90 protein-coding genes (1 of these 90 running past the window's edge) are annotated in these 99,266 nt (G+C 73.1%); 52 read left to right on the top strand and 38 right to left on the bottom strand.

Going from position 1 to position 99,266, the window contains the following annotated elements; all coding sequences use genetic code 11:
- Together ASG49_RS03830 and ASG49_RS18140 are read left to right on the top strand one after the other, a co-directional pair.
- Window positions 1–225: the 3' end of a 3'(2'),5'-bisphosphate nucleotidase CysQ gene (locus ASG49_RS03830; protein ID WP_056537286.1), read on the top strand. Its footprint begins 567 nt before the window's first position; only the last 225 of its 792 coding nucleotides appear in the window; the start codon falls outside the window, past its left edge; its stop codon occupies window positions 223–225.
- A gap of 139 nt (window positions 226–364) precedes the next feature.
- A complete protein-coding gene (locus ASG49_RS18140) occupies window positions 365–2,815 on the top strand; it encodes an SIR2 family protein (RefSeq protein ID WP_082533757.1) in 2,451 nt (816 codons plus the stop codon).
- A 501-nt stretch (window positions 2,816–3,316) separates the two neighbouring features.
- On the opposite strand, the gene ASG49_RS03835 is transcribed toward ASG49_RS18140, so the two are convergent.
- On the bottom strand, window positions 3,317–4,942 hold the full coding sequence (locus ASG49_RS03835; protein ID WP_082533758.1) for a wax ester/triacylglycerol synthase family O-acyltransferase: 1,626 nt from the start codon (window positions 4,940–4,942) through the stop codon (window positions 3,317–3,319).
- Window positions 4,943–5,015: 73 nt separating this feature from the next.
- On the opposite strand from ASG49_RS03835, the gene ligD reads away from it, so the two are divergent.
- Window positions 5,016–5,969, top strand: coding sequence for a non-homologous end-joining DNA ligase (ligD, locus tag ASG49_RS03840; protein WP_056537289.1), 954 nt, complete (start codon window positions 5,016–5,018; stop codon window positions 5,967–5,969).
- Between the two features lie 101 nt (window positions 5,970–6,070).
- Entirely contained in the window at window positions 6,071–6,472 is a 402-nt protein-coding gene (locus ASG49_RS03845; protein WP_056537292.1) for a hypothetical protein, read from the top strand.
- A gap of 7 nt (window positions 6,473–6,479) precedes the next feature.
- Here the strand turns inward: ASG49_RS03845 and ASG49_RS03850 are convergent, their stop codons facing one another.
- Window positions 6,480–7,223 (bottom strand): hypothetical protein, encoded by a 744-nt coding sequence (locus tag ASG49_RS03850; RefSeq protein ID WP_156384167.1) that lies wholly within the window; start codon window positions 7,221–7,223, stop codon window positions 6,480–6,482.
- A gap of 57 nt (window positions 7,224–7,280) precedes the next feature.
- Window positions 7,281–8,033 carry a hypothetical protein gene (locus ASG49_RS03855; RefSeq protein ID WP_056537298.1) on the bottom strand — a complete coding sequence of 251 codons (753 nt, stop codon included), beginning with the start codon at window positions 8,031–8,033 and terminating at the stop codon, window positions 7,281–7,283.
- A 171-nt stretch (window positions 8,034–8,204) separates the two neighbouring features.
- Here ASG49_RS03855 and ASG49_RS03860 point away from each other — a divergent pair, with 171 nt between their 5' ends.
- The 3 genes from ASG49_RS03860 (at window position 8,205) to guaA (ending at window position 13,872) form a co-directional block, all read left to right on the top strand.
- A complete protein-coding gene (locus ASG49_RS03860; protein ID WP_056537301.1) occupies window positions 8,205–9,836 on the top strand; it encodes a succinic semialdehyde dehydrogenase in 1,632 nt (543 codons plus the stop codon).
- An 80-nt stretch (window positions 9,837–9,916) separates the two neighbouring features.
- Entirely contained in the window at window positions 9,917–11,602 is a 1,686-nt protein-coding gene (locus ASG49_RS03865; RefSeq protein WP_056539729.1) for a GMC oxidoreductase, read from the top strand.
- Between the two features lie 686 nt (window positions 11,603–12,288).
- Window positions 12,289–13,872, top strand: coding sequence for a glutamine-hydrolyzing GMP synthase (gene guaA / locus ASG49_RS03870; RefSeq protein WP_369814201.1), 1,584 nt, complete (start codon window positions 12,289–12,291; stop codon window positions 13,870–13,872).
- A 337-nt stretch (window positions 13,873–14,209) separates the two neighbouring features.
- On the opposite strand, the gene ASG49_RS03875 is transcribed toward guaA, so the two are convergent.
- On the bottom strand, window positions 14,210–15,109 hold the full coding sequence (locus ASG49_RS03875; protein WP_056537303.1) for a TauD/TfdA family dioxygenase: 900 nt from the start codon (window positions 15,107–15,109) through the stop codon (window positions 14,210–14,212).
- A gap of 166 nt (window positions 15,110–15,275) precedes the next feature.
- On the opposite strand from ASG49_RS03875, the gene ASG49_RS03880 reads away from it, so the two are divergent.
- Complete coding sequence (locus ASG49_RS03880) at window positions 15,276–16,565, top strand: cytochrome P450 (RefSeq protein ID WP_156384168.1); 1,290 nt, start codon at window positions 15,276–15,278, stop codon at window positions 16,563–16,565.
- A gap of 7 nt (window positions 16,566–16,572) precedes the next feature.
- On the opposite strand, the gene ASG49_RS03885 is transcribed toward ASG49_RS03880, so the two are convergent.
- On the bottom strand, window positions 16,573–18,621 hold the full coding sequence (locus ASG49_RS03885; protein WP_056537305.1) for a hypothetical protein: 2,049 nt from the start codon (window positions 18,619–18,621) through the stop codon (window positions 16,573–16,575).
- Window positions 18,622–18,890: 269 nt separating this feature from the next.
- On the opposite strand from ASG49_RS03885, the gene ASG49_RS03890 reads away from it, so the two are divergent.
- From ASG49_RS03890 to ASG49_RS03905, 4 genes are all read left to right on the top strand, one after another.
- Window positions 18,891–19,955 carry a sugar ABC transporter substrate-binding protein gene (locus ASG49_RS03890; RefSeq protein WP_235561895.1) on the top strand — a complete coding sequence of 355 codons (1,065 nt, stop codon included), beginning with the start codon at window positions 18,891–18,893 and terminating at the stop codon, window positions 19,953–19,955.
- A 132-nt stretch (window positions 19,956–20,087) separates the two neighbouring features.
- Window positions 20,088–20,864: an ATP-binding cassette domain-containing protein gene (locus ASG49_RS03895; RefSeq protein ID WP_056537313.1), complete on the top strand. Its 777-nt coding sequence runs from the start codon at window positions 20,088–20,090 to the stop codon at window positions 20,862–20,864.
- A gap of 10 nt (window positions 20,865–20,874) precedes the next feature.
- Window positions 20,875–22,173 carry a sugar ABC transporter permease gene (locus ASG49_RS03900; protein ID WP_056537315.1) on the top strand — a complete coding sequence of 433 codons (1,299 nt, stop codon included), beginning with the start codon at window positions 20,875–20,877 and terminating at the stop codon, window positions 22,171–22,173.
- A gap of 3 nt (window positions 22,174–22,176) precedes the next feature.
- On the top strand, window positions 22,177–23,409 hold the full coding sequence (locus ASG49_RS03905; RefSeq protein ID WP_056537316.1) for an ROK family protein: 1,233 nt from the start codon (window positions 22,177–22,179) through the stop codon (window positions 23,407–23,409).
- A 285-nt stretch (window positions 23,410–23,694) separates the two neighbouring features.
- Here the strand turns inward: ASG49_RS03905 and ASG49_RS03910 are convergent, their stop codons facing one another.
- The 8 genes from ASG49_RS03910 to ASG49_RS03945 form a co-directional block, all read right to left on the bottom strand.
- The gene (locus ASG49_RS03910) at window positions 23,695–24,900 is read right to left on the bottom strand and encodes an ROK family transcriptional regulator (protein ID WP_056537318.1); all 1,206 of its coding nucleotides are present in this window, start codon (window positions 24,898–24,900) and stop codon (window positions 23,695–23,697) included.
- 2 nt (window positions 24,901–24,902) lie between these two features.
- Window positions 24,903–26,063 (bottom strand): xylose isomerase, encoded by a 1,161-nt coding sequence (gene xylA / locus ASG49_RS03915; protein WP_056537320.1) that lies wholly within the window; start codon window positions 26,061–26,063, stop codon window positions 24,903–24,905.
- 40 nt (window positions 26,064–26,103) lie between these two features.
- The gene (gene xylB / locus ASG49_RS03920) at window positions 26,104–27,504 is read right to left on the bottom strand and encodes a xylulokinase (protein WP_056537321.1); all 1,401 of its coding nucleotides are present in this window, start codon (window positions 27,502–27,504) and stop codon (window positions 26,104–26,106) included.
- 153 nt (window positions 27,505–27,657) lie between these two features.
- Window positions 27,658–30,231: a bifunctional FO biosynthesis protein CofGH gene (locus ASG49_RS03925; protein ID WP_056537324.1), complete on the bottom strand. Its 2,574-nt coding sequence runs from the start codon at window positions 30,229–30,231 to the stop codon at window positions 27,658–27,660.
- A gap of 11 nt (window positions 30,232–30,242) precedes the next feature.
- Window positions 30,243–31,073 carry a glycerophosphodiester phosphodiesterase family protein gene (locus tag ASG49_RS03930; RefSeq protein ID WP_056537326.1) on the bottom strand — a complete coding sequence of 277 codons (831 nt, stop codon included), beginning with the start codon at window positions 31,071–31,073 and terminating at the stop codon, window positions 30,243–30,245.
- Entirely contained in the window at window positions 31,061–32,092 is a 1,032-nt protein-coding gene (locus ASG49_RS03935; RefSeq protein ID WP_056537328.1) for an LLM class F420-dependent oxidoreductase, read from the bottom strand. The genes ASG49_RS03930 and ASG49_RS03935 overlap by 13 nt, the downstream gene beginning before the upstream one ends.
- 18 nt (window positions 32,093–32,110) lie before the next feature.
- Entirely contained in the window at window positions 32,111–34,219 is a 2,109-nt protein-coding gene (locus tag ASG49_RS03940; protein ID WP_056537330.1) for an MMPL family transporter, read from the bottom strand.
- Window positions 34,220–34,277: 58 nt separating this feature from the next.
- Window positions 34,278–34,814, bottom strand: coding sequence for a YbaK/EbsC family protein (locus ASG49_RS03945; RefSeq protein ID WP_056539737.1), 537 nt, complete (start codon window positions 34,812–34,814; stop codon window positions 34,278–34,280).
- Window positions 34,815–34,886: 72 nt separating this feature from the next.
- On the opposite strand from ASG49_RS03945, the gene ASG49_RS03950 reads away from it, so the two are divergent.
- Window positions 34,887–35,861, top strand: coding sequence for a glycerophosphodiester phosphodiesterase family protein (locus tag ASG49_RS03950; RefSeq protein ID WP_056537333.1), 975 nt, complete (start codon window positions 34,887–34,889; stop codon window positions 35,859–35,861).
- 54 nt (window positions 35,862–35,915) lie between these two features.
- On the opposite strand, the gene ASG49_RS03955 is transcribed toward ASG49_RS03950, so the two are convergent.
- Both ASG49_RS03955 and ASG49_RS03960 read right to left on the bottom strand, forming a co-directional pair.
- A complete protein-coding gene (locus ASG49_RS03955; RefSeq protein ID WP_082533762.1) occupies window positions 35,916–36,827 on the bottom strand; it encodes a sigma-70 family RNA polymerase sigma factor in 912 nt (303 codons plus the stop codon).
- Window positions 36,828–37,031: 204 nt separating this feature from the next.
- A complete protein-coding gene (locus ASG49_RS03960; RefSeq protein WP_056537336.1) occupies window positions 37,032–38,183 on the bottom strand; it encodes an acyl-CoA dehydrogenase family protein in 1,152 nt (383 codons plus the stop codon).
- 182 nt (window positions 38,184–38,365) lie between these two features.
- Between ASG49_RS03960 and ASG49_RS03965 the strand changes: the two genes are divergently transcribed.
- A complete protein-coding gene (locus tag ASG49_RS03965; RefSeq protein ID WP_056537338.1) occupies window positions 38,366–39,148 on the top strand; it encodes a MerR family transcriptional regulator in 783 nt (260 codons plus the stop codon).
- Here ASG49_RS03965 and ASG49_RS03970 read toward each other — a convergent pair.
- From ASG49_RS03970 to ASG49_RS03980, 3 genes are read right to left on the bottom strand one after another with little or no spacing between them, the layout of a single operon-like run.
- A complete protein-coding gene (locus ASG49_RS03970; protein ID WP_056537341.1) occupies window positions 39,112–39,363 on the bottom strand; it encodes a PspC domain-containing protein in 252 nt (83 codons plus the stop codon). The genes ASG49_RS03965 and ASG49_RS03970 overlap by 37 nt on opposite strands.
- Entirely contained in the window at window positions 39,360–39,704 is a 345-nt protein-coding gene (locus ASG49_RS03975) for a hypothetical protein (protein WP_056537343.1), read from the bottom strand. The genes ASG49_RS03970 and ASG49_RS03975 overlap by 4 nt, the downstream gene beginning before the upstream one ends.
- Window positions 39,704–40,963 carry a PspC domain-containing protein gene (locus tag ASG49_RS03980; RefSeq protein WP_056537345.1) on the bottom strand — a complete coding sequence of 420 codons (1,260 nt, stop codon included), beginning with the start codon at window positions 40,961–40,963 and terminating at the stop codon, window positions 39,704–39,706. The genes ASG49_RS03975 and ASG49_RS03980 overlap by 1 nt, the downstream gene beginning before the upstream one ends.
- A 146-nt stretch (window positions 40,964–41,109) precedes the next feature.
- Here ASG49_RS03980 and ASG49_RS03985 point away from each other — a divergent pair, with 146 nt between their 5' ends.
- Window positions 41,110–42,429, top strand: coding sequence for an ATP-binding protein (locus tag ASG49_RS03985; protein WP_056537348.1), 1,320 nt, complete (start codon window positions 41,110–41,112; stop codon window positions 42,427–42,429).
- On the top strand, window positions 42,426–43,109 hold the full coding sequence (locus ASG49_RS03990) for a response regulator transcription factor (protein WP_056537350.1): 684 nt from the start codon (window positions 42,426–42,428) through the stop codon (window positions 43,107–43,109). Before ASG49_RS03985 ends, ASG49_RS03990 begins: the two co-directional genes overlap by 4 nt.
- Here ASG49_RS03990 and ASG49_RS03995 read toward each other — a convergent pair.
- From ASG49_RS03995 to ASG49_RS04010, 4 genes are all read right to left on the bottom strand, one after another.
- A complete protein-coding gene (locus tag ASG49_RS03995) occupies window positions 43,075–44,130 on the bottom strand; it encodes a hypothetical protein (protein ID WP_156384169.1) in 1,056 nt (351 codons plus the stop codon). The two genes, ASG49_RS03990 and ASG49_RS03995, sit on opposite strands and share 35 nt — an antisense overlap.
- Before the next feature lie 71 nt (window positions 44,131–44,201).
- On the bottom strand, window positions 44,202–45,758 hold the full coding sequence (locus tag ASG49_RS04000) for a spermidine synthase (RefSeq protein ID WP_082533765.1): 1,557 nt from the start codon (window positions 45,756–45,758) through the stop codon (window positions 44,202–44,204).
- Window positions 45,755–46,633, bottom strand: a complete 879-nt coding sequence (locus ASG49_RS04005) for a DNA-formamidopyrimidine glycosylase family protein (protein WP_056537354.1) — start codon at window positions 46,631–46,633, stop codon at window positions 45,755–45,757. The genes ASG49_RS04000 and ASG49_RS04005 overlap by 4 nt, the downstream gene beginning before the upstream one ends.
- A gap of 6 nt (window positions 46,634–46,639) precedes the next feature.
- A complete protein-coding gene (locus ASG49_RS04010; protein ID WP_056537356.1) occupies window positions 46,640–51,214 on the bottom strand; it encodes an ATP-dependent helicase in 4,575 nt (1,524 codons plus the stop codon).
- 121 nt (window positions 51,215–51,335) lie between these two features.
- Between ASG49_RS04010 and ASG49_RS04015 the strand changes: the two genes are divergently transcribed.
- The 13 genes from ASG49_RS04015 (at window position 51,336) to ASG49_RS04075 (ending at window position 61,971) form a co-directional block, all read left to right on the top strand.
- Entirely contained in the window at window positions 51,336–52,313 is a 978-nt protein-coding gene (locus tag ASG49_RS04015) for an ATP-binding cassette domain-containing protein (RefSeq protein WP_056537359.1), read from the top strand.
- Window positions 52,310–53,119 carry an ABC transporter permease gene (locus tag ASG49_RS04020; protein ID WP_056537362.1) on the top strand — a complete coding sequence of 270 codons (810 nt, stop codon included), beginning with the start codon at window positions 52,310–52,312 and terminating at the stop codon, window positions 53,117–53,119. Before ASG49_RS04015 ends, ASG49_RS04020 begins: the two co-directional genes overlap by 4 nt.
- Window positions 53,120–53,156: 37 nt before the next feature.
- Window positions 53,157–54,071 (top strand): ABC transporter ATP-binding protein, encoded by a 915-nt coding sequence (locus tag ASG49_RS04025; protein WP_056539743.1) that lies wholly within the window; start codon window positions 53,157–53,159, stop codon window positions 54,069–54,071.
- A 7-nt stretch (window positions 54,072–54,078) separates the two neighbouring features.
- Window positions 54,079–54,864, top strand: coding sequence for an ABC transporter permease (locus ASG49_RS04030; RefSeq protein ID WP_056537365.1), 786 nt, complete (start codon window positions 54,079–54,081; stop codon window positions 54,862–54,864).
- Entirely contained in the window at window positions 54,861–55,673 is an 813-nt protein-coding gene (locus tag ASG49_RS04035) for an ABC transporter permease (protein ID WP_082533767.1), read from the top strand. The genes ASG49_RS04030 and ASG49_RS04035 overlap by 4 nt, the downstream gene beginning before the upstream one ends.
- Window positions 55,674–55,685: 12 nt before the next feature.
- Complete coding sequence (locus ASG49_RS04040; RefSeq protein ID WP_056537367.1) at window positions 55,686–56,243, top strand: hypothetical protein; 558 nt, start codon at window positions 55,686–55,688, stop codon at window positions 56,241–56,243.
- Window positions 56,244–56,267: 24 nt separating this feature from the next.
- Window positions 56,268–57,116, top strand: a complete 849-nt coding sequence (locus tag ASG49_RS04045) for an S-methyl-5'-thioadenosine phosphorylase (RefSeq protein WP_056537370.1) — start codon at window positions 56,268–56,270, stop codon at window positions 57,114–57,116.
- Window positions 57,113–58,153: an NAD(P)-dependent oxidoreductase gene (locus tag ASG49_RS04050; RefSeq protein WP_056537373.1), complete on the top strand. Its 1,041-nt coding sequence runs from the start codon at window positions 57,113–57,115 to the stop codon at window positions 58,151–58,153. The genes ASG49_RS04045 and ASG49_RS04050 overlap by 4 nt, the downstream gene beginning before the upstream one ends.
- 98 nt (window positions 58,154–58,251) lie before the next feature.
- The gene (locus tag ASG49_RS04055) at window positions 58,252–58,920 is read left to right on the top strand and encodes a glycosyltransferase family 2 protein (protein WP_056537376.1); all 669 of its coding nucleotides are present in this window, start codon (window positions 58,252–58,254) and stop codon (window positions 58,918–58,920) included.
- The gene (locus ASG49_RS04060; protein WP_235561897.1) at window positions 58,917–59,651 is read left to right on the top strand and encodes a DUF2064 domain-containing protein; all 735 of its coding nucleotides are present in this window, start codon (window positions 58,917–58,919) and stop codon (window positions 59,649–59,651) included. The genes ASG49_RS04055 and ASG49_RS04060 overlap by 4 nt, the downstream gene beginning before the upstream one ends.
- Window positions 59,648–60,340: a bifunctional 2-polyprenyl-6-hydroxyphenol methylase/3-demethylubiquinol 3-O-methyltransferase UbiG gene (locus tag ASG49_RS04065; RefSeq protein ID WP_156384170.1), complete on the top strand. Its 693-nt coding sequence runs from the start codon at window positions 59,648–59,650 to the stop codon at window positions 60,338–60,340. Before ASG49_RS04060 ends, ASG49_RS04065 begins: the two co-directional genes overlap by 4 nt.
- A gap of 8 nt (window positions 60,341–60,348) precedes the next feature.
- On the top strand, window positions 60,349–61,488 hold the full coding sequence (locus tag ASG49_RS04070) for a molybdopterin-dependent oxidoreductase (protein WP_200936192.1): 1,140 nt from the start codon (window positions 60,349–60,351) through the stop codon (window positions 61,486–61,488).
- Window positions 61,489–61,971 (top strand): hypothetical protein, encoded by a 483-nt coding sequence (locus tag ASG49_RS04075; protein WP_056537380.1) that lies wholly within the window; start codon window positions 61,489–61,491, stop codon window positions 61,969–61,971.
- On the opposite strand, the gene ASG49_RS04080 is transcribed toward ASG49_RS04075, so the two are convergent.
- On the bottom strand, window positions 61,910–62,254 hold the full coding sequence (locus ASG49_RS04080; RefSeq protein ID WP_156384171.1) for a hypothetical protein: 345 nt from the start codon (window positions 62,252–62,254) through the stop codon (window positions 61,910–61,912). The two genes, ASG49_RS04075 and ASG49_RS04080, sit on opposite strands and share 62 nt — an antisense overlap.
- Window positions 62,255–62,368: 114 nt before the next feature.
- Between ASG49_RS04080 and ASG49_RS04085 the strand changes: the two genes are divergently transcribed.
- The 4 genes from ASG49_RS04085 (at window position 62,369) to ASG49_RS04100 (ending at window position 66,670) form a co-directional block, all read left to right on the top strand.
- Entirely contained in the window at window positions 62,369–62,563 is a 195-nt protein-coding gene (locus ASG49_RS04085) for a DUF3046 domain-containing protein (RefSeq protein WP_056539754.1), read from the top strand.
- Between the two features lie 136 nt (window positions 62,564–62,699).
- Window positions 62,700–64,607: a bifunctional UDP-sugar hydrolase/5'-nucleotidase gene (locus ASG49_RS04090; RefSeq protein WP_056539757.1), complete on the top strand. Its 1,908-nt coding sequence runs from the start codon at window positions 62,700–62,702 to the stop codon at window positions 64,605–64,607.
- A gap of 252 nt (window positions 64,608–64,859) precedes the next feature.
- Window positions 64,860–65,930 (top strand): recombinase RecA, encoded by a 1,071-nt coding sequence (recA, locus tag ASG49_RS04095; protein WP_056537384.1) that lies wholly within the window; start codon window positions 64,860–64,862, stop codon window positions 65,928–65,930.
- Window positions 65,931–66,052: 122 nt separating this feature from the next.
- Complete coding sequence (locus tag ASG49_RS04100) at window positions 66,053–66,670, top strand: regulatory protein RecX (RefSeq protein ID WP_056537386.1); 618 nt, start codon at window positions 66,053–66,055, stop codon at window positions 66,668–66,670.
- A gap of 33 nt (window positions 66,671–66,703) precedes the next feature.
- Here ASG49_RS04100 and ASG49_RS19245 read toward each other — a convergent pair whose 3' ends face one another.
- Window positions 66,704–67,231 (bottom strand): nuclear transport factor 2 family protein, encoded by a 528-nt coding sequence (locus ASG49_RS19245; protein ID WP_056537387.1) that lies wholly within the window; start codon window positions 67,229–67,231, stop codon window positions 66,704–66,706.
- Between the two features lie 117 nt (window positions 67,232–67,348).
- Between ASG49_RS19245 and ASG49_RS04110 the strand changes: the two genes are divergently transcribed.
- Both ASG49_RS04110 and ASG49_RS04115 read left to right on the top strand, forming a co-directional pair.
- Window positions 67,349–68,191 carry a DUF72 domain-containing protein gene (locus ASG49_RS04110; protein ID WP_056537389.1) on the top strand — a complete coding sequence of 281 codons (843 nt, stop codon included), beginning with the start codon at window positions 67,349–67,351 and terminating at the stop codon, window positions 68,189–68,191.
- 11 nt (window positions 68,192–68,202) lie between these two features.
- Complete coding sequence (locus ASG49_RS04115; RefSeq protein WP_056537392.1) at window positions 68,203–68,679, top strand: hotdog fold domain-containing protein; 477 nt, start codon at window positions 68,203–68,205, stop codon at window positions 68,677–68,679.
- Window positions 68,680–68,692: 13 nt separating this feature from the next.
- Here the strand turns inward: ASG49_RS04115 and ASG49_RS04120 are convergent, their stop codons facing one another.
- The 4 genes from ASG49_RS04120 to ASG49_RS04135 form a co-directional block, all read right to left on the bottom strand.
- A complete protein-coding gene (locus tag ASG49_RS04120; RefSeq protein ID WP_056537394.1) occupies window positions 68,693–69,562 on the bottom strand; it encodes an amino acid ABC transporter permease in 870 nt (289 codons plus the stop codon).
- On the bottom strand, window positions 69,562–70,245 hold the full coding sequence (locus tag ASG49_RS04125) for an amino acid ABC transporter permease (protein ID WP_056537396.1): 684 nt from the start codon (window positions 70,243–70,245) through the stop codon (window positions 69,562–69,564). The genes ASG49_RS04120 and ASG49_RS04125 overlap by 1 nt, the downstream gene beginning before the upstream one ends.
- A 75-nt stretch (window positions 70,246–70,320) precedes the next feature.
- A complete protein-coding gene (locus ASG49_RS04130) occupies window positions 70,321–71,217 on the bottom strand; it encodes a glutamate ABC transporter substrate-binding protein (protein WP_056537399.1) in 897 nt (298 codons plus the stop codon).
- Window positions 71,218–71,317: 100 nt separating this feature from the next.
- Window positions 71,318–72,058: an amino acid ABC transporter ATP-binding protein gene (locus ASG49_RS04135; RefSeq protein ID WP_056537401.1), complete on the bottom strand. Its 741-nt coding sequence runs from the start codon at window positions 72,056–72,058 to the stop codon at window positions 71,318–71,320.
- Between the two features lie 187 nt (window positions 72,059–72,245).
- On the opposite strand from ASG49_RS04135, the gene ASG49_RS04140 reads away from it, so the two are divergent.
- Window positions 72,246–72,950, top strand: coding sequence for a hypothetical protein (locus tag ASG49_RS04140; protein ID WP_056537404.1), 705 nt, complete (start codon window positions 72,246–72,248; stop codon window positions 72,948–72,950).
- A 37-nt stretch (window positions 72,951–72,987) separates the two neighbouring features.
- Window positions 72,988–74,484, top strand: coding sequence for a tRNA (N6-isopentenyl adenosine(37)-C2)-methylthiotransferase MiaB (gene miaB / locus ASG49_RS04145; RefSeq protein WP_056537406.1), 1,497 nt, complete (start codon window positions 72,988–72,990; stop codon window positions 74,482–74,484).
- A 10-nt stretch (window positions 74,485–74,494) separates the two neighbouring features.
- Here miaB and ASG49_RS18490 read toward each other — a convergent pair whose 3' ends face one another.
- From ASG49_RS18490 to ASG49_RS19510, 3 genes are read right to left on the bottom strand one after another with little or no spacing between them, the layout of a single operon-like run.
- Entirely contained in the window at window positions 74,495–75,133 is a 639-nt protein-coding gene (locus ASG49_RS18490; protein ID WP_056537408.1) for a GNAT family N-acetyltransferase, read from the bottom strand.
- Window positions 75,134–75,180: 47 nt separating this feature from the next.
- Window positions 75,181–75,420, bottom strand: coding sequence for a hypothetical protein (locus tag ASG49_RS18495; protein ID WP_056537411.1), 240 nt, complete (start codon window positions 75,418–75,420; stop codon window positions 75,181–75,183).
- A complete protein-coding gene (locus ASG49_RS19510; RefSeq protein ID WP_156384174.1) occupies window positions 75,417–75,827 on the bottom strand; it encodes an antitoxin in 411 nt (136 codons plus the stop codon). Before ASG49_RS19510 ends, ASG49_RS18495 begins: the two co-directional genes overlap by 4 nt.
- 134 nt (window positions 75,828–75,961) lie before the next feature.
- Here ASG49_RS19510 and miaA point away from each other — a divergent pair, with 134 nt between their 5' ends.
- From miaA to ASG49_RS04185, 5 genes are all read left to right on the top strand, one after another.
- Window positions 75,962–76,888 carry a tRNA (adenosine(37)-N6)-dimethylallyltransferase MiaA gene (gene miaA, locus ASG49_RS04165; protein WP_056537414.1) on the top strand — a complete coding sequence of 309 codons (927 nt, stop codon included), beginning with the start codon at window positions 75,962–75,964 and terminating at the stop codon, window positions 76,886–76,888.
- 63 nt (window positions 76,889–76,951) lie between these two features.
- Window positions 76,952–77,611: an MSMEG_1061 family FMN-dependent PPOX-type flavoprotein gene (locus ASG49_RS04170; RefSeq protein ID WP_056537417.1), complete on the top strand. Its 660-nt coding sequence runs from the start codon at window positions 76,952–76,954 to the stop codon at window positions 77,609–77,611.
- Window positions 77,612–77,625: 14 nt separating this feature from the next.
- A complete protein-coding gene (gene dapF, locus ASG49_RS04175; RefSeq protein ID WP_200936193.1) occupies window positions 77,626–78,465 on the top strand; it encodes a diaminopimelate epimerase in 840 nt (279 codons plus the stop codon).
- A 56-nt stretch (window positions 78,466–78,521) separates the two neighbouring features.
- Window positions 78,522–79,298 carry an SDR family oxidoreductase gene (locus tag ASG49_RS04180; RefSeq protein ID WP_056537420.1) on the top strand — a complete coding sequence of 259 codons (777 nt, stop codon included), beginning with the start codon at window positions 78,522–78,524 and terminating at the stop codon, window positions 79,296–79,298.
- Between the two features lie 58 nt (window positions 79,299–79,356).
- Entirely contained in the window at window positions 79,357–80,928 is a 1,572-nt protein-coding gene (locus ASG49_RS04185) for an alkaline phosphatase (RefSeq protein WP_056537423.1), read from the top strand.
- A gap of 6 nt (window positions 80,929–80,934) precedes the next feature.
- Here the strand turns inward: ASG49_RS04185 and ASG49_RS04190 are convergent, their stop codons facing one another.
- Window positions 80,935–81,246: a hypothetical protein gene (locus ASG49_RS04190; protein ID WP_056537426.1), complete on the bottom strand. Its 312-nt coding sequence runs from the start codon at window positions 81,244–81,246 to the stop codon at window positions 80,935–80,937.
- 32 nt (window positions 81,247–81,278) lie between these two features.
- On the bottom strand, window positions 81,279–81,572 hold the full coding sequence (locus tag ASG49_RS04195) for a hypothetical protein (protein ID WP_056537429.1): 294 nt from the start codon (window positions 81,570–81,572) through the stop codon (window positions 81,279–81,281).
- A gap of 127 nt (window positions 81,573–81,699) precedes the next feature.
- Between ASG49_RS04195 and ggt the strand changes: the two genes are divergently transcribed.
- The 8 genes from ggt (at window position 81,700) to ASG49_RS04235 (ending at window position 89,751) form a co-directional block, all read left to right on the top strand.
- Window positions 81,700–83,553: a gamma-glutamyltransferase gene (gene ggt / locus ASG49_RS04200; RefSeq protein WP_056537432.1), complete on the top strand. Its 1,854-nt coding sequence runs from the start codon at window positions 81,700–81,702 to the stop codon at window positions 83,551–83,553.
- Between the two features lie 128 nt (window positions 83,554–83,681).
- Window positions 83,682–83,981: an SAV_915 family protein gene (locus ASG49_RS04205; protein ID WP_056537435.1), complete on the top strand. Its 300-nt coding sequence runs from the start codon at window positions 83,682–83,684 to the stop codon at window positions 83,979–83,981.
- Entirely contained in the window at window positions 83,978–84,283 is a 306-nt protein-coding gene (locus ASG49_RS04210; protein ID WP_056537438.1) for a hypothetical protein, read from the top strand. The genes ASG49_RS04205 and ASG49_RS04210 overlap by 4 nt, the downstream gene beginning before the upstream one ends.
- The gene (locus tag ASG49_RS04215) at window positions 84,271–85,482 is read left to right on the top strand and encodes a hypothetical protein (RefSeq protein WP_056537441.1); all 1,212 of its coding nucleotides are present in this window, start codon (window positions 84,271–84,273) and stop codon (window positions 85,480–85,482) included. The genes ASG49_RS04210 and ASG49_RS04215 overlap by 13 nt, the downstream gene beginning before the upstream one ends.
- A complete protein-coding gene (locus tag ASG49_RS04220) occupies window positions 85,479–86,315 on the top strand; it encodes a hypothetical protein (RefSeq protein ID WP_156384175.1) in 837 nt (278 codons plus the stop codon). The genes ASG49_RS04215 and ASG49_RS04220 overlap by 4 nt, the downstream gene beginning before the upstream one ends.
- Before the next feature lie 44 nt (window positions 86,316–86,359).
- Entirely contained in the window at window positions 86,360–87,187 is an 828-nt protein-coding gene (locus tag ASG49_RS04225; protein WP_156384176.1) for a hypothetical protein, read from the top strand.
- Window positions 87,188–87,222: 35 nt separating this feature from the next.
- A complete protein-coding gene (gene hflX, locus ASG49_RS04230) occupies window positions 87,223–88,737 on the top strand; it encodes a GTPase HflX (protein WP_056537450.1) in 1,515 nt (504 codons plus the stop codon).
- 27 nt (window positions 88,738–88,764) lie between these two features.
- Entirely contained in the window at window positions 88,765–89,751 is a 987-nt protein-coding gene (locus ASG49_RS04235; protein ID WP_056537453.1) for a DUF2207 domain-containing protein, read from the top strand.
- Here ASG49_RS04235 and ASG49_RS04240 read toward each other — a convergent pair.
- Complete coding sequence (locus ASG49_RS04240) at window positions 89,748–91,571, bottom strand: BCCT family transporter (RefSeq protein WP_082533770.1); 1,824 nt, start codon at window positions 91,569–91,571, stop codon at window positions 89,748–89,750. The two genes, ASG49_RS04235 and ASG49_RS04240, sit on opposite strands and share 4 nt — an antisense overlap.
- Before the next feature lie 203 nt (window positions 91,572–91,774).
- On the opposite strand from ASG49_RS04240, the gene ASG49_RS04245 reads away from it, so the two are divergent.
- Window positions 91,775–93,703: an ATP-dependent DNA helicase gene (locus ASG49_RS04245; protein WP_082533910.1), complete on the top strand. Its 1,929-nt coding sequence runs from the start codon at window positions 91,775–91,777 to the stop codon at window positions 93,701–93,703.
- A gap of 49 nt (window positions 93,704–93,752) precedes the next feature.
- On the opposite strand, the gene ASG49_RS04250 is transcribed toward ASG49_RS04245, so the two are convergent.
- Complete coding sequence (locus ASG49_RS04250; protein ID WP_056537461.1) at window positions 93,753–95,867, bottom strand: M12 family metallo-peptidase; 2,115 nt, start codon at window positions 95,865–95,867, stop codon at window positions 93,753–93,755.
- Between the two features lie 57 nt (window positions 95,868–95,924).
- Window positions 95,925–96,680 carry a transcriptional repressor LexA gene (gene lexA, locus ASG49_RS04255; RefSeq protein WP_056537464.1) on the bottom strand — a complete coding sequence of 252 codons (756 nt, stop codon included), beginning with the start codon at window positions 96,678–96,680 and terminating at the stop codon, window positions 95,925–95,927.
- A 281-nt stretch (window positions 96,681–96,961) separates the two neighbouring features.
- Between lexA and ASG49_RS04260 the strand changes: the two genes are divergently transcribed.
- Window positions 96,962–97,486 (top strand): LysM peptidoglycan-binding domain-containing protein, encoded by a 525-nt coding sequence (locus tag ASG49_RS04260; protein WP_056537467.1) that lies wholly within the window; start codon window positions 96,962–96,964, stop codon window positions 97,484–97,486.
- Between the two features lie 123 nt (window positions 97,487–97,609).
- Here the strand turns inward: ASG49_RS04260 and ASG49_RS18500 are convergent, their stop codons facing one another.
- Window positions 97,610–98,305 carry a lysoplasmalogenase gene (locus tag ASG49_RS18500; protein ID WP_056537470.1) on the bottom strand — a complete coding sequence of 232 codons (696 nt, stop codon included), beginning with the start codon at window positions 98,303–98,305 and terminating at the stop codon, window positions 97,610–97,612.
- 5 nt (window positions 98,306–98,310) lie between these two features.
- Window positions 98,311–98,865 carry a hypothetical protein gene (locus ASG49_RS18865; RefSeq protein ID WP_056537473.1) on the bottom strand — a complete coding sequence of 185 codons (555 nt, stop codon included), beginning with the start codon at window positions 98,863–98,865 and terminating at the stop codon, window positions 98,311–98,313.
- Window positions 98,866–99,266 lie beyond the last annotated feature (401 nt).

The following is a 99,266-nucleotide window of genomic DNA, read 5'->3' on the forward strand; positions in this document are numbered from 1 at the left end:
GTCCGCGACGTCGCCGACGCCTACATCCACGCCGGGGGACAGTACGAGTGGGACTCCGCCGCCCCCGTCGCCGTCGCCCGCGCCGCCGGCCTGTTCACCAGCCGCGTGGACGGTACGCCGCTGCGCTACAACCAGGACGACGTCTCCCTGCCCGACCTCATCGTGTGCCGTCCGGAGCTGTCGGAGTCGATCCTGGAGTTCGTACACAAGCACCAAGCAGACTGACCGGCGGGTGTGTGTTCTGCCTACTCGCTCTTCGTGGACGAGTCGGGACTAATCAAGTGGTGCTTGATTTCCTGCTGGTCAGCCCGCAGGCAAGCGACAAGAACTCTGTATCGGCGTTCTGGTGTTCTAGGCTGATTGGATGGACCTAACCTACCTAGTGGGCGCCTCGGCGGCAGACTCTCTCATCCGTGGGGTGACCGCTGGTCGGTATCACTTGCTCTTGGGTGCAGGCGCGAGTCTGGGCGGAAAAAGCAGAAGTGGTGTGGACCTCCCGGGCGGCGTGGCATTGGCTGCCGAACTAAAGCAGCAATTCGACCTGCCACTCGCTGACACGCATCTGCGGCGAGCTTTTAAGCTTGCGAGGAGCGAGCGGTCTAGGGCTGGCGAGGAGTTCGGTGATTACATCAATTCCCGTTTTACGGGCGTCACGCCTCCAGACTGGATGAAAATCCTAGTTCAGTACCCGTGGCAGAGAATTTGGACGCTCAACATAGATGATGCTGTTGAGCGCGCTTATGACGCATGGAGCGCTGATGCGGTGGTCAGGGCGCGGGGGGTTTCTTGGAGTGAAAACTCGTCTTCTGCCACCAACGATAAAGAATGGGTGCACGTCGTGCATCTTCACGGGCGTGCATCGAAAGCTAGTCGAGACGGTGAACTCGTATTCAGTACAACCGATTACGCGAATGCCTATGGGGAAAAGGGTTACTGGCACTCCCATTTTGCAGGTGAGTATGAATCCTCGCCAACCATTGCGGTGGGGGCATCTCTAGACGGGGAGTTCGATCTCGAAAATATCCTTGAGAGACGCAAGTTAACCTTCGACCTTCCCTCCTTCATAATTGCGCCGGGCATCACGGATGACTTCGCGCGAGAGTACCGCTCGTACGATCTCACGCCGATTAAAGCGACTGCTACCGAGTTCTTCGAGGCTCTCCATCTCGCAACCACTCAGGTTCGGGGTCGTGCTGATGCCGCGTGGAGTCACCCGATGATGGGTGTTGCGTTCGAAAAAGCGTGGCAGCGTGTTGACGCCGCGAAGCCTGCCGCTGTCGACAGTCGTCACGATTACTATTCGGGCCACGCCCCCACGTGGTCTGACATTGAAAAAGGAATGCCTGCCACTCGGCATCGAGTCGATGGAGTTGTAAAAAGAATCGTGGCTCAACCGCGCGGCGATATGGGTGTCCATTTGTTGACGGGCGAGGCATGCTCAGGCAAGTCGAGTGCACTATTATTGGCGGCTCGCGAGTTACTAAACAGGGGTTTCGAACCCTTGCTTTTCGTTGGTAGCGCGGCTCCTGATGTTGAAGCGCTTGCGGCGTACTCGCGCGCAAACCCAAATGCAATATTCTTATTCGACGGCGCTGAGGATTTCGCGCGCGACATTGGGGAGCTTGCGCACCACCACGGCGCTGACCACACGATTCGTGTGTTGATGGTCGACAGGTCACGAGCACTCGCCCATATGAAACGCAGTATCCCTGAACATTTCATGAGCCAAACGATCCTGCATGCCGAACTTACTAACAAGGAGATTGCCGACCTGTACGATAGGTTAAAGCAGAAAAATCGACTCGGGCACCTAGCAACTGCTACTCAGCTGGAGTTTGCGAATCACTTCAAGGTGCATCAAGGGCGACTGTTTGACGGCATGGCCTCTGTCGAGAACGGGCGGGGGTTTATAGACCGGGTGGGTGATTCTTACGATGAACTTCGTCGTAAGCCCGGGGTTGGACTCGTTCGTTTGGCGGCGCTGACCTCAATGTCTGGCTATGGGGTTCCCCTGACCGCACTTACCGCGGCATCGGGTTTGCCCGCGGCCGAGATCAGTCGTCTTGTTCGGGAGACGAGGATCGGGGACTACGTAACCGTTGATAGTAGGGAGCTGCGTCTGAGATCCCGTCATTTCGGTGAGACACTATGGAACGATTTCCTTCCGGTCCCCGAGAAGGCAGAAGCAGCTAAGCGACTGGTGCTTGCAGTTGCGCCGTTCGTGGACCCGTCTGCCATCTCGGACGACACGCTTTCCTACCGCATCGCGCGATCGGTGATGGATGAGGAATTTGTAAGGTCCGTTCATGGGGACAAGCAATCTGCGCTTCACTGGTACGAAGATTTAGAGCGCGATTACGCGTGGAACGCTCGATTTTGGGAGCAACGGGCGCTTCTCGCTTCCAGTGCGGGGAGGCACGAGCAAGCTCTCAGCTGGGCCGTGACTGCTGTAGCGAAGTGGCGCGATTCGTTCTCGCTGAATACGGTCGGCGTAGTCTCAATGAGACGTGCGGTCGCAGAAGCTAGGCCTGGAAAGTGGCCGATCGACTCGTTCGGGGATGCAGAACAATATCTGCGGGAGTCGCGCGGTCGACGATCGAGTGGAACAGGGCGCGACAGGGCTGAATACCCCTACGTCAGTTTCTTTTCAGGAATACTGGATATTCTGCAGGTCACAGGGCGCGTTGAAGGTCGGGATCGCGACACAGTTCAGCGGAATATCATGGATTGGCAAGTGGCTGCGGAGGATATCAGGGGCGAAGCTCAGATAGAAATCGCCCGCGTCGTTTCGCGTGTCGTAGCCAGATGGACCTAAGCGGAAAGTTCCTTTGTACTGAGTAAAACTGACTTTTCCGCCCGCGAGGTCACCCCCCCTTCTGAATTGGGCCGTCTGGCACGCTCGTCATCGATGGACGCAAGCTGTAGCTCGGGTCTCGAAGAGACAAGGCGACGGAGATCGAGGTCGACGACAAGGTCGTGCGGGATCCGGGCCCCAATCGGGTCCACGTCCCGTTGCGGGGCGAGACTAAGACGGGGCGGCTCGCGTATTACTTTCCCTGGGCCCTCTCCGTGGGCGACGGGATCACCACCGCGCTGCGGGGGCGGCCGTTCATGCTGCACCGGTCAGCGACGGGGGTGTCGGGGGAGAAGCGGCACCAGAAGCGGCTGCAGAAGGGGTGCCGTGGTGAATGGAGACGATGCTGGTTCACTTTGCGCGCTGGAACCGCACCGCTGGCGAGTTGTGCGTGACCTGGCTGCCGCAAGTGATCTGGGCAGTGCCCCAGCCGCGCGAGCGGTGCCAACCGGTCTCACGCGGTCAGTTGCTCGTCTTCTTGGCTGGGGCATTCTTTGCGGTGCTCTTCTTGGCCGGAGCTTTCTTGGTGGCGGTCTTCCTGGGCGGCGCCTTCTTCGCGGCGGCCTTCTTCGCCGGCTTGTCCAACGCAGCACGTGTCGCCGCTGACCGACCCGATCGGGCCTTCTGGGTGGGCTTGTCGGACGCGTCAGACGAACCGGAGTCGTCGCCTCCGGACGGCAGCCCAAGGCCCTTCTCCAGCGCGGTCAGCGCCTCACCGGTGTAGACGGCGAGCCGCTGCAGGTGGGGCACCGCGTCCCGGTCGCCGATGAAGCCGAAGTTCATGGTGTCGGCGTACGTCTCCAGGGTGATGTTCAGCGCCATCCCGTGCGCCGGGATCGACACCGGATAGACGGCCTCCAGGCGCGAGCCGTGCAGCCAGAGCGTCTTCTTCGGGCCCGGCACGTTGGAGAGCACCAGGTTGAAGGTGTTCGGCAGCGGGTTCTTGACGCCCGCGATCGCGGCCGAGGTCTGGGCGACGCTGGGCGCCAGAAGGTATCCGGAGTACGCCAGCGAGGGCAGCTGACCCAGCCCGGCCATCTGGTCCTTCGCCTTGGTCGTCGAGTCGATCACCGCCTCCAGCCGCTCCACCGGGTCCGCCACGTGGGTGCCCATGGAGGCCATCAGCACGGCGACCTTGTTGCCGCCGCCCTCGTCGCCGTCGTCGCGGATGTTCACCGGCACGAAGGCCACCAGGGGCTTCGTCGGCAGCTCGCCGAGCTCGTCGAGGTAGGCGCGGAGCCCGCCGCCGCAGACCGCCATCACGACGTCGTTGAGGGTGCCGCCCGACGCCTTGGCGACGGCCTTGAAGCGGGAGGTGTCGAACTGCTGGGTGGCGAAGCGACGGGTCCGGCTGGTGCGCTGGTTGAAGATCGAGTCGGGCGCGCTCCAGCCGCCCTTGAGGTTCTTGTGCTCCTCCCCGCGGCTGGTCTCGAGCTTGATGACCGCCTTGGCCACGCCGGCCGCGGAACCCGCCGCGCCGAGCGCACCCTTGGCCACCCCGGTCGCCGTACCGGTCACGGCGCGGACCAGCGACGCGGACTCCTTCGGCGGCTTCGAGCGCTTCGGCGGGTCGAGGCTGAAGAAGAACTTGCCCTTGCTGTCCGGGTCCTCCGAGAGCGAGCGGCCCAGCATCTTCACCGCGCTGTAGCCGTCCACCAGGGCGTGGTGCACCTTCGTGTACAGCGCGAACCGACCGCCCTCGAGGCCCTCGATGACGTGCAGCTCCCACGGCGGCCGGGTGAAGTCGAGCTGGTGGCTGTGCAGCCGCGAGACCAGGATGCCGAGCTCGCGCTCGTCGCCCGGGCTGGCCAACGCGGAGCGGCGTACGTGGAAGTCGAAGTCGAAGTTCTCGTCCTCGACCCACGCCTGTCGGGGGTGGCGCAGCAGGAACGGGTGCGTCAGCTTCTGGTTCCACGGCGGCAGCACCGGCTGGTGGCGCGCCTCCTCCAGGATGTCGCGCAGGTACGTCGGTCCCGCGTCGGCCGGCGGCGTGAACGGCATCAACGACGCGACGTGCATCATCGTCTCCGGCGTCTCGATCCACAGGAACATCGCGTCCTGCGGGGGAACCCTGCGCTTCTTGGCCATGGGGGCGATCCTGCACCACCCGCCCGGGGCCGTGAGCCGAGTTCACCAAGGGGCGGACCACTAGGTTGGCCCCATGCCCTCCCCAGCGACGGAGATCGAGGTTGACGACAAGGTCGTGCGGGTGTCGAACCCCGACCGCGTCTACTTCCCGGCGCGGGGCCAGACCAAGATGGACCTGGTCGAGTACTACCTCTCCGTGGGCGACGGCATCGTCAACGCGCTGCGGGAGCGGCCCTGCATGCTGCACCGGTTCCCGACCGGGGTGTCGGGGGAGAAGGTGCACCAGAAGCGGCTGCCCAAGGGCGCGCCGCCGTGGATGGAGACGGTGCGGGTGCACTTCCCGCGCTGGAACCGCACGGCCGACGAGCTGTGCGTGACCGAGCTGGCGCAGGTGATCTGGGCGGTGCAGATGAGCACCGTGGAGTTCCACCCCTGGAACAGTCGCCGCGCCGACGTCGAGAAGCCCGACGAGTGGCGCATCGACCTCGACCCCGGGCCGGACTGCCCGTGGGAGACGGTGCAGCGGGTCGCCCACGTCGCCCACGAGGTGCTCGACGACCTCGGCGCTGTCGGCTTCCCCAAGACCAGCGGCGGCAACGGGATGCACGTCTACGTCCGGATCGCGCCCGACCACGGCTTCGGTGACGTACGCCGCGCCGCGCTGGCCTTTGCCCGCGAGGTCGAGCGCCGCTCCGACGAGGTCACCACCGCCTGGTGGCGCAAGGACCGCGACCCGGCCGACCTGTTCGTCGACTACAACCAGAACGCGCGCGACCACACCATCGCCGCGGCGTACTCCGTGCGCGGCAACCCCATCGGCACCGTCTCCGCCCCCATCGGCTGGGAGGAGGTCGACGAGGTCCACCCCGACGACTTCACCATCGCCACGATGCCGGCGCGGTACGCCGAGCTCGGCGACCTGCACGCCGACATCGACAGCCACGTCTTCGACATCGCGCCGCTGCTGGAGTGGGCCGAGCGCGACGAGGAGGCCGGGGCCGCCGCACCGCCCGAGCCGGAGGAGTAGGACTGTCGGCTTCCCGCCGTGGGAACCCCTCCAAAACCGCATGAATGCGGTCGCAGTGGACGACGATGAGGAACTCATCCGCTACTGACAGGGGGACGGCGATGACTGCCGTGGTGTCGAAGTTCTTGCTCGCTCTGGCCACCGTCGTGACGCTGCTGGTGGTCGCACCGCCGTCGGCCAACGCCGCGACGTGCCCGGCCTGGACCGTGATGAAGCGGACGTCGACGTCCCTGACGGCCACGCTGCCCAACGGGTCCACGACCCGCCGCACCTGGACGCTGACGGTGCGCAAGAAGGGCTCGAGCTACGTCGCCTGCTTCGGCAACAAGAGCGAGTCGGGCTACGCCAAGATCCAGTGGCGTCCGGGTCGCGCCGGCGTCCCCGACGACACCTTCTGGTATACCGACAACATGGCCGTGGTCCAGGGTCCGCCGGCCTACGTCCGGGGGATCGGCAAGTACCGCGGCCAGGTGAAGTACTCCGCGTGGCTCAAGGTCCGCTGACGCAGGCTCAGACCACGTCGACCCGGGCCAGGCGGAAGCCCACCGACCGCGCGAAGTGGCGCAGGCCGCCGGGCATGCGCAGCGGGTTGCCCGACGCGCAGAGGTAGGCAACGCCGAGCCGACGCGCCTCGTCGGCCACGACCTCGCTCATCAGGTAGCGCGCGTTGCTGACCTCCTCGCGGACCTGCAGTCCGCGGAAGTAGGCCAGCATCGCGCAGTCACGGTCGACGGCCAGCACGGCCAGCAGCAGCGGGTTGCCGTCGAGGTGGGCGACGTACCACGGGTCGAGCTCGAGGAGCGGCGTGAGGTCGGGGGACTCGCTGCGGTAGTTCTCGTCGGGGTGCACCTGCTCCTGCCGCACCGCGGCGGCGAGCAGGAGGCGCTTCTCCTCGGGGTCCGTCACCCGTCGCCACCCGACGCCCTGGCGCTCGGCCCGCCGGGCCTTCTTGCGGCTGGTGCGGTTGGGCTCGCCGACAGGGGCGTCGAGGCCGGCCGCCGGGTGGTCGACGAGCTGTCGGACGAGCACCACCTGCTGGAGCGGCGTCCGCACGCCCCACCGCGAGCGGCCGAGGTGGCCCGCTATGAACGCCGCCGCGGCGCCGGCGTCCGGCCGGTAGGCGACGCTGGGCAGACCACGGATCAGGCGCAGCACCCGGGCGAGCACCGCCGGCTGGCGGTGGAACCAGAACTGGGTGCGGCCGTGCTCGTGGAGGAGCTCGGCCAGCTCGCTCTCGATGGCGGTCGGACCCACGCCGATCCCCCCGATCATCGCCCGTCAGTGCACAACCGCACCAGTCTAGGCGTCCGATCAGGAGAGCACGGGCGCCGTCTCGACCTTGACCCGTCGCACGCGGAACCCGACCATGCGCGAGAAGTGCTGCAGGCCGGCGGGCAGGCGGAACGGTGTCCGGGTGTCGCACAGGTGGCGTACGCCGCGCCTGATCAGCTCCTCGGCCAGGACCCCGGTCATCAGGTAGCGCGCCGCGCTGGCCGCCGGCCCCTCCTGGAGCGTCCGGAAGTAGCGCAGCAGCGACCAGGCGCCGTCGACCGGGGTGACCGAGAGCAGCAGCGGGGCGCCCTCGTGCTCGGCGACGAGCCACAGGTCGATGTCCAGCAGCTCGCCGTGCTCCGGGGCCTCCGAGCGGTACTGCTCCTGGGGGTGGTTGCGCTCGTAGTCGAGGGCCGCGTCGAGCAGCCGCTGCTTCTCGGCCGGGTCGTCCACCACCCTCCAGGTCACCCCCAGGCGCTCGGCCTGACGGGCCTTCCGTCGCTGGGTGGCACGCTCGCGGCCCTCGTCGTAGCGGCGGGGCGCCTCGGGCAGCTCGAGCATGGTGACGGCCTGCTGGAGCCGCGAGGACAGCCCGATGCGCGAGCGTCGCAGCGGCGCCGCGATGACCTCGGACTCGAAGCTCCCCGAGGGGCGGTAGACCGACGCGGGCAGGTGCTTGAGCAGCTGGTCCGCCTGCCAGGCGACGCGGGGGCGGCGGTGCTCCCAGGGGCGCTCGCCCGCGTGCTCGGCGAGCAGGGCGGCCAGCTGTGTCTCGGCGTCGTCGGCGTGCATGTGAATCGGTCTCTCGCGTCGGCGGCCGCCCGGTCCTGTGCCCGACCGGCGGTGCGGCACCCTAACGCGGCCCTCCTGAGCCGGGCCTCCTCCGTCTCACGGCGGGGGTCCAGACTCACTTGACAAGACGGCTCATTGTGTCAAGTTACTCGCGAGTCTAGGCTGCGCGACATGTCTGCCCACTCCCAGCCCGCAGGCGCCGGTGGCGCGTCGTACGGCGACGGCGACCTCGCCGATCCCGAGCACGACGTCACGGCGTCCTACGCCCTCGACCCGGCCTCGGTCCGCGCGCTGACCAGGCGTGTCGTGTCGACGACCGGCCGCGAGATCCCGGCGTACACCCCGATCACGGGGCAGCCGCTCGCGATGGTGCCGCAGTCGGGGGAGGCCGACGTCGAGGAGGCGTTCGCCCGGGCCCGCCGCGCCCAGCGCGCGTGGGCGCAGACCCCGCTCCGCGAGCGCGCCGCGATGCTGCTGCGCCTGCACGACCTGGTGCTCGACCGGCAGGACGAGATCATCGACCTGATCTGCTGGGAGTCGGGCAAGGCACGCAAGCACGCCTTCGACGAGCCGCTGCACATCGCGCTCACCGCGCGCTACTACGGCCGCACCGCCGTCCAGCACCTCGCGCCCAAGCGGGTCCGCGGCGTCGTGCCCGGGCTGACGCAGGCCGAGGTCACCCGCGTGCCCAAGGGCGTCGTCGGGATCATCGCGCCCTGGAACTACCCCTTCACGATGGCGCTGTGCGACGGCATCCCCGCGCTGCTGGCCGGCAACGCCGTGGTCATCAAGCCCGACGCCCAGACGATGCTCTCGGCGCTGCTCGGCGCCCAGCTGCTCGAGGAGGCGGGGCTTCCGGAGGGCCTGTGGAACGTCGTCGCCGGCCCCGGCCGCGAGCTCGGCACGCCGATCATCGACCGCTCCGACTACGTCTGCTTCACCGGCTCCACGCCGACGGGCCGCATCATCGCCCGGCAGTGCGCCGAGCGGCTGATCGGCTGCTCGCTCGAGCTCGGCGGCAAGAACCCGATGCTGGTGCTGCGTGACGCCGACCTCGACCGCGCGGCGGAGGGCGCCGTACGCGCCGTGTTCTCCAACGCCGGCCAGCTCTGCGTCGCGATCGAGCGGCTCTACGTCGCCGACCAGGTCTACGACCGGTTCCGCGACAAGCTCGTGGAGCGCACCAAGGCGATGACGCTGCGTGCGGGCCTGCAGTGGGGCAGCGACATGGGCTCGCTGATCTCGCAGGACCAGCTCGACACGGTCGTGGCCCACGTCGACGACGCCGTCGCCAAGGGAGCTCGTGTGCTCGTCGGCGGCAAGGCGCGGCCCGACCTCGGGCCCTACTACTACGAGCCCACCGTGCTCGAGGGCGTCAGCCCCGACATGACCTGCTTCGGCGAGGAGACCTTCGGACCCGTCGTCGCGCTGCACCGCTTCCACGACGAGGCGGACGCCGTCACGCGGGCCAACGAGGGCGAGTACGGCCTCAACGCCTCGATCTACAGCCGCGACACCAGGCGCGCCCGCGAGATCGGTCGCCAGATCAGGTGCGGCACGGTCAACGTCAACGAGGCGTTCGCCGCGACCTTCGCCAGTATCGAGGCGCCGATGGGCGGGATGCGGCAGTCTGGGATGGGCCGCCGCCAGGGGGCCGAGGGGCTGCTGCGCTACACCGAGACCCAGTCGCTGGCTGTGCAGCGGGTGCTGCGCTTCGCACCCCAGTTCGGCATGGACGACAAGACCTACGCCCAGGTGATGACAGCCAACCTGCGGCTGCTGCGGAAGGCGGGACGGGCGTGAAGGACACCGGTACGGGCGGTTCGGGAGGCGGGGGCTCGAACGCCGGCGGCGAGAGCGCCTTCGACTACGACGTCCTCGTCATCGGCTCCGGCTTCGGTGGCTCGGTCACCGCGCTGCGGCTGACCGAGAAGGGCTACAAGGTCGGCGTCATCGAGGCCGGCGCCCGCTTCGCGGACGAGGACTTCGCGAAAACCTCCTTCGACCTCAAGAAGTTCCTCTACCGCCCCGAGATCGGGTGCTACGGCATCCAGCGCATCGACGCGGTCCGCGACTCGCTGATCCTCGCCGGTGCGGGCGTCGGCGGCGGCTCGCTGGTCTACGCCAACACGCTCTACGAGCCCCTGGGTGCGTTCTACCGCGACCGGCAGTGGGCCCACATCACCGACTGGAAGAAGGAGCTCGCGCCCTTCTACGACCAGGCCAAGCGGATGCTCGGCGTCGTCGAGAACCCGCTGCGCACGCCCGCCGACGACGTGATGGAGCAGGTCGCCACCGAGATGGGCGTGGCCGACACCTTCCACCCCACCCCGGTCGGCGTCTTCTTCGGCCAGCCCGACCAGAAGATGGGCGAGACGGTGGCCGACCCCTACTTCGGCGGCGCCGGGCCGGAGCGGCGTACGTGCGTGGCGTGCGGTGACTGCATGACCGGCTGCAACTACAACGCCAAGAACACGCTGGTGAAGAACTACCTCTACCTCGCCGAGCAGGCCGGCGCCCGCGTGATGCCGCTGTCGACGGTGACGCGGGTCAGCGAGCGCGACGGCGGCGGGTACGACGTGCGGATCCGCTTCACCAAGGCCAAGCGTGCGACCGCACGCTCGACCCGCACGCTCTCCGCCGAGCACGTGGTGTTCGCCGCGGCCGCGATCGGCACCCAGAAGCTGCTGCACAAGATGAAGGCCGAGGGTCACCTGCCGCGGCTCTCCGACCGCCTCGGCGAGCTCTCGCGCACCAACTCCGAGTCGATCCTGGGCGCGATCGCGCCGGACACCAAGATCGACTACAGCTACGGCGTCGCGATCACCTCCTCCTTCCACCCCGACGAGGACACCCACGTCGAGCCGTGCCGCTACGGCAAGGGCAGCAACGCGATGTCGCTGATGCAGACGGTGCTCACCGACGGCGACGTCCCCGGCCGCCGCTGGCAGCAGTGGCTCAAGGAGCTGTGGACGCAGCGCAAGAACGTGCACTCGCTGTACGACGTGCGCCACTGGTCCGAGCGCACCGTCGTCGCGCTGGTGATGCAGACGCTCGACAACTCGATCACCGTCTATCCCAAGAAGGTGCCGGGCACCAACAAGTGGCGCCTCACCTCGCGCCAGGGCCACGGCGAGCCCAACCCCACGTGGATCCCGGTCGCCAACACCGTGGTGCGCAAGATGGCCAGGATCATGGGCGGCACCGCCGGCGGCTCGATCGGCGAGCCCTTCAACATGCCGATGACCGCCCACTTCATCGGCGGCTGCACCATCGGCGACTCGATCGAGACCGGCGTGGTCGACCCCTACCAGCGGGTCTACGGCTACGAGAACATGCACATCGCCGACGGCTCGGCCATCACCGCCAATCTGGGCGTCAACCCGTCGCTGACGATCACCGCCCAGGCCGAGCGCGCGATGGCGTTCTGGCCCAACAAGGGCGAGGCCGACCCCCGCCCGCCGCTGGACGCGGCGTACGAGCAGCTCTCGCCGGTCGCCCCGCACCGCCCGGTCGTCCCCGCCTCGGCCCCCGGCGCCCTGCACCTGCCGATCGTGGGGGTCAGCTAGGCGGTTGCCCGGGTGTCGGGCGCTCGGTGGGAGGTCTGGGTCGTCTGACGGGGGGGGCGGCGACGCTGGTGTGACGGTGACCGGCAGTTTCACCGGCTGGCCGGTGAAACTGCCGCGAGTGCCACAGCAGGGCCGCTGGGACGCGGGCTCGACGACGCTGGTGTGGCAGTCGACCGGAGGATGCTCGGTCGCCCTCCGGCGTACGTCGTCCCTGTGGCCACTCCGCCGGGGAGTCGGGTGCTGGGCCGGGTCTGTAGCTCCGGCGCAGCGACGGTTTCCCAGGCGACCTTGGGAATTCGCCGCCGAGTGTCGCAGCAGCGCTCCCCACCGACCGCCTCGACGACGCTGGTGTGGCAGTCGACCGTCCGGCCGTCGTACGGCGCCCGCCTGGCCATCCCCCCGAAGCCCCCACGACGGCAGAAGACCCCGGACGCCAGAGGCGTCCGGGGTCTTCGGCTGTCACGACAGCCGACGAGCCAGGGCCCGACCGGGGAGGGAGGGAGGTCGGGCCCTGGCAGGTCCGCTGTTGTGTCGTGCACGGACCCGACGGGGAGGGAGGGAGGTTGTCGGATCCACCCACCTCAACGAGGGGTCACGGGGCCGGTTACGGGGCATGCGGAGAAATCTTCAACCATCTCGTCTGGCAGACTCAGGGGTCCGCTGAACCCCCACCGGAAGGGTCGATCGTGACCGATCACGACCTCGTCCTCGTCGTCGACTTCGGGGCCCAGTACGCCCAGCTGATCGCCCGTCGCGTCCGGGAGGCCCGGGTCTACTCCGAGATCGTCCCGCACACGATGCCGGTCGCGGAGATGCTCGCCAGGAAGCCCGCCGCGATCATCCTCTCGGGCGGTCCGTCGTCGGTGTACTCGCCCGGCGCCCCGGCCGTCGACGACGACCTGTTCAGCGCGGGACTGCCGGTGTTCGGCATGTGCTATGGCTTCCAGGCGATGGCCCAGGCGCTCGGCGGGGAGGTCGCGCGCACCAGCTCCTCGGAGTACGGCCGCACGCCCGTCACCGTCACCGCCCCCGGCACGCTGCTCGCCGGCCTGCCCGCGGCGCACCGCGTCTGGATGTCGCACGGCGACTCGGTCCAGTCGGCGCCCGAGGGCTTCGACGTGCTGGCCTCGACCACCAAGACACCGGTCGCGGCGTTCGAGGACACCGAGCGCCGGATGGCCGGCGTGCAGTGGCACCCCGAGGTGCTGCACAGCGAGCACGGGCAGGAGGTGCTGTCGCACTTCCTGCTCGACATCGCCGGCTGCCGGCCGACCTGGACGATGGTCAACATCGTCGAGGAGCAGGTCGAGCGGATCCAGCAGCAGATCGGCCCCGAGGGGCTGGCGATCTGCGCGCTCTCCGGTGGCGTCGATAGCGCCGTCGCCGCGGCCGTCGTGCAACGTGCGATCGGGGACCGCCTGACCTGCGTGTACGTCGACCACGGACTGATGCGCAAGGGCGAGTCGGAGCAGATCGAGCGCGACTTCGTGGCCGCGACCGGCGCCGACCTGGTCGTGGTCGACGCCGAGAAGCAGTTCCTCGACGCGCTCGCCGGCGTCTCCGACCCCGAGACCAAGCGCAAGATCATCGGCCGGGAGTTCATCCGCGTCTTCGAGGCCGCCGAGGCCGACATCCTCGCGCCCAAGATCGCCGCCGGCTCGCACGCCGAGGGCGTCAAGATGGCCTTCCTGGTGCAGGGCACGCTCTACCCCGACGTCGTCGAGTCGGGCGGGGGAGCGGGCACCTCCAACATCAAGTCGCACCACAACGTGGGCGGGCTGCCCGACGACCTCGAGTTCGAGCTCGTCGAGCCGCTGCGCACGCTGTTCAAGGACGAGGTGCGTCTCGTCGGCGAGCAGCTCGGCCTGCCCGCCGAGCTGGTCTGGCGCCACCCGTTCCCCGGGCCGGGCCTCGGCATCCGGATCATCGGCGAGGTCACCCGCGAGCGCCTCGACATCCTGCGCGAGGCCGACGCGATCGCCCGCGAGGAGCTTTCCCGCGCGGGTCTCGACCGCGACATCTGGCAGTTCCCGGTGGTGCTGCTGGCCGACGTGCGCTCCGTCGGCGTGCAGGGCGACGGTCGGACGTACGGCCACCCGGTCGTGCTGCGGCCGGTGACCTCCGAGGACGCGATGACCGCCGACTGGGCGCGGGTGCCCTACGAGGTGCTCGAGACCGTCAGCACCCGCATCACCAACGAGGTGCCCGAGATCAACCGGGTCACCCTCGACATCACCAGCAAGCCGCCGGGGACGATCGAGTGGGAGTGAGCGGGCGGCTGGTCGGCTGCTGATTCCCCGGACGTCCGGGGAATCTGGTGCTCGGCAGGCGTCGCGATGCCTGCCAAGCACCTGGGAAGGCTGCCAGGCAGCGCGATTCGTCCTGTTGCGGGCGGCCGGCCCCGGCGTACGACGCCCAGCGGGCCACTCCGCCGGAGAGCCTGTCGCTTGCCCGGAACCACAGCTCCAGCGCAGTGGCGGTTTCCCAAGCGACCTTGGGAAACCGCAGCCGCCACCAGCCCCAGCCCCCAAGCCCCCGGGACGCACCACGGGGCCAGGTCACCACGAGAGGTGACCGGGCCCCGGTGCGCCGTACGGCGACCCCAGCTCAGCGTGTGGCGGGACCGACCGGCACGTCTCCCGCGAGCGTGATCCGGCGCATGATCCGGGTCTCGTCGTAGTCGCGGTTGGCGTAGTGCAGCGTGCTGCGGTTGTCCCACATGCCGACGTCGCCGAGCTGCCAGCGGTGACGGACGGTGTGCTCGGGCTTGAGCAGGTGGGCGTAGAGCATGTCGAGGATGGCGCGGCTCTCGGCGTCGGAGACGCCCACGACGTGCTCGGTGAAGCCGGGGTTGACGAACAGGCCCTTGCGGCCGGTCTCGGGGTGGACGCGTACGACGGGGTGCTCGACGGGGGTCAGCTCGGTGACCTCCTTGCCCTCCCACGAGTTGCCCCTGCCGCCGTGGCGTCGCAGGTAGGCGCCCCACTCGCGGGTGCCGTCGTGGATCGCGGTGAGCTGGTCGACCATGCCGCGCACGGGGGCCGACAGCGACTCGTAGGCCTGCTCGGCGTCGACCCAGCTGGTGTCGCCGCCGTACGACGGGAGCTGGTGGGCCCGCAGGATCGAACCCATCGGGGGCCGCTCGACGAAGGTCACGTCGGTGTGCCAGACGTCGGAGAAGCTGAACTCCGGGTCGGCGCTGTCGAGGTCGAAGATCTCGGGCAGCTCGACCTGGGCGCTCTGGCCGACGACGGGGTGGCCGACGGTGACCTCGCCGAGGCGCCGGCCGAGGTCGACCTGGTCGGCGTCGGTGAGGTCCTGGCCGCGGAAGAAGAGCACCTTCTGCTCGACCAGCGCCTGCCGGATGTCGGCGACCTGGTCGTCGGTGAGCGAGCGCAGGTCGGTGCCGATGACCTCGGCGCCGAAGCGGGGGCCGAGCTTGTCGAGCACCAGCGAGGCGCCGCGGGGCGGGCTGACGTGGTCGTTACGTGCGGGTGCCTGCGTCATAGGGCGTCCTCCTCGAGCTCGTTGGTGCAATAAACCTACTGATTTACTCAAGATACACGGGATGTGGTGGGACCGCGGTGTCCGGGACGGATCAGGGGTGTCCCCGACGACGGGGGAGGCCCGGGTTCCCTAGAATTCGCCGGGTCCGGACGACGAGAGGTGCGCAGTGGGACGACTGGTCACGACGCTCACCCGAGCGGTGCGGCAGCGGGTGCTGTCGCGCGCCGGGGGCGTGGACCTGTCCCGGCTCGACAAGGTGCCGGAGGCGCTGGCCTGGCCGCTGCGCCGCGACGGCACCTCACCCAGCCCCCGGCTCCAGGCCACCCGCAACGCCGACCCGGTGCAGCGGCTGGTCCGGCTGTTCGGCATGGAGGTGTGGCTGGTCACCGGCGACGCGGAGTGCCGCGAGGTGCTGGCCGACGCCGTGTCGTACAGCACCGACATCCGGCCCTACATGGGTCGCAGCGGCTCCGCGACCGACGGCGACATCGGCGGGCTGGGGTTCACCGACCCGCCCGACCACACCCGGCTGCGTCGGCTGCTGGTGCCGGAGTTCACGATGCGGCGGCTGCAGCGCCTCGCGCCCCTGATCCAGCGCGTCGTCGACCGGCAGCTCGACGAGCTCGAGGCGGCGCTCGCCGACGCCGGGGACGGCGTCGCCGACCTGGTGCCGACCCTGGCCTTCCCGGTGCCGTTCCTGGTCATCTGCGACCTGCTCGGCCTGCCCGACGAGCGGCGCGAGACCTTCGCCAGCCTGGCCACCCAGCGCTTCGACGTCACCGGGGGAGGGCCCGGCACGATCGGGGCGATCGGCGGCTCGCGGGAGTTCCTGCTGGCCGAGGTCGCCCGGCAGCGGCACGACCCCGGACCGGGCCTGATCGGCCAGCTGATCCGCGAGCACGGCGACGAGATCAGCGACTTCGAGCTCGGCGGCCTCGCCGACGGCGTCTTCACCGGAGGCCTGGAGACCAGCGCCTCGATGCTGGCCCTGGGCACCGCCCACCTCCTCGAGCACCGCGAGCTGTGGCGCCGGCTGCAGGCCGACCCCAGCATCGCCCCGGCCCTGGTCGACGACCTGCTGCGGCTGCTCTCGGTCGTGCAGGTCGCCTTCCCGCGCTTCGCCCGCCACGACGTCGTCGTCGGTGGCCGGAGCATCCCGCGGGGCTCGGTCGTGCTGTGCTCGCTGCCCGCGGCCAACCGCGACGGCCGCGTGGGCCGCGGCGACGACGTCGACCTGGCCACGGCCGGACCCGGCCACCTCGCCTTCGGGCACGGCTTCCACCGCTGCGTCGGCGCCGAGCTGGCCCGGATGGAGCTGGTCACGGCCTTCACCACGATGGTGCGACGGCTGCCCGACCTGGCGCTGGCGGTGCCCCCGGACGAGCTCGAGCACCGCGCGCTCTCGATCGTGTTCGGCGTCGAGTCGGTGCCGGTCACCCGGCGCGACGCCGGCTGAGGCGGTCTCAGGGCGCGAGGTCGGCGTACGCCTTCGCCAGCACGTCAGCCCCGGCCTTGACCCGCGTCGTGTAGTCCACGCGGTTCCACTCCGGCCAGGTCAGGTCGAGCTCGTGCTGCTCGCCGTCGACGTCGAGCGCCAGCCCGATGCCCGGCACCTCCACCCGCTCGGCGGGCAGGCCCTCGCCGAGCGCGACGCGGGCCGAGGGGTCGGCCATGCCGAGCATCGACCACGGCAGTCGCACCCTGAGCGTGTCCCACTTCTCGTCGACCTGCCACGTCGCCATCGAGTCGTACGACGCGTCCTCGGGGTCCCAGCTGCCCTCGACGAGCCGGCCGACGGGGTCGTACTCCGCGGGGCGACCCGCCAGCGCTCGGTTGGTCATCAGCACCAGGTCGTGCCAGGCCTCGTCCTGGTCGGGCCGGTACGACGTGCCGCGGACGTCGAGCCGGACCGGGTCGAGCGCCTTGCGGACCTGCACCTGGGCCGTGCCGGCCGCGGTGTCCAGCAGCAGCCGGTGGTCGGACTCCTCGGGTCCGGGCACCACGTCGGCGTCGAGCCGCAACCGGGTCGGCGCCCCCTCGCGCCCGGTGACCTCGACGTGGACGAAGGAGTGGTCGGCCCAGACGTGGACGTACTTCGTCGCGCCGCCCTCGGGCACCAGCTCGGCCGCCGCGTCGGGCACCTGCTCCGTGTCGGTCGCCACCAGGCCGAACCACTGCTCGTTGGTCAGCGGGTCGTGCCACAGCTGCCGACGCGCGTCGTCGGTGTGCTCCATGGTGTTCCAGGTCCGCTTGAACCACTCGTCCTCCCACGAGAAGACGAACCCGCCGGCGACGCCCTGGGCCGCCATCATGCGCAGCATCGAGGCGTTCATCGCCATCGCGTCCTGCTCCGAGTGCGAGCCCTGGTCGCGCCCGCGGGTGCCCGCGTGGGCCGAGCCGAGCGAGGACGGCACGCCGAACTCGCTCACCACGAGCGGCATCGTGCCGGCGACGTGCTCCTGGAGCGAGGCCAGGTAGCCGGCGTACCGGTCGGGCTCGCCCTCCCACTCGACCCGGTCGAGACCGCGCTCGAAGCGCTGGAAGTCGGGGTAGTAGGGGTAGGCGTGGAAGCTCGCGAAGGTGCCGCCCGGCCACGCCCTCGTCGGCAGCACGTGCATCGCGTCGACGCCGACGAGGTCCTCGGCGCGCAGCGGCTCGGTGGGATGGCTCAGCGGGTCGGTGGTGGGCCAGTTGGCGAAGGCCACGGGGACCGAGGTGCCGCGCGCCGCCTCCGCCGTGGCGAGGACGTCGAGGTGGCGCGCGATCCAGCGCTCGGTCGCGGTCGCGTCGCGGGTGGACGCGAAGTAGCGCCCCGGCTCGTACGCCGCCCGCGCCTGCTGCCGGTCGGTGCGGCGCGTGCCCTCGGGGTCCCACTCCACGCCGACGATCCAGGAGACGACCCAGGGGGAGACGTCGGTGCGCCAGGTGCCACCGGCGTGGCCGGCCTGCTCGGGTCGGGTCAGGTCGCCGTGCACGGCCGCCGAGGTCTCGCGCAGCTCCTGGGTGAAGGCGCGGTCCACCGCGGGCGTGTAGAGCGTCCGGCCGGGCTCGGTGTAGCTCTCGTCGGGCAGGTAGACGCCCTGGACCAGGTAGAGCGGCGCCTTCGGGTGCGCCCGGTTGAAGCGGGCGAGCTCGTCGTAGAAGGCGGGCGGGTGCACGGCGTACACCCGCACGACGCGGATGCCGAGGCCGTGCATCTGCCCGAACCAGGTGCGGTAGGTCGCCGCGTCGAGGTGGTCGATCTCGCCGGGCTGGTGGCCGGGCGTGGTGCTGCCCAGGTTGATGCCGGGCAGGAAGGTCTTCTCTCCCGAGGCGGTGTGCAGCGCGAGGCCGTCGGCCCCGGCGGTCGCGAGCACGTCGAGCTCGCCGACGGTGCGCGGCGCCGGAGACCAGTCGCTGCCGGCGTCGATGGCCGCCCTGGCTGCGGGGTCGGGGGAGTCGCCGCCGCTGCACGCGGCGGTGGCTAGGAGGGTCACCAGCGTCAGCAGGACCCCGAGCGAGCGTCGTACCACTCCGTCAGGTTACGAGAGGTTCGCGGCTTCTGTCCGGGTTCGCGAGGAGCCCGTGCGGCTGTTGTCTAGACCGCGACGACACGCCACGGATTTGTTGTCCGCACCTACTAGACCGCGGATGTGACGGCCGTTACGTTGTGCCGACCAACATATACGACTCCGGCCAGGCGGCGACGAGCCTCGGACCATTGCGGGCGGACGCCGGAGACAACCCCTGACTCGACGAAGAGGAGGCGGTCTGCGTGAAGCGGATGCCTGGAGTACTTGCGGTGGGAGCCCTCGGGCTGACCCTGACCCTGAGCGCCTGTGGCAGCAGCGGCGACAGTGGCGGCGGTGACGGCGGCGGGAGCGGTGCGGCCGCCGACGCCAAGATCGGTGTGATCCTGCCCGACACCGAGTCCTCGGTGCGGTGGGAGAGCGCGGACCGTCCGGCGCTGGAGGCGGCCTTCAAGAAGGCCGGCGTCGACTACGAGATCCAGAACGCGCAGGGCGACTCCAGCCAGATGGCCAAGATCGCCGACTCGATGATCACCAGCGGCGTCACCGTCCTGGCCATCGTCAACCTGGACAACGCCTCGGGTGCGGCCATCGAGGAGAAGGCCAAGAACCAGGGCATCGCCACCATCGACTACGACCGCCTCACCCTCGGCGGCTCGGCGTCCTACTACGTCTCCTACGACAACGAGAAGGTCGGTGAGCTGCAGGGCCAGGGCCTCGAGGACTGCCTCGGCGCCGACACCAAGGCCAACATCGCCTACCTCAACGGCTCGCCCGACGACTCCAACGCGACCTCGTTCTCCAAGGGCGCGCACAAGGTCCTCGACGCCAACAGCAACTACAAGGTCGTCGCCGAGCAGGCCGTGCCGGGCTGGGACAACACCCAGGCCACGAAGATCTTCGAGCAGATGTACACCGAGAACGACGGCAAGATCGACGGCGTCCTCGCCGCCAACGACGGCCTCGGCGGCTCGGCCATCTCGATCCTGCAGAAGAACGGTGTCGCCGGGAAGGTGCCGGTCACCGGTCAGGACGCGACCGTCCAGGGCCTACAGGACATCCTCGCCGGCACCCAGTGCATGACGGTCTACAAGTCCGCCACGCAGGAGGCCGGCGCGCTGGCCGACCTCGCCATCGGCCTGGCCCAGGGCGAGGAGCCCAAGGCCGACGGCTCGGTCAAGGACACCGAGGGCGGCCGCGACGTCCCCGCGGTGCTGCTCGACCCGGTCTCGGTGACCAAGGAGAACGTCAAGGCGGTCATCGACGACGGTGGCGCCACCGCCGCCGACGTCTGCAAGGGCTTCGAGAAGGAGTGCGAGGAGGCCGGGATCTCCTGATCCTGGTCGCCTCGCAGCGACGCGGGCCCGGTCTCCTCCGGGGGACCGGGCCCGCCCCCTGCTCCGTCGTACGACGCAGCACCGCACCACCCGGCAACCGCACCACCCGTGACCCAGTGCCTTGGAGACCTGATGACCGACCCCCTGCTCGAGCTGCGTGGAGTGAACAAGAGCTTCGGACCCGTGCAGGTCCTCCACGACGTGGACTTCAAGGTCTACCCCGGCCAGGTCACCGCGCTCGTCGGCGACAACGGCGCCGGCAAGTCGACGCTGGTCAAGACCATCGCCGGCATCTACCGCGCCGACTCCGGCGAGTTCCGCTTCGACGGGCAGCAGGTCAGCATCACCAGCCCCAAGGACGCCTCGGCGCTGGGCATCGAGGTCGTCTACCAGGACCTCGCGCTGTGCGACAACCTCGACATCGTCCAGAACATGTTCCTCGGCCGTGAGGCCAAGAACGGCGTCATGCTCGACGAGCTCGGCATGGAGGAGCGCGCCCGCAGCACCCTCGCCTCGCTCTCGGTGCGCACCGTGAAGTCGGTGCGCCAGAGCGTCGCCTCGCTCTCCGGCGGCCAGCGCCAGACCGTGGCCATCGCCAAGGCGGTGCTGTGGAACTCCAAGGTGGTGCTGCTCGACGAGCCCACCGCGGCCCTCGGCGTCGCCCAGACCCGCCAGGTCCTCGACCTCGTGAGGCGCCTCGCCGACGCCGGCCTCGGGGTCGTGCTGATCTCCCACAACATGGTCGACGTCCTCGAGGTGTCCGACCGCATCACCGCGCTCTACCTCGGTCGCGTGGCCGCCGACATCCCGGCCGCCGAGACCAACCACAGCCAGATCGTCGAGCTGATCACCGCCGGCCGCTCGGGCGACATCGGAATCCCTGCCGCGACCGCGGCCGAGTCGGCCTGAGGAGCCTCCCGTGACCACACGCACCGACCAGACCACCCCCGCCCCGGGCGGGGAGCCCGGCCCCTCGCTCGCCGCGGTCGACTTCGCCAACGACAAGGCCAGCGCCTCGCTGGGCGAGTCGTTCCGCGACTACCGCGACCGCCTCCGCGGCGGCGACATGGGAGCCCTCCCGGCCGTCCTCGGCCTCGTGGTGCTGTTCGCGGTCTTCTCCGCGCTGCGCCCCGACTCCTTCACCAGCGCGCTCAACATCGCCAACCTGTTCACCCAGGCCTCGGCCATCTCGGTCCTCGCCATGGGCCTGATCCCGGTGCTGCTGCTCGGCGAGATCGACCTGTCGGCCGGTGTCACCGGAGGCATGTCGGCCGGCTTCACCGCCGTCGCGATCGAGCGCCAGGACCTGCCCTGGCCCGTCGCGGTGCTGATCGGCCTGGCCGTCGGCGCCCTCGTCGGCCTCGTCATCGGCCTGCTCGTGGCCAAGCTCGGCATCCCCTCGTTCGTGGTCACCCTGGCCTTCTTCCTGGGCCTGCAGGGCGTCATCCTCAAGCTGATCGGCCTCGGCGGCTCGGTGCCCGTGCGCGACGAGGTGCTGCGCGCCATCACCATCAAGTCGATGCCGGTCGTGCTCGGCTGGATCCTGGTAGGGGCCCTGCTCGCGCTCTACGGCGCGCTGCTCTTCCTGCGTCAGCGCCGGCTCGCGGCGAAGAACCTGCAGCGTCCGCCGACGTCGCTGGTGGCGGTCAAGTTCGGCGCCCTCGTGATCATCATCTTCCTGGTCGCCTCGATCCTGTCGGGCAACCGCAGCCGCGTGCCCAGCTTCGTCATCGCCGGCATCCCCTACGCCGTGTTCGTGGTCGGCGCGCTGCTGATCTTCTGGACCTTCGTCTTCAGCCGCACCGGCTACGGCCGCCACATGTACGCCGTCGGCGGCAACACCGAGGCCGCCCGCCGGGCCGGCATCGACGTCGACCGGCTGCGGATCTCCGCCTTCGTCATCTGCTCCACGATGGCGGCGATCAGCGGCATCATCACCGCGTCGTACGACGGCAAGGTCTCGCCCGGCTCGGGTGGCGGCAACGTGCTGCTCTACGCCGTCGGCGCGGCCGTCATCGGCGGCACCAGCCTGTTCGGCGGCAAGGGCAGGATCCGCGACGCCGTCATCGGTGGTCTGGTGATCGCCACGATCGACAACGGGCTCGGCCTGCTCAACCAGGCGGCGTACATCAACTACATCATCACCGGCACGGTGCTGCTGCTCGCCGCGTCCGTCGACGCGATCTCGCGCCGCCGCCGCTCGGCCACGGGGACCTAGGCCGTGCCCGCGTCGCGACGACGCGGGACCGGCACCAACCAGGAGGCCGTACGCCGACACAACCTGGCCACCCTCCTGGGTCACGTGCACCACTCCGGTGGGGTCTCGCGCGCCCAGCTGACCGAGCGGATGGGGCTCAACCGCTCCACCATCGGCGACCTCGTGCGCGAGCTCGACGAGCTGGGGGTGGTGCACCAGTCGACCCCCGAGCTGGGCGGCACCCGCGCCGGGGCCGGGCGGCCCTCGCTCGACGTCAACCCCGACCCCGACTCGGTGCACGTGCTCGCCGCCGAGCTCGGCGTCGACACCCTCGACGTGGCCCGGGTGGGCCTCGGCGGCGGGGTGCTCGACCGGATCTCGCGCCCCACCCCCGCCTCGCCCGACCCCGACGTGGTGGTCGACCTCGTCGTCGACATGCTGCGCGAGCTGCTGGCCTCGGCCTCGCCCGGGTCGCGGCTGGTCGGCATCGGCGTCGCCGTCCCGGGTGTCGTCAACGACGCGACGGGGCTGGTGCGGTTCGCGCCCAACCTGGGCTGGAGCGACGTCTCGCTGACGCCGATGCTGGCCAGCCGGATCGGCCTGAAGGTGCCGGTCCGGCTCGGCAACGACGCCGAGCTGGGCGCCGTGGCCGAGCACATCCGCGGCGCCGGGCGCCACCTCTCCCACGTCGTCTTCCTGTCGTGCGACGTGGGCGTCGGTGGCGGCGTCATCGTCGAGGGCCTGCCGATGCGCGGAGCGAGCGGGTACGCCGGCGAGGTCGGCCACCAGCGCTTCGACAACGGCTCGGCCCGGTGCCGCTGCGGCAACACCGGCTGCTGGGAGACCGAGATCGGCTCCCACGCCGTCGCCGAGGCGGTCGGCTGCCCGCCCGACCGGATGGACGAGCTCGAGCAGTACCTCCGTCCCGGCCAGCCCGTCCCGCCCGCGCTGCGCCGGCTCGCGCACTCGCTCGGCGTCGGCCTCGGCGGGCTGGTCAACGTCTTCAACCCCGAGGTGGTCATCCTCGGCGGCGTGCTGCGGTGGGTCTACCCGCTCGTGCGCGACGACGTCCTCGACGCCTTCGAGGCGTGGGCCCTGGAGGCCCCCGCCCGCGAGGCCAGCATCGTGCTGCCCTGGCTGGCCGGCGACTCGGTCATCGTCGGCGCCGCCGAGCTGGCCTTCACCGACCTGCTGGCCGACCCCGTCGGCTCGCTCGCCCGGGCCGAGGGTGCGCTCACGGCGGTGCTCGGGGTCTGAGCCGGCCCGTTCGCCCGAACGACGATCAGTTCGCGGTCGGGCGTCGTGCGGTCAGGCGTGGATCCGTCGTCGGGGTGGCGAACTGGTCGTCGCTCGGGTGGGGGTGGGGTCGTCGGCCGGGTGGTCGGCCGGGTCGGTGCGTGGTCGGCAGGCGCCGGTCGGCGTACGTGCTCGGCAGGCGCCGGTCGGCGTACGTGCTCGGCAGGCTTTTCTGGCGCTCGGCGGGCGTCGCAACACCTGCCAGGCACCAGATTCCCCGGACGTCCGGGGAACCAGCAGCCCCGTTCAGCCCGCGCGGGGGAGCGAACGCCGCCCGGCGTACGTCGCGTCGAGGGCGTCGAGGGCGGCGCCGACGGAGGCGGCGTGGAGGCCGAGGCTGCTGGGGGCGACGCGGGTACCGGGGCCGGTGAAGCCGGCGCCGAGGGCCTGCTCGAGCGCGGGGACGAGCACGTCGGCGAGCGGCACGAAGGCGCCGCCGAGCACCACGACGGCGGGGTCGAGGCCGAGCGCGAGGCCGGTGACGCCGCGGACCATCGCGGCCACGACCGGCTCCAGCAGGGTCGCGGCGTCGGGCAGGGCGGCGACGCGGGCGGCGTACGCCACGGGGTCCTCGCCCGCGGCGACCTCGAGCCCGGTGGCGGCCACGAGGCCGCGCTGACCGGCCAGCGCCTCCCAGCACCCGGTGCGGCCGCACGCGCAGGGCTGGTCGGTGCCGACGCGGAGGTGGCCGACCTCGCCGGCCAGGCCGCGGCTGCCGCGCAGCACCTCGCCGCCGGCGATGACGCCGGCGCCCAGCCCGACGGTGCCGGTGAGGTAGACGAGGTCGGTCTCGCCGACGGCCACGCCCTGCAGGCTCTCGGCCCGTGCGGCGCAGTTGGCGTCGTTGTCCACCGCCACGACGAGGCCGGGGGAGGACAGGCCGGCGGCGAGGCGGTCGGCGAGGGGCTCGGCGTGCCAGCCCAGGTTGGGGGCGTCGACGACCTGCCCGAGCGAGCGGTCGATCAGCCCGGGCACGGCCACCGTGAGGCCCAGCGCGCTCGCTCCGGTGGCGTGCAGCCGGTCGAGGTGCTCGCGCGCGAGCCGGAGCACCTGCTCGGTGCCGGGGGGCCCGGCGCCCCAGGCGGTGCGCTCGAACCACAGCTCGGCGCCGGTCAGGTCGAGGACGGTGACGGCGACGTAGTCGACGTTGACCTCGATGCCGATGCCCGCGTGCCGGCGTCCGTCGAGCCTGACCAGGGTGCCGGGGCGCCCGCGGCCGGGCTCGTCGCGGGCCGCCGGCGCCTCGAGGATGACGCCGAGCTCCTCGAGGTCGCCGACGATGGCCCCGACGGTGGCCTTGGCCAGCCCCGAGAGACGGGCCAGGTCGGCCCGGCTCCGGGCGGAGCCGTCACGCAGCAGCCGCAGCAGCACGGCGGTGTTGCGGCGGCGTACCTCGTCGGTGGCGGCCGGTCCCTGGGTGCGGGGACCGGCCGGCCGCGGGTCGAGGGGCACGGTCAGCGGATGCCGTAGAGGTGCTCCAGCGCGAGCTGGTCGAGCCGCTCGAAGGCCATGCCGCGCGCGCCGATGGCCTCCACGTCGGGCGCCGGGGCGTCGACGATGCTCTGCCAGGTCTCGCCCTCGGCCAGCGTCGGCACGGCGAGCTCGGGCAGGTGGGAGGCCTCGAGCGCCGCCTGGACCTCGGGGTCGGCGCGGAACGCCCGGGCCTTCTCGCGCAGGATCAGGTAGTTGCGCATGCACCCGGCGGCCGAGACCCAGACACCCTTGTCGTCCTCGGTGCGCGGGGTCTTGAAGTCGAAGTGGACCGGCCCGTCGTAGCCGCCCGCGAGCAGGGTGTCGACGATCCAGAAGGCGCCGCGGACGTTGCCGGCGCCGAAGCGGAGGTCCTGGTCGTACTTCGGGCCGTTCTGGCCGTTGAGGTCGATGTGGAACAGCTTGCCCTGCCACATCGCCTGGGCGTAGCCGGCGGCGGCGTTCATGCCGGCCATCTCCTCGTGCCCGATCTCGGGGTTGACCCCGACCAGCTCGGGGCGCTCGAGGCGCTCGATGAAGGCCAGCGCGTGGCCGACGGTGGGCAGCAGGATGTCGCCGCGGGGCTCGTTGGGCTTGGGCTCGATGGCGAACTTGAGGTCGTAGCCCTTCTCGGTGACGTAGTCGCCCAGCAGGTCGAAGGCCTCCTTGTAGCGGTCGAGCGCGACCATGACGTCCTTGGACGCCTGCGACTCCGCACCCTCGCGGCCGCCCCAGGCGACGTAGACCTTGGCGCCCAGCTCGGCGGCCAGGTCGATGTTGCGCATCGTCTTCTGGAGCGCGAACCGGCGTACGTCGCGCAGGTTGGAGGTGAAGGCGCCGTCCTTGAAGACGGGGTGGCCGAAGAGGTTGGTGGTCGCGGTGGTGACGACCAGGCCGGTGTCGGCCAGCGACTTCTTGAAGCCGTCGAGGATCTTCTCGCGCTCGGAGTCCGAGGAGCCGAACGGCACCACGTCGTCGTCGTGGAAGTTCACGCCGTAGGCACCGATCTCGGCCAGCTTCTCGACCGCGCGGACGGGGTCCATGGCGGGGCGGGTGGGCTCGCCGAAGGGGTCGCGGCCGGGGTACTGCACGGTCCAGAGCCCGAAGGAGAACTTGTCCTCGGGGCGCGGGGTGAGGTCGGTCATGGTGGTGCCTCTCTGGTGGGGCTGGCGGAGGGGTGGGGCGTCAGGAGGGGGTGGACCAGCCGGCGGTGCGCTCGCGCAGGTCGGCGTACGCCGCGCGCAGCTCGCCGGCGTCGGGGCCGTCCTCGGGGCCGTCGAGCTCGGTGGCCGGGACCGGCCAGTCGGGGGGCGTCTCGGTGCCGAGGAGCGTCCAGGCGGCCTGGCGGGCGGCGCCCAGGGCGACGTACTCCCCGGGGTCGGGCAGGGCGACGGGCAGCCCGAGCACGGCCGGCGCGAGGGCCCGGACGGCCGGGTTGCGGGCGGCCCCGCCGATGAGCAGGGCGCGGGCGGGGGAGGCGTCGGACATGGCGTCCATGGCGGCCAGGGCGTCGGCGAGGCTGAGCAGCAGGCCCTCGACGTGGGCGCGGGCGAGGTCCTCGCGGGTGGTGGCGCTGGTGAGGCCGTGGAGCGTGCCGGCGGCGTCGGGACGGGCCGGGGTGCGCTCGCCGTCGAGGTAGGGCAGCAGGGTCAGGCCGTGGGCGCCGGGCACCGAGGCCAGGGCCAGCTCGGCGAGGCCGGCGTGGTCGACGCCGAGCAGCCGGGCGCCGAGGTCGAGGATGCGGGCGGCGTTGACGGTGCAGGCCAGCGGCAGGAAGCGACCGGTCGCGTCGGCGAAGCCGGCGACCATGCCGGTGCCGTCGGCCGACGGGCCCGCGGCGACCATCGAGACCACGCCGGAGGTGCCGATCGAGACGCCGGCGTCGCCCTGCTTGAGCCCCAGCCCGAGGGCGGCGGCCATGTTGTCGCCGGTGCCCGGGGCGATCACGGCGCGACCGTGGTGGCCGACGACCTCGGCGGGCTCGGCGATCCGCGGCAGCACGAGCGAGCGGCCGGCGGCGCGCTCGAGCACCTCGGGCATCCAGTCGTCGGTGTGCGGCGAGAAGTAGCCCGTGCCCGAGGCGTCGCCGCGGTCGGTGGTGGCCTCCTCGGGCCGCCCGGCGAGGTGCCAGGTCAGGTAGTCGTGGGGGAGCAGCACCCGGTGGGCCCGGCCCAGCGCGTCGGCGGCGTGGTCACGCATCCAGCGCAGCTTGGTCACCGTGATCGAGGCGTTGAGCACCGAGCCGGTCAGGTCGGCGCTGGCCTGCGGCCCGCCGAGCTCCTCGACCAGGTCGGCGGCGGCGCCGGCGCTGCGCATGTCGTTCCACAGCAGCGCGTCGTGGACGGGGTCGCCGGCGGCGTCGAGCACCACCGAGCCGTGCTGCTGACCGCCGATGGCGACCGCGTCGGCGCGCTCCAGCAGCGGTCCGGCCGCCTCGTCGAACGCCTCCAGCCAGCGCCGCGGGTCGACGGCGGTGCCGTCGGGGTGGCGGGCCGCCCGCTGCTCCACCACCTCGCCGCTGTCGGCGTCGACGAGCAGCGCCTTCGTGGACTGGGTGGAGGAGTCGACACCGAGGACCAGAGGCATGCGGCTAATTTATACGACTCCTGAACTAAGTCAAGGGTGGCGGGTATGCGGGGTACGCCCGACCTGCGAATGTGGTGGGAGCGACTCGTGCGAGCCACGCCCGTCCCACCGGCCACATTCGCATGTCGGGGGCCGGCCGACGGGGCGGCCACCTCAGGCGTAGGTCGTGCCGCGCTGTCGGACCGGACGGCCGATGCCCGACCCGATCTCCTCGAGCTCGGCGACGGTCTTCGCCGAGCCGTGCTCGGAGCCGGCCATCCGCGAGATGGTCTCCTCCATCAGGGTGCCGCCGAGGTCGTTGGCGCCGGCCCGGAGCATCGCGCGGGTGCCCTCGACGCCGAGCTTGACCCAGCTGGTCTGGATGTTCTCGATGCGGCCGTGCAGCAGGATCCGGGCCATCGCGTGGACGGCCAGGTTGTCGCGCAGGGTCGGGCCGGGGCGGGCGACGCCGGCGAGGTAGATCGGGGCGCTGGTGTGCACGAACGGCAGCGGCACGAACTCGGTGAACCCGGTCGTCCCCGCGGCCAGCGACTCGTCCTGGATGCGGGAGAGGACGCGCAGGTGGTTGACCCAGTGACGGGGGTTGTCGACGTGGCCGTACATCATCGTGCTGGTCGTGGGGATGCCCACGCGGTGGGCGGTGCTGATCACCTCCACCCAGGTGCGGGTCGGCAGCTTGCCCTTGGTCAGCACCCAGCGGACGTCGTCGTCGAGGATCTCCGCGGCCGTGCCGGGGATGGTGTCCAGCCCCGACTCGCGCGCCTTGATCAGGAAGTCCTCGAACGACAGGCCCGTGCGCGAGGACCCGTTGACGATCTCCATCGGCGAGAAGGCGTGGACGTGCATCTGGGGCACGCGCTGCTTCACCGCGGCCGCGAGGTCGAAGTACGCCGTCCCGGGCAGCTCGGGGTCGATCCCGCCCTGCATGCAGACCTCGGTGGCGCCCAGGCCCCACGCCTCCTCGGCCCGGTCGGCGACCTGGTCCAGCGACAGCGAGTAGGCGTCGGCGTCGGTGCGCCGCTGCGCGAACGCGCAGAACCGGCAGCCGACGTAGCAGACGTTGGTGAAGTTGATGTTGCGGTTGACGACGTACGTCACGTCGTCGCCCACGGTCTCGCGGCGCAGGTCGTCGGCCAGCCGGCAGACCTGGTCGAGCAGGTCGCCCTCGGCGGTCATCAGGGTCAGAGCGTGCTCGTCGGAGAGGTTGCCCGGGTCGGTCTCGGCGGCGCGGAGGGCGTCGGCGCCCGGCGTACGCCCGGGTAGTCCGAGACGAAGAGCACCGCCATCGGCGCCCGAGCGGTGCTTTTCGTCTCGGACTACCCCGGCGGCGACCTGGTCACGCAGCTCGTCCCAGTCGCCGTAGACCTCGTCGAAGTCGGAGCGGCGGTCGTCGGTGCGGCCGGTGGTGTCGACGGCGGCGTGGAGGTCGGTGCGGCCGACGCCGGCGAAGCCGCCGTCGGGCTCCTGCCACGGCAGGCCGACGGGGCGTACGCCGCTGCGCAGCAGGCCGTCGTCGTCGGCCAGCGCCGCGACGTGGGCCGAGACGCGGGGGTCGATCCAGGGCTCGCCGGCCACGACGTACTCCGGGTGCACCGTCAGTCGGGCGCGCAGCGACAGCCCGGCGGCGGCGGTGACCTCGCGGAGCCGGTCGAGCGAGGGCCAGGGCCGCTCGGGGTTGACGTGGTCGGGGGTGAGCGGGGAGACGCCGCCCCAGTCGTCGACGCCTGCGGCCAGCAGGGCGCGGCACTCCTCGAGGTCGACCAGGTTGGGCGGGGCCTGCAGCCGGACCTTCGGGCCGAGCACGACGCGGGCGGTGGCCAGCGCCGCGAGGTACTCCTGCAGCCCGAGGTCGTCGGTGTGGCGCATCGCGGTGTCCGGCTTGGCGCGGAAGTTCTGGACGATCACCTCCTGCACGTGGCCGGAGCGGCGGGCGACGCGGCGTACGGCGAAGATCGACTCGGCCCGCTCGGTCAGCGTCTCGCCGATGCCGACCAGGATGCCGGTGGTGAACGGCACCGAGAGCCGACCGGCGTCCTCGAGCACCCGCAGCCGCACCTCGGGGTCCTTGTCGGGGGAGCCGAAGTGGGCCAGCCCCCTGGTCTCGAACAGCCGTCGCGAGGTGGTCTCGAGCATCATCCCCATCGAGGGGGAGACGGGCTTGAGCCGGTTGATCTCCTCCCACGACATCACCCCGGGGTTGAGGTGGGGCAGCAGCCCGGTCTCCTCCAGCACCCGCACGGCCATGGCGCGCACGTAGGCCAGGGTCGAGTCGTAGCCCTGCTCGTCGAGCCAGGCGCGGGCCTCGGGCCAGCGGTCCTCGGGCCGGTCACCGAGGGTGAACAGCGCCTCGGCGCAGCCCAGGGCGGCGCCCTGCCGGGCGATGTCGAGGATCTCGTCGGGGGAGAGGTACGGCGCCTCGCCCGCGCGCTCGAGGTGCCCGGGCGTGGTGACGAAGGTGCAGTAGTGGCAGCGGTCGCGGCACAGCCGGGTGACCGGGACGAACACCTTGGGGGAGTACGTCACGACGCCGGGGCGGCCGGCAGCCACCAGGCCCGCGTCGCGCACCCGGGAGGCGACGGTCGAGAGCCGCTCCAGGTCCTCGCCGCGGGCGGCCAGCAGCGCCGTCGCCTCGGCGACGTCGAGGGCCGCACCCCGCTCGGCGCGGGCCAGCGCTCGGCGGACCTGCTGCGGGGTGGGGCCGGGCTCGGTATCGGTGTCGGCGCTCATCGCGGATCAGGCTAGCCCGGGGACGGGACCGGCAGCTCCAGGCCCGCCTCGGCCATCACCCGGCGGAGCACGTCGGGCCGGTTGGTGATCAGGCCGTCCACGCCCAGGTCGACCAGCAGCCGCATCGTCGGCGCGTCGTCGACGGTGTAGGGCAGCACCCGCAGGCCGGCGTCGTGCGCCTGCGCGACCAGGGCCGGGGTGAGGCTGCTGCGGCTCGGCGAGAGGGCGTCGAAGCCGAGGCCGGCCGCGGCCAGGGCCACGCTGTCGCCGTAGTCGTCGATGTCGAGCCCGGCCAGCCACGGCGAGGCGCCCGGCTGGTCGACCTCGAGCCGGTCGGTGGTGCTGAGCGCGTTGAGCCGCAGGCCGGGCTCGGCGGCGTGGACGAGCCGCAGCACCGCCCAGTCGAAGCTCTGCACCGAGGTGCGGGCGACCACGCCCGTGTCGGTGAGCAGCCCGACCACCGCCTCGACGAAACGCTCCCGCGGCGCGGTCTCCTCGGGGTGCAGCACGTCGAACTTGGTCTCGACGTTGAGGCCGACGTCCGCGCCGCGCTCGTGCACCAGCTCGACGAGCTGGGCGAGCGTGGCGAGCGGTTCGGGGCCGCAGGAGGGCAGCGTCGCGAGCTCGTCCCAGGTGCGGCGGGCGATCAGGTGGCCGGCGTACGTGCGTTCGTGGGAGAGCAGCGGCACCCCGTCGGCGCTCACGTGGACGTCGCACTCCAGCGTGCTCACGCCGAGCGCCAGGGCCCGGTCGAAGGCCATCAGCGAGTTCTCCGGCCAGAGCCCGGCCCCGCCGCGGTGGGCCTGGAGGTCGAAGCGCGGGCGCGCGCTCAGCTCGTCCACTCCTTGAGGCGCCGCACGAGGCTCGCCGGGTCGTCGTCGACCGGCACCACGTTGAGGTTGGTGACCCCCGCCTCGGCGTACGCCGCCAGCCGCTCGCGCACGTGGCCCTCGGGCCCCACCAGGTTGGTCTGCTCGAGCAGCTCCAGGGGCACGGCCGCCTCGGCTTCCCGCTTGTGGCCCGAGAGGTAGAGGTCCTGGATGCGGGCGGCCTCGGCCTCGAAGCCGTACTGCCCGACGAGGTCGTTGTAGAAGTTCTTGCCCCGGGCGCCCATGCCGCCGACGTAGAGCGCGGTGTGGGGGCGGGCGAGGTCGAGCAGGTGCTTGACGTCGTCGCCGACCGCGACCATGCCGCCGCCCACGACCTCGAGCGGGCCCAGCTCCGCAGGCCGCTTGGCCGTGCCGGCGGCCAGGGCCTCGCCCCACACCGCCTGGGCGCCCTCGGGGCTGAAGAGGAACGGCAGCCAGCCGTCGGCGTACTCCGCGGTGCCCTCGACCGACTTCGGCCCCAGCGCCGCGATGTAGATCGGCACCGAGGAGCGCTCGGGGTGGGTCAGCATCTTCAGCGGCTTGCCGAGGCCGGTGCCCTGGTCGGGCGGCAGCGGCAGCGTGAACTGGCGGCCGTCGTGCTGGAGCACCTCGCGGCGCAGCGCGGCCCGGACGATGTCGACGACCTCGCGGGTGCGGCCGACCGGCGCGCGGTAGGGCATCCCGTGCCAGCCCTCGATCACCTGCGGGCCCGAGGCGCCGAGCCCGAGGATGGCGCGGCCGCCGGAGACGTTGTCGAGCCCGGCGGCGGTCTGGGCGAGCAGCGCGGGCGTGCGGGAGTAGACGTTGAGGATGGCCGAGCCGATCTCGACGGTCTCGGTGCGCGCGGCGAGGTAGCCCATCAGCGTGGCGGCGTCGAAGCCGTAGGCCTCGGCCACCCAGATGGTGTCGAGACCCGCCTGCTCCAGGCCCGCGACCCGGTCGGCGGTCTCGCGGGGGTTGCCGGCGTAGGTCAGCTGCGTGGAGATCTTCACGCAGCGAACCTAGAGGGGTCAGGGTCGGCGGGCCAGCCCGCTGGGCCACCAGGTGCGCGGTCCGATCCAGTGGCACAGCGCGGGCACCAGCAGCGAGCGGACCACGAGCGCGTCGAGCAGCACGCCGAAGGCGACGATGAACGCGATCTGGGCCAGGAACAGGATCGGGATCACGCCGAGCGCGGTGAAGGTGGCGGCGAGCACCACGCCGGCCGAGGTGATCACGCCACCGGTGACCGACAGGCCCTTGAGGATGCCGGGCCGGGTGCCGCGGCGCAGCGACTCCTCGCGCACCCGGGTCATCAGGAAGATCGAGTAGTCGATGCCGAGCGCGACCAGGAACACGAACGCGATCAGCGAGGTCGAGGGGTCGCTCGCGGGGTAGTCGAAGACGTGCTCGAAGACCAGCGCGCTGACGCCCATGGTGGCGCCGAAGGACAGCACGTTGGCCAGGATCAGCAGCAGCGGCGCGACCAGCGAGCGCAGCAGCAGGGCGAGCACGACGAGGATCACCAGCAGGATCGCGGGGATCACCACCGCGCGGTCGCGCTGGGTGGTCTCGCGGGTGTCGACGAGGATCGCCGTCGACCCGCCGACCAGGACGTCCTCGTCGAGCACGTGCAGGTCGGTGCGCAGCTGCTCCAGCGTCCGGGTGGCGGCGGCGGAGTCGCCGGGGGCGTCCAGCGTGGCCAGCACCACCACCTCGCCGTCGACGACCTTGGGCGTCGTCGGGTCCTCGGGCGAGGCGGGCAGCGCGAACACGGTCGGGGTGCGGTCGGTGGGTCGGGCGATGCCGGGGTGGTCCTGCAGCAGGTCGACGGCCTCGCGCACCAGCGCGGCCGGGACGACGACCTGCACCGGGCTGGAGCTGTCGGACTCGAAGTGGTCGTCGAGCACCTCCTGCGCCCGCACCGAGTCGACCTCGGTCAGGAACAGCTCGGTCTGCGGCACCGGGTCCTCGTCGAGGGTGGTGATGAAGGCCGCCAGCACCCCCAGCACCAGCGTGGTCACCACGGCCACCGCGGGGGCACGGCGGCCCACCAGCCGGGCCACCCGGCCCCAGACGCCCCGCTCGTCGCGGTGCTCCGAGCCGTGGGTCGGCATGAACGGCCAGAAGGCCACCCGGCCCAGCAGCACCAGCATCGCCGGCAGCAGCGTGAGCGAGGCCAGCACGGCGCCCACGATGCCCAGCGCCCCGACCGGGCCGAGGCCGGCCAGGCTGGAGAGGTCGGAGAGCAGCAGGCAGAGCAGACCGAGCACGACGGTGAGCCCGGAGGCCACCACCGGCTCCCAGGTCGCCGCCAGCGCCCGGCCCATCGCGGTGAAGCGCGACTCGTGGTCGCGCAGCTCCTCCCGGAACCGCGAGACCACCAGCAGCGAGTAGTCGGTGGCCGCGCCGATCGCGAGGATGAACAAGATGCCCTGGCTCTGGCCGTTGACGTCGAGCACGTCGGCCCGCGCCAGGCCGTAGACCGCCGCCGAGGCGACCCCGAGGGCGAGCACCGAGGAGAAGATCACCACCAGCGGCAGCACCGGGGTGCGGTAGACGACCAGCAGGATCACGAGCACGACCAGCAGCGCGACGACCAGCAGGATCCCGTCGATGGCGCCGAAGGCCTCGATGAAGTCGCCGAGGATGCCGCCCTGGCCGCCGACCAGCACGGTCAGGCCCGCGGGCGGGTCGGCGACGACGTCGCGCACCAGCCCGACCGTCTCGAGCAGCGCGTCGCCGTCCCGGGCGTCGAGGTTGACCACCAGCTGGGCGGCCTCGCCGTCGGTCGAGGGGATCGGCCCGGTCACCCCGGAGGCGGCCAGGCCCGGCACGTCGGCCAGCTCCCCGGCGTACTGCTGGAGGAGGGCGGTGTCCTGCTCGGTCAGGCCGCCGGCGCGCTCGGCGACCACGACGGCCGGCAGCGTGTCCTCGTCCTGGAACCGCACCAGCTTCTCCAGGGCACGCGTGGACTCCGCGCTCTGCGGGAGGAAGGCGGCGTTGTCGTTCTCCTGGATCGACCCGAGCTGCCCGGCGAAGCTGCTCAGCGGCCCGCCGACGAACACCCACAGCAGCAGCACCGCGACCGGCAGCAGCCACCGCCGTGACCGGCCCGCCCGGTGCGTCCCTCTCGCCATGGGCCCCAGCATCACCTACCCCGGCAGCAGGCGGCAGGGTGGCTCGGGGGTGGACCAGTCAGCCGGCCAGGCCGGCGACGACCTCGGCGCCGGGCAGCTCGGCGAGGAGCCGGCCGGGCAGCACCAGCTTGGACCCGCGTACGCCGCTCCCGACGACCGCCTGGTCGATGTCGACGACCCGCTCGTCGAGCAGCAGCCGCCACCCCTCGGGCAGCCCGACCGGGGTGATGCCGCCGTGCTCCATGCCGGTCTCGGCCACGGCCCGGTCGTGGTCGAGGAAGGAGCACTTGCGCACGTCGAGCAGCCTCTTGACCACGGTGTTGACGTCGGCGCGGGTGTCGGCGCGGACGATGCATGCTGCGGTGCGCTCCTCGCCGGCACGCCGGCCCATCACCACGACGCAGTTGGCGCTCGCCTCCAGGGAGACCTCGTAGGCCTCCGACATCGCGGCGGTGTCGGCCAGGGCCGGGTCGATCACGGCCAGCAGGACCTCGTCCGCGTGCGGCCAGGCGGCGAGCGCGCGGCGTACGGGATCGGCGAGCAGGTCGGGACGGGAGGTCGCGGGGACGAGGTCGAGGGTGCCGAGTCGGGGCATGACGGCCACCGTAGTCGTGGCGTTCGCCTCGACGTCGCCGTCCCGTCACCTCGGCCGAGGAGCCTGGAGGCCGTGAGCGGACCCCTCGTCATCGGCCACCGCGGCGCCAGCGGGCACCGCCCCGAGCACACCGCGGCGGCGTACCGGCTGGCCTGGCGCTCCGGCGCCGACTCCGTCGAGCCCGACGTCGTCGCGACGCGCGACGGCGTGCTCGTGTGCCGCCACGACCTCGAGCTCTCGGGCACCACCGACGTCGCCGACCACCCCGAGCTGGCCCACCTGCGCCGCCGGCAGGTCGTCGACGGACAGGTCGAGGAGGGGTGGTTCGTCCACGACCTCGACCTCGCGCAGCTGCGGACGCTGCGCGCCCGCGAGCGCTGGCCGCGGCGCCGTCAGCGGAGCGCTGCCTTCGACGACCGGCTGCCGGTGCTGACCCTGGCTGAGCTGCTGCGGCTGCGCGAGGAGGAGTCGGCCCGGGCCGGTCGCACCCTCGGCGTCCACGTCGAGCTCAAGCACGCGGCCCACCTCGCCGGCCTCGGGCTGGCGCTGCACGAGCCGCTGGTCGACCTGCTGCGAGCCCACCGGCTCACCACCGCGCTCGCGCCGCTGACCGTGATGGCCTTCGAGGCCGACGTGCTGCGCCGGCTGCGTCGGGACGTCGACGTCGACCTGGTGCAGCTCGTCGACAAGGGGCAGTCCAAGGCGCTGCGGCGCGGCCGGCTGCACAAGGTGGGGGAGTACGCCACCGGCGTCGGCCTGCACAAGCAGCTCGCGCTGCCCCGGGACGCCGACGACCGCAGCACCGGCCCCGGTCCGGCCGTGGAGCGGGTGCAGTCGCGTGGGCTCGACGTGCTGGTCTGGACGCTGCGCAACGAGAACCGCCACCTGCCCGCCGAGCTGCGCGTCCCCGGCCCGCCCCGCCGCCACGGCCACGCCGACCTTGAGGTCGAGGCCCTGCTCGCCCTCGGGGTCGACGGCCTGCTGTGCGACCACCCCGAGACCGCCCTCGCCGTGCGCGCGCGGCGTACGGCTGCGGTGGCGGTGTAGCGCTCCCCGAGGAGGGTGGCTGGCGGACCCGATCGATCCGGCCGGCCCGGAGGCTCAGCGGCCCTTGAGGTCGCCGACGTCGGAGCGGAGCTGGCCCAGGATGCGGGTGAGCAGCCGGGAGACCTGCATCTGGGTGACGCCGATGCGGCTGGCGATCTCGCGCTGGGTGAGGCCCTCGTAGAACCGCATCGTCAGGATCTGGCGGTCGCGGTCGGAGAGCGCCCGCAGCACCGGGCGCAGCACCAGCCGGGCCTCGGAGGCCTGGTGGTCGAGGTCGTCGAAGGGGAGCAGGTCGCCCAGCGTCGTGAGGCCGTCGCCGCCCGCGGGGTGGTCGAGCGAGGCGGGCACGAAGCAGCCGTCGCTGGCCAGCGCCTCGATGACCGACGCCTCCGGCTCCTCGAGCCGGCGAGCGATCTCGGCGGGGAGGGGAGCGCGGCCGAGCTCGTTGGCCAGCTCGGCGTCGGCCACGTTGATGCGGGCCTGCAGCTCCTGGATGCGGCGCGGCGGTCGGATCATCCAGCCGTGGTCGCGGAAGTGCTTGCGCAGCTCGCCGCGGATGGTCGGCACGGCGTAGGACAGGAAGTCGTGGCCGGTGGTGACGTCGTAGCCGTTGGTCGCCTTGGTCAGCGCGAGCGCGGCCACCTGGCGCAGGTCGTCGAGCGGCACGCCGCGGGAGCGGTAGCGCTTGGCCTCGGCGTGGGCGAGCTCGAGGTGCAGCACGATCACCTGGTCGAGCAGCTGCTGCCGCTCCACGACCGACTCGGAGGCGAGCGCCAGCGTGAACAGCTCGCGGGTGCGCTCGTTGCGGGCCTGGCTGGCGTTGCTGCGGGCGACGGCTCGCCGGGCGGCACGGGTCTCCGGGGTGCTGGGAGCCGGGGTGGCGTCGTCGGGGCGCGCGTCGTCGACCGTCGTGCGCGTCGTCGCGCTGCGGTCGGCGCCCGAAGGCGGTGGAGCAGTGGTGGTCATCAGGCCACTCGACCTTGCTCTCCCGCGGGAGACAGGGTGCCGCGAGAACCCGTCGGGTCCCCAGGTGCCGGGTCGAGGTCTACAACCGGGCTCCCGCTGCCGTGACAGCAGCGCGTCCATGCACCATAGCCCACGAATCCGTCAAGTGGACGAACCGTCCAGTTTTTTGTTCAACCAGACGACAGGTGTTCACTCAGACGGGTCTCACAGCCCCAGGCTGCGCCCGATGATCTCCTTCTGGATCTCCGTCGTGCCGCCGTAGATCGTCGAGATCCGGCTGTCGAGGTAGGCCTTGGCGATGGGGAACTCCATCATGTAGCCGTAGCCGCCGTGGAGCTGGACGCCCTGGTTGACCAGCTTGTTCTGCAGCTCGGTGCACCAGTACTTCGCCATGGCGGCGTCGACCGCGGTCAGGTCGCCGGTGAGGTGCTTGCGCAGGCACTCGTCGAGGAACGCGCGGGCGACCCGGGTCTCGGTCGCCATCTCGGCCACGAGGAACCGGTTGTGCTGAAACTTGCCGATCGGCTTGCCGAACGCCTCGCGGGTCTTGGCGTAGTCCAGGCACATCGCGAGCACGGCCTCGCAGGCGGCGACGGCCTGCGCCGCGATGATCAGCCGCTCCTGGGGGAGGTTCATCATCAGGTAGATGAAGCCCTCGCCCTCCTGGCCCAGGAGGTTCTCCTTCGGCACCCGCACGTCGGTGAAGGACAGCTCGGCGGTGTCCTGCGCGTGCAGGCCGATCTTGTCGAGGTTGCGGCCGCGCTCGAAGCCCTCCATGCCGCGCTCCACGACGAGCAGGCTGATGCCCTTGTGGCCGGCGTCGGGGTCGGTGCGGGCCACGACGATGACGAGGTCGGCGTTGATGCCGTTGGAGATGAAGGTCTTGGAGCCGTTGAGGACGTAGTGGTCGCCCTGGTCGACGGCCGTGGTGCGGACGCCCTGGAGGTCGCTGCCGGCGCCCGGCTCGGTCATCGCGATGGACGTGATGGTCTCGCCCGAGACGCAGCCGGGGAGCCACCGCTGCTTCTGCTCCTCGGTGCCGAGGCTGGTCAGGTAGGGGACGATGATGTCGCTGTGCACCGAGAACCCGGGCCCGCTGACGTTGGCCCGGGCCTGCTCCTCGGACAGGATGACGTGGTAGCGGAAGTCCTGCACGCCCGGGCCGCCGTAGGCCTCCGGGACGTCGAAGCACAGCAGCCCGGCCTCGCCCGCCTTGGTCCACAGCTCGCGCGGCACGATGCCGTCGCGCTCCCACTGGTCGTGGTGGGGGACGACCTCGCGCTCGTAGAAGGTGCGCGCGGTCTTGCGGAAGTCCTCGTGCTCGTCGGAGTAGAGGGACGCGGACGTCTCGGCCATGGGGTCCTCGCAGCGGATCGGGTCGGGCGGATGCTGACACCACCACTGTCACAGCAACGGTGTCAACGATCAAGCGACGGGCGGTCGTCCGGCCGGCGGTGTCGTGGGCGACGTTGCCAGCAGGACTGGCACAGTGGGGCACGACGGTGCCGCTCGGTGCCGCGAACCGCGAGGAGGAACCGGTGGCCGAAGCCGCGCAGGAGGACCGCGAGCTCTACACCGTGGACGAGCTGGCGTCGGCGACCGGCACCACGGTGCGCACCACGCGGTACTACGCCGGGCTCGGCCTGATCCCGCCGCCGATCCGTCGCGGCCGGATGGCCTACTACACGACCCAGCACCGCGCCCGGCTCGACCTGGTGCGGGCCCTGCAGGACCACGGCTTCACGCTGGCCGCGATCGAGCAGTACCTCCGGCGGTTGCCCGACGACGCGGGCGTCGAGGACCTCGCGCTGCAGCGGGCGATGCTGACCTCGTGGGGCGGGGGCCGGCGCGAGCCGGTGACGCGGCGCCAGCTGGAGGCGCAGGCCGGTCGGGCGCTGGGCGACGACGACCTGGACCGCCTCGAGAAGATCTTCGCCGTACGCCGGGACGGTGACCGCTTCGAGCTGCTGCCGGCCTTCGACGTGGCGCTCCGGCTCGACTCCCTCGACCTCCCGACGGACTCCCTCGAGGTGGCCTCGGAGGCGATCAACCGCCACATGGTCGCGCTGGCCGACGAGCTGACCGACGTGCTGCGCCACCGGGTGCTCAAGCCGTTCCGCGGCCGGGAGCACTCCGAGGCCGACACCGCCGCCTTCGAGCAGACGATGTCGCGGCTGCGGCAGCTGACCCTGGAGGCCGTCGTGGCCGGGTTCCAGCGAGCCGCCAACGACGTGATCACCCGGTCGTTGGCGGTCCCGGAGGAGCCGGCCGGCCCGGCCGGCGCTCAGCCGCGCGGGACGACGGCCCAGAGCACCAGGTAGACGAGCGGGCCGACGGGCAGCGTCAGCACCATGGCGAGCACCGCCAGCACGCGGACCACGGTGGGGTCCACGCCCAGGTAGGCGCCCACGCCGCCGCAGACCCCGGCCAGCGGGCCGTCGGTGCGGACCAGGCGGCGGTAGGGCGGGGCGGGCTGCTGGTGGTCCGTCGGGTGGCTGGTCGGGTACGTGGTCGGGTGCGTGGTCTGCTCGGTCATCGTGACTCCTCGTCGATGGTGCGGGTGGGGGTGAGCGGAGCGGTGTGCTCCAGGTCGTCGTGCAGGTCGTCGTGCAGGTCGTCGTGCAGGTCGTCGTGCAGCGGCGGCACCGGGTCGGGCTGCGGCCGACGGGCCCGGTTGCGGGCGCTGACCACGCTGGCCAGCAGGCCCAGGACCCCGGCCACGACGAGGACGCCGGGCACCAGGAAGGCGACCTGGTCGGCGCCCACGGCGTCGGAGGCGACCAGCGCCCACACCGCCACGACGCCGAGGAACAGCAGCGCCATCACCAGGTGGGCGACCTTGACGGACCGGTGGGTGGCGGGGGAGGTGGTGCTCATCAGGACTCCTCGGTCTGGACGGTGATCTGGCCGACCCGGGCGTCGACCTCGAGGTCGAGCACGGGGACGTCGGGGGCCTGCTCCGAGGGTCCGACCCGGTCGGCGAGCACGGGGTTGAGGCCCTCGCGGTGCCGGTCGCCGATGTCGATGCTCCCGGCGTACGCCACCTCGGCGTCGACGCGGACGGCGACGCCCTCGGGCACGAGGACCCGCGCCTCCCCGGCCGCGATCCGCACCGCGACACGGCGGCCGTCGAGCGCCCGTGGGTCGCCCACGTCGGTGAGGTCGAGGGTGAACAGCCCGTTGCCGTTCGTGTAGGAGGCCCGCACCGCGCCCGGGTCGGTCGGGACGACGTAGGTCTCGTCGGCGCGGACCGAGGAGCCGGCCGCGGCGTCCACCGCACTGGTGATCCCGAGCGCCAGGGTGGCGAGCAGGCCGAGCGCGACCAGGCCGCCGGGGCGGCCCACGAAGGCGCCGACCAGGAGCGCCACCGCGACGACGGCCAGCGCGAGGGCGGCGTACGCCGAGAGCAGCACGTCGTCGCCGACGTCGAGGATGCCGAGCACGCCGAGCGCGATGGCGACGAGCGCGACGGTGGGCCAGAACAGCACCAGGCCGGTACGCCGCGACCGCGGCGCGGGCGGGGTGGCGAAGCCCGCCGGGTAGGACCGCGTCGGGGGCATGGCCGCGGTCGGGGCGCCCCCGGGTGCGGCCGGCGCGCCGGAGCGGCTGTCGGCCGTGGGGGCGTTGCCCCACGGGGCGGGCGGCGGCGCGTCCTCGCGGTCGCGGCGCTGGCGGGCACTGCTGACCAGGGCGGCCACGACGAGCACGAGCAGCAGCAGCGGCACGGGTACGCCGAGGCCGACTCCCCAGCCCGAGCCCCAGCCGTCGCCGGCGAAGGGCGTACCCAGGACGATCAGCACCGCGAGCAGCCCGGCGACCAGCACCACCGCCCGTCGGCCCTCGGCGCCGACCTCGAGCGGCGCCCGGTCGCGGCCGTCCTCGGGCACGAACGCCCACACCGCGGCGTACACCAGCAGGCCGGCGCCGCCGAAGAGCGCGAGCACGGCGAGCAGCACGCGCACCACGGTGGGGTCGACGCCGAAGTGGCGGCCCAGCCCGCCGGCGACGCCGGCGAGGTAGCGGTCGGAGGTGGAGCGGGAGAGCCGGCCCAGGTCGCGCACCTGCTCGGTGCCGAGCCGGGGGCCGGGGTCGGTCTGGGTGGTGCCCTCGGTGGGGCGGTCTGCCTGGTCGTCCATGTCCACCATCGTGGTCGGGCGGGCACCCCCGCACCATCGGGGACGACCCTGGTCCGACCCCGGGTGCCCGGGGGTCGACCCCCGGCGCCGGACCGGGGTCGCTCCCGATGCCGGGGGAGGCCCCGGGGTGTCACGATGGACCGGACATGAGCCCGGACACGAGCACCGTCCTGCCCCCGCACCCCGGGTCCCGCCCCGGGGCGGCGCCGCGCCGCGCCTACCGGGCGACCGACGAGGCCCTGCTGGGCGGCGTGGCCGCCGGCCTGGCGCGCCACCTGCGGCTCCCGGTCTCGCGGGTGCGGATCGCGATGCTCGCGCTGGTGGTGCTCGGCGGCTTCGGCGCGGTGCTGTACGCCGCGCTGTGGCTGGTGCTGCCCGCCCGCCGCGACGGCGCCGGCGGCACGCCGGGGCTCGACGCCGCCACCCGGCAGGGCCGGCGCAGCGGCGGGCGTGCCCGCCGGCTGATCGACCACGGCCCGCTCGTGGCGGTCGGGGCCATCGCCGCGGGCGTGCTGCTGCTGCTCACCCTGGTCACCGGCCGCACGCTCGCGGTCGCCCCGCTCGTCATCGGGGCCGCCGGCCTGTCGGTGCTGTGGGTGCAGGCCGACCGGGCGCAGCGCGACCGGTGGCGCGACGACCGGCGCCGGGTCAACCCGGTGCGTGCCCTGGTCGGCGACGGGGGAGCGGCCGCGTGGCTGCGCCTGCTCGCCGGCACCTCGCTGCTCCTGGTCGCGGTCGTGGTGTTCGCGCTGCGCTCGGGCAGCCTGTCGGTGGCGCTCGACGTCGGCCTGGCCGCCGCGATCGCGATGGTCGGCATCGGGCTGGTGCTCGGGCCCTGGCTGGTGCGGCTCTCGGCCGACCTGAGCGAGGAGCGCGAGGCGCGGGTGCGCTCGGAGGAGAGGTCCGACGTGGCCGCGCACCTGCACGACTCGGTGCTGCAGACCCTGGCCCTGATCCAGCGCTCGGCCGCCGACCCGGCCACGGTGTCGCGGTTGGCCCGGGCCCAGGAGCGCGACCTGCGCGCCTGGCTGTTCCAGAGCGACGAGCCCGGCCCGACCACCCTGGCCGGCGAGCTGCGCGCCGTGGCCGCGGAGGTCGAGGACGTGCACGGCGTCCCGGTCGAGGTGGTCTGCGTCGGCGACGCCCCGCTCACCGAGGCCGACCGGCCGCTGGTGCTGGCCGCCCGCGAGGCGGTGGCCAATGCGGCCCGGCACTCCGGGGCCGCCACCGTGGACGTCTACGCCGAGACCACCCCGCGCTGCATCGAGGTCTTCGTGCGCGACCGCGGCCGCGGGTTCGACATCACCGCCGTGCCCGAGGACCGCCACGGGCTGCGCCACAGCATCGAGTCGCGGATGTCCCGCCACGGGGGCCGGGCCGAGGTCCGCAGCACCCCCGGCAGCGGCACCGAGGTCCGGCTCGCCATGCCCCGTCCCCCGCACGACCCGTACCAGGAGGCACCGTGAGCGACCCCGTGAGCCACCCCGTCCCCACCGGCCGGCACACCGTCGTGATCGTCGACGACCACGCGATGTTCCGGGCCGGTGTGCGTGCCGAGCTCGGCAGCAGCGTCACCGTGCTGGCCGAGGCCGCCGACGTCGACGAGGCCGTCGCCGCGGTGCGGTCCCACCGGCCCGCGGTGGTGCTGCTCGACGTGCACCTGCCCGGAGGCGGCGGGGCCGAGGTGATGCGCCGGTACGCCGCGTCGCCGGGCGCCGTCGACGCCCCCACCCGCTTCCTCGCGCTGTCGGTCTCCGACGCCGCCGAGGACGTCATCGGCACCATCCGGGCCGGCGCGCGCGGCTACGTGACCAAGACCATCACCGGCCCCGAGCTGGTCGCCGCCATCGACCGGGTGGCCTCCGGTGACGCGGTGTTCTCGCCGCGGCTGGCGGGGTTCGTGCTCGACGCGTTCGCCGGCACCATCGAGGTCGCGGCGGTCGACGAGGACCTCGACCGGCTCACCGAGCGCGAGCGCGAGGTGATGCGGCTGATCGCGCGGGGCTACTCCTACCGCGAGGTCGGGGCCGAGCTGTTCATCTCCACCAAGACCGTCGAGACCCACATGTCCTCGGTGCTGCGCAAGCTGCAGCTCTCCTCGCGCCACGAGCTCACGAGGTGGGCCTCGGACCGGCGCCTGCTCTAGGGCCGCGCGGCGTCTGCGCCAGGAGGCGGGCGGGCAGCAGGCTCGCCCAGGCCGGGCGCCAGTCGGGGTGGCGCTGACCCATCTCCCACGCGAGGTCGTCGAGCGCCGGGCCCTGCTCGGGGTGCAGCACCCGCCACCAGGACGGGTAGGAGTCGAAGGCCCGCTCGAACTCGACCACCACGCCGTCGGAGGCCACCCGGGCGAAGAGCCACGCCCCGCTCTGAGCGCTCGCCTCGTCGTGGTGCAGCACGTGGAGCAGCGTGACCAGGGTGCGCTCGGCCGCGGCGGGCAGCCGGGTGTTGGTGGGGGCCGGGACCAGCCGGTCGCGGCGCGCCATCACGGCGTACTCGAAGGGGGAGGTGGGGCCGCTGACCTGCGCCCACCGCACGACGGCCGGCGGCTGCTGGATCAGCGCGCGCTCGCGGTCGGGGGCCTCGCGCATCTGGCGGTGCAGCTGGTCGCGCAGCCGCTCGCGCACCGGGCCGCGCGGGAGCAGCGGGGGCGGCGTACGTGCGTCGGCCAGGAGGTCCAGCGCCTGCAGCACGCGGAGGTCGTCGACGTCGGCGGGCGCGTGGCGGCGCAGGTCGGCGTCCGTCACGCGCCCGGACCGCGCGGCCTCGCACAGCTCGGGGTCGGCGCCGAGCAGGGCCCGCAGCAGCGGCACCGCGCCCGGGTCCTCGACCGAGGTGCTGGTGTCCCACTCCTCGTGGGCCCACCAGCACACGAAGGTCGGGCGGCCCTCGTCGGTGGCCTCGCTGAGCGTCCAGTCCGGGGCGCCCCGGCGGGCGTCGGGCGGCGCCGTGGGGGCGTCCGCGGAGCGGCCCCACAGCACCCAGCGTCCGCCGCGGGTGGGCTGCATCCGCAGCCAGGAGCCGTCGGCCCGGTCCAGGCGCAGCACCAGCGCGGGCAGGTCGAGGACGTGCTCGTCGTGCCCCGCGTCGTCGGCCAGGAGGGCGAGCGCCGCCACGCAGGCCCAGGACCACCACAGGTCCTCGGGCGGCGGCAGTGCGTCGGGTTCCACGCGGACATTGTGCGGATGCCGGGCGCGGACGGCGAGCCCGCCCCGAGGAGCGAGACCGACCGGGGTGGGGCCTACTCGGCGACGGCCACGAAGGAGGCGTCGATCAGCCACTCCACGGGGGCACGGTCGTCGGTGTAGACGGTGCCGCCGTCGAGGCCGGGCTCGAGCCGTGCGGCCGCGTCGTCGGCGACGGGACGGACGTCCGCGGGCACGTCGGCCGCGCGCAGCTGGTCGCGGGGGTCCTGCTCGGCGGTGGTCGCGAGCAGCACGGTGTTGGTGTCGTCGACCGGGTCGCGCCAGACGTTGGCCTCGCCGTAGACCGCGCGCATCGTCGCGGTGAGGACCTTCTCGAGCTGGTCGTTGCCGGGGACGTGCCCGACGTTGACGGTGACCGTGCCACCGGGGTTGAGCCGGTCACGGGTGACCTCGAAGAACTCCTTCGTGGTCAGGTAGTAGGGGATGTAGGGCTGGCGGTAGGCGTCGAGCATGATGTTGTCGAAGCGCTCGTCGCTCTGCTGCAGCCACGGCCGGGCGTCGGCGGTGTGGGTGGTGATGCGGTCGCTGGTCATCCCGAAGTACTCGCGGCCGATCTCGCTGACCCTGTCGTCGAGCTCCACGGCGTCGACCTCGACGTCGGGGAAGTAGTGCGTCAGGCCGCGGGCCACGGTGCCGCCCGCGCTGCCGAGGTTGACGATCTTCTGCGGGGCGCTGCCGCCGCCGAAGCCGGCGACCAGCATCGAGTCCCAGTAGCCGCCGAACAGGAAGTCGTCGGGGCGGTAGATCGAGTGGATCGCCTGGCCCTCGTTGAGCTCCAGCACGCGGGTGCCGTCATCGGCCTCGATGACGCGGGCGTACTGGTACTCCGTCTCGGCCTCGTCGATCACCCGGCCGGCGTCGGTCACGGTCTTGGTCGAGCCCGGGGGCACCGCGACCAGGACGGCGATCGCGACGGCGATCACGATGCCCAGCAGCCGGACCCTGCCGCGCAGCGCGGGCACCGAGACCAGCGCCAGCAGCAGCGAGAAGACCAGGAAGGTGCGCTGGCTGCCCACCAGCGGGATCAGTGCCAGGGTGGCGCCGAAGGTGCCGGTGAGGCTGCCGATGGTGCCGAGGGCGTAGAGCCGGCCGGCCGTCTTGCCGGTGTCCTCGACGCTGTCGACCTTCAGCCGCACGGCGTAGGGAGAGACGATGCCCAGCATCAGCACCGGCACCGCGATCATCGCGCCGACGCCGACCAGCGAGCCGAGGAACAGGCCGCCGGAGTACTCCGAGAAGGCGCGCACCGACTGCCGCAGGAACGGCGCGGCCAGGAAGGGCACCGCGGCGAAGAAGACGCTGGAGGCCAGCACCCACCGGGCCAGGCCGTGCAGCGTGGGGTTGCGGTCGGCCAGCCGGCCACCGATGGCGTAGCCGACCGAGAGCGAGACCAGCGTGATCGCGATGGTGTTGGCCCACACGATCGTGCTGGCGCCGAACCAGGGGGCCAGCAGCCGGGCGGCGGCGATCTCGGCGCCGAGGCTCGCGGTGCCGACCACGAACACGATCAGCTCGAGCAGGCCGCGGGGCGGTCGGTGGGGCGCGTCACCGGTCGGGGCCGCGTCGGACGTGGAGGCGCTGGTCTGCGTCACGCGGTGGAACCTACCTGGGCGCCGGTCACGCGCCGTGGGGGCTGGCAGGACGGGCACCAGTAGGTCGGCCGCGCCCGCCCGACGGGGCCGAGGTCGGCCTGCCGCAGCCGGGTGCCGCAGCGGGCGCACGGTCCCCGGTGGCCGTAGACCCAGTAGCGGCGTCCCTGGCGCGAGCCCGGCCCACCGGCCCCCGAGCGGTAGTCCGAACGCGGGGCCCGGGCGGCCCGGAGCGCCCGCGGGTCGCCGGTGGTGACCCGGAACGGGCGGTCGCGGTTGGCCAGCAGCTGCTCGTGGGCGATCGCGACGAGCGCGGCGAGGTCGGGCACCAGCGCCACCGGGTCACGCGGGTCGACGCCGCCGAGGAAGCAGATCTCGCAGGCGAAGACGTTGCCGATGCCGGCCAGCGACCGCTGGTCGAGCAGCGCCTCGACGAGCGGCCGGTCGGGGTGCGCGCGCAGGTTGGCCACGGCGGTCGCGGCGTCCCAGTCGGGACCCAGCAGGTCGGGGCCGAGGTGGCCCACCAGCCGGTCCTCGGCCTCGGTGCGGACGAGGTCGAGCAGCACCGAGAAGCCGACCGCCTCGGTGGTCGCGGTGCCGAGCACGACCCGGGCGGTGTGCCACGGACGCCGCCAACGGGCGCCGGGCCGCTGCACGTCCCAGCGGCCCTCCATCTTGAGGTGGGTGTGCAGCGTCAGGCCCGAGTCGAAGCGGGTCAGCAGGTGCTTGCCCCGCGTCGCGGTGCCCAGCACGGTGGCCCCACGCAGGTCACGGGTGGCCAGGGAGGGCACCCGGAGGTCGGAGCGGGTGAGCACCTGGCCGCGCAGTCCCTCGTCGAGCCGTCGCGCGGCGCGTACGACGCTGTCGCCCTCGGGCACCGGACCTCAGCCCCGCACCCGCAGGCCGCGGGGCGTGGCGATGAACCCGGCCGCCTCCATGGCCCGGCGCAGCGGCTCGGAGCCGTCGCCGTGGATGCTGGCGCCGTCGGCCTTCTCGACGACCAGCCGGCCCAGCGCCCCGTCGCCCACGGCCCGGCCGAGCGCCGTGACCGCCGCGACCAGCCGGTCCTGCGCCGCAGCGTCGTCACCGCCGGTGCCCTCGGTGTCCATGAAGGTGAGCAGCGTCTTGCCGCCGCGCTCGACGTAGAGGGCGAGGTGGCCGTCGACCAGCACCACCAGGGCCCCGGCCTTGCGGCCGGGCCGGTGGCCGGACTCCTGCGGTGGCCAGGGCAGCGCCGCGCCGTAGGGGTTGGCCGGGTCGGTCGCGGCCAGCGCCACGGCGTGCACCGGCTGGGAGTCGCGGTCGCGCTGGGTGTCGCCGTGCATCCGCAGCCGGTCGATGGCACCGACGGTGCCGAACTGGGCGGCGCCCAGCCCCTCCACGAAGTAGCCGCGCCGGCAGCGCCCGGTGTCCTCGAACGCCGCCAGCACCTTGTAGGCGCCGGCGAAGCCGCCGGGCGTCCGCTCGCTGACCACGGCGCCGCGGGTGACCACGCCGTGGCGCTCCAGCAGGCTCTCGGCCACCGCGTGCGCCCGCAGCGTCGGGTCGGTCTCGCGCTCGGGCAGCAGGAACCAGCGGCCGGCCATGTCGGGCGGGGCGGCCCGCAGCGCGGCGCTGCTCAGGCGCGGCCGGCTGGGGCGGGCGCTGCGCACGCGGGGCGGGGTGCGCCGGGCGCGGTGGGCGCTGCGGCCGCTGCGGGTCAGCACCCGCAGCGGGGCGAGGGTGTCGTTGCCGAGCCGGCCCGACCAGACCAGGCCCCAGACGGCGGCCGTCAGCGCCTTGTCGTCGCTGCTGCCCGCGGCGGTGGCGAGCTGCCGGAAGAAGTAGGCGCCGCCCCCGGACAGGGCGTCGAGGACGGCCTCGTGCTCCGGGGTGAGCGCGAGCTCGCCGAGGTCGGGCAGCGTGAGCGGGGCGGCGTCGGCGAGGTGCAGGGAGACCCAGCCGTCGGCGCCGGGCAGGTCGCCGTGCCCGGCCCACACCACCTCGCCGGTCGAGGTCAGCTCGTCGAGCATCGCGGGGCTGTAGTCGGCCACGCGGGCGGGGAGCACCAGCGTCTCGAGCGCGCTCGCGGGCACGCCGCAGCCCGCGAGCTGGTCGACCACCGTGACCACGCCGTCGAGGCCGCGCAACCGGCTCTGCCGGCCGGTCGCCGTCGGCGGCACGACGTGCTGCCAGGCGGGCACGAAGCGCGCGAGCGCCGCGGGCTCGACCGGCTCGACCTCCTGTCGCAGCCGGGCGAGCGAGCGGCGGCGCAGCAGCCGCAGCACCTCGGCGTCGCACCACTCGGCACCGCTGCCCTGGGGCCGGAACTCGCCCTCCATCACCCGGCCCTGGGCCGCGAGCCGGGCCAGGGTCTGGTGGCAGACCGCGACGCCGAGGCCGAGGCGTGCCGCGACCTCGTGGGCGGTGAAGGGGCCGTGGGTGCGGGCGTAGCGGCCGACCAGGTCGGCCAGCGGGTCCTCGACCGGCTCGGTGAAGACGTCGGGCACGCCGGGGGGCACGGGGACGCCCAGGCCGTCGCGCAGCCGGGCGACGTCCTCGACGACGGCGAAGCGCTGCTGGCCCGACATCAGCACGGGCACGACCCGGCGCGCGGTCACCAGCTGCTGCAGCCAGCCGTCGACCTGGTCGGGGTCGGAGCAGCGCGCGCGCACCTCGTCGGCGTCGAGCGGGCCGAGCAGCCGGAGCAGGTCGGCGATGCCCTCGGCGTCCTTGGCCCGTCGGCTCTCGGCCAGCCGCTGCACCTCGGACTCGACCTCGGCGAGCACCTCGGGGTCGAGCAGCTCGCGCAGCTCGGCCCGTCCGAGCAGCTCGGCCAGCAGGCCCTGGTCGAGGGTGAGCGCGGCCGCCCGGCGCTCGGCCAGCGGCGAGTCGCCCTCGTACATGAAGGCGGCGACGTAGCCGAACAGCAACGACTGCGCCATCGGCGACGGACGCTGGGTCTGCACGTCGACCAGTCGCAGCCGACGGTCGGCGATCCGGCGGTGCAGGGCCACCAGCGAGGGCAGGTCGTAGACGTCCTGCAGCACCTCGCGGACGGTCTCGAGGATGATCGGGAACGACGGGTAGCGCGCCGCCACCTCGAGCAGCTGCGCGGAGCGCTGTCGCTGCTGCCACAGCGGGGCGCGACGTCCCGGGTCCCGGCGGGGGAGCAGCAGCGCCCGCGCGGCGCACTCGCGGAACCGCGACGCGAACAGGGCCGAGCCGCCCACCTCGGTGGTGACCAGCGGCTCGAGCTCCTCGGGCTCGAAGGCCACCAGCTCGGCCCCGGGGGGCTCCTGGTCGGTCTCGGGGATGCGCAGCACGATGCCGTCGTCGGTGGCCATGGCCTGCGCGTCGAGGCCGTAGCGCTCGCGCAGCCGGGCGTTGATGGCCAGCGCCCACGGCGCGTGGACCGGGGTGCCGTAGGGGGAGTGCACCACGATGCGCCAGTCGCCGAGCTCGTCGCGGAAGCGCTCCACCAGCAGCTGCTGGTCGTGGGGGACCGCCGAGGTGACCTCCTTCTGCTCCTCGAGCAGGGAGACCAGGTTGTCGGCGGCCCACGCGTCGAGGCCCGCGCCGCGCACCCGGGCCAACGCCTGCTCGCGCGGCAGCGCCGAGAGCTCGCGGGTGAACGCCCCGATGGCCCCGCCGAGCTCGGCCGGACGGCCCAGGGTGTCGCCGGTCCAGAACGGCAGCCGTCCGGGCTGGCCGGGGGCCGGTGCGACCAGGACGCGGTCGTGGGTGATGTCCTCGATCCGCCAGCTGGTCGTGCCGAGGGTGAAGACGTCGCCGACCCGCGACTCGTAGACCATCTCCTCGTCGAGCTCGCCCACCCGGCTGGCCTTCTCGCCGACGAGGAAGACGCCGAACAGGCCGCGGTCGGGGATGGTGCCGCCGCTGGTGACGGCCAGCCGCTGGGCGCCGGGCCGCCCGGTCAGCTCCCCGGTGACGCGGTCCCACACCAGGCGGGGACGCAGCTCGGCGAACTCGTCGCTGGGGTAGCGGCCCGAGAGCAGGTCGAGGGTCGCGTCGTAGGCGCTGCGCGGGAGCGTCGCGAAGGGTGCCGAGCGGCGTACGACGTCGAAGAGGTCGTCGGCCGGCCAGGCGTCCATCGACGTCGCCGCCACCACCTGCTGGGCCAGCACGTCGAGCGGGCTGGCCGGGACGTGGAGCGCCTCGATGCCGCCGGAGCGCATCTGCTCGACCGCGACCGCCGAGGGCACCAGGTCACCGCGGTGCTTGGGGAAGAGCACCCCGCGCGAGACCTCGCCCACCTGGTGGCCGGCGCGACCGACGCGCTGCAGCGCGCTCGCGACCGACGGGGGCGACTCGACCTGCACGACCAGGTCGACGGCGCCCATGTCGATGCCGAGCTCGAGGCTGCTGGTGGCCACCACGCAGGGCAGCCGGCCGCGCTTGAGGTCGTCCTCGATGATCGCCCGCTGCTCCTTGGAGACCGAGCCGTGGTGGGCGCGGGCGACCAGGGGCGCCGCGGGGTCGGAGCCGCCGGTCTGGCCGGACTGGGCCATCACCTCGGCGGGCGGGCCGTCCTGGGCGGCGTCCTCGCGGTCGAGACCGGCGCGCTCGGCGGCCAGCTCGTTGAGCCGGGCCGTGAGCCGCTCGGCCAGCCGCCGGGAGTTGGCGAAGACGATGGTCGAGGTGTGCTGCTCGACCAGGTCGAGCACCCGCGCCTCGACGTGGGGCCACAGCGAGCCGGCCCGGGGGCCGTCGTCGCCCTCCTCGCCGCCGAGCTGGGTCATGTCCTCGACCGGGACCACGACGGTGAGGTCCCACTGCTTCTCCGAGGGCGGGGCGACGACCTCGACCGGGGCGGCGCCGCCGAGGAACCGGGCGACCTCGTCGACGGGGCGGACCGTGGCGGAGAGGCCGATGCGCTGGGCCGGGCGCTCCAGGAGCTCGTCGAGGCGCTCGAGCGAGACCGCCAGGTGGGCGCCCCGCTTGGTGCCCGCCACCGCGTGCACCTCGTCGAGCACCACGGTCTCGACGCCGCGCAGCGCCTCGCGGGCCTGCGAGGTCAGCATCAGGAACAGCGACTCGGGGGTGGTGATGAGGATGTCGGGGGGCGAGGTCTGGATCCGTCGCCGCTCCTGGGCCGGGGTGTCGCCCGACCGGACGCCGACCCGGATCTCCGGCACCTCCAGGCCGAGCCGCTCGGCCGTCTGCCGGATGCCGACCAGCGGGGCGCGGAGGTTGCGCTCGACGTCGACGGCGAGGGCCTTGAGCGGGGAGACGTAGAGGACGCGGCAGCGGTGCTGCTTCTCCTCGGGGGGCGGTGTCGTGGCCAGCCGGTCGATGGACCACAGGAACGCCGAGAGCGTCTTGCCCGAGCCCGTGGGGGCGACCACCAGGGCGTGCCGACCGGCGGAGATGGCCTCCCAGGCGCCCTGCTGGGCGGGCGTGGGGGCGGCGAAGGCAGCCGCGAACCAGGCGCGGGTGGGTTCGCTGAACTGCTGCACCCCGACATCCTGCCGGAGCCCACCGACAGCCCCCGGTGGGGCGGGACCGATGAGTCCGTGGCCCGGGGGCGGTCGGTTAGGGGCGCGACGGTTGTCGGTGGTGTCTGGGAGGGTGACGAACATGGTGGATGCGGTGCTGGCGGAGGGCCTGGTCAAGACCTACGGGAAGGTCCGCGCGCTCGACGGCTTGTCCCTGCGCGTGCCCGAGGGGGAGGTGCTGGGCGTGCTGGGCCCCAACGGGGCCGGCAAGACGACGGCGGTCAAGGTGCTCACCACCCTGGTCCGCCCCGACTCCGGCACCGCCAGCGTCGCGGGGGTCGACGTCGTCGCCGACCCGGCCGGGGTGCGGCGCAGCATCGGCGTCTCGGGCCAGAACGCCGCGGTCGACGAGTACCTCACCGGCTTCGAGAACCTCGACATGGTCGGCCGGCTCTACCACCTCGGCGCCCGGGCCAGCCGGGAGCGGGCGCGGGAGCTGCTGCGGGAGTTCGACCTCGAGGAGGCGGGCGACCGGGTCGCCAAGGGCTACAGCGGCGGCATGCGACGGCGCCTCGACCTGGCCGGGGCCCTGGTCGCCAGGCCGCCGGTGCTGTTCCTCGACGAGCCCACCACCGGACTCGACCCGCGCAGCCGCACCTCGATGTGGGAGGTGATCCGCGGCCTGGTGGCCGGCGGCACCTCGCTGCTGCTCACCACCCAGTACCTCGAGGAGGCCGACCTGCTCGCCGACAACATCGTCGTCGTCGACCACGGCCGGGTGATCGCCGAGGGCACCGCCGACGAGCTCAAGGCCCAGGTCGGTGGCGAGCGGTTGCAGGTCACGGTGGCCGACCCCGCCCAGCTGGGCCGGGCCGAGGAGCTGCTGACCCCGCTGGCCGTCGGGCCGGTGGTGCGCGAGGAGGAGCGGCGCGGCCTGCTGGTGCCGGTCACCGGGGGGGCGGCCCGGCTGGCCGACGCGCTCCGGCTGCTCGACGGCGAGGGGGTGGCGCTCGACGACGTCGGGCTGCGCCGGCCCACGCTCGACGACGTGTTCCTCACCCTGACCGGGCGCTCGACCGCCGAGGACGACGCCGCGCTCCCGAAGGAGGCCTCCGCATGAGCCTGTCCACCGCCGTCTCCGACGGCTTCGTCGTCGCCAAGCGCAACCTCATCAAGGTCAAGCGGGTGCCCGACCTGCTGGTCTTCACGACGCTCTCACCGATCATGTTCGTGCTGCTGTTCGCCTACGTCTTCGGCGGCGCCATCGACCAGAGCGGCGACGGCAGCGCCTACCGCGAGTTCCTGATCGCCGGCATCTTCGCCCAGACGGTGGTCTTCGGCTCGACCATCACCGGCGCCGGCATCGCCGAGGACGTGCAGAAGGGGATCATCGACCGGTTCCGCACGCTGCCGATGTCGCCGTCCGCGGTGCTCTTCGGCCGCACCCTCTCCGACGTGGTCAACAACGTGATCGTGCTCGTGGTGATGTCGCTGACGGGCCTCGCGGTCGGCTGGCGCATCCGCGACGGCTTCTGGCACGCCCTGGTGGGGTTCCTGCTGCTGCTCGTCTTCGCCTACGCCATCTCGTGGATCATGGCGCTCGTCGGGTTGCTGGTGCCGAGCCCCGAGGTGGTCAACAACGCCTCCTTCATCATCATCTTCCCGCTCACCTTCATCGCCAACACGTTCGTGCAGCTGGAGACGCTGCCCGGCCCGCTGCGCACCTTCGCGGAGTGGAACCCGATCTCGGCGGTCACCCAGGCGGCGCGGGAGAACTTCGGCAACGTGCCGCCCGGGGGCGGGCTCTCCACGCCGTCGTGGGCGCTGCAGAACCCCGAGCTCTACACGCTGATCTGGTCGGCCGTGGTGCTGCTGGTCTTCGTGCCGCTCGCCTCGGCCCGCTACGCCCGCGCCACCAGCCGGTGACGCCCCGGTGACCCAGGAGCCGGTCGCACCCGAGGCGATGATCAGCGCCCGTGGCCTGCGCAAGGGCTTCGGCGAGGTCGAGGCGGTCCGCGGCATCGACGTCGAGGTCCACCGTGGCGAGGCGTTCGGCTTCCTGGGCCCCAACGGGGCCGGCAAGTCCTCGACCATGCGGATGGTCGCCGCGGTGTCGCCGGTCAGCGGGGGCGAGCTGCGCATCCTGGGACTCGACCCGGCCACCGACGGTCCGGAGATCCGCTCGCGCATCGGCGTGTGTCCCCAGGAGGACACCCTCGACACCGAGCTCAACGTCTTCGACAACCTCTACATCTACGGCCGCTACTTCGGGCTGCCGCGGGCCGAGGTGCGCCGGCGGTGCGAGGAGCTGCTCGCGTTCGTGCAGCTCACCGAGAAGGCCCGGTCCAAGGTCGAGGACCTCTCCGGTGGCATGAAGCGACGGCTGACCATCGCCCGTTCCCTGGTCAACCGGCCCGAGCTGCTGCTGCTCGACGAGCCCACCACCGGGCTCGACCCGCAGGCCCGCCACGTGGTGTGGGACCGGCTGTTCCGGCTCAAGCAGCAGGGGGTCACCCTGGTGCTCACCACGCACTACATGGACGAGGCCGAGCAGCTGTGCGACCGCCTCGTGGTCATGGACGGCGGTCGCGTCGTGGCCGAGGGGTCGCCCTCGTCGCTGATCCGCGAGCACTCCACGCGCGAGGTCGCCGAGCTGCGCTTCGGCACCGGCGAGCACGAGGCGCTCGCCCCGCGCCTGGAGGACCTCGCCGAGCGGGTCGAGGTGCTGCCCGACCGGCTGCTGCTCTACGCCGCCGACGGCGAGGCCGCGGTCGCCGCGGTCCACGGGCGCGGCCTGCACCCCGCCATGTCGCTGGTGCGGCGGTCCTCGCTGGAGGACGTCTTCCTGCGCCTCACCGGCCGGACCCTGGTCGACTAGGACCGCCATGGCTGCCACCCGCTCGCTCGCACCCCGGATGACCGACTACTGGTGGACGGTCTACAAGCGCACCTGGAAGGGCAGCGTCGTCTCCTCGTTCGTGACGCCGCTCCTCTACGTGCTGGCCATGGGCGTGCTGCTCGGCGGCTTCATCGAGGGCGACCCCGACCGGCTCGAGGGGGCGAGCACCTACCTCGCCTTCGTGGTCCCGGGCATGCTCGCGGCCCAGTCGATGCAGCTGGTCTTCGGCGAGCTGACCTATCCCGTGATGTCGGGCGTGAAGTGGCACCGGACCTACTTCGCGATGGTGGCCACGCCGCTGTCGGTGCGCGACGTGGTGCAGTCGCAGGTCGGCTTCGTGGTGTTCCGGGTGGCCCTGAGCTCGGCGGTGTTCTGCCTCGTGGTGGCTCCCTTCGGCGTGTTCGCCACCTGGTGGGGCGCCGTGGCGGCCTGGGTGGTGCAGCTGCTGGTCGCGCTGGCCTTCGCCACCCCGGTCTTCGCGCTGTCCTCCTACCTCAAGGACGAGTCGGGCTTCTCGCTGGTCTTCCGGCTCGGCATGATCCCGATGTTCCTGTTCTCCGGGGCGTTCTTCCCGGTCGACAACCTCGACCCCGCGCTCGCGACGCTGGCGCGGCTGACCCCGTTGTGGCACGGCGTCGACCTGACCCGGATGCTCACCGTCGACCGTGTCGACCCGCTCCTGGCGCTGGTGCACGTCGGCTACCTCGCCGCCCTGACGGTCGTGGGCTACGTCCTGGTGCTGCGCTTCCTCGGCCGGAGGCTCGCCTCGTGAGCCCGCTGACCGCAGCCGCGGCGACCGCGCAGACGCGGCGCCTGGGCCCGCTCGGGGCCGTGGGTCTGCTGGTCCAGCGCAACTACGTCGTCTACCGCTCCGCCTGGTGGATCTTCCTGTCCGGCTTCCTCGAGCCGGTCTTCTACCTGTTCTCCATCGGCGTCGGGGTCGGCCAGCTGGTCCAGGGCTTCGAGGTCGACGGCCGCACCATCGAGTACGCCGCGTTCGTGGCGCCCGGCATGCTCGCCGCGGCCGCGATGAACGGCTCGCTGCTCGACTCGACCTTCAACTTCTTCTTCAAGCTGAAGTACGCCAAGACCTTCGAGCAGATGCTGGCCACCCCGCTGACCACCCGCGACATCGCCCGGGGCGAGCTCGCCTGGTCGCTGCTGCGCGGCGGCACCTACTCGCTGGCGTTCCTGCTGATCATGGTGGTGATGGGGCTGGTGGCCTCCTGGTGGGCGGTGCTGGTGCTGCCGGCGGCACTGCTCATCGGGCTCGCGTTCGGCGCCGTCGGCATGGCGCTGACGACCTACATGCGCTCCTGGCAGGACTTCGAGTACGTCACCCTCGCCACGCTGCCGCTGTTCCTGTTCTCGGCCACCTTCTTCCCGATCGAGGCGTTCCCGACCTGGTTGGGCTGGGTGGTCGAGGCCACCCCGCTCTACCGCGGCGTGGTGCTGGTCCGCGAGCTGACCACCGGGGTGGTGACGGCCGCCTCGGTCGTCTCGGTGGTCTACCTCGTGCTGTTGTCGGTCGCGGGCATGCTGGTGGTCTCGCGGCGGCTCGACCGGCTGCTGCTCGGCTGAGGGGAGGCCTGGGTGGGCTCGTCGGGACTCGCGGGTCGGATCGCGGCGTGGGGGACCACCCCGGCCGAGGCAGCGGCGCACCACCCCGCCGACGGGCACGTGCCCGCCGGTGGACGCCACTTCGTCCGCGCGGTCGACGTCGACGCCGACCCGGCGACCACGTGGCGCTGGGTGTGCCAGCTGAGCGTCGCTCCCTACAGCTACGACCTGGTCGACAACCTGGGCCGTCGCAGCCCGCGCACGCTCACGCCGGGCGCGGAGCGGCTGCAGCTGGGCCAGCGCGTGCTCTTCGGTCCCGTCGTCGAGCTCGAGTCGGGCCGGCTGCTCGTGGTCGCGGCCCGGGGGCTGGGTCGGCGGGTGTGCGGCCCGGTCGCGATGTCCTACGAGGTCCTCCCCGGCCGTCGTACGCCGAGCCGCCTGCTGCTCTGCCTCGCGGTCGGCCCGCCGCGGCGACCGCTCGTCGTCCTCGACCGGGTGTGGCAGGCCGTGCTCGGGGCCGGCGACCTGGTGATGGCGCGCCGCCAGCTGCTCACGCTGCGCGACCTCGCCGAGGGCCACGACCCGCGCTGAGGGCGGGCTTGGCAGACTGCGCCCATGACCGACCTCCCCTCCGCTCCGCACCCCGGCGGGACGCCGCGCGTCGCCGTCATCGGCGGCAGCGGGTTCTACGAGTTCCTCGACGACCCGACCACCGTGACGGTGGAGACGCCGTGGGGCGAGCCCTCCGCGCCGATCGCGGTCGGTGACGTCGGCGGTCGGCCGGTCGCGTTCCTGCCGCGCCACGGTGCCGGGCACCGCTACCCGCCCACCCAGATCCCCTACCGGGCCAACCTCTGGGCGCTGAGGTCGCTCGGCGTCGAGCGGATCCTCGCTCCGTGCGCGGTGGGCGGCCTGCAGCCCGAGACCCAGCCCGGGACGCTCGTCGTGCCCGACCAGCTCGTCGACCGCACCACCCGCCGCGTGCAGACCTACGTCGAGACCGGCGCCGCCCACGCTCCCTTCGCCGACCCCTACTGCCCCGAGCTGCGCACGGCGCTGACCTCGGCCGCGGGGGAGGGCACGATCGACGGCGGCACGATGGTCGTCATCGAGGGCCCGCGGTTCTCCACCCGCGCGGAGTCGCAGAGCTACGCCGCCGCCGGCTGGACGGTCGTCAACATGACCGGACACCCCGAGGCCGTCCTGGCCCGCGAGCTCGGCCTCTGCTACGCCACGATCGCCCTCGTCACCGACCTCGACGCCGGGGTCAGCGCGGAGGAGTCGGTCGACCAGGCCGCGGTGTTCGCGCTGTTCGAGAAGCACATCGGGCGGCTCAAGACCATGCTCGGCGAGGTCGTCGCCGGCCTGCCCGAGGGCCAGCCCGGGTGCGGCTGCGGGGCGTGGCTCGACGACGTCGAGCTGCCCTTCGAGCTCCCCGGCCCGGGCCGGACGGTGTCCGCGTGAAGGTCCTCCTCACCGGTGCGCTCGGCTTCATCGGCGCCCGCATCGACGCCCAGCTGACCTCCCGCGGCGACGAGGTGGTCCGCGTCGACGCCGTGATCCCGCAGGCGCACGCCGAGGACACCGTGGTGCCCGACGACCTGCACCGGCTCGACGTCCGCGACGCCGTGCAGTGGGCCGACCTGCTCGACGGGGTCGACGTGGTGTGCCACCAGGCCGCCATGGTCGGTGCCGGCGTCACCGTCGCCGACCTGCCGCTGTACGCCGGCCACAACGACCTCGGCACCGCGGCGCTCCTGGCCGCGATGCACGACCGTGGGGTGGACGCGCTGGTCGTGGCCAGCTCGATGGTCGTCTACGGCGAGGGCCGCTACGCCTGCGAGGAGCACGGTCGCCAGGTCCCCGGGGTGCGCAGCCGTGCCGCCCTCGACTCCGGCGACTTCGAGAACCACTGCCCGACGTGCGACCGGGCGCTGTCGTGGGAGCTCGTCCCCGAGGACGCCCTGCTCGACCCCCGCAGCAGCTACGCCGCCAGCAAGCTCGCCCAGGAGCACTACACCTCGGCGTGGGTGCGCCAGGCGCGCTCGCGGGCGATCGGGCTGCGCTACCACAACGTCTACGGCCCGGGCATGCCCCGCGACACCCCCTACAGCGGCGTGGCCGCGATCTTCCGCAGCTCGCTCGAGCACGGCCAGGCCCCGCGGGTCTTCGAGGACGGCGGGCAGATGCGCGACTTCGTCCACGTCGACGACGTCGCACGGGCCAACCTGGCCTCGATCGACGCGGTGGTGGGTCGGGACGCCGAGTCGTGGGCGGCGTACAACGTCTGCTCGGGGTCGCCGGTGCCGATCATCCGGGTCGCCGAGCTGCTGGCGCAGGCCGCCGACGGCCCCGCGCCCGAGGTGACCGGGGACTACCGACCCGGTGACGTGCGCCACGTCGTGGCCAGCCCGGAGCTCGCCGCGCAGGAGCTCGGCTTCCGGGCCCAGGTGACCCCGGAGGCCGGCGTCGAGGAGTTCGCGACGGCACCCCTGCGGTGAGCGGGGCCGCTCCGGGAGGCGGGACCGGCGACGGACCCGCCGTGCCCCAGTCACGCAAGTCGCCGTCCTCGCTGGGCGTCGCCCCCTACGGTGTAAGCATGTCGACCCCCGATGCGGTCTGCGACGTGGTGATCCCCTGCCGCGACGAGGCCCCCGCCCTGCCGGCCCTGCTGGCACTGGTCCCCGACGGCTTCCACGCCATCGTCGTGGACAACGGGTCGACCGACGACACCGCCGAGGTGGCCCGCGGCCTGGGCGCCACGGTCGTGCAGGAACCACGTCCCGGCTACGGCGCCGCCGTGCACGCCGGGCTCGAGGCGGCGACCGCCGACTACGTCGCGATCATCGACGGCGACGGGTCGATGGATCCCGCCCAGCTGGTCGGCCTGCTGACCGAGGTGCGCGAGGGGCGTGCCGACCTGGCCGTGGGCCGACGCCGTCCCGTCGCGCGCGGGGTCTGGCCCTGGCACGCCCGGGCCGGCAACGCGCTCGTGCTGTGGTGGTTGCGACGCCGCATCGGCCTCGCCGTCCACGACATCGCCCCGATGCGGGTCGCCCGCCGCGAGCAGCTGCTCGGGCTCGGCGTGGAGGACCGTCGCTTCGGCTACCCCGTCGAGCTGCTCCAGCGCGCCGGCCGCGCCGGGTGGCGGCTCAGCGAGCAGGACATCGACTACCACCCGCGCGCCGCCGGCACGAAGTCCAAGGTCTCGGGCTCCGTGGTCGGCACCGTGCGTGCCGCCCGCGACTTCGCGCGGGTGCTCACGTGAGCGCCCCGGTGACGGACGCCGCACCCGCGGTGGTGCTCGTGGTGGCCAAGGCTCCCGTGCCCGGCCGCGTGAAGACGCGCCTGGGCGCCAGCATCGGCATGGAGGCCGCGGCCGAGCTGGCGGCCGCCTCGCTGCTCGACACGCTGGCGGCGTGCGCCGCGGCGTACCCCGCCGGACGTCGGCACCTCGCGCTCGACGGCGACCTCGCCGAGGCCCGTCGCGGGCAGGAGCTGCGCGACGCGCTCGAGGGGTGGCAGGTGCACCCCCAGCGCGGCGACGGCCTGGCCGAGAAGCTCGGCGCGGCCCACGCCGACGTCGCGGCCGTGTCCGGCGGCCCCGTCGTCCAGGTCGGGATGGACACCCCCCACGCACCGGTCGAGACGCTGCAGGCAGCGGCCGACCTCCTCGTCGGCCCGGACGACGCGGTCCTGGGCCCCGCCCACGACGGCGGGTGGTGGCTGCTCGGCGTTGCCGGGCCCCACCTGCTCGTCCATCTCCCGGAGGTACCCATGTCCACCGACGCCACAGGAGCCGGCACGCTCGACGCGCTGGCCCGAGCCGGTGGTCACGTCCACCAGGTGGAGGCGCTGCGCGACGTCGACGAGCTCGACGACGCCTCGGCCGTGGCCCAGGCCGCACCGCAGAGCCGCTTCGCCCACGCCTTCGCCGCGCTCGGTGTCGACCCGGCGGTCGACCCGGGCGTCGAACCGGCGACCGAGGTGCCCGCGTGAGCACCGCCGAGTTCTACCCCGGCGCCGACGGCCTGGCCGCGGAGACCCTGACCGACGGGCACGCCCACGTCAGCTTCAGCGAGATCTTCGCCGACGCGCTGCGCGGCATCCCCTGCTCGGTCCGGGGCGTGTACGCCGAGGAGGAGCTGCTGCCCGTCCACAGCTGGCTGCGACCCGCCGACCGTGCCGACCGCGCCGTGCTGAGCCACTGCGAGGGCGCGACCATGGACGTCGGCTGCGGCCCGGGCCGGATGAGCGCCCACCTGCGCGAGCGCGGCCACGCCGTGCTCGCCGTCGACATCGTCCGCGAGGCCGTCGAGCAGGCCCGCCGCCGCGGCGTGCCCGCCCTGCGGCGCAACGTCTTCGACCCCATGCCCGGCGAGGGCCACTGGGACACCGTGCTGCTCGCCGACGGCAACATCGGCATCGGTGGCGAGCCGCACGCGCTGCTGCGTCGGTGTGCGGAGCTGCTGGGCCCGGGCGGCCGTCTCGTCGTCGACCTCGAGGCGCCCGGCACCGGCCTGAAGACGCACGAGGCGCGACTGGTCAGCGAGGGCCGCCGCACCTCGATCTTCCCGTGGGCGCAGGTCGGCGCGGACGCCGTCGAGCCCCTCGCACGCAAGGCCGGGCTCCAGGTGAGCCGGCTGCGCGAGCACCACGGCCGCTGGTTCGCCGTCCTGACGCCGTAGGCCCGGCCGTGCGCCTCCCCGTCCCGAGGGACACGTCGTTCACCTCGCCGCTGCGCGACGAGCGGCTCACCGCCCGGCTCGGGGTGTGGCTCGGCGCGTGCTTCGGGCTGTGCTTCCTCACCGGCCTGGTCAGCCACTGGTACTACCTGCCCGACCCCTGGTTCCTGCCGCCCACCCGCCCGGTGTGGGGCTACCGCCTCACCCAGGGCCTGCACGTCCTCAGCGGCATCGCGGCGATCCCGCTGCTGCTCGTCAAGCTCTGGAGCGTCTACCCGCGGCTGTTCGCTGGCCTGCCCCGGGGCGGCGTCCGGGCGCTGCTGCTCTCGGGCCTGGAGCGGCTCTCGATCGCGGTGCTGGTCGCCGCCTCGGTGTTCCAGCTCGTCGTCGGCCTCGCCAACTCCGCGCAGTGGTACCCCTGGGCGTTCTCCTTCCGCGCCACCCACTACGCCGGGGCCTGGATCGCCATCGGCGCGCTGGTGCTGCACGTCGCGGTCAAGCTGCCGGTCATCCGCCGGGCCTTCGGCTCGCCCGTCGACACCGACCTCCCCGAGCGCGCCGGGCCGGGTCGTCGCACGGTGCTCGGTGCCGCGCTCCTGGCCGCAGGCGTCGCGGTGCTGGCCAACGCGGGCGGCACCGTGCCGCTGCTGCGCCGGGTCTCGGTCCTCGCGGTCCGCACGGGGGAGGGCCCCCAGGGCGTCCCCGTCAACAAGTCGGCCGCCGCCGCGGGCGTCGAGGAGAGCGCACGCGACACCGGCTACCGGCTGACGGTCACGGGGCCCGACGGCGAGGTCAGCCTGAGCCGCGACGAGCTGGCCGGGCTCGAGCAGCACACCAGCGAGCTGCCCATCGCCTGCGTCGAGGGGTGGAGCGCCGGGGCCACCTGGTCCGGCGTACGGCTGGCGGAGCTGCTGGACCGCGTCGGCGCCCCGCAGGACGCCCAGGTGCGGGTCGTCTCGCTGCAGGAGTCCGGCTCGTTCCGGTCCACGGTGCTGCCGCCGGCCTTCGCCCGGGACGACCTGACCCTGCTGGCGCTGCGGCTCCACGGCGAGGACCTCGACCTCGACCACGGCTTCCCCTGCCGGCTGATCGCGCCCAACCGGCCCGGTGTGATGCAGACCAAGTGGGTCTCGCGCGTGGAGGTGGTCTGAGTGGCCCGGACCGCGCCGAGCGGCGAGCGGGTGCTGCAGGGGGTGGTCGGCGCCGTGGGCGTCGCCGCCGCGGCGTACGGCGGGCTGCTGCTGCTCGACCTCGACGGGCCAGACCTGCTCGACGCCCTGCTGTGGCTGGCCGGCGGCGTGGTGCTGCACGACGCCGTCGTCGCGCCGCTGACGGTGCTGGCGACGCTGGCGCTGCGCCGGGTGCTCCCGTCGCGCACCTGGACGGCGGTCACCGTCGGCCTGGTGGTCCTGCTCACGGTCACGGCGACCGCGGTGCCCGTGCTCGGTCGGTTCGGTGCGCGACCGGACAACCCGACGCTGCTCGACCGCGACTACACCTCGGGGTGGTTGCTCCTGGCCGGGGTCGTCGTGGTCGGCACCCTCGTGTGGAGCCTGCGGGCCCGCGGACGGGTCAGAGGAGCTGGTGGAGCAGCAGGCCCAGCGAGCCGACGATCGTCCCCGCCGCCGCGATGACCAGCGGTGCCCGTCGCTCCCGGTCGGCCTGGGGGGTGCGCGGCACGAGCGAGACCACCATCGCCACCAACGCCATCACGCCGACCAGCGAGCCCATCACGATCGGGATGCTCGGGGCGGTCGACTCCTCGGCGGTCGCACCGCCGACGGTGTAGCACAGCGACGACGTCAGCGCCGCGGTGATGATGGCCGGGAAGGGGAGCGGGCCGGCGCGCAGCTGCAGCACGGCGGCGGCGAGCAGCACGACCGAGGCCACCACGACCACCAGCGTCCCCAGTGACATCGCGTCCCCTTCCTCGTGCACCGACGGGTCCATGGTCTACACGATCGCCCCGGTCCGCGGGAGGACCGGGTCCGGTCCGGCGCCGGTGCGGGGCCGTCCGGCATGATCGCGGGCGTGAGGCACACCGAGTTCTGGACCCGGATGGACGCGGCGCTGGGGTCGGCGTACGCCCGCACCTGGGCCGACCAGCAGGTGCTGTCCGCGCTGGGCGGTCGCACCGTCACCGAGTCGCTGGACTCCGGCGAGGACGTGCGCGAGGTGTGGCGGGCGGTGTGGGCCGAGCTCGGCCTGCCGCCCCGCGACCGCTGAGCGAGGCGACGTTGCCGGCACCGGGGCCCGTTTGCCCAGACGTCATCGAACCGTGACGTCCCGGACCCTTCGCCGCGCCCGGGCCCGAGGTTAGGGTTCCCGGGTCCCACTCGGAGGATCTGGAGCCCACGTGTCGATGTCCACCTCGAAGCGGCGCCTGACCGGCGCCCTCGCGTCCGCCGCCGTCGCCCTGGGCGCACTGGCCCCGCTGGGTCTCGGCGCCTCGACCGCCGACGCGGCCCCGGTCGCCGCCAAGCCGGCCAAGCCCACGAAGCCCGCCAAGCCGGGCAAGCCCGCGAAGCCGGGGAAGCCCGACAAGCCGGGTCGCTACGTGCCGGTGCAGCTGCTGTCGTTCAACGACTTCCACGGCAACCTCGAGCCCCCGTCCGGGTCGGGCGGCCGCAACACCACCGGCTACACCCTCGCCGACCCCAAGGCCCCCGTCGCGCAGACCACCGACGCGGGTGGAGCGGAGTACCTCGCGACCCGGCTCGCCCAGGCCCGCGAGGGACACCCCCACAGCCTCACCGTGGCCGCCGGCGACCTCATCGGCGCCTCGCCGTTGCTCTCGGCCGCCTTCCACGACGAGCCGGCCGTGGAGTCGCTCAACAAGCTCGGCCTCGACGTCAGCGCCGTGGGCAACCACGAGTTCGACGAGGGCTACCAGGAGCTCCAGCGGATGGCGCGGGGCGGCTGCCTCGACGACGGCGCGGGCGAGGACAACCAGGACTCCTGCCCGGCCGGCACCTTCGCCGGGGCGGACTTCGACTACCTCGCGGCCAACGTGCGCTACGCCGGGAGCGACGAGACGATCCTCCCGCCGTACGCCGTGAAGCAGGTCGGCGCGGCCAAGATCGGCTTCATCGGCATGACGCTGGAGGAGACCCCCGACATCGTCACCGCCAGCGGCGTGGCCGGCCTCGAGTTCGACGACGAGGTCAAGGCGGCCAACGCGCTGGTCCCGGTGCTGCGCAAGCAGGGCGTCAACGCGGTGGTGGTGCTGATCCACCAGGGCGGCACCCCGAAGCCGCTGCAGCTCGGCAAGGACGCCGCCGGCAAGCCCTACTCCGTCGCGGCGCCCTACGACCACACCTGCGCCAAGGGCGGGAGCCTCGAGGACACCTCGCCGATCCTGCCGATCGCGAAGAACCTCGACCCGGCGATCGACATGGTCGTCTCCGGGCACACCCACAACCCCTACGTGTGCGACGTCAAGGACCCTGCCGGCCAGGACCGGCTGGTCACCTCGGCCTCGTCCTTCGGGCGCCTGGTCACCGAGACCAACCTGACCTACGACAAGGCCAGCAAGGACATCGTGCGGGCCAGCGTGGAGGGGACCAACCTCCAGGTGACGCGCGACGTGCCCAAGGACCGGGCGCAGACCGCGCTGATCGCGAAGTACAAGGAGCTGGTGCGGCCCATCGCCTCGCGGGTCCTCGGCACGATCGGCGCCGACGTCACCCGGACCGCGTCCAGCACCGGAGAGAGCGCCCTGGGCGACCTCATCGCCGACGCCCAGCTGGCCGACGACTCGGTGGTGACCGGGGGCGTCAGGCCCGTGATCGCCTTCATGAACCCCGGGGGGATCCGCGCGGACCTCACCCGCGACAAGCAGACCTACGGCGAGCAGGTGGGCGAGGTGACCTACGGCGAGGCCTTCGACGTCCAGCCGTTCAACAACTTCCTGGTCTCGATGACGCTCACCGGTCAGCAGGTCTACGACGTGCTGACCCAGCAGGTCACCGGGGCCAACCAGTCGGGCAAGAAGGTCCTGCAGGTCAGCGAGGGCTTCCAGTACCGCCTCGGCAGCACGGGCCCCGTGGACGGCAGCGTCACCCTGGGTGGGGTGCCGATCGACAAGGCCACGAGCTACCGCATCGTGACCAACAACTTCCTCGCCGACGGGGGAGACGGGTTCCCGGCCTTCAAGGGCGGGACGGGCGTCTACTACGGCGGTCTCGACATCGACGCGTTCGCCGACTACCTCGAGGGGAGCTCGCCCTACGTGCCGGCGACGCCGGACCGCATCCTCCCGGCGAGCTGACCCTCCCCGGAGCCTTCCCGGACACCTCGACCGCACCGCCAGCACGCCGGCCCGCCACCTCGGCGGGTCGGCGTGTTGCGTCGTGCATCGAACAGGTGTTCGTACTACCGTGGGACTCCACAGGCAGGGGTCGCGCCGTGGTTCTCCACAGGCCGGCAGCAGTCACCGACGTTGTCGGTGGTCGCGCCTAACGTCTGGCAGGACACGAGGTCGACCCGCGCCGCCCGGCGCGACGAGAGGTGAGGAAGTCCCATGGCTGCTGCCACGAACAACCGCGAGAAGGCGCTCGACGTCGCGCTGGCGTCCATCGAGAAGCAGTTCGGCAAGGGCTCGGTGATGCGGCTGGGCGACGAGACCCGCGCCCCGCTCGAGATCATCCCCACCGGTGCGATCTCGCTCGACATCGCGCTCGGTCTCGGTGGTCTGCCGCGCGGTCGCGTGGTCGAGATCTACGGTCCGGAGTCCTCGGGAAAGACGACCGTCGCGCTGCACGCCGTGGCCAACGCCCAGGCGGCCGGCGGCATCGTGGCCTTCATCGACGCCGAGCACGCGCTCGACCCCGACTACGCCCAGGCCCTCGGGGTCGACACCGACGCGCTGCTGGTCTCCCAGCCCGACTCCGGCGAGCAGGCGCTCGAGATCGCCGACATGCTGATCCGCTCCGGGGCGCTCGACCTCATCGTCATCGACTCCGTGGCGGCCCTGGTGCCCCGCGCCGAGATCGAGGGCGAGATGGGCGACAGCCACGTCGGCCTGCAGGCCCGGCTGATGAGCCAGGCGCTGCGCAAGATGACCGGTGCGCTCAACAACTCCGGCACCACCGCGATCTTCATCAACCAGCTGCGCGAGAAGATCGGCGTGATGTTCGGCTCGCCCGAGACCACGACCGGTGGTCGCGCGCTGAAGTTCTACTCCTCGGTCCGGCTCGACGTGCGTCGCATCGAGACGCTCAAGGACGGCACCGAGATGGTCGGCAACCGCACCCGCGTCAAGGTCGTGAAGAACAAGGTCGCCCCGCCGTTCAAGCAGGCCGAGTTCGACATCATGTACGGCAAGGGCATCAGCCGGGAGGGTGGCCTCATCGACGTCGGTGTCGAGGAGGGTCTCGTCCGCAAGGCCGGTGCTTGGTACACCTACGAGGGTGACCAGCTCGGTCAGGGCAAGGAGAACGCCCGCACCTTCCTGCGCGACAACCCCGACCTGGCCAACGAGATCGAGAAGAAGATCCTCGAGAAGCTCGGCATCGGCCCCCAGGTCGACGCCCCGGCCGAGCCCTTCGCCGCCGACGCTCCCGGCATCGACCCCGACGGCATCGACTTCTGACAGGCCGGCAGGTCGAGGAGCGACCCCCGCACCCGACGTAGGAGGGGGTGGGGGAGCGCGTCTCGAGACCCGGTGAGACGACGACCGCCCGCCACCACCGCTGACCCGGGAAGGTGCCCACGATGACGACCGGACGTCGCAGCAGGTCCCGCGACCGCTGGGGCCGGGAGCCCGCCGCTGACCTCGACACCGGCCCCGACGCGGACCCGGAGTCGGTGGCCCGCACGATCCTCCTCGACCAGCTCACCGGGCGGGCCCGCACCCGCGCCGAGCTGGCCGACAAGCTGGCGAGCAAGGGGGTGCCCGACGACGTCGGGCACCGCCTGCTCGACCGGTTCGAGGAGGTCGGGCTGGTCGATGACTCCGCCTTCGCCCGCGAGTGGGTCGAGCAGCGTCAGCGTGGACGTGGCCTCGCCCGTCGCGCCCTCGCTCAGGAGCTGCGCCGCAAGGGCGTCGACGACGAGGTCGCCCGCGAGGCCCTGGAGGAGGTCGACGGCGACGCCGAGGAGGCGTCGGCCCGTCGCCTGGTCCAGGCTCGGCTGCGCACCGTCGGCGGCCTCGACCGCGACCGCGCCACGCGTCGGCTGGTCGGGATGCTCGCCCGCAAGGGCCACTCCAGCTCGACGGCCTTCCGCGTGGTCCGCAGTGAGCTCGACGCCCTCGGGGCCTCCCGCGACGACGGGTTGGATGTGACCGACGGTGTGGACGTGACCGACGGGGCGGAGCAGCCTGATTGGTGACGTCCAGGGCGCCCGCGGCAGCCGGAGTCCGCGTCAGCTGACGCCGCTGGCGGCGGCGTCGCCGCCGACGGCGCTCTCGCCGATCAGGTAGGTCATGGTGGTCGTCTCGTCGGTGTCGAGGGTCCCCGCGCGCAGGGCGGCGCGGCCCCAGCTGCGCCACATGGTGCGGTAGGCCAGGGGGTTGTGGCTGTCCTCGGCGTAGGACCACAACCCGTCGTGCCCGTGCCGCAGCAGCGTCGTCGAGCACGCGGCGTGCACCGAGCCGTCCCCCGGGTCGCGCAGCACGTTGCGCAGCTCGAACACGACGCGGTCGTGGGCGGCGTCGAAGGACTGCCACACCACCTCGTGCCGGTCCAGCATCGTCCCCGGGAAGGTCGTCATCGAGGTGAGCACCCACCCACGGATGGCCTCACGACCGACCGCGTCGGGATGCCCGGCGCGCCGGTAGGTCGCGTCCTGCGTGAACAGGTCGGCGAACTCGCCCCAGCGGCCCGTCCGGGCGATCTCGTCGACCCGGGCACGGTAGTCCGTGAACGCCTGCTCGAGGTCGGACTGCTGCACGGGGGAGATCCAAGCAGACCCCGGCCCGGGGCGAGGGCACTCCCGAGGAGGTCGGCGGGATTTCGCCAGCCTGGTGCCTCCCGGCATCCCGGGGCCGCTCGTGGGGTACGACGGGACGTGGTGCGCATCGGGGTCTCGGGCTGGACCTACCGGGCCTGGCGGGGTGACTTCTACCCCGCGGGGCTGGTGCAGCGGCGCGAGCTGGCCTACATGGCCGAGCGGTTGACCTCGATCGAGGTCAACGGGTCGTTCTACTCCCTGCAGCGGCCCTCCAGCTGGGAGCGGTGGCGCGCCGAGGTGCCCGAGGGCTTCGTGTTCTCGGTCAAGGGCAGCCGGTTCGTGACGCACCTGCGCCGGCTGCGCGAGCCGCGGGTGCCGCTGGCCAACTTCTTCGCCCAGGGCCTGCTCGGCCTGGGTGACGCGCTGGGTCCGGTGCTGTGGCAGCTGCCGGCCACCCAGGCCTGGGACGAGCAGCTGGTGGGGGAGTTCCTCGACCTGCTGCCCCGCACGACCGGCGAGGCGCTCGAGCTCGCGCAGCAGCACGACGACAAGGTGCGCGGCGACCGGCTGTGGTCGGGCGAGGTCGTCGACCGCCCGCTGGTGCACGTCCTCGAGCCCCGCCACCACGGGTTCGCCGCTCCCGGGGCGCTGCAGCAGCTCGACGAGGCGGGGGTGGGGCTGGTGGTGGCGGACTCCGCCTCGAAGTTCCCCCGCTTCGAGCAGGCGCAGGGCCCCGTCGTCTACGTGCGCCTGCACGGAGACGTCGACCTCTACGTGAGCGGCTACGGCGAGGAGGCCCTCGACGCCTGGGCCGAGCGGATCCGCGGGTGGACCGCCGACGGGCGCGAGGCCTACGTCTACTTCGACAACGACGCCAAGGGCCACGCCCCGTGGGACGCGTTGCGGCTGATCGAGCGGCTCGGGCGACCCCCGGGCCTGGAGGACCGGCACGGGTCCTAGAGTCCGCAGGCATGAGCCGCGTCCTCGACCTGCACCGCACCAGCACCTCGCTGCCCCTGGTGGGCCCCCTCGTGGGCGAGCGGTTGTTCTCCTTCGCCTTCAGCCAGGTCGCGCCGTACTTCTGGAGCATCCGGCCGCGGTTCACCGTGATCGAGCCCAATCACGCCGAGGTCGTGATCCGCAAGCGTCGTGCGGTGAAGAACCACATCGGCACGGTGCACGCCATCGCGCTCTGCAACGGGCTGGAGGCGGCGATGGGCGTGCTGGCCGAGGCGAGCATCCCGGCCGACAAGCGGTGGATCCCCAAGGGCATGGAGGTCAGCTACACCGCCAAGGCGACGAGCGACATCACCTGCCACGCCGACACCGACCCGGCCCGGTGGACCGGCGACGACCCGGACGTCCCGGTGCACGTCAAGGGCGTCCGCTCCGACGGCACGGTCGTCATCGAGGGCGTCATCCGGCTCTGGGTCACGCCCAAGCGCTAGGCCGGGCCGGTCCTCAGACGGTCCCCGCGCCGGCGCCGGAACCCACGCCCACCGCGCCGACACGCGTGACGTCGAGCGGGTTGCGCTCGCCGACGTAGCGCTTCTGGACCCAGGTGGCCAGCAGCGTCAGCGCCAGGCACATCAGGATGTAGAGCGCCGCGGTGACGAAGATGGCCGGCACCTGGTTGTTGAACTGCAGGTAGATCAGCCGGGTCACCGCCGTCAGGCCGGGCGCCGCGACGGCGTACCCGAGGCTGGTGTCCTTGAGCGCCACCACGCACTGGCTGATGATCGAGGGCAGCATGATCTTGACCGCCTGGGGCAGCAGGATCAGGTTGGTGACCTGGTTCTTGCTCATCCCCAGGGCGTACGCCGCCTCGGACTGCCCCTTCGGCACCGCGACGATGCCCGCGCGGAACACCTCGGCCAGCACCGACCCGTTGTAGAGCGTCAGCGCCACCACGACGCTCCAGTAGGCGCCGGACTCGCCCCGGGTGACCCCGAAGGTGAAGAAGACCAGGATCATCATCAGCAGGGCCGGGACGGCGCGGAAGAACTCCACCACGACCGCCGCCGGCACCGAGATCCACCGGCGGTCGGCGAGCTTGGCCACCCCGAGGACGAGACCGAACACGAGCGCGCCGACGACGGCGCTGGCCGCCATCTTCAAGGTCGTGAGTACGCCGTCGACCAGGATGACCTCGACGTAGCGGGGGGTGATGAAGACCTCCCACAGGTCGTAGTCGAACTGGCCCTTCTGCTGCAGCCGCAGCAGGACGAGCGCGACGATCCCCAGGAGGACGAGGCTGACCAGGACGGTGTACAGCCGGTGGCGCCGGACGGTGCGGGGACCGGGGGCGTCGTACAGGACCGAGGCGCTCATCAGGCGACCCTCCAGCGGCGTTCGAGGCGGTTGGCCACGAAGGACACCGCGAGGACGAGCACGACGAAGAGCAGGGCGAAGGTGAGGAAGACGCCGTAGCGCTGGGTGGGGTCGTCGTTGGTGAAGGACCGCATCCGCGCGAAGGCCTCGAAGACGCCGAACGCCCCGGCCACGGTGGTGTTCTTCAGCAGGGCGATCAGCACGCTGGCCAGCGGCGGGACCGAGGCCCGCACCGCCTGCGGCAGGATCACCTGGCGCATCACGCCGCCGAAGGGCAGCCCGATCGCCCGGGCCGCCTCGGCCTGACCGAGCGGGACGGCGTTGATGCCCGAGCGCAGCGCCTCGCACACGAAGGCCGAGGTGTAGACGCTCAGCGCGACCACCGCGGCCGTGAACAGGTTGTCGAGGTTGACGCCGCCGAAGGTGAGGTCGATGACGTCGTAGGTGATGCCGATCTTGGGCGCCGCGAACCGGAAGAAGAGCAGCACGAGCAGCAGCGGGGTGTTGCGCACCAGGCTGACGTACGTCGCACCCGCGGCGCGCAGCACGGCGACCGGTCCGACCCGCATCGCGGCCAGCAGGGTGCCGCCGACCACCGACAGCACGGCCGAGACAGCGAACAGCACGAGCGTGGTGGCGAACGCGCGGACCACGAGGTCGAGGTTCTCCAGGACGATCGTCACCGGCGCCCTCCCTTCGGTTCGAGCGACGCGCCCGGGGTGACCGTCGAGGTCACCCCGGGCGCGGCTGCGGGTGGGTCAGGCCTGGCAGTCGTCGAGCTTCGGGGGCTCGGGCGTCTCGACGTCCTCGCCGCCCAGCGTGGCCTCGAACGCCTCGGCCCAGGAGCCGTCGTCGAAGGACTTCTGCAGGGTCTCGTTGATGAACTCGCACATCTCCGGGGTGTCCTTGGAGTAGCCCACGCCGATGCGCTCCTCGGAGAACGGCTCGCCGACGACCTTGAGCTCGCCCTCGTTCTGGGCGGCCAGGCCCAGCAGGATCGAGCCGTCGGTGGAGACCGCGTCGACGTTGCCGTTGAGCACGTCGTCGGTGCACTGCGAGTAGTTGTCGGCCGGGGTCGGCACGGCGCCCTCGGCCTCGATGTTCTCCAGCGAGGTCGACCCCTGGGCGGCGCAGACCTTCTTGCCCTTGAGGTCGGCGATGCCGGTCACGTCGCTGTCGGCCTTGACGAGCACCTGCTGCCCGGTGAGCAGGTAGGGCCCGGTCTGACCGACGATCTGACGACGCTCGGGCGTGATGGAGTACGACGCGAGCACCAGGTCGACGCGGTCGGACTGCAGGTAGGGCTCCCGGTTGTCCGAGACCGTCTCCTCCCAGGTGACCTTGTCCGACTCGGGGTCGATGCCGAGCGCGGCCACGATCAGCTTGGCCACCTCGACGTCGAAGCCGGTGGGCACGTCGGACGCCGCGTCCTTGAAGCCCAGGCCGGGCTGGTCGAACTTGACCCCGACGGTGATCTCGCCCGCCTCGGCGAGCTCCTTCATCTTGGTGCCGTCCTCGAAGTTGTCGGCGGCGTTCTCGACCGCGTCGACGTCGGAGGAGGTGCCGGACTCCTCGCCGGCGTTGCCGCCGCACGCGCTGAGCGCGAGGGCGAGGCCGGCGGTCGCGAGGACCGCCCTGTTCCGTGTGAACCGCATGTGCTTCTCCTTTGTCCGGGCCGGTGACCCGATCCCTGTCCGGTGGTGTGGAAGTGCAGCTGTCCCGAGCTCTGGGGACGCCGGCCGCGTGGGCCGGGCGTCAGTGGGTGAGGATCTTGCCGAGGAAGTCCTTGGCGCGCGGCGACTGCGGCCGCGTGAAGAACTCCTCGGGGGTGTTCTCCTCCACGATCGCCCCGTCGGCCATGAACACGACCCGGTCGGCGGCGGTGCGGGCGAACCCCATCTCGTGGGTGACCACGATCATGGTCATGCCCTGCTTGGCGAGGTCGACCATGACGTCGAGGACCTCGGAGATCATCTCCGGGTCCAGCGCCGACGTCGGCTCGTCGAAGAGCATCGCCTTGGGCTCCATGGCCAGGGCGCGGGCGATGGCGACGCGCTGCTGCTGGCCGCCGGAGAGCTGGGCGGGGTACTTCTCGGCCTGGTGGCCCACCCCGACCCGGTCCAGCAGCTCGCGGCCGCGCTTCTCGGCGTCGGCCTTGCTCTTGCCGCGCACCTTGATCGGACCGAGGGTGACGTTCTCCAGGATCGTCTTGTGGGCGAAGAGGTTGAAGCTCTGGAACACCATGCCGACCTCGGAGCGCAGCGCGGCGAGGGCCTTGCCCTCCTGCGGCAGCTCCTGGCCGTCGAGGGTGATGCGGCCCTTGTCGATGGTCTCGAGCCGGTTGATGGTGCGGCACAACGTCGACTTGCCCGACCCCGAGGGCCCGATCACGACGACCACCTCGCCCTTGGCGACGGAGAGCCGGATGTCCTGGAGGACGTGCAGCTGGCCGAACCACTTGTCGACGTGGTCGAGGACGATCAGGGGCTCGGGCATGGCCGCACCCTAGGGGGAGGGTGGGGTCGAGTCGAGCGGACCGGGTGGCGCGTGCCGCATCGCGACCCGTTCGTGACCTGGGCCGCGACGCTCGTCACTCCGTCCGTGCGGACGTTTCGCCGGACCCGCGCAGGGCACAGCAGAGGTGTCCGCTGCGCGTCACCCGAGCACGAGGAGAGCAACCACGATGAGCACCCTGGTCGGCAGCCTGGTCCGCGGCACGGTGAGGACGGCGTACGGCGCCGCCCGCCACCCGATCGCCACCGCCTCGCAGGCGGTGGGGCTCGCCACGGACGTGGTGCGCCTGGGCGTGGGCGTGGTGCACGGCCGCATCCCCGGCTCGCCGCCCGAGCAGCGGCCCGCCACGCGGCCGAGCACCCAGCGTCCCGCCGGGGACCCCGGGGACGCGCGCGCGACCGGCACCGCGGCCTCCACCAGCCCGGCCTCCGACCCGGCCCGGGCCGCGGAGTCGCGGCCGACCACCTCGCGCGACGCCGCGCCCGCCGCTCCGGCCGCGCCGGCCGCGCCGACCGGCGCGCCGGTCGAGCCGGTGACCGACGCCCCGGGCGAGCCCGAGGCCAGTGCGCCGCCCCGGATCCCCACGCCCGACGAGATCGCCGTCCGCGCGGCCGGACCGATGCCGGGCGCCCCCGGCGAGGCGTTCTCCACCGAGCCCAAGGTGGCCAGCCGCGAGGTCGAGCACGGCGGGAGCGCCACCGGCGACCGCGAGGCCGTCGACGGCTTCCTGGAGGACATGGAGGCCGGCGAGCCCGAGTCGCCGGTCGACGCCATCGGCTCCACGACCGGCACTCCCGAGCCCGGCGCCGAGGCGGCCGTGCTCTCCGAGGCCGAGACGCTCCAGCGCGGGGCGGAGCGCAACCCGGGGGAGTGACCCGCCGCGACGACGGCCCGTACCCTGGGTGACTGTCATGGCTGAGCAACGCACCTACGAGGTCCGCACCTACGGGTGCCAGATGAACGTCCACGACTCCGAGCGGCTCACCGGGCTGCTGGAGACGGCCGGCTACACCGCCGCCCCGGCGGGCGCCGAGCCGGCCGACGTGGTCGTGCTCAACACCTGCGCGGTGCGCGAGAACGCCGACAACAAGCTCTACGGCAACCTCGGTCACCTCGCCTCGGTCAAGAAGAAGCGGCCGGGGATGCAGATCGCGGTCGGGGGCTGCCTGGCCCAGAAGGACCGCGCCACCATCACCGACAAGGCTCCCTGGGTCGACGTCGTCTTCGGCACCCACAACATCGGCTCGCTGCCGGTGCTGCTGGAGCGGGCCCGGGTGGCCGAGGAGGCCCAGGTCGAGATCCTGGAGTCCCTCGACGTCTTCCCGTCCACGCTGCCCACCAAGCGCGAGTCGGCGTACGCCGCCTGGGTCTCGGTCTCGGTCGGGTGCAACAACACCTGCACCTTCTGCATCGTCCCGGCGCTGCGCGGCAAGGAGAAGGACCGCCGCCCCGGCGACGTCCTCGCCGAGGTCGAGGCGCTGGTCGCCGAGGGCGTCAGCGAGGTCACCCTGCTGGGGCAGAACGTCAACGCCTACGGCGTGGAGTTCGGCGACCGCCAGGCGTTCTCCCGGCTGCTCCGCGCCTGCGGTGAGGTCGAGGGCCTGGAGCGGGTGCGGTTCACCTCTCCCCACCCGGCAGAGTTCACCGACGACGTCATCGAGGCGATGGCGCAGACCCCCAACGTGATGCCGTCGCTGCACATGCCGCTGCAGTCGGGCTCCGACCGGGTGCTCCGGGCGATGCGGCGCTCCTACCGGCAGTCCCGCTACCTCGGCATCATCGAGCGGGTGCGGGCCGCGATGCCCGACGCCGCGATCACCACCGACATCATCGTGGGCTTCCCCGGCGAGACCGAGGAGGACTTCCAGGACACGCTCGAGGTCGTCCGGCGGGCGCGGTTCTCCAGCGCCTTCACCTTCCAGTACTCCAAGCGCCCCGGCACCCCCGCCGCCGTGCTCGAGGAGCAGGTGCCCAAGGCCGTGGTCCAGGACCGCTACGAGCGGCTGGTCGCCCTCGTCGACGAGGTCGCCTGGGCCGAGAACCGTGCCCTCGAGGGCCGGGTCGTGGAGCTGATGGTCGCCGAGGGGGAGGGCCGCAAGGACGCGGCCACCCGACGCCTCACCGGCCGGGCGCGCGACAACCGGCTGGTGCACTTCACGCCACTGGCGGTCGACGGCACGCCGCTCGAGGTCCGTCCCGGCGACGTCGTCGAGGTCGTCGTGTCGTACGCCGCACCGCACCACCTGGTCGCGGACGGTCCCGTGAGGTCCGTACGCCGCACCCGCGCCGGCGACGCCTGGGAGGCGAGGACCGCCGCACCGGCCACCGCGACACCGGGGGTCTCGCTCGGCCTGCCGACCATCGGGGTGCCCGCCCCGCTGCCGCCGCTGGTCGACGGCTGCCGCTGAGGGCGTCGGCTCAGCGTCGCCGGGCCACCACGACCGCGCAGACGGGCTCCCAGCCCAGCGTCAGGTAGAGCCGCCGACCCTCGTCGGAGGCCACCAGGACGCCTCGGTCGGCACCGGCCTCCACGGCGGCATCGCCGAGCAGGCCCATCACGACCGAGCCGAGCCCACGGCGTCGGTGGGCGGCCACGGTCGAGATCCGGTCGGGGACGGCGACCGCCCGCACCAGCCCGACCTGGCCCCACGCGGCCGGTGAGCCGTGGGGGGCGGTGATCCCCACCTCGGCGCGGTGGGGTCCCGGGCGTGAGGTCGTCGCGGTGTAGCCGGGCGGGAGGGGCGCCGCGGGCGACGCGGCCAGCGACCGGGTCATCAGCCACTCGGGCACGTCGGCCGTGGCCAGCCCGTGCTCCGCGAGCCGGTCGGCGACCCGGCCGGGGTCGGTCGTGGGCACGGTGACCCAGGGGTCGCGCTCGTCCCACGAGGCCCGCGCCGCGACGTCGGTGCGGCGGGGGTGGCGGTCGGCGTCGAGCACGAGCAGCTCGACCTCGCGACCCGGGGCCCCGACCGGGGTCCGCAGCACGCCCTCGGCGACCTCCTCGGCGGGCGGGAGGTCGCGCGAGCAGGCCCACCCGGCGACCCACGCGCGCACCACGTCGGGCGGCGGCGGGGCCGGACGGGCGCGGGCCGTGCTGGGACGGGTCAGACGGGCGGCTCGTCCTCGACGTGCTCCTCGGACTCGTCGACGTCCTCGGGGGCGTCGATCTCGTCCGGCACCTGGTCCTCCTCGACCTGGGCCGAGCGCGGCTGGTCGGGGGTCGCGGGTGGCTGGTCGTCGGTGTCGACGCGCGGGGCGTCCGCGGGGCCGCCGGGTGCGAAGTCGGGCGCCGGGTCGGTGGTGGGCTCGGGGGCGGGCGAGAGGTCGCCGTCGGAGGAGCTCACCGGTCGCGACCCGGGGTGCCGTCGCCCTGCGGGCCGGTGGGGGCCTTGGGGTCCTTCTTGGCGGTGGGCGTCGAGGGGCTGCTGGGGCCGGCGGGGTGGTCGGTGCCGCGGGTCGGGCCGGCACCGCTGCCCACCCCGGTGCCGGTGGTTCCGGCGGTGCCCGTGACGGGACCGGTCGGCGTCGTGGGGCCGTCGGGGCCGCGGCCCCCGAGGTCGTCGTTGCGGCCGTCGAGGTTGTCCAGGCCCTGCTTGGCGCGGGCGACGCCCTGGCTGATCTTGTCGGTGTGCTTGCCGCCGGTCTTCTTGTCCACGGCGGCGGCGGCCTTGTCGAGGCCCTGGTTGATCTTGTCGCCGTGCTTGTCCACGGCGTCGGACAGCTTCTTCTTGGCATCGTCCATGAAGCCCATGGCGTCCTCCTGGGTCTCGGTGTCTCGGTGTCTCGGGGTCTGCGGGATGGCGGGTGCGGGCCGCGACGTGCCGGCGCGTCGGTCACGGCGTACCCGCCTGGCCTGCGTCCAACCTAGCGGGCGAGACTAGGCCGGTGACCGCTCCTGCGCTGCCCGTCGTGGCGGTCGTCGGCGCGACCGCGGCCGGCAAGAGCGACCTGGCCCTCGACCTGGCCCTGGACCTCGGCGGCGAGGTGGTCAACACCGACTCGATGCAGCTCTACCGCGGCATGGACATCGGCACCGCCAAGCTGCCGGAGGCCGAGCGGCGCGGCGTGCGCCACCACCTGCTCGACGTGCTCGAGGTGACCGAGTCGGCCACGGTGGCGCAGTTCCAGCAAGAGGCCCGCGCTGCGATCGCGGACTGCCACGCGCGCGGGGTGGTGCCGGTGCTGGTCGGCGGCTCGGCGCTCTACACCCGGGCGGTGCTCGACCGGTTCGAGTTCCCGGGCACCGACCCGCAGGTGCGGGCCCGGCTGGAGGCGGAGCTGGCCGAGCGGGGTCCGCACTCGCTGCACGACCGGCTGGCCGAGGTCGACCCGGCGGCGGCGGCGCAGGTGCTGCCGAGCAACGGCCGGCGCGTCGTACGGGCGCTGGAGGTCGTGGAGATCACCGGCCGGCCGTTCGCGGCCACCCTCCCCGTCCACGAGTACGCCGCCCCGGCGACCGTGCAGGTCGGCGTCGACGTCGACCGTGGGCTGCTGGAGGAGCGGATCGCCACCCGGGTCGACCGGATGTGGCAGGCGGGCCTGGTGGCCGAGGTGCAGGAGCTTCTCGGCCGCGGCCTCCGCGAGGGGCGTACGGCGCACCGCGCGCTCGGCTACCGCCAGGTGCTCGCCGCCCTCGACGGCGAGATCACCGAGGCGCAGGCCCGCGAGCAGACGGTGACCGGCACCCGCCGGTTCGCCCGGCGCCAGGACAGCTGGTTCCGCAAGGACGACCGGGTGGTGTGGGTGGCCCACGACGACCCGCAGCGGCTGGAGCGCGCCCGGGCGGCCGTGCACGCCCTCGGCGACGGGTGAGCCGGCCGGTGCCCACGGGCACGGGCGAGGGCGTGGGCGGCCGCGGCGGCGTACGGTCCGGACATGACGACGACGACCACCCCGACCCCGGACGGGTGGAGCGAGGTCACCGACGTCGAGAGCCTGACGGCGATCGTCGGTGAGCCCGGCCCCCGCGCCCGCGACAAGGTGCGCCACGCGCTGACCGAGCTCGACGTGGCGTGGCTGGACTCCTCGCCGTTCTGCGTGCTGGCCACCTCGGCCGCCGACGGCGGGGGGCTGGACGCCTCGCCCAAGGGCGACCCCGCCGGCCGGCTGGTGCACGTGATCGACGAGCGCACCATCGCGATCGCGGAGCGACCCGGCAACCGGCGCGTCGACGGCTACCGCAACGTGCTGGAGAACCCCCGGGTCGGGCTGCTGTTCCTGATCCCGGGCCGCGGCGACACGCTGCGCGTCAACGGCCGCGCCCGGCTGGTGAGCGACGCGCCGTTCTTCGACGACCTCGAGGTGAAGGGGCACCGGCCGGTGCTGGCCCTGGTCGTGGAGGTCGAGGAGCTGTTCCACCACTGCGCCAAAGCGTTCCTGCGCGCGCAGCTGTGGGAGCCGGGGTCGTGGGACCCCGAGGCCGTGGTGCCGCGGCGGGCGGTCGTCGCCCAGCGGCTGGAGCGGCCCGAGGACACCGTCGACGAGCTCGACGCCTACTACGGCCCGTCCTACGCCGACCAGCTCTACTCGTCGTGACAGGATCCCTGAGCGTGAACGAGTACTCCTTCGTCAAGGGCCACGGCACCGAGAACGACTTCGTGCTCGTCCCCGACGCCGGCGGGAAGCACGAGCTGCAGCCGGGGCAGGTCGCGCTGCTGTGCGACCGCCGCGCCGGCCTCGGCGCCGACGGCGTGATCCGCGTGGTGCGCACCGACGCCACCGACGACCCGGCCGCGGTCGCGGCGCGCGGCGAGGCGACGTGGTTCATGGACTACCGCAACGCCGACGGGTCGCTCTCGGAGATGTGCGGCAACGGCATCCGCGTGCTCGGTCGCTTCCTGGCCACCCACGCCGACGTCGACGCCCGCGGCCCGCTGCCGATCGCGACCCGCGCCGGCACCAAGGTGCTGACCTTCGCCGACGGCGACCCGCTGGGCGAGATCACCGTCGACATGGGCGCCCCCGCGCTGCTCGGCGAGACCACGGTCAGCGTCGGCGACCGCTCCTGGCCGGCCGTCCACGTCTCGATGGGCAACCCCCACGCGGTCGCCTTCGTGGACTCCCTCGACGACGCCGGCCCGCTGACGACCGCGCCCGGCCACGACGAGGGCACCTACCCCGACGGCGTCAACGTCGAGTTCGTCGTGCGCCGCGGCGAGCACCACCTCGCCGTCCGCGTCCACGAGCGTGGCTCCGGGGAGACCCGCTCCTGCGGCACCGGCGCCTGCGCGGTCGCCGTGGCGGCGGCGGTCGCCGACGGGGCCGAGCGCGGCACGGCGTACACCGTCGACCTGCCGGGCGGCACGCTCCGCCTGGTTTGGACCGAGGACGACCGCGTCCTGATGACCGGCCCCGCCGTCCTTGTCGCGGAGGGCCTCACCGCGCTCTGAGGGGCGGCTCCGACCCCCCTGGGCGCAGGTGCGCGCCGCTCCCTAGGATCCGGCGCATGGACATCAACGGAGCCAGTGCGATCGTCACGGGTGCGGCGTCGGGGATCGGCGCGGCCGTCGCCCGGCAGCTCGCCGAGCGGGGCGCCCACGTCGTCGTCGCGGACATCGACCAGGAGAAGGGCGAGGCGCTCGCCGCCGAGATCGGCGGCGTCTTCGCGCCGGTCGACGTCACCCGCACCGAGCAGATCGAGGCCGCGATCGAGGAGGCCGAGAAGCTCGGCCCGCTGCGGCTGCTGGTCAACTCCGCCGGCATCGGGTGGGCGCAGCGCACCGTGGGCCGCGACGGCACCTACGCCTCGGCCGCCGACCTGGAGGCGTTCTCCAAGGTGGTCCGGATCAACCTGATCGGCACCTTCGACTGCATCCGGCTCGTCGGCACCGCGATCTCCCGCACCGAGCCGACCGCGTCCGGCGAGCGGGGCGCGATGGTCAACCTCGCCAGCGTCGCCGCCTTCGACGGCCAGATCGGGCAGGCGGCGTACTCCGCCTCCAAGGGCGGCGTCGTGGGTCTGACGCTCCCGGTCGCGCGCGACCTCGCCGCGGTCGGCATCCGGCTCAACACCGTGGCGCCCGGCCTGATCGACACCCCGATCTACGGCGAGGGCGAGGCCTCGGAGGCGTTCAAGGCCAAGCTCGGCGAGAGCGTGCTGTACCCCAAGCGCCTGGGCAAGCCCGAGGAGCTGGCGAGCATGGTGGTGGAGTGCCTGACCAACTCCTACATGAACGGCGAGACCGTCCGCGTCGACGGCGGCATCCGGATGCCCCCCAAGTAGGCCCACCGTTCACCCGGGCGTGGCGCAGGGGTCACCGCGGCGGGGTGGGCTGGAGCGCATGACCTCTCGGCCCTCCCTCTCCCGTCGTCACCTGCTGGCCGGCTCGGCCGGCGTCGTGGCCGCCGGCGCGCTGTCCCGACCCACCGGCGCGGTGGCGTCCCGCACGGCGCCCGGCCAGCTCCGCACCCGGCTGGCGCTGCCCGACGGCGTGCAGACCGGTGACGTCACCAGCCGCTCGGCGGTGCTGTGGTCCCGGGCCTCGGGGGAGGGGCGGCTGGTGGCCCGGGTCGGCAGCGGCCGTTCCTCGCGCGTCGTACGAGGTCCGTGGGCGACGCCCGACACCGACCTCACCGCCCGGATCGAGCTCGAGGGGCTCGCGCCCGGTCGGGCCTACGACGCCGCGCTGTGGTTCGAGGGCCCCGACGGCACCCGCGGCGAGGTCGGTCGGGCCCGGTTCAGCACCGGCGACCGCCGCCCCGCGGCCACGTCGTTCGTCTGGACCGGCGACACCGCGGGCCAGGGGTGGGGGATCAACCCCGACCTCGGCGGGATGACGGCGTACGCCGCGATGCACGCCACCCGCCCCGACTTCTTCGTCCACGCCGGCGACACCATCTACGCCGACGGCCCGATCGCCGAGCGCGTGGTGGAGCCCGACGGCCAGGTCTGGCGCAACCTGGTCACGCCCGAGGTCTCCAAGGTCGCCGAGACGCTGCGCGAGTTCCGCGGCCGGCACCGCTACAACCTGATGGACGCCAACGTCCGCGCGTTCTACGCCGACACCCCCGTCGTGGCGCAGTGGGACGACCACGAGACGGTCAACAACTGGTGGCCCGGGGAGGTCCTCGACGACGCGCGCTACACCGAGCGCCGCGTCGACGTGCTGGCCGCCCGCGCCCGTCGCGCGTGGCAGGAGTACCAGCCGATCGCCACCGGCGCCGCGCGCGGCCGCGGGCGCAGCGGCTTCGCCGAGGCCCGGATCTACCGCAGGATCGAGCGCGGTGCCCACCTCGACGTGTTCTGCCTCGACATGCGCACCCACAAGTCGCCCAACACCGCCGGGCTCGAGCCGCGCGAGACCCCGGTGCTGGGGCGCGAGCAGGCCGAGTGGCTGGTCCGGGAGGTACGCCGCTCCCGCGCCACCTGGAAGGTGATCAGCGCCGACCTGCCGCTGGGCCTCGTGGTGCCCGACGGCGCCGCCCAGGAATCGGTCTCCAACGGCGACCCCGGCGCGCCGCTCGGCCGCGAGCTCGAGCTGGCGCGCGTGCTCAGCGGCCTCAAGGGCGTGCCGGGCGTGCTGTGGATCACCGCCGACGTGCACTACTGCGCCGCCCACCACTACAGCCCCGAGCGGGCGACCTCCACCGACTTCGACCCGTTCTGGGAGGTCGTGGCCGGCCCGATCAACGCCGGCACCTTCGGCCCGAGCCGGCTCGACGGCACCTTCGGGCCGCGACAGGTCTTCGCCCGGGCGGCGGACTACCCCAACCAGTCGCCGCGCGGTGGCAACCAGTTCTTCGGCCACGTCGACATCGCCCGGTCGGGCCTGCTCACGGTCTCGCTGCGCGACGCGCGCGGCACGGTGCTCTGGACGCGCGACCTCGAGCCGGGCCAGCCGGCGACCGAGTAGCCGGCCTCAGACCCCGTGGCGGGGGTTGCGGTCCGGGTCGTGGGGGTGGCTCTCGACCGGGTCGGGCTGGACGTCGGGCCGGCCGTCGCGCGAGGACTGCTCGGGCAGCGGCTCGCCGTCCTCGCCGCGCTCGGGTCCGTCGTCGGTGTGGGTCGGCGCCGAGTCGTAGGTGACGCCGGTGTCCTTGCCGCGGATCGCCCCGGTGCGCTCGCTGCTCACGCCCATGCCGCCGGCGAGGCCCTCGGGGCTGTCGGCGTTGGGGTCGGACTCGGTGGGCTCGGTGACGGGGGTGGCCGGGGTCTCGGGGTTCTCGCTCACGGTGGCTCCTCGGTGGTCGTGCAGGGTCGTGGCTACTGGGACGGCTGCTCGGTGGAGGCCTCGGTGTTCTCCTGCTGCACCGCGGTCTCCTCGGTCCGCTCGGACGCGGCCGAGGGACCGGGCTGCTCGTCGTCGACGTCGATCGTGCCGCCGTGGGAGTCCTCCGCCGAGTCGGCGGCGGGCTCGTCGTGCAGGCCCGTGTCCTCGGCCAGGCCGGGCTGGGAGCGGTCCTCGGCCCCGGTCACGCCGGGCGGCGTCGACACCTCGGACGCGTCGGAGGAGGCAGTGGTCGGGGTCTCGTCGGTCCCGGCAGGGTCGTGGCTCATGACTACGGCGTACCCGACCCCGAGGCGCCCAACCCGCCGCTGCGGTCGTCGGTGATTGCGGCTGTCGGTGCCCGGGTGTGTGATGTTGGGGTCGGTCCGCACCGGCACCGTCTCTCGGAGGTCTGCCATGCCACGTCGCCGCCCACGTCGTCTCCTCGCCGCCCTGGTCGCCACGACCACCGGGCTGGGCGCGCTCGCCCTGGCCCCCGCCAGCGCGGGTGCCGAGCAGCGGGTGCCCTCCGGTGGCCGCTACAACGTGAAGACCGCGACCAGCACCGGCTACGGCGGCGCGGTCACCTCGGTCGACCCCGAGGCCTCGCGGGTCGGCATCGAGGTGCTGCGCCGTGGCGGCAACGCCGTCGACGCGGCCGTCGCGACGGCTGCCGCGCTCGGCGTCACCGAGCCCTACAGCTCGGGCATCGGCGGCGGCGGCTACTTCGTGCACTACGACGCCCGGACCAAGCAGGTCAGCACCCTCGACGGGCGCGAGACCGCCCCGGCCACGATGCCGACCGACGCCTTCGTCGACCCCGCGACGGGCAAGCCCTACCGGTTCACCCCCGAGCTGGTCACCAGCGGGGTCTCGGTGGGCACCCCGGGCACGCTGGCGACCTGGGACACCGCGCTGCGTCGCTGGGGCACCCGGAGCCTCGCGCGATCCCTGCGTCCGGCCACCCGGCTGGCCTCCCGCGGGTTCGTGGTCGACCAGACCTTCCGCGACCAGACGGCCGACAACGCCGCTCGGTTCCGCCAGTTCCCCGCCACGCAGCGCCAGTTCCTGCCCGGCAACCGGCTGCCGCGGGTCGGCAGCGTGATGCGCAACCGCGATCTCGCCGCGACCTACCGGCTGATCTCCCGCAAGGGCACCAAGGCCTTCTACACCGGTCCGCTGGCCCGCCAGATCGCCCGCACCGTGCAGGACCCGCCGACCGTGCGGCGGCCCAGCCTCCCGGTCCCGCCCGGCTACCTCACCACCCGCGACCTCGCCGGCTACCGCGTGGCCGCCCAGGCGCCGACCCGCTCCACCTACCGCGGCTACGACGTCTACGGCATGGCGCCGTCCTCCAGCGGCGGCTCGACCATCGGCGAGGCGCTCAACATCCTCGAGCGCCACGACCTGGGCTCGCTGTCCGAGGTCCGTGCGCTCCACCTCTACCTCGAGGCGAGCGCGCTGGCGTTCGCCGACCGCGGGGAGTACGTCGGCGACCCGCGGTTCACCGACGTGCCCCTCACCGACCTGCTGTCCCCGACCTACGCCGCCGAGCGCGACTGCCGGCTCGACCCCGCCCGTGCCGCGACCAAGCCGGTGGAGGCGGGCGACGTCGAGGACTACGACGGCGTCTGCGGCGACGGCACCACCCAGCGCCGCCCGGAGCAGGACACCGAGAACATCTCCACGACCAACCTGACCACCGCCGACCGCTGGGGCAACATCGTCGAGTACACCCTCACCATCGAGCAGACCGGAGGCTCCGGCATCACCGTGCCGGGACGTGGGTTCCTGCTCAACAACGAGCTCACCGACTTCTCCTACGACGGCGTCGCGGCCGACGACCCCAACCGGATCCAGCCGGGCAAGCGGCCCCGCTCGTCGATGTCGCCGACGATCGTGCTCCGGGGCGGCAAGCCCGTGCTCGCGCTGGGCTCGCCCGGCGGCTCGACGATCATCACGACGGTCCTGCAGACGTTGGTCAACCGGCTCGACCTCGGCATGACCATCCAGCAGGCGCTCGCCTCGCCGCGCGCGTCGCAGCGCAACAGCAAGGCCGTCACCGCCGAGCCGGAGTTCATCACGCTCTACGGCGACGCGCTCGAGGAGTACGGCCACACCCTGACCCCGTCCGGTGACGCCTTCACCAGTGCCGCACAGATCGGGGCGGCCACGGCCATCGAGCTCGGGTCCGGCGGTCGGATGACGGCGGTCGCCGAGCCGGTCCGACGAGGTGGAGGCTCGGCACTGGTCGTGCGTCCCGGGCGGTGAGTCCGGCGGGTCGCCGCCGCAGCGGGTCCCCGTGCGCGCCCGGAGGTTTCAGGTGCGGGCGCAGATGGTAGGAAATGTCCAGCTGGGGGGCGGGACGCTGCCCCCACCACCGACCCGAGGAGCCTCCCGTGGAGAGTCCGGACAGCGCCGACCGCCCCCTGATCCCGCCCGTCGTCTACCTCCCGTGCCGAGCCCCGATCCCCGGCGCCGACCCCACCGTGGAGATGCGACGGCTCGAGGACGGCCGCGTCGCCCTGCTCCTCTACACCGCGCTCGACCGGCTCGCCCGCTGCTGCGGCGACGACCAGCCGTGGGCGCTCTACCGCACCGAGGACCTCGACGCGCTGCAGCGTGACACGCCCTTCGACGTCGTCATGGTCGACCAGGAGCTCCCCGCGCACCTCCGGCACGACCGGACGACGGCATGAGCGACCTGCGGATCACCCCGGCCGACGCCGAGACGATCTCCGGCCTGCACGGAGACGCCGCCGACGGCATCGAGGGCACGGCCTCGTCCTCGCCCGGCACCGTGGACGCCGGTCCCGCGTCCGCCGCGATCGCCGCGATCCTCGCCCGCGTGGGCCTCGAGGCCGACGACCTGGCGCTGGTGCACCGGGGTGCCGAGGAGCTGATGGACCAGACCGCCACCGACTACGCCGCGACCGACGAGTCGGTCGACGCCGCCTTCGACCAGCTCACCGAGGGTGTCCCCGAGGGGTGGACCAGGTGATCGAGACCAAGGTCGAGGGCAGTCCCGCCGCTGTGCGCACGGCCGCCACCTGGGTGGGCGAGACGCTGCGGGGTCAGGTGGTCGACGCCGGTCAGGACGCGACCGACGCCCGCCAGCGCGCGGCCAGCGCCTGGGAGGGCGAGGCGTCCTCGGCCTACCGCAGCTTCGCCGGCAAGGTCGTCGAGGCGAGCGACGAGCAGGCGGACGACCTGTCGAAGGTCGCCGAGAAGCTGCGGACCTACGCGGTGAAGCTCGACCACGTCCAGGGCCGGATGGCCGGCCGCCGGGGGGAGGCGAGCGGGGGCGGGCTCACCGTCGCCGGGACCGTGATCCAGCAGCCGCCGGACCCCGTGCGTCCCGCCGACCTCCCGGCTGGCTCCAGCCAGGCCGCGGCCGACGCCTGGGACCGGGACAACGCGGCGTTCGAGCGGGCGAACGACAAGGTCGAGCTCTACAACCGCCTGTCCACCGAGGTCGAGGACGACCTCACCAACCTCGAGGAGTGGATCGGGGCCAACCTGACCGCGATCGCCACGGTGGAGGACCCGCCGCTGAGCAGCTACCTGATGAAGCAGCTCCAGAAGGCACCCGCCCTCGCCATGATGTTCGGCACGGACCTCCGCGGACGCCAGCTGCGTGCCGACTCCGAGGAGCTCCGTCGCCGGGCGGAGGACCTGCGTCGCCAGGCCGACGAGGCCCGCGCGGCGCGCCGCTCCGGCAACCCCGCCCGGGCCGCCGCCGGCAACGCGGTCGACGTCCGTGACACCAGGCGCACCGCCCGCGGCCTCGACGCGATCTCCGAGGGCGCCGAGCGGCTCGGGCGACGGGTGCCGGTGATCGGCACGGTCCTGAGCCTGGGGCTCGCCGGCAACGACATCGCCAACGGTGAGTCCCCCGGCCAGACCATCGCCAGCGAGGCCGCGGGCATGGCCGGCGGCGCGCTCGGGGCCGCGGCCGTGGTCGGAGGTGCCGCGCTGCTGGGCGCCACCGCCCCGGTCTGGGGCGTGGCGGTCGGCGCCGCCGCCCTCGGTGTCGGGGCCGGCATGCTCGCCGAGTACGCCTGGGACCACTGGGTGCCCGAGGACGTCACGGAGGCCATCGACGAGGGGCTCGAGGAGTTCGGCGAGGGCGTGGCAGACGTCGCGAGCGACGTGGGGGAGGCCGCCAGCGACGCCTGGGACGCGGTGACCCCGTGGTGAGCCGCGGGCTGACCCCACCCGGCCCCACCCCCGGGGTCCCGCTCCGTCAGCGGCTGGGGCTCGTCACGACCGCCCTGGTCGTCGCACCCGTCACCGCCGCTGCGGGGGTGCTGATGGTGCTCCGGGGCGACCTGCTCCTGATGGTCGCGGGCGTGCTGGTGCTGGCCACCGGCGTGCTGGCGACGGCCTACCTGACGCAGTTCCTGCGCACCCCGACCGGCACGCCCCGGGTCCGCGAGCGGGACGGGGCCACGGTCCTGCCCGAGTCCGGTCTCGCCCGCGTGACCGCCTGGGGCGCCCTCGCAGGATCGCTGGTGTCCCTGCTGGTCCTCGTGCTGGCGGCCGTGGGGGCGGGGGCGGACGGTGCCGCCTCCGAGGTGGGGGTCTGGATCGCAGCGGGCGTGCTGCTCCTCGCCGTGCCGACCGTCGCCGGGGTGGTGCACCGGCGCGTCCGGCCCGGTGAGCTCGTGCTGACGCGCGAGGCCATCACCCTCGTGTCGTGGAACGCCGACCGGTCCCTGGCCTGGGACGACGTCGTCGAGGTCTCGATGCCCAGCGTGCCCCGCAGGACCCTCGTCGTCGCCGCAGCCCGGGCCGAGGACGTCGGACTCGGACGTCGCCCGGTCGGTGTCGGCGAGCAGCAGGCCCGCTCCGTGGCCGGCGCCGACCGCGCGCTGGCGATCTCCTTCCCGCACCTCACCGGTGACCCGGGGACGATCGCCCGGGCGGTGGCCCACTGGTGCACGACACCGCCCGCGCGGGGCGAGCTCGGCACCCCCGCTGCCCGCGTGCGCCTGAGCGGCCGCACCGAGCCGACGGCGGCAGTTCGGTGAGCGGCCCATCGAAGGGCCCGTCGAAGAACCCGTCGGGTGGTCCGGTGAGCGGGTCGGAGGTGCCGCGCCGGCACACGCTGCCTGCGCGGCCTGCGGTGCGGCTCTACGGCGGCATCGCCCTGATCGTCCTGGTCGCGCTGGTGCCGCTGGCCGGTGCGGTGGTGATGGTGCTCAGCGGCGGCTGGCTCGCGGCCTCCGGGCTCGCCCTGGCCCTGCTCGTGCTCAGCGCGGTGGTCTTCCTGGTCACGGCCACCGCCGCACGCCGCACCGGGCGGATCGACGCACGGTCCCGCGACGGGGGCCTGGAGCTGCCCGTCTCGCGCTGGGTGCTGTCGTGGCTGGGTGCGCTGGTGGTGCTCTTCGTGGTGTTCGCCCTGACGCTGGTGGCCAACGCCCTGACGGCGTCGGCGGGTGGGCCGTGGGGCCCGCTCGTGCTGGTGGTCGGGGTGCTGGCCCTCGGGGTGCCCATGGGACTGCGCCTGGTGCGCGGCCACTACCAGCGGGGTGGGCTGCTGCTCACTCCGCGCGAGCTGGTGTGGTCGACGTACAACACGACCACGCGGGTGGCCTGGAAGGACCTGGTGGGGGAGCGGCTGGTGGCGGACCCCGGTGCCCGGCTCGTGCTCGAGGCGCGCACCGCTGCGAGCCTGCATCGCACCCGCGGACCGCAGGGCCTGGCCGAGCAGCCGGTCGGTGGGCCTCGGGTCGCTGCTCACGAGGTGTCGGTGCCGCTGGCCTTCCTCGGCTCCGACGGGGCGCTGGCGGCCGACCTGGTCACCCACTACCGCACCGACCCCGCGGCCCGCCGTGAGCTGTCCGACCCCGCCACCGCGCGGCGCTGGTCGACCACCGGCTCCGGCGAAACCGGTTAGCCCCGTCGCGACGGGCGAACTAACCTGGGAGACGTATGACGAACGCATCCGAACCCTTCGACCTCGCCCAGGAGCTCGCCGACACGGCGACCTGGGACGAGGAGCCCACCGAGCCCCGCCGTCCCGAGGTCGCCACGGCACCGGCTCCCACCACACCCGAGACCTCGTGGCCCGACGAGCGCGAGCAGACCACCGGTGAGCAGGACCTCGCGGCCCGGCACCAGCTGCGCCGCGTCGCCGGGCTCTCCACCGAGCTGGAGGACATCTCCGAGGTCGAGTACCGCCAGCTGCGCCTGGAGCGCGTGGTGCTGGTCGGTGTCTGGACGCAGGGCTCGGTGGCCGACGCCGAGAACTCCATGGCCGAGCTCGCGCTGCTGGCCGAGACCGCCGGCTCGACGGTGCTCGACGCGCTCTACCAGCGCCGGGACAGCCCGGACCCCGCGACCTACATCGGGCGCGGCAAGGTCGAGGGCCTGGCGGAGATCGTCAAGGCCAGCGGCGCCGACACCGTCATCTGCGACGGTGAGCTGGCCCCCAGCCAGCTGCGCAACCTCGAGGACAAGGTCAAGGTCAAGGTCGTCGACCGGACCGCCCTGATCCTCGACATCTTCGCCCAGCACGCGAAGTCACGCGAGGGTCAGGCGCAGGTCGAGCTGGCGCAGCTCAACTACATGAAGCAGCGACTCCGCGGCTGGGGCGGCAACCTGTCCCGTCAGGCCGGTGGCCGGGTCGCCGGCGGCGCGGGCATCGGTGGACGCGGCCCCGGTGAGACCAAGATCGAGACCGACCGCCGCCGCATCAACACCAAGATCGCCAAGCTGCGTCGCGACCTCACCCACATGAAGACCACGCGCGACACGAAGCGCTCGGGTCGCAAGCGTCACGAGATCCCCAGCGTCGCGATCGCGGGCTACACCAACGCGGGCAAGTCCTCGCTGCTCAACCGGCTCACCGACGCCGGCGTGCTGGTCGAGGACTCGCTGTTCGCGACGCTGGACCCCACCACCCGGCGCACCGAGACCGGTGACGGCCGCGTCTACACGATGAGCGACACCGTCGGGTTCGTGCGGCACCTGCCCCACCAGCTGGTCGAGGCGTTCCGCTCGACGCTGGAGGAGGTCGCCGACTCCGACCTGATCGTGCACGTGGTCGACGGCTCGCACCCCGACCCCGAGGGCCAGCTGGCCGCGGTGCGTGAGGTGCTGGCCGAGATCGGTGCCGACAAGGTGCCCGAGCTGGTGGCCATCAACAAGGCCGACGTCGCCGACCCGCTGGTCGTGGCCAGGCTGCGGCAGCGCGAGCCCCACTCGGTGGTCGTCTCGGCCCGCACCGGTGAGGGCGTCGCCGAGGCGCTGGCCGCCATCGAGTCAGAGCTGCCGAAGCCGGCCGTCGAGGTCTCGGTGCTGCTGCCCTACGACCGCGGCGACCTGCTCTCCAAGGTCCATGAGCACGGTGAGGTGATCTCGCTGGAGCACACCGGCGACGGCACCCAGCTGAAGGCCCGCGTCAACGAGGTGCTGGCCGGCGAGCTCGCGGCGTACCCCGGCTGAGCCTCCGCGCCGCCTAGGATCCGCGGCATGAGCCGGGACCGCCTCGCCGGGTCGGTCCTGCGCGTGGTGGCCGGCCTGCTGCTCGCGTGGGTGGTGCTGCTCCCGGTGCTGCGGCCGGCGGAGCAGGTGCCGGCCGCCGACGACGGAGTGACGGTGACCGACCACCGTGCGGCGTACGTCGTGGACGGGCGGGGCACGCTGCGTGCCGCCGAGACCCTGACCGTCAGCCTCGCCCGGCCGACGGCAGGGCTGGAGCGACGCTTCGACCTCCGCGACCCGGGCTCCGTGCGCGGCGTCCGAGCGCCCCGCGAGGTGACCGTGACCCGCGACGGCCAGGCGGAGGAGGTCGCGCTCAGGCGGGAGGCGGGCGTGGTCGTCGCGCGGCTCGGCGACCACGATCGCGAGCTGACCGGCGAGCACGTCTACGTGCTGCGTTGGACCGTCCCCGGGGTGCTGGCCACGGCCGGGGACGACGACGACCGGGCCAGGCTGCGCCTCGACCTGCTGCCGGCGGGGTGGGGCCTGCCGGTGCTGCGCAGCCGCACCAGCCTGGAGCTGCCAGACCGGCCGCTGCGCGTGCGCTGCTCCGTCGGCGGTGCCGCGTGCCGGCCCCGGGTCGCCGACCGTGGCCTGGTCGTGGCCACCGGCCGGCTGGCCGTGGGGGAGGCGGTGCGGGTCGACGCGGTGCTCGACGGCGAGGCACCCGGGCTCGCGAGGTTGCCGTGGCCGCTGCGGCTGGTGCCGGCACTGGGGGAGCGGCGGTGGCCGCCGGTCGTGGTGCTGCTGCTCACCCTCGCCACGTCGTACGCCGGGACGCGGCTGGCCGCCCACCCGCGACCGCGGCGCACGCGGCTGCTCGTCGTCGGTGCGGTGCTCGCCACCGGGGTCACCTGGCTGCTGGCGCCCTGGACGCTGGTGCTGCTCGTGCCGGGGGCGTTCGTCGTGGCCGCCCTGCCGCTCCTGCTCCCGGACGGCGCCGCACGGGCCGCCCGGGAGCGTGTGGGACCGGTCTAGGAGTCGCTCTTGCGCGGGTCGGAGGCGGCCAGCGTCTCCTCGTCGTACGGGCTCTCCTCGACCGCGATCGCGAAGTCGTCGCCGTGGCGGGTGACGCCGTCGACCACGGCCTGCTCGACGGCGGCGCTGCCGTAGCGGCGGCGCACCATCAGCGGGTCCGAGCGCAGGTCCTTCACCAGCGCGACGCACAGCACGATCATCACCAGCACGAACGGCAGCGCCGCCACGATGGTGAGGTTCTGCAGCCCGGTGAGGGCGTCGCCCCCGTCGCCGCCGACCAGCAGCATGACCGCGGCCACGCCGCCCATCAGCACACCCCAGAAGATGACGGTCGCGCGCTTGGGCTCGATGGTGCCGCGCGAGGACAGCGTGCCCATCACGATCGACGCGGCGTCGGCGCCCGAGACGAAGAAGATCGCCACGAGCACCATGACCAGCACGGCGGTGATGCTGGAGAGCGGCAGCTGGTCGAGCATGCCGAACAGCTGGCTCTCGGCGGCCTCGATGTCCCCGAGACCGGCGCCCTGCTGCTCCAGCCGGATGGCGGTGCCGCCGAAGATCGCGAACCACACCAGCGAGACCAGGCTCGGCACCAGCAGCACGCCGGTGACGAACTGGCGGATGGTGCGTCCCCGGGAGATGCGGGCGATGAACATGCCGACGAAGGGCGTCCAGGACAGCCACCAGGCCCAGTAGAAGACGGTCCAGGTGGAGAGCCACGCGGCCATGCCGTCGCCGCCGATGGCCTCGGTGCGGGCCGACATCTGGGCGAGGTCCTGCACGTAGGAGCCCAGCGCGGTGGGGACCAGGTCGAGGATAAAGACCGTCGGGCCGACCACGAACACGAACAGTGCGAGGGTCAGCGCGAGCACCATGTTGGTGTTGGACAGCCACTGGATGCCCTTCTCGACGCCGGAGACGGCCGAGAAGATGAACGCGATGGTCAGCACGACGATGATGCCGACGAGGACGCCGTTGCCGACGCGACCGATGCCCGTCACGATCTCGAGCCCGGAGCCGATCTGGAGGGCGCCGAGGCCCAGCGAGGCCGCCGAGCCGAACAGGGTGGCGAAGATGGCCAGGATGTCGATCACCCGACCGGCGGGGCCGGAGGTGGTGCGGCGGCCGAACAGCGGGGTGAAGACCGAGCTGACCAGCTGCGGGCGGCCCTTGCGGTAGACGCTGTAGGCGATCGCGATGCCCAGCACGGCGTAGATCGCCCAGGGGTGCAGCGTCCAGTGGAACATCGTGGTCGCCATGGCGTGCTGCACGGCCTCGGGGTTGCCGGCCGCCCCGGTGCCGGGGGGCGGGGTGACGAAGTGGGACAGCGGCTCGCTGACGCCGTAGAACATCAGGCCGATGCCCATGCCGGCCGAGAACATCATCGCGATCCAGGACACCGTCCTGAACTCCGGCTTCTCGCCGTCGTTGCCGAGCGGGATGTCGCCGAAGCGGCCCATGGCCAGCCAGATCACGAAGGCCACGAAGGCCGTCGCGGTCAACACGAACAGCCAGCCGGTGTACGTCGTGACCCAGGTCAGCGCCGTGTCGGAGACCGACGTCAGGGAGCCCGTGGAGACGAACCCCCAGACCAGGAAGGCCAGGCTGATGGCGGCGGTCACGCCGAAGACCACCTTGTCGAGACCCGAGCCGTGGTCCTGCTCGTCGACGACGCTCTCCAGCGCCGGGTGCTCACCGGTCTGCGCCGCGCGGGCGACGAGGTCGGGGCTGGTGGACACGGCGTCCACGACGTCGTGGCGGCCGTCGCGGGGATCCCTCTCGGGTCCGCTCGCGGTGGGTTCTGTGGTGGTCGTGGCCATGCCGAGTGCCTCTTTCTCCAGGTCTACGGGTGGTGCCGAGCTGCCGTGAGGCGGCCCGTCCTCCACAGCCCACCAGGGGGTGACCGGGGACGAGCGATCAACCAGCATAAGGTGCTCCGGTGGTCGAGGAGCAGGGCGTGCGCGGGGTCCTCGGCGCCGCGGTGGCCACGCTGGGGGGCCAGGAGCGGCCCGGGCAGGTGGCGATGGCCGAGGCGGTCGCCCGTGCGATGTCGCAGCGGCGGCACCTCCTGGTGCAGGCCGGCACCGGCACCGGCAAGTCCCTGGGCTACCTCGTGCCGGCGATCCTGCACGGCGACCGGGTGGTGGTCGCGACCGCCACCCTGGCGCTGCAGCACCAGCTCGTCGAGCGCGACCTGCCGGCCCTCGTCGAGGCCGTCAAGGACCAGCCGGGCTGCGAGGACGCCTCGTTCGCCGTGCTCAAGGGCCGCTCCAACTACGCCTGCCTGCACCGGGTCCGCGAGGGCGTGCCCGACGACCAGGGCGCGCTGCTCGACGCGGCCTCGTTGCCCGAGGGGTCCCTCGGGGCCGAGGTGCTCGCGCTGCGGGAGTGGGTCGAGGACGAGTCGTCCTCGGGCGGCACCGGCGAGCGCGACCACGCGCCGCGTCACACCGACCGGGTCTGGCGCCAGGTGAGCGTCAGCCACCGCGAGTGCCTGGGGGCGGCCCGCTGCCCCTACGGCCAGGAGTGCTTCGCCGAGCTGGCGCGCGAGCGGGCCCAGCGCTCCCGGGTCGTGGTGACCAACCACTCGCTGCTGGCCATCGACGCCATCGAGGGCATCCCGATGATCCCGGCCTACGACACCGTGGTGGTCGACGAGGCGCACGAGCTGGTCGCCCGCGTCACCCAGGCGGCGACCGACGAGCTCTCGGCCAGCGAGGTCGACCGCACCTCCCGCCGTGCTGCCCGGCTGGTCGAGGGCGACGAGGCCGACGACCTCGGCGACGCGGGCGAGGCCCTGCTCGACGCGCTGCTCACGGTCGAGCCGGGCCGCGTCGACCGACCGCCGCAGGCGCTCGCCGACGCGCTCGAGCTGGTCCGCGACGCCGCCCGGGCCCTGGTCTCCGCGCTGCCCAAGGAGCCCGCCATCGGCTCCGGCGAGGTGCCGGACCCCGGCGCGGCCCAGGCCAAGGGCTGGGCGCAGGAGCTCTTCGCGACCGCGGAGCGGATGGCGGCCGGCTCCGACCGCGACGTGCTCTGGGTCTCCGAGCGCGACCGCGTGCGCGGCGGTCGCTCGCTGCACGTGGCACCCCTCGAGGTCGCGATGCCGATGCGGCACGGCCTGCTCGTCGACAAGACCGCCGTCCTGACCTCGGCAACACTGCGGCTCGGCGGCGACTTCGACGCGGTCGCCACCTCGCTGGGGCTGTGGCCCCGCGAGCGCGTCACCGCCGACACCCCCGTCGACGCGGACACCGACGACGGGGCCGAGGACGACGTGCAGCCGTGGGAGGCGCTCGACGTGGGCTCGCCGTTCGACTACCGCGCCCAGTCGATCCTCTACGTCGCCCGCCACCTGCCGCAGCCGGGCCGCGACGGCCTGACCCAGCGCCACCTCGACGAGATCGCCGAGCTGGTCGACGCCGCCGACGGCCGCACCCTGGGCCTGTTCTCCAGCCGCCGTGCGGCCGAGGCCGCCGCCGAGCACGTGCGCGAGGTCCTGCCCCACCTCACCACCCTGGCCCAGGGGGAGGCCCAGCTGCCCGAGCTGGCCCGGCAGTTCGTCGGCGACCCGCACACCAACCTCTTCGGCACGCTCAGCCTGTGGCAGGGCCTCGACGTGCCGGGGGAGACCTGTCAGCTGGTGATCATCGACCGGGTGCCGTTCCCGCGACCCGACGACCCGCTGATGTCGGCGCGCCAGCGGGCGGCCGACCAGCGCGGCGGCAACGGCTTCATGCAGGTGGCCGCCACCCACGCGGCGCTGCTGCTCGCCCAGGGATCCGGGCGTCTGATCCGCACCACCACCGACCGGGGTGTGGTGGCCTGCCTCGACCCACGGCTGGTGACCGCGCGCTACGGCTCGTTCCTCCGGGCGAGCCTGCCCCCGATGTGGCAGACCGAGGACCCGGCGGTGGTGCGCCAGGCCCTGAGGCGCCTGGCCGGCGCCTGACCCGTGCCGGACCTGCCGCGGAGCCACGCCGTACGCGGCCGGGTCGCGCTCAGCGGGCGGTGACGATCACCGATCGCGACGACCAGGGGGAGGCGCCGAGGCCGTTCTCCGCCGTCACCACGAAGGTGTAGCGGCCCTGGGGGAGCCGGTAGACCAGCGCGCGGACGTTGGCCGCCGTGCGACCGGTCGTGTAGGTGCGGACCACCCGGTTGCGGGAGTCGAGCTTGTAGGCCCGCACCCGGTAGCCGAGGATCGCCTGCCCACCGGTGACACGCGGGGCGGCCCAGCGCGCGGTCGCGCTCACGGTGCCGCCGGCGGAGCCCGAGGAGGCGGCACCGATGGACGGGGCGCCGGGACGGCTGAGCACGACGGGCGAGGCGGGCGCGGGGGTGGGCGTGGGGGTCGGCGCCGGGACGGTGGTGCCGCACCCGTGGGTGGTCAGCGTGTAGCTCCCGATGCTGGCGTAGTCGGAGTAGGTGCTCGTCGCCGAGCTGCTGTTGCCGACGCCGTCGACGCGGAGGTAGTAGGTGCCCCTCGTCAGGGTGCGGGTCACCGTGGCGTCCATGCCGGTCGAGACGTACACCGGGTAGAGCAGACCACCCAGCGGGTAGGTGTCCATCCGGTAGCCGGAGGCGGGTGAGGCGAGGTCGAGCCTCCTGCCGTCGGCGTCCTGCAGCTCCAGGCTCAGGTCGAGCGCGGTCTGGGCGCCGATGCCCTTGGCGGCCGCCTGCACGGTGGTGTCGCACCCGAGGTCGAGACGGAAGGTGTCGACGTCGCTGCGGGAGGTGATGACGCCCCGGGCGGTGGTGCTGCCGTCACCGCTGACGGCGGTCGCGGCCGTGCGCTCCTCGGGGTGGTCGTCCGCCAGCAGCGGCAGGTGGTGCTCCTGCATCACCTGCAGGTCGTCCTCGGGGTTGTTGGCGCCGGCGTACTCGCCCCGGCTCCACTGGTTGACGGCGCGCATGGCCGAGAGACCCATCAGCGGGCCCCAGCCGTCGGTGCCCCGGTAGTACGTCGAGGTCGCGGTCGCGTCGTGGGAGAGGCCGAGCGTGTGGCCCACCTCGTGGGCGGCCCCCTGGGCCGTGAGCACGGGCGACAGGGCGGGGTTGTCGGCGAAGACCCAGGCCGGGCTGCGGAACCCCGCGGGGTCCACCTCGCCGAACGAGCCGTCCATCGCCAGCCCGAAGCAGCCCGAGCAGGCCTGGTCGTTGGCCGAGGTGTCGCTGGTGAACACGACCCGGGTGCCGTACGTCGGGTCCGACTCGGTCTCGCGTCGCAGGGCGGCCGCACCGGGGTCGGCGGTGGTGACGTCGACGTCGAAGGCGGCGAAGCTCTCGGCCACCTGTCGCCACACGTGCTGCACCCACGCGTGCTCGTTGAGGCTGAAGGTGGTCGCGTCACCGTTGCTGTCCCACCCCTTCCAGGTCCCGGAGGGGAGCCGGTGGTCGCTCCCCGCGTCGTTCCACGCCGTGCCGGAGACGGTGGCGCCGTCGAAGTCGAGGTAGACGGTCCGCGTCGACCCCGGTCGGCTGTGGAGGGCGAAGGTCTGTGCCTGGGGGAACAGTGCGGTCAGCGGGACCTGGCCCGTGGTGCCCTCGACGGCCGCTTCCTGCGCCTGCGGCTCGGCGTAGAAGACGTAGCCGGCCGAGACCAGGTGGACGGTCTCGTCCTGCGAGAGCAGGTCGCGTAGCTCCGCGGTCGAGCGCGAGTTGCGGCGGGCCAGCTCGGGCAGGAGGTCGCGGTGGGAGGCGAGCACCTCGCGGCCGGTGAGCGTCCGGGGCAGGACCCGGTCGGTGGTGACCCCGGACGCCTGCGGACCGCGCACCGCGCGTGGCGTGCTCGTGGCGCCGGTCCGGTCCCCGGCCGTCTGGTCGCCGGCCGTCTGGTCGCTGGCGGGCTCGTCGCCGGTGGGCCGGTCGGTGGCGGGCTCCTGGGCGGGTGCCTCGGCGACGCGGGCACGCCGTGCCGCTCCCCGGTCACGGCGACCGTCGGCAGCCGCGGAGCTCACCGCCGGGTCCGCCGGCTCGGCGACCCGGACGGAGGGTGCCGTGATCGCCGTGCGGGAGTCCGGGACGGACAGGCTGTCGGCGCCGTGGGCCAGCACGGCCGCAGCCACGGCGGTGGTGGCGCCGAGGGCGATCAGACGACGTGCGCGGGGGGTCACCCCCTCATGGTCACCCGAAATACGGACTCTCGGGGTTAAACGCCTATATCGGACAAACTACATCCGACGCAGGACCGCCGTGACCTTGCCGAGGATGGTGGCGTAGGTGCCGTCGATCGGGTCGTAGGCGTCGTTGTGCGGCAGCAGCCAGACCTTGCCGTCCTTCTTCTGCAGCGTCTTCACGGTGGCCTCGCCGTCGAGCATGGCCGCGACGACCTCGCCGTTCTCCGCGTTGGGCTGCTGGCGCACGACCACGTAGTCACCGCTGCAGATGGCGGCGTCGACCATGGAGTCGCCGGAGACCTCGAGCAGGAACAGCGTCCCGTCGCCGACGAGGGACTTCGGCAGCGGGAAGATGTCCTCGACCCGCTCCTCGGCCAAGATCGGCCCACCCGCCGCGATGCGACCCACCATCGGGACCATCGTCGCCTCGGGCATGCTGTCGCCGGCTCCGGTGGGGTCGAAGGGCGACTCGTCGGCGCTCGCGATCGCGCGGCGGGCCGCCATCAGCTCGGGGATGAAGACCTCGAGTGCGCGCGGACGGTTGGGGTCGCGCTTGATGAAGCCCTTCTGCTCGAGCACGCGCAGCTGGTGGGCGACGCTGGAGGAGCTCGTCAGGCCCACCAGCTCGCCGATCTCGCGGATGCTGGGCGGGTAGCCGCGCTTCTCGATCGACTCGCGCAGCACGTTGAGGATGCGCTGCTGGCGAGGGGTGAGGCCGGTGACGTCGGGGGCCGCGTCGGGCAGCTCGGACACGGTGCCTCCCTTCGTGCTGGGGGAGGAACCGGGGGTCTGTGCGTCTCGCGTCGCCATGTGCCGCACCGTAGTCCAGCCGGGACCACCACTTCAAACACCTGTTCGAACCGCGTGTCGCGGCGCGAGCCTGGCTCGTGTGCGAACGCGTGTTCGACCAAATGCTTGTCTCGGGGGTCCGCGTGCCCTACCGTCGTACAGGTGTTCGATCGAACGTCTCTTCGAACCCGCTGACGATCCGGTTGTCGGTGGTCGCGGATAGACATCGTTCCAGCACCCGGCAGGGGTCGCCGACCGCGCCGGGTCGCCCGACCCGGCACTTCCCCGAAAGAGGTTGATCGATGAGCACGCTGAGCATGACCCGCGAGACCGCCCGCACGTCCACCGAGGCCCGAGTCCGGGTCCCGCGTCCGCGTGCGAGCGCCTCCTCGTTCGACTTCACCGCCCCGGTCCCCGCGGTCGGCCAGGACGACCCGGCCCTGCGCGTCCTCGACGTCCCGAGCACGGCTCGTCCCGCGGCGCGGCTCGTCGCCCCCGTCCCGGAGCCCCAGCGCCAGGTCCACGTCGCCCGCCCGGTGCGCCTGACCCGTCGTGGTCGGCTCACGGTGACCCTGACCTTCCTCGGGCTCGTGCTGGCGACCATGGTGGCGCTCGGCGGCAGCTGGGCCGTCGCCTCGCTCGGAAGCGGCGAGCCGGCTCCGGTGCGGGTGGTGGAGGTGCAGCCGGGCGACACGCTCTACGGCATCGCCTCCTCGCTGGCCGAGCCGGGCGAGGTCCGCGACATGGTCTACCGCATCCAGGAGCTCAACTCGCTGCCCACGGCCACGATCGCCGAGGGCCAGAAGCTCGCCGTCCCCCGCGGCTGAGTCATCGGCCCGTCCGCCACGGGCCGGCATGACGTGCGACGACCTCCTCGACCCGGGTCGACGCACGGGGGAAGCGACGGGGCGGAGCCACTGGCTCCGCCCCGTCGGTGCGTTCCGGCGCGCTCAGTCCGCTCGGGCGCGCGCTGCGCCCTCGGCCAGCAGCAGCTGGGCCGCCGTGTAGGTCAGCATCACGGCCCTGTCCAGGGCCGGCGAGGCGTCCTCCAGCACGAACGTGCGGGTGGCGAGCAGCGTGTCCGAGAGCAGGAAGGTCCAGGCTCCGGCGGCGAGGAGGTGGCGTGACCGCGGTGGCAGCGACGCGTCGAGGTGGCCGGCTCGGGCGGCGAGGCCGGCCAGCAGGGCGGCGTACGACACGACGGGCGCGGCCAGGGCTGCGTCGCGTCTGGCCGCGGCGTACGTCAGGAGGGGGGCGGTGGCGACCCACACGCCTGCGGCGGCACGGGCGCCGTACGACTCCCGCAGCGGTGGGGGACCGGCCAGATGCTGCAGGCCGTGCAGGGTGGCCGCGTGACCCATGGCGAAGGCCGTCACGCCGCCGAGGAACGAGCGGCGACCGTGCCCGAGCAGCGCGACGTCCCCGACCCACCCGCCGGCCTGGGCGGCCAGGGTGCTGCGCCGCAGTGGTGACCCGGCGGCGCGGGGATCGGCGACGAACGCCGTCGCGAGCGTGGGCACGAGCAGCGGCTTGGTGACCCGTCGCAGCCGCCGTGCGCTGGTCGTGCGGCTCCCTGCGGCCCAGGAGTCGACCAGCGCCAGAGCGACGTAGCCACGGCGCAGCGTCCGTGCGGTCGCGGTCGACACGGGACTCAGCGCTGGCCGGACAGTGACGGGCTGGCCTCGGCCACGCGCAGCGCGGTCGTAGGGCCGGTGGTCGTCACGGTGCCGTCCACCGGCTGCAGCGGCCCGCCGTTGAGCGACCACTGCGCCGTCCAGGTGACCACGACGCGGTGCTCGACGGTGACGTGGGCGTCGGCGTAGCGGTGGACGATCTCCTTCGACGGGTACGGCGCCCCCGCCGTGCTGGTGGTGGTGCTCGTGCCGTCGCCGTGCAGCCAGGTGAACTCGCTCGGCTCGATCTGCAACCGCACGTCCTGCCCCAGGATCGTCACGTCCCGGGTCAGCGGCTCGGCCTCGGTGAAGAAGATGGTGTCGAAGTTGACCAGCGTCTTGTCGCCCGGCTGGCTCTGCGACCGCAGCTCCGGCACCGGCACCCGCCGGAACGCCTCGAGCACCATCGCCTCGGTCACCTGCGGCGGGGCGGGTGCGGCCGCGGCGACGGCCGGGGGAGCGCCGTTGCCAGAGCACACGAACCCCAGCGGCGTCTCGCCACCGACGCCGACCTGCCACTGGCGGTACTGCACGCTGCCGGGTGGGCACGGGCTGGCGGGACACACACCAGCTCCGGTACTCGGGTTGCCGACGCCGGTGTCGCAAGGGGAGCGGTATTCATAGCGCACTTGCGGGACCACGGCTGAAGAAGGGCGAGTTTGCGCTGCTCCCGCAACATCGCTGCCCTTGATTGCCGCGCCGCCCGCCGATTCCTTCAGCAGAACGTCGAAAGCGTCGTCGCCCGGTGATACCGGATCTCGTCCGGCTTGGGAAGCACTAGGGCCGAGTGCGATCACCAAAGCAAGTAGGAGAGCACCGATGTACTGCGTCATGCTGTCGGATCCAGTTCTGCGACTCGCCAGCCGTCTCGAACTGGTCGGAGAACGAACGCGCGCAACCGCTTCGCTGCCCCCGGGAAGGCCGTGGGCGTTGC

The sequence above is a fragment of the Marmoricola sp. Leaf446 genome, assembly GCF_001424755.1.
Classification (GTDB): domain Bacteria; phylum Actinomycetota; class Actinomycetes; order Propionibacteriales; family Nocardioidaceae; genus Marmoricola.

Bases quoted from the DNA above. Each gene is read 5' to 3' on its own strand.
- ASG49_RS04195 (WP_056537429.1), bottom strand. From the start codon at position 81,572: ATGAGCCACGACCCTGCCGGGACCGACGAGACCCCGACCACTGCCTCC.
- ASG49_RS04260 (WP_056537467.1), top strand. From the start codon at position 96,962: ATGAGCACGCTGAGCATGACCCGCGAGACCGCCCGCACGTCCACCGAG.
- ASG49_RS04240 (WP_082533770.1), bottom strand. From the start codon at position 91,571: ATGGCCACGACCACCACAGAACCCACCGCGAGCGGACCCGAGAGGGAT.
- ASG49_RS04015 (WP_056537359.1), top strand. From the start codon at position 51,336: ATGGTGGATGCGGTGCTGGCGGAGGGCCTGGTCAAGACCTACGGGAAG.
- ASG49_RS18140 (WP_082533757.1), top strand. From the start codon at position 365: ATGGACCTAACCTACCTAGTGGGCGCCTCGGCGGCAGACTCTCTCATC.
- ASG49_RS04180 (WP_056537420.1), top strand. From the start codon at position 78,522: ATGGACATCAACGGAGCCAGTGCGATCGTCACGGGTGCGGCGTCGGGG.
- ASG49_RS03955 (WP_082533762.1), bottom strand. From the start codon at position 36,827: ATGACCACCACTGCTCCACCGCCTTCGGGCGCCGACCGCAGCGCGACG.
- ASG49_RS04140 (WP_056537404.1), top strand. From the start codon at position 72,246: ATGAGCACCCTGGTCGGCAGCCTGGTCCGCGGCACGGTGAGGACGGCG.
- ASG49_RS03895 (WP_056537313.1), top strand. From the start codon at position 20,088: ATGACCGACCCCCTGCTCGAGCTGCGTGGAGTGAACAAGAGCTTCGGA.
- ASG49_RS04115 (WP_056537392.1), top strand. From the start codon at position 68,203: ATGAGCCGCGTCCTCGACCTGCACCGCACCAGCACCTCGCTGCCCCTG.
- ASG49_RS04045 (WP_056537370.1), top strand. From the start codon at position 56,268: ATGACCGACCTCCCCTCCGCTCCGCACCCCGGCGGGACGCCGCGCGTC.
- ASG49_RS03945 (WP_056539737.1), bottom strand. From the start codon at position 34,814: ATGCCCCGACTCGGCACCCTCGACCTCGTCCCCGCGACCTCCCGTCCC.
- hflX (WP_056537450.1), top strand. From the start codon at position 87,223: ATGACGAACGCATCCGAACCCTTCGACCTCGCCCAGGAGCTCGCCGAC.
- ASG49_RS03835 (WP_082533758.1), bottom strand. From the start codon at position 4,942: ATGGCCAAGAAGCGCAGGGTTCCCCCGCAGGACGCGATGTTCCTGTGG.
- ASG49_RS04030 (WP_056537365.1), top strand. From the start codon at position 54,079: ATGGCTGCCACCCGCTCGCTCGCACCCCGGATGACCGACTACTGGTGG.
- ASG49_RS03925 (WP_056537324.1), bottom strand. From the start codon at position 30,231: ATGAGCGCCGACACCGATACCGAGCCCGGCCCCACCCCGCAGCAGGTC.
- ASG49_RS04245 (WP_082533910.1), top strand. From the start codon at position 91,775: ATGGCCGAGGCGGTCGCCCGTGCGATGTCGCAGCGGCGGCACCTCCTG.
- ggt (WP_056537432.1), top strand. From the start codon at position 81,700: ATGCCACGTCGCCGCCCACGTCGTCTCCTCGCCGCCCTGGTCGCCACG.
- xylA (WP_056537320.1), bottom strand. From the start codon at position 26,063: ATGACCGACCTCACCCCGCGCCCCGAGGACAAGTTCTCCTTCGGGCTC.
- ASG49_RS03975 (WP_056537343.1), bottom strand. From the start codon at position 39,704: ATGAGCACCACCTCCCCCGCCACCCACCGGTCCGTCAAGGTCGCCCAC.
- ASG49_RS03980 (WP_056537345.1), bottom strand. From the start codon at position 40,963: ATGGACGACCAGGCAGACCGCCCCACCGAGGGCACCACCCAGACCGAC.
- ASG49_RS04055 (WP_056537376.1), top strand. From the start codon at position 58,252: ATGTCGACCCCCGATGCGGTCTGCGACGTGGTGATCCCCTGCCGCGAC.
- ASG49_RS04090 (WP_056539757.1), top strand. From the start codon at position 62,700: ATGTCCACCTCGAAGCGGCGCCTGACCGGCGCCCTCGCGTCCGCCGCC.
- ASG49_RS03860 (WP_056537301.1), top strand. From the start codon at position 8,205: ATGTCTGCCCACTCCCAGCCCGCAGGCGCCGGTGGCGCGTCGTACGGC.
- ASG49_RS04100 (WP_056537386.1), top strand. From the start codon at position 66,053: ATGACGACCGGACGTCGCAGCAGGTCCCGCGACCGCTGGGGCCGGGAG.
- ASG49_RS03845 (WP_056537292.1), top strand. From the start codon at position 6,071: ATGACTGCCGTGGTGTCGAAGTTCTTGCTCGCTCTGGCCACCGTCGTG.
- recA (WP_056537384.1), top strand. From the start codon at position 64,860: ATGGCTGCTGCCACGAACAACCGCGAGAAGGCGCTCGACGTCGCGCTG.
- ASG49_RS04025 (WP_056539743.1), top strand. From the start codon at position 53,157: ATGATCAGCGCCCGTGGCCTGCGCAAGGGCTTCGGCGAGGTCGAGGCG.
- ASG49_RS03940 (WP_056537330.1), bottom strand. From the start codon at position 34,219: ATGGCGAGAGGGACGCACCGGGCGGGCCGGTCACGGCGGTGGCTGCTG.
- ligD (WP_056537289.1), top strand. From the start codon at position 5,016: ATGCCCTCCCCAGCGACGGAGATCGAGGTTGACGACAAGGTCGTGCGG.
- ASG49_RS19510 (WP_156384174.1), bottom strand. From the start codon at position 75,827: ATGGGCTTCATGGACGATGCCAAGAAGAAGCTGTCCGACGCCGTGGAC.
- ASG49_RS04235 (WP_056537453.1), top strand. From the start codon at position 88,765: ATGAGCCGGGACCGCCTCGCCGGGTCGGTCCTGCGCGTGGTGGCCGGC.
- ASG49_RS03960 (WP_056537336.1), bottom strand. From the start codon at position 38,183: ATGGCCGAGACGTCCGCGTCCCTCTACTCCGACGAGCACGAGGACTTC.
- ASG49_RS04185 (WP_056537423.1), top strand. From the start codon at position 79,357: ATGACCTCTCGGCCCTCCCTCTCCCGTCGTCACCTGCTGGCCGGCTCG.
- ASG49_RS04120 (WP_056537394.1), bottom strand. From the start codon at position 69,562: ATGAGCGCCTCGGTCCTGTACGACGCCCCCGGTCCCCGCACCGTCCGG.
- ASG49_RS04170 (WP_056537417.1), top strand. From the start codon at position 76,952: ATGACGACGACGACCACCCCGACCCCGGACGGGTGGAGCGAGGTCACC.
- ASG49_RS04020 (WP_056537362.1), top strand. From the start codon at position 52,310: ATGAGCCTGTCCACCGCCGTCTCCGACGGCTTCGTCGTCGCCAAGCGC.
- ASG49_RS04135 (WP_056537401.1), bottom strand. From the start codon at position 72,058: ATGCCCGAGCCCCTGATCGTCCTCGACCACGTCGACAAGTGGTTCGGC.
- ASG49_RS04080 (WP_156384171.1), bottom strand. From the start codon at position 62,254: ATGTCACTGGGGACGCTGGTGGTCGTGGTGGCCTCGGTCGTGCTGCTC.
- ASG49_RS04130 (WP_056537399.1), bottom strand. From the start codon at position 71,217: ATGCGGTTCACACGGAACAGGGCGGTCCTCGCGACCGCCGGCCTCGCC.
- xylB (WP_056537321.1), bottom strand. From the start codon at position 27,504: ATGCCTCTGGTCCTCGGTGTCGACTCCTCCACCCAGTCCACGAAGGCG.
- lexA (WP_056537464.1), bottom strand. From the start codon at position 96,680: ATGGCGACGCGAGACGCACAGACCCCCGGTTCCTCCCCCAGCACGAAG.
- ASG49_RS03875 (WP_056537303.1), bottom strand. From the start codon at position 15,109: ATGACGCAGGCACCCGCACGTAACGACCACGTCAGCCCGCCCCGCGGC.
- ASG49_RS03970 (WP_056537341.1), bottom strand. From the start codon at position 39,363: ATGACCGAGCAGACCACGCACCCGACCACGTACCCGACCAGCCACCCG.
- ASG49_RS03855 (WP_056537298.1), bottom strand. From the start codon at position 8,033: ATGCACGCCGACGACGCCGAGACACAGCTGGCCGCCCTGCTCGCCGAG.
- ASG49_RS04210 (WP_056537438.1), top strand. From the start codon at position 83,978: ATGAGCGACCTGCGGATCACCCCGGCCGACGCCGAGACGATCTCCGGC.
- ASG49_RS03985 (WP_056537348.1), top strand. From the start codon at position 41,110: ATGAGCCCGGACACGAGCACCGTCCTGCCCCCGCACCCCGGGTCCCGC.
- miaB (WP_056537406.1), top strand. From the start codon at position 72,988: ATGGCTGAGCAACGCACCTACGAGGTCCGCACCTACGGGTGCCAGATG.